Source organism: Undibacterium sp. Di27W (assembly GCF_049340345.1).
GTDB lineage: Bacteria > Pseudomonadota > Gammaproteobacteria > Burkholderiales > Burkholderiaceae_D > Undibacterium.
This window is the reverse complement of sequence record NZ_JBMPOS010000008.1, coordinates 1-114489: the sequence shown is the minus strand read 5'-3', so window position 1 is coordinate 114489 and position 114489 is coordinate 1. Positions and strand designations below refer to the sequence as shown.

Here is a 114489-nt window from a genome sequence, read left to right as displayed (position 1 = left end):
GCTGACTAATGTTGCCAGCGACTGGGCGCTGGGTGCCATCTACAGCAATGGCGAATGGCCAGCTTACGGCATGGTGACACGCGTTGCAGAATTGGCTGTGGGCAAACCCAAGTGGACGGCGGTGTTTGACAGAGACGATATCGCAGTGCACGCAGTGACCGCAGGCGATGATGTCTATGTTCTTGCCAAAGGCAAGTCTGAGCGCGGTGAAGTGTTTAAAGTCAGCGCCCGTGATCCAGACAAAAGCAAACGTGAGGTCGTAGTCCCCCAGGGTGAGCATGTCATCGACAGCCTGAGCCTGGCCAAAGACGGTTTGTATATCCATGAGTTGCGCGGCCAGGTCGGTGCCTTGCGGCGCTACAGCTTTGCCACAGGCAAGGTGGAAGATGTCAAACTGCCTGTGACAGGCGCAGTATGGGAGGTTAAATGTGACCCCGCCGTCGAAGGTGCCTGGTTTGGCATGGATGACCTGACCTGGTCAGCGCGGACCATGCATACCGGCACTGACTTGCTGGCCAGAGATACAGGGCTGACACCCAAAGCCCCCTACAGTACAGCTTCATTCCTGACCACGCGCCAGGATGCCTGGGCACGTGATGGCACTGGCGTACCGATAGAAATACTGCATAAAGACAATACCAAGCTGAACGGCAAGAACCCCTTGCTGATCATTGCCTATGGCGCTTATGGCATCGTGCTGGACCCTGGTTTCCAGGGGGCCATGCTGGCTTTTCTGGAGCAGGGCGGCGTGATTGTTTATGCCCATGTACGTGGTGGTGGCGAGAAGGGCGAAAACTGGCACATTGCCGGGCAAAAAGCCAATAAGCCCAATACCTGGCGCGACGCCATCGATGTGGCAGAAACCCTGATCAAGGCTGGCTGGACATCACGTGGCAAGATAGCGCTATGGGGCACATCGGCTGGCGGCATCATGGTAGGCCGCGCGATTACCGAGCGCCCGGAACTGTTTGCCGTTGCCATAGGCGATGTCGGCGTGTTTAATACCCTGCGTTTTGAACTCACCTCCAACGGCCCAGGCAATGATGAAGAGTTTGGTACAGTCAAGAAAGAAGACGAGTTCCATGCCTTGCTGGAGATGGACAGCTTCCATCATATACGCCCAGAGATTCATTACCCGGCCTGCCTGTTCATCACCGGCGCCAATGACCCCCGGGTAGAACCCTGGCAAGTCGCCAAGATGGCGGCCCGCCTGCAAAAAAATGATGATACAAAACGCCCGGTCCTGATGCGGGTGGATTATGAGTCAGGCCATTCAGCGACCACCAAGAAAAGCGGCATTGCCAAGAACCTGGATATATTCGCCTTTATCCTGGCTTATACGCATGGCTGAGGCTGGTATCGCACGTACTGTAAACGCTGGCATCCTCATTTCTTTTACTGCTATCTTGCTGGCAGGCTGCGCTGTGGCGGGCAAGCCTGCGCCAGCAGAAGCAGTTTATACGGCAGAGTCCACCTATCAAAAACTCATCGGCAGCTACCCGTTTATCCAGATCGCCAGCCAGAACCTGCCTGCCAATGTCCAGCTACTGCGGGACTTGCCCTATGTCAGCCGTGAAGGCAAAGATTTACAGCTGGATTTATACTTGCCTGTGCAAAATAGCCCCCCAGACTTGCCTGCCAGACCGGCACTGGTATTGGTGCATGGCGGTGGCTGGCGCTCAGGCACGCGCGACAACCTCGGTGCACTGGCCATACGCCTGGCAGAACGGGGTTATGTATGCGCTGCCATCAGCTATCGCTTGTCTGCCCAAGCCCGTTATCCGGCAGCTATCCATGATGTCAAGGCAGCGGTGCGCTGGTTGCGTAGCCAGGCCCTGCTTTACCATATCAAGCCAGATCAAATTGCTGTTGCTGGTGGCTCAGCAGGCGGGCAGATTGCCGCCCTGGTCGGCGTGACCAATGACATGGAGAAGTTTGACCTGGCTGCATTTAGCACAGTGTCTAGTTCTGTGCAGGCTGTCATCAATATTGATGGTCTGTCAGACTTCACGTCAGAAGAAGCGCGCAAATATGAAGATGATCCCAGTAAAAAAACATCTGCCGCAGGTGCCTGGCTGGGTGGCAGCTATGCAGAAAAAACTGCACTCTGGAAAGAGGCCTCACCACTCACCCACGTCAGCAAAGACACTCCTCCCTTCTTGTTCATCAGCAGCGCACAAAAACGCTTTAGCCTGGGCCGTGAAGAAATGATGGGAAAAATGAAGGCTCTGGGTATTGCAACAAAGCATGTGCAACTACCAGACACGCCGCATAGTTTTTGGCTATTTGATCCCTGGCTGGAGCCTACCGTCGATGCGGTCAGCCAGTTCTTGGAGCAGATTTTTGCGAAGAAACATTGAGGCGGTGATGTATAGAATCAGGTCACACGATTCGTCCATGCTTTACTTCGGAAAAAGATGATCATCATCGCCAATACCATCAGAGGAACAGTGAGACAGAAAAAGAAGAAATTCACATCAGAGAGATCCCAGTCTGTTGGCAAGAAAAAACTGAGGATATTTTCGAGAGCATGCGTCATGCAAATAAAGCGCAAATTCGCCCCATAGATACCCATAAAAGATCCCCAGACTATCGAGGCGGAGTAGATTTTTCTTAGTTGTTTTCTGAGTGCAAAGGCAAGCGGTATGAAACCAACTATCGTCATTAATATCAGAGTGACAGGAGTCTCTGCCAGTTCTCTTCCAAATTTTTGGACTACATCCAAAAACGATAATGCCTTGGTGCCATACTCAGGATAAAAATTTCTGATGAAGATGGCGATGCAGATTTCTGAAACTGCATTGCCGATGGCGGTACATGCGCAGGACAGTAGCAGGGACTTACAGTAAACAAATATGGTTTTCATGTTGGCTTGCGTTTATGACCGCAATGGAGAGTTTCGCCGCCTTGCTGCACAATGAAGCCACTGGAAGAATTCAGGTAAATTTGTAATAAATTATTTTCTCTGTTTAGATCTATTGTCGACTCCTGGTCGTTCGAAATCAGCACGAGATTCTCACCTGCTTCCAAGGTAAAATCATGTGCCCATGGTTCTATCCACACGACGAGATTGTCTGTGCCATTGTTTGAGATAGAGAATTTAAACGGGCTCATTTTTATTTCTTGATTTTAATGATGGATGCGAGGAATTTGATTTGGCTGCAATGCCTATTTTACTAGCTGGGGAGTGATCGTGGCGGGCTCTTCGTCTGCATAAGATGGTGCGCATAGCGCACCCTACGGAATATATCCATTCGATAGCGATGGTGGTATCCGCGGTAGGGTGCGCCATGCGCACCGTTTTTTTTGTGAGCTGAAATAGGATGAGGGCGTATTGCATGCCCCCATCAAACCATCTCAGGTCGGTGCCTGACCATCTGCGACTACCCCCATTTCCTGCATGTTTTTCGGTGTATAACCGGCTTTCAGCAAGGCCTGGTTCAAAGCCTTGCGCAGATATTGCAAATCAATTTCTGTGCGTGCCAGGTTCAGGCCCAGTTCAACGATCTGGCCTGAACGCAATATCGGTGCACCGGTGCTCTTGTCCCATTGCAGCAGGTTGTGGTTTTCATTCGGGTCGGCATCGAGATTATACAATTCCCATTGCGTATTCGCAGGATTTTGCGGCTCCCAGTAACGCACCAGTTTCCAGGGTTTTTCAAAATAAGATTGTATATGGTTGGGTTGCACGACCGGGCCAGATGCCGTTAAGGGTTGTTCTTCCGTAGGCTTGCCGGTGGGGCTGGTCAGGCGCTCCGTGATGTTGAGATACCACTGGTATTTATCAGGCAGGTAATTGGTATCCAGTGGTGCAGTGATATTGTCGTCGCTGACAAATAGCACGCCCTTGCGTTCGCTGGTCTGCACATCACCACGTATGACAGGGGCCAGGTCTTCGCCAGCCAGGGGTTTGACATCATGGCCCTGGATGAATTTGGCCAGCGCCTGCCTGTCGTTCTGGTCATAGCCCGCCAGGCCCAGCAGGGTGGGCACCCAGTCTACATGGGTGGTATGGCATTGTACCGTGCGCATGCTCTTGTCACCATTCACCAATGGTGAAGAAATAATGGCCGGGATATGGATGGCTTCCTGGTAAGCGCCACACCATTTCTCTATCTGGCCACCATGGGCGCCCGCCAGTTCTCCATGGTCAGAGGTGAAGACGACGATAGTGTTTTGGTCCAGGCCACTTTCATACAGGCGCTCTAGTATGGTGCTGACTTCGATATTCACCAGGTATTGCAGGTAAAGATAAAACGCCAGGTAGTTGCGATACCAGTCCTCGGCATTGCTTTGCATTTTGAAAGGGTAGGGCGAGGGTACAACGGCATGCTGGCCACGCAACGTCGTCAAGGCGAGTTGGAACTTGTACGAATAATCGTACTGGCAATCTGGTTTGCTCGATAAATCACCGCGCCAGTTGGCGGGCAGCTTGACATCCCCCAGCTTGAAACCACCTGGGTTTAGTGGCACACGATAGGTGGCATTGAATTGATTGGGTACCTTGCCATACACCGGTGGCTGGCTCATCGTACCCTTCACCGGCGCACCAAAGGGCGCGATGATATCGCCCAGTGTTGGTGCTGTGGTGGGTGCGTCCACCGCCGGTTGCCACGGGAAAGGATATGCACCTATATCATGCGGATTGACAAATGAGGCCACCGCCAGCCAGGGCCGCAGCTTGAAGCTGGCATTGGTAGGGTTATTGCTGTTGATGATATTTGCCTCTACCCCCAGACCCTTGCGGCGCAAGAAAGTGGTGACCAGGTCAGTATAGCTTTTGTCGCGATACACCCCCAGGTTGGGCGTGCCAAAACGCTGGTCAGACGGGATGGAATATTCCCAGTCACTAAAGCCCCAGTTTTCCAGACTGCCAGTGGGCGAATCCGATAAATCCCAGCGCCCGAAATAATGCGTTTCATAACCCGCCGCACGGAACCAGTCACCCATGGTAGGCACGCCATCCTCAGGCAGCCACGGGAAAGCTGGATCAGTATCCACCTTGAACATGCCCTCGGTCTGCGTCACGCCGCTATGCGCACTGTACTGCCCCGTCATGATGGTGGCACGGCCAGGCACGCAGGCGATGCTGGAACAAGTATGATTTTGCAGCGATACACCATGCTCACGCAGTTTGACAAAGCCGGGGAACAATTCTGCATACGGATTATCCCGCAGGTCCGCTTCCTCAAAGCGCAAGATCTGGTACAGCGGCTCCAGCGGATCATAAGAATACCTGGGCGGATAACGCATCTGGTCGACCATGATAAAGAGGATATTGGGCCTGGCAGCTGCGGTGCTGTTGCCGCTGTTGGCATTACTGGAATTGCTGGCAGTGTTGGCAGTGGGGCTTGCGGTGCTCATGATCGTCCTTTTGGTAAGGGGTAGAACATCGAGAGAAATACGGCAAGGCAAGGGCATACATTGTTGCCTTGCATGAGGATTGCATAATTATTAATTTTAATGTAGCTTGTCGAAAAAACAAAGTTGTATGTGCTTCATCCACAAAAATTTTCAATTGTGGATGGGCAATAAAATTCCCTCGTCGATGCAAAGTGCTTGTGACACAGATTCAGACATGAATGGCTTGCAAATGGACGATGGCGCTTTATCCCAATAAACTGCACTTTTACATGAAGAGCGATTAGAGAATCTGGAAATAAATGTTGGTTTTTTAGATGGCTAAATGATGTGACTGTATCGAAATTCTTTGAAAGCTTAATCTTGATATGGAGTTATTTCCAACAGTAGAGCAAATCCACAGAATCATTTTTGGCTATAAAGTTGAGGGCCAGGATTTCATTGCCGTCATGCTGCACGGAGAGGTCATCCACCCAATCCCGCTCAATGCGGATAATGTGAAATGGGTGAGTAGCCTAAAACAGCAGCACTGTATTCGTGTTTTTGGTCAGAATAATAGAATTCTGGATTCTCAGCTTAAACAGCTGTGGGATAGGCTACAAATACAAGCTTATGGTGAACTACCTTGTGATTAGAACGCTTAAGGACGAGTGAGGATGCATTATTTGAAATCATGTAAGTACGTATCCGTGAAATTATTTTTCTTATTTGGAATTTTCTCTTCCAGCCATTTATTCGCCCAGAGTAATGAAACATGTGCAGAGAAGAATCTTAATGAACAATATTCTATCCTGGAGGAAAAGGATAGAATCATTCGTACAAAGTACGGGGACATGGAAAGATTGGCTTTATCAAAAGGGCAGAAATTATCAGAAGAAGATAGAAAGAAATTTTCTACAGAAGCGCGAAAAATTGATGATGAAAACCAGGCTACGTTGGATATTCTTGTTGGGAATTGTGGATGGCCAAAAGGGAAAATTTTTTTCGGGACCAACTTAAGCGCTGCTTTCTTTATAGTTCAACATGGGACTTTAGAATTTCAGTTGAAATACTACCCACTCGTAAAAGAATCCGTGAAAATGGGCGATACTCCAGAGCTGGTATTTGCCTATCTTGAAGATAGGATTTTGATGAAACAAGGGAAACCTCAGCGATACGGCACACAATCCTGGATTGGAAAAGATGGACAATACACAGTAGGCGACATCGAAGACCCTGATCATCTCAACGAAAGGCGAACAGCAATTGGCCTTCAAGTGATGCCAGGTTACCCATAATTTGTATTAGCTCTGACTTGATCTGACACAAACTGTCCAAGGGATTCTTTTGCCCATGCATGTGCAGCAAACATAGAGATGCTATTTATATAGGCAAATTAATTTCGTGTGATCATATTTAGTCGATAGTTACTCCCAGTTGTCTAAACTTGGTAGTAGCCAAATTTAATTTGCGGCACCATTCGCTGACACTCGCTCGAAGATAGGAAATTAGCCTGGTTCATGGCAATATCTATCCTTAGATATTTTTAAGGATACAACGTGAACGATATTATCCAGACTATTCAAGTGTCGGGATTCTACCCTGAAGGTGCTCCAGAAATCCATATCAACAAAGACAACAGCATTGTTCTTGAATTTTCATTTATGCCACCGTCAGACGTGGAAACCGACGAAGAAGTAGCCGCATACGACAATTTTGATGAACAAATCGAAGCTGCTATTGGCACGTCAGTGATCTGGGAAGATCGTGAGCTATTTATCATAGAGTCACCCGGAAAAGATACCGTTGAGTTATTAAGTAAATTTATTTCTGGTTTTCGCTCTTCAATAAACAAGAGTGTAGAACCCAGGCCCTGGACCTCGCTCTGCTTAAATAATGCGTTGAAGGCTAAGGCCCTGGGCCTAAAAGACCACTTGGGTGAAAGAGGATTCCAAATGGATGTCGATGAGTATCGCATCGCATTTTCCAGAAAAATAGAAGATGGCAACCAGAAAATCTTCATTTCACATAGGGTAGGGCAATTCGGCAATAATTTCTCGGTATACGTGTCGGTTAGTTTGGTATCGGCTCAAAAGATCGCTCGTGAACATGAGATGTTCTTCCCTCCAGAAAAGGAAGCTCCTTCTACGGGGTTTTCCACACTTTACTATTTTCTTGAAACCAAAGATGAAAACTTGAAATCGGATTTCCCTGCAACCACAGAGAAGGAATTCAAGCAGTCTTTCTCTGTGGTTGAAACAACGATCTTAAATCGGGTCCTGGATTTCCTTGATCAAAGCCAGGATGTAAAGAGCTTGGATGCAAAAATCAATTCGCTTGATGATGAGCCGTTTCCAGCTCAAGGCTTCCCAAAACAGTCATATTCAAGAGTCATACTTGCCCGCCTGGCCGGTAACCCGCGCTTTGATGACATTGTCGAGGCCGAAACCAAGGTGGTTGATTACAATGTGCTTATACGTGGACCTGGCATAGTGGGGACTTGGAATGAGTTGCTGGAGCATCTAAGATCTTTGCCAGAAGTGTGATGCTCGTCAGTTTGATGCGCATTCACCACTACATCAGACCGTTGCGCGCAGATAGAAATGCGGGTGCCTGCTAGCTTATATAGCGGCAGTTCGCTCTGTGGGCTGGTAAAACAAAAACTCGTAAAGACTTCTGGTTGAATTCTATTGTGAGCAAAGTAAATGCTACTGTTCGCACGACGCTTTTGGTAAGCGTCGTGTATGGAGCAAGATCAATCGCTGTTAAGAAAAATCGATGGTCTGACCTTCCTGGCAGGCGAAAGCCTGGGAACTGCCATTGACAACAACAATCGCACCAAAATGCTTGGTGTTGCCTTTCGACGGATCGCCGCCCATCGTCGTATTATTAATAGTGACAACGCCATTCGGATTCTGATTCAGCAGCGTCTGAAGTGTGCCGGTCACATTGGCGGCTTGAGTATTATTTTCATTTCCCCCAGCGAGGGCACCGTAAGCAGCAGATGTAACAACGTAAGTAATTGACATGGTAATTCTCCAATTGTAGGTTTCAATTTGCCTATGAAGAAGGCTTCAGGTTGTGAAATATCTGTTGTGCAGCAAATTCAGAATTGTGGGTTATCCTTTGCATTTATTGCCATTCAGATAATTCAATAAGAGCAATGTCCATGCCAGCGCTGTGAAAGCACTTCCAGCATGTTGTTCTCCTGCAGGCGGCTAGCCAAAGCAAATAAAGTTACATTTTTACATGTATAATTTGCATGTAAATTATTGCTAACATGTAAATATTTTTTTCCTTATTGCAGCTATGAAGTATTCGCGATGGCGGCCCACTCAGAAACACTTTTGCAGATGAGGAATCGCCTGGCCGCAGAGTAGTTTTTGCAACGCTGCCCCACGCGATGCAAATTAGATTTTTTTGCACGAGTTCAGGTTTGACATGACACAATCTTTCAGATGAGCTAGAGTTTTTTTACAACTAGCGGATGAGCGTGGTCATCATTCGTTCAACATGAAAAATAGAGTTACATATGAACCAATCGAAAGTCCTGTATTTCCAGGAAACCTACAGCAAGATGAGGGATGATGAATTGGCGTATCTCATCGCAACGGGAGGTGATGGACTGGTCGAGGAAGCGCAAATGGCCTTGACCAAAGTTCTCCAGACCCGGGACTTGAAAAGCATTGAAACTGAGGTGGCATTGACCGCAAATGATCTGAACAGTCAAGCGGCATTCAAATTTCAGCAAATGCGAAAGCAGGAACAGTTAAACGCCTCCCTTCGAAAAGCATGGCATGTTTTCTGTGCAGCTTTTTTAATTTCGGGTATCGTACTTTTAATTTTCGATGACTATGAACGCGGACCATTTTTTGTCGCCGCTGGCCTCATCGGCTCAGCACTGTTCGAACTTCGTCGGCTTGCTGTCAGATTCATTGTTGCTATCTTTACGATGAATTAGCCAGTACAGGTGGGAATAGCTCCGCGTATTCGCTGGTATGTTGCTGTAGTGCTGGTTCTAGGGATATGTTTGATTAAACCAATCCAGGTCGTCTCTGATACTCTCGATTTCAGCTGCTGACCTGGACAATACAGATTTTTTCAAGATGATTACTGCATCTTTTATCTCTGGATGTTCTTGAATAATTCCAAGGTCCTCTGCAACATTTGACATCATCGTGCCTAGCAAATAAACGTCGACATGGCGCACATTTTCTTTCATATATTCCAGGGCTCGCTGCAATGATGTAGAGTACAAAACATCAAAGCATGAAGCCTGAAAGTAAACATCGCCTTTTTGTTGAACCAAGATTTCCAGGGCCAATTTCTCTGCCGCAGTTTTATCTAGGTCGGCCAACGCATGCAATGCAGATAGCGCATCATCAAAATCATCCAGCATGTTGACGGTAGCCATTAACTGACTAGTGTCTAGCGTTTCATTCATCTATAAATCCTCCAGAATAAGTTTCTCAGAATCGATACGCATAGAGCATAGCGTAGATAGCCGTAGTTGAATGGGATTATCTCTTAACAAAGCCCGTAGGTGTAGTAGACATGAGTTTGCTATCAACATCAAAAGTCTGATTCCGCGCCAGCATTAATGCCAGTTACTGCAATATGAAAGCAGCCATCCCATTTTCCATCACACCTGCCATCTGATGAAGTTGTCAATACGCATAAAACCCGCGTAGAATAAAGAGAAGGCGGGTGTAGTTTAATGGTAGAACGGCAGCTTCCCAAGCTTCATACGAGGGTTCGATTCCCTTCACCCGCTCCATTAAAATCAATGACTTATGCGATGCCTTGAAAATTAAAATTTCCGCAAAAAAAGATTTTTTCCCGCAAAACACTATAAATAAGCCCAAATTCTAAATGGGCTCGCAAATATCATTCGCTCTATAATTTTTTATATGAAGCAATGCGAGGACTATTAGCAAAATCCAGCCCCCTGCTTCAATCGACCAGCGATAGTACTGCGAATCATCAAAAAAGAGAGCGGCATGGCTCCCTGAGGCCGGAGTTTCCAACACTCGGCAAACTGCAGCCCATCCAACAAACATCAGTCCCCAAAAAACCAAAATAAAAAACTCAGGCTGGAACCAGAGGAGCGACAGAAGCAACAGTGCACAAGCAAGCCATAAAGCGCCAGATACATAGGATGTAATTGGCGAGTAGCTGCCCCCCAAAATCCCATGTGAATATGTGCCGGTAGATATAACACTCGACTCCTGCAATTCATGAAATTATGCGTCAAATTGCGTCAACTTTTTGGGGCTTCCGTCTGGCCGCAAACGTAAGCCGGTCTTGGTTCTCAGTGGTGACGCATATTTGAGTAAAAAGCGACCTATTTAGCGGGCAGGTGTGGTGGTGGGGTGTCTGCGCGCCAAGGGTTCAAACTGCAAAATATTGCAAATTGACAACAACGCCGACATGGTGTGCATGCTTTCGCGTGATATAAGTGATTTGGGGTAGAGATGTGATTTAATTGCTATTAAATTACTTTTTACGCATTCGCTAGTCGAAAGAATAATATGTTTCCAATGAAACTTGCATTACCCCATGAAGTCGTCAATGATGGATCTGTCGCAATAACTGAGATAACCGCAGTAGGGAAATACGCTGCATTCATTCTGGCCATTTATGAACAACCAATTGACTTCAATTAGACAGGCAAACCCAACACCCAAGAAGAAAGCCCTCAATTTGCTGGCGATGGGATTTGTTATCTTTGTTTGCGTGTCGCTTATATGCATGGATGGCTGGCGTAGCTGGACAGCAAGAAGGACCCAATTGCGTGAGATGGAAGTTTCCACTGCCAACATGGCACGCGCAATAGCACAACATGCAGACGATACGATAAAAGCGGCGGACACTGCTCTATTAGGAATTGCCGAACGAATCCAAGTAGATGGTACTAGCCCTGTTGCTTTGGAGCGCCTCCACAATTTGTTAGTACTCAGGACAGCGGAACTTTCCCAGCTCAAAGGCTTATTTGTTTATGACGAAAATGGACGGTGGTTAGTTAACTCACTCCCCACAATGCCATCAAATGCCAACAATGCAGATCGTGACTATTTCATTTATCACCGCACTCACGAGGGCAATAGCACCTATTTAGGATCGCCAATCCTTAGTCGTTCTAGTGGCATATGGGTCATAACATTGTCACGTAGGATTAATCACGTAGATGGAAGTTTTGCTGGTGTTGCACTTGCAACGATAGATATTGACTATTTCAATAAATTCTACGACAGATTCAATATTGGCAAGGCAGGAGCAATCGTTCTGGTATCGAACAGCGGCACCATGATTACCCGTCGCCCACTTTTGCCCGATTCCATTGGCAAAAACATGAAGACGACACCCGTTTTTAAAGAAAGCTCGTCTAAGGCATTAGGGTCATTCACTGTAAAATCGTCCCAGGATGGTGTCAAACGGTTAAACAGTTTTCAGCGCCTGGATAAATACCCTCTGTTTGTTTCTGCAGCTGTATCAGAAGATGAAATTCTTGCCGATTGGCTGACAGATACATATTGGCACTCAGCAGGCGTCGCCTTGCTCGTCATCATATTGAGTTCCGTAGGTTTCTATCTGATTGGTCAGATGAAATTGCGCTTCAATGCTGAAGCTGAGCTCATTAGGGCACGGGACGCAATGATTGATCTCAATAAGACACTAGAGCGCTTGTCTCTTCAGGATGCGCTTACTGAGCTTGCCAATCGGCGTAATTTCGATCTCACTTTAGAAGAAGAGTTTAGCCGGGCGATCAGAAATGCCAGTTCACTGGCCCTCATCATGATTGATGTTGATCACTTTAAACAATATAACGACCTCTACGGCCATGCTGCTGGCGACGAGTGCCTGAGAAAAATCAGCCAAGCAGTTAAATCTTGCCAGAACCGCGCTGGCGACCTGACGGCTCGATATGGCGGTGAAGAACTGGCGGTGATTCTTCCTACCACTGACGTCGAAGGTGCCATATTAATTGCTGAGAAAATACGTCAGGCAATTCACAATTTAGGTATTTCACATGCTGGCAACGAGGCTGGAATTGTGACTGTCAGCGCGGGGGTTGAGGCCATTTCCCCCGTGAGAAACTTGCATAACCCTGTGGAATTGATTGAAGCTGCAGACAACGCACTTTATGCAGCTAAAAAGAGCGGACGTGACCGTGTGTGCAGTAATTTGAATTTGGCACAGGCTGCCAGTTAGGCAGGTCGAGAAGCGGCATCAAATGACTTCTCGAAACAATTTTGTCATCCTGCCTGGCAGCAATAAGAAATATTACCTCCATTTCTTTTAATTGCGGCTTGCAACTTCTGATAGGCGTTACGACATTCAATATTGTAGAAAAGCTCGCCATAGCCAATAGGCTCATCACAAAACAGGCAATGCATATCAGGCTCAACGATAGTAAAGCGTTGCATCGTGTTAAGCGCGTATTCAAGATCAAGCCTAATGCGCGCATCTTCGCTGTCAGCGATATCACTCATTTTGTACCCCCTCCCTCATCACCCAATGAATAAGGCGTGAACCGGATCACCTCCGCGCCCAGCCAGACCGCGCACCTGCAGCACCTGTGCTGCAAATGATTAACCTGTGGGACTAACCATGAACGACCACCAAGCGCCCGTGCAGGCTCAAATACCACCACTGGACCCGGCAATAGCGATCAAGCGCGAGCCGAACTTACGCCAGAGGCTCGAACAGCTCTTGCAGCCATCGCCAGCGATGGTGACGCCGCCATCAGGCAATTAAACGCCTGCATTGATTCTTACCAGGCCGTCAGGAACATCAACAATGTACAAGCCCAATAGCCTGCGCGCCCACTTAACGGCAGCCATACCAGATTTGAAGCGCAACCCAGACAAGCTGCTGGTCTTTGCAGATAAAGGCTGCTTGCGCACCACCCGTACCGCATCACGTTCGTTTGAATATGCCTATCTGTTAAACATCATCGTCACTGATTACGGCGGCGAAGAAGATGCACTCATGGTTCCCTTGCTGGACTGGGTGACAGCACACCAGGCAGCCTTGCTAGGCAACGATGACAAGAGCAATAAAGGCATATGCTTTATGGTTGATTTCAATAATCATGACAGCGTCGATATCAGCCTAGAGCTGGACATTACCGAGCGCGTCATATTCAAACAGACAGGCAACAAGCTCGATATTGCCCACGCAGGCGAGACAGCCGCCACGCCCGGCTATACAGCGCCATTCTGGCAGCTCTACAACGGCGACAACCTGCTTGCAGAATGGCAGGTACTTAAAACAGGTCCTGCACTATGAGCGACGATCTCAAAACCCTGGAGCAATGGGCAAGCGTTTTGCTCGTTCAAATGAATCCGGCCAACAGGCGCAAAGTCAGTGCGCAAGTGGCACAGGATTTACGACGCTCCCAGCAGCAACGCATCAAAGCGCAAATGACACCCGAAGGACTGCAATACACACCAAGGAAGCCGCGTAAGGATTTGAGCAATAAGAAGGATCGAATAAAAAAAGCAGAAGACTGCCATGTTCGCCAAGCTGCGCACCAATGCCAATTTGAAAGTGAAAGCCGATGGCAATGAAATTGCTGTTGGATTTTTTGGCCGCGTTGCCCGTATTGCGCGAGTGCATCAGTTTGGATTAAATGATCGTGTTGCCAAAGAAGGGCCTGTAGTCACATATGCAGAACGCAATTTAATAGGCTTCACTTCGAGTGACATAGAGACAATTCGAAAATCAATATTAACTCAGCTCTGATCGCAATCGGATTCAATTTTTATTTATAAAGTGCGTGTAGGCACTCATACCTTTAAACAGTTGCGTTACGGGAATTTGATATTCTTCTTAACAGCCGAGTAAATTATTATTAAAAGAAAATTAGGTAATTTAAAATTATGCGTGTATATTGCGTCTCGTACTTGCATCAAGTCCTTAATTTTTTGGTCCCAATTCCGCATAGCTTTATCTCTCTGGCTGTTCTGTATTTTTTCCACTGGTTTTATCACTTGCTTACAAGTCCATTTTGGGCGATTTTGCCTATGGTTTTATCAAAAGGAAAAAAACATGAGTACTCAAACAGGTACAGTTAAATGGTTCAACGATGCTAAGGGCTTTGGCTTTATTTCTCCTAGTGAAGGTGGTCCAGATTTGTTCGCCCACTTCCAGGACATACAGTCCAGCGGCTTCAAAAGCCTGAGCGAAAACCAGCGTGTGTCTTTCGAGCGCACAGCCAGTCCTAAAGGCGACAAAGCCAGCAACATCCAAGTACTGTCCTAATATCAGACCAAGGTCTTTATTGACCTTGTCGGGCAAATCGCATTTGCCCGGTCGCAGCGCTTTTGATTAATTCAGTATTATCGGCCAGTGGCACCACGCAGATAGCATGGGTTGCTGGGGATTAGTCAATCGCATGGCGACACCCTTCATCTGTCAGTGTTCTTGTCTAGTACAAAATACTGATGCGCAGAATGATACTTACCGGCTCTTGATACCACGCAGATAGCATGGATTTAGAGAAAATGGTATTGTCGTTAAAGGATGCATAGTGCATCCTGTGAACAAGACCGCAGAGTAAGCTCAGCCTACTCCAAAGCGCCTTCATTCTCACCGGCTGGTTTTTGCATGTCTATGTGTATATATATATGCGAACCGGGAAATGGTGTAGTGAAGTGTTGAAGGATCTCATTCGTGGTATCTCCTGTTATGGACCGAACTATAGCGGACCAGTAGGAACAGGCAAACACCCCCACGTTGCACCGCGCAGATAGCACGGGTGACGTACCAAGCAGTGACACTATGCAGATAGCACGGGTTGCTGATCGTTTGCTCGAATGAATGGAATGCCCACCTCTGGTGGGCTTTTTGCGTTTACGATTAGCTATTCGCTGTTATTCAAAATTTCTTCAGCATTGTTGTCGGAATTTCTTCATTTAACACGTGAACATCTACATTTTTACAATCGGGTTGCGACGTCGTCCAGCCTGCACGATATTTAGACTGTCTAGTTAAAAAATGCTGGTTTTTAGCAAAGAAATATTAATGCAAGTCATGCTAAATACATTTTTGACTTGGCATTGATGTTGCCTTAAAAGCAAGCAATATCACTTGTTGTTTGCAGAAAAAACCATGTAAACTGCCCTGAAGGTACATACTGCCCACCTCTGCGGCAGAAACTGGAAATTAGCTCAAATCGTGTATGAAAAAAGTCGACAAAGCAACATGGGCTGAAAGCCCAAAGCAAAATAGTATATTGGCAGCACTACCAAAAGAAGATTACGAGCGCATATTCCCTGATCTGAAATTGGTTCCTTTGCCCCTGAAATGGACCATGCTGGAGTCTGGTGACCATGTGCGTTTCCTGTATTTTCCTATCTCTGGCATAGTTTCGCTAATTTACGCTCTGGAAGATGGCTCATCCAGCGAAGTGGCGCTAGTAGGTAATGAGGGCATGGTTGGTATATCCATTTTCATGGGCGGCGACAGTATGCCATCCAGCACGGAAGTGCAAAGCACAGGTAAGGCATACAAACTCAGCCGAAAGATTATGAAAAGAGAATTTTCTCTTGGCGGCAAATTACAACAGTACGCTCTGCTCTATACCCAGGCACTAATTTGCCAGACATCACAAACCGCAGTTTGCAACCAACACCATTTATTAGATCAGCAACTATGCCGTTGGCTCTTGATGAGCATGGACAGATTACACTCTGAAGATATCACAATCACTCAAGAAATGATTTCCCATTTATTAGGAGTGCGTCGCGAGAGCGTCACGCAAACAATAGGTCAATTACAAAAAGATGGTTTGATTGCCGCTAGGCGTGGCCACATCAAGATAATAGACAGACCTGCCATGGAAGCTCGCGTCTGCGAATGCTATGAAGTTGTTCGCAAAGAATACTTGCGTCTGCTACCGCCGGTACCCGATGCTGAGCCCATAGCCTAGCCCGGGTAGGTACGAATAGCCCCGCATATTCGCATGCATGATTTTACAGTGGATATTGATTTTTTCGGTCTCGACATGCGTGCGATTACGTTTCACTAATCGCACCTACGCGGGCTATGCACTCACCCAAGTCCATCATATTTTTCATCGCATTCATCGTGAAGCAGGAACTCGAATTCTCTCTTCAAAGAACCGCCAGCAAATCGTGTTTTGATATTTTAAGGTTCGCATATGGGAGAAAATTGCGTAGCCTACGATAGGCAAAGACTGACCATGAAGTAATGAAGGCACCCATCCCATCAATGCCCGCTACTTGTAGTAGAATTTGTCGCGAAATATCTAGCATCCCTCGCGCATGCGTACACGTCCACAGTTTGCTAAACCCTTTAGCAAATCCGTCCTGCGTGATTGGCTACCCGCGTAGGTGCGAACAACTCTGGCAAAAGCACACAGCCTCATATTAAAAAACAGGATAAGTGAATGTTTATACCAATGCATAAAATCGACGACGAATTTATGGCGGGCATGCCAGAAAGAGTCAAGATGTCTATGGATAATTTGCCGCTTTTGGTTGAGACATCAAGAACGAAAGCGATGAATTTAGCTCTTTTATCAAATGCGGCAAGTTCTGCCGCTGGATTTACCTATTTAGTCGATCCTAAATCCGATGCAGTTTCTCAATCACTAGAAATTTCAAGGCAGGCATTAAATGCCATGTTCGCATGTGTAGTTAACACATCATCGGCGACGGTAGTCCAGTTTGGGAAAGGGGAACCTGTCAGCTTGACGGGCAAGCCTGACGAGAGCGCCTTGCATGCGGGGAGATGGCTAGACGCCTTTTATCTCAACTTGATCTTTGGGGACTTGGATGAACTTCGCAAGTTATGCCACGTCCCGACTGAGCTTCTGCGTGCGTCGTCCACAATAGCATCTGAGTATGCTTATCTTTATAAAGACGTGCTGTGCTCCTACATTCATGGTGAGCCGGATGTCATCGATCAAATAATCGCAACATTGCGGGCAACAGACCCAGAGAGGCCAGATATCGTCAATAGATACTATATGTTGACAAAGTCGGTGCCCAATATTCAACTTTTTTATTATGCTGTGACCTCAGACCAGAAATTTGGGGCTGCAATGCAAACAGCAGTTCAATGCCATCGCGACTACTGGGGCGACTCGCTAGAGAATTCCCGAAGTGCTAGAGGTTTCATCTCTTTAGACTTACTGGGGCTAGCGGTCTTAGGCATGGATTCAGGACTAAGCTTTGATGTCGAATCCCCGTATTTGCCAATGCATCTTATAAAAAGCCTGTGAACTCGCTACAAAATATCTTACAGCCCTGGCAGATACACTAACGTCCGTGAGTTGCTGACAGCGCATGGCATTCAAATATTTATGAATTTCCAACCCGATGGGCGATTACAAGCCGTAAACCGCCCCTATGCAGACTGTCGCCCGGGCCTTTATCCTTTCAGCACGTGTAGCATGCAGCAACGCAGTATCATGAACTCCTTTGGCCAACTCGTGATCCTCAGTGACTAGTGAGGATGTGCTTAGATTATGGTGAATCACCGATGATTGCGGGAAAAACGGGGGTTGCCAATTCTGCCAAATCCCCCGTAGAATAAGGCTTTCGCGGGTGTAGTTTAATGGCAGAACGGCAGCTTCCCAAGCTTCATACGAGGGTTCGATTCCCTTCACCCGCTCCAGTAAAATCAAGGACTTAACCAGGCTTATTTCTGTTGATGAAATGAGTCCTGGAACAGCTTGCCATCGATGTTCAAAATAATGCGCGCATGGTATTCAAGTGCTGTTTGGCAATATTAGCTTTGAACGCCTCGGAAATCCGTTCGAATGTCCCCGTCAGAGCGATATCGCCGCGATGTCTGTGTTGCCTAAATGACGGGCGATTAAGCCGCAACCTGGTTTTTCAATGAACGTTTTGAAATGCCGTGTAACACTAGCGTTGTACCTGGCGATACAATATCGGAAAATTCCGCTGCTTATAGAGCAAGTACAGCAATCGCCATTGCCAACAACAGAAAGTAAACCTCACCATGCAACAACTGACTACGCGTCTCCTGTTCACAATCGCCTTATTGTGCAGCACAGCTTTGTCTGTGCATGCCAGCGAACCCGTCAATGGCAGTTTCACGGCCAGCCAGTCTTGTGAGCTGTATTCATCTTTCAATAAGCAAAGCAATCCTGGTGCGGTACGGGCGGTGGTGGGTAAGAGCTATGCGGTAAAAGAGATCAACAAGCCGGGTGACTACAACTGGTTGCGGGTGGATGTAGAGGGGGCGAATCCGAATTTGCGCTGGGTGGCGCGTGATTGCGGCAAGGCGCAGCTTGATCAGGTGCCGCAAGACAATGCGCCTGCTGGCCGTGCCAAGGCAGCCAGGGCTGCCGATCAGCAGAGCATGTGTACTACGCCAAATCAAGAGGATAGCTATGTGCTGGCCATCACCTGGCAGCCAGGTTTTTGCGAACACTTTGCCTATCATGGCAAAAAGCCGGAATGCGATGCCATCAATAGCGGTGCACTCAAGATATCCAATCTGACCCTGCATGGCTTGTGGCCGAATAAAAAAGAGTGTGGCATCAATTATGGCAACTGCCCCGGTGCACCGCTGAAACTGAATGCAGATACCGTCAACCGCATCGCCAAGTGGATGCCAAATTTCCAGTTTGAAAGCAAGTTTGGCGAATACGAATGGAGCAAGCACGGCACTTGCCAGGCGCGTGATGCCGATACTTATTTCAAGACCGCGGCGGCGGCAGTGGAAGAAGTGAATAACTCAGCGGTGGGCAAGTTCATCCTGGCGCATGCGGGTAAGTCATTCAAGGTCAACGAGTTTTTTGATGTCATCAAAAAACAGGAAGGTGAAAACCTGGCCAGGAATTTCATGCTGAGCTGTGCCGATGGCAAGTATTTGCAAGAGATACGCCTGAAGCTGCCGACCAATTTTGAAACCGGCAAAGGTCTGGCCAAATTGATCGGTGATGCAGAAGGTTTTAATCGTCAGCTAGACAAGTGTGATAACGAGATCATGGTGGAGGCCAGTGGCCGGGGGCGGTGATTTTTACTAAAATCTGCTGGATGCTACTTAGCTCTGGCATCTGACCTTTTTTAACGCACCAATGTAGCAAGGATTTTTTTCATGTTCATCGTTGAACTCACTTATATCCAGCCACTGGCAGTAGTGGATCAATTTGTGGCTGAGCACCGCGAATTCCTGGAGCGGCATTATGCCAGCGGGCAGTTCTTGCTATCCGGGCGCAAGGAGCCACGTACGGGTGGCTTTATCCTGGCGAATGTAGCCAGCCGGGATGTGCTGGAAGCGATTTTGCAGCAAGACCCGTTTCAGCGGGAGGCGGTGGCGCAGTACACCGTGACTGAATTTCTGCCGTCCATGGCGGCCCCGGCATTGGTGGGGTTGCTGGCATCTTAGTTTTTTCCAGCGCGGTAAGGGAATGGCACATGTCCTCCTATCCCTCTGCCGCACAGGATACATGTCTTCGTTATTTACTGAGCACCGCCAGGGCCTTGTCCAACACCACATCGCGCCCGGCACGTATGTCATCCACAGTGGGGGCAATTTCTATGTCGGGCGCGATGCCCTTGCCAACAAATTCGCGGCCATCAGGAAAACTATCGTGTTTGACGCAGATGCGGGCGCTGCCGCCACCTGGCAGTTTGAAGGATAAAGGCATGCCTGTACTGCCGCCAGTAGCGCTGCCTATGATACGGCCGCGTTGCATGGTGACATAAGACAGCAGGAAATCTTCTGCTGCAGAAAAGGTTTTTGGTCCTGCCAGCACTACCACCGTGCCGCTATAGATGTCCTGGTGCTCTTTTACATAGGGCTTGGCCAGACCGCCTCTCAAGGTGCCCAGGAAGATGACATCACCCTGGGCGCGCATGAGGTTGCTCTCCTGTCTTTCTGTACTATCGGCAAAGGGCACGGGCTGCTTGCTCAGCAGGCTGAGTACGGCGGCTGCATGTGTGCTTGATCCACCGCCATTGCTGCGGATATCGAGTATCAGCCCCTTGGCTTTCATGATGGTGGGCATGAGGCTGGCCAGCTTTTTGGCACCCGCATCGCTCTCAAAATGGTCTATGGCCAGATAGGCGATCTCACCCTTGAGCATCTTGAAATCGAAGGCGGGGTTATCAGCCACGTCCCTGGCTTCGCCACGGACCACAGTTTCTACTCTTTCCTTGCCTGCGGCATCGCGCAAACCCAGACGTATTTTCTGACTTCTATCACCCATCAACAGTCCATAGCCATAGGTGCGCACCGCCTTGTCTTGCGGCGTGCTGCTGCTGGCATAAGGGGCGACTTTGTTCAGTGCGTATTCATGGACGGGCTGGCCGTCTATGCTGGTGATTTCTTCGCCGCGCCTGATTCTCTTTGCCAGTTGCTGGTTGCCTACCCTGGTGATCAACACAGTCTGGCCTATCAGTGCAGTATCAAGCGCAGGGCGGGAATAAAACTGATCACTGAGCTCATCCGGTGCATAGATATTGGTGTGGCCGTCTTGTAGCTGGGGTGCCAGTTGCATCATGATCTGGTAATACTCGCGCGTGCTGGTGGTTTGCATAACCTTGCCCAGGTAGTCCAGATACAGCCGGTCCCAGTCCAGGTCAGGCACATGCTGGAAATGGACAAAACTGCGCCTGGCTTCTGACCAGAACAAGGACAGGCCGGCGACTTTTTCTGCATTGCTGATATTGTCCTGATACCCTGTGGCGAGGACGGATGAGCGCCCCATTTTGGCAGGCAACTCCGCAGCCTTCAGATAGGCTTGCAGACGTGGCTCATTCTTGATGCTGGCAAAGCTGGCGGCGTTCAGATAGGTTTTTATCGCGGGTATCAAGACCCAGTGCTGGGTGCTTTCCAAAAAATTGAAGAAGGCTTCCTTATTGCCCAGGCGCAGTTCAATGAGCGCTGCATCAAACAGATAATCAAAACGGCGACCGTGGAAATGGGCGGCATCCGACATGAGGTCTTTGGCATCGTTACTTTCTATAGATGACAATGCCAGTTTGATTTTAGCGAGTGCCTGTTGCAGTTCAGCCTGGCTGGCAGTAGCAGACCTGGAAAGGGCTTTTGCCTCGTTCCTGAGTTGCCCTATAGCCTCGCGTGCTGCGTTGATGTTTTGTGAGGCCAGCTTGATTTTGCTGGTGATGGCGGGCTGGTTGGCAGCAGTATCGGCAGCATAGGAAGTGCAGACAAACAGGCTGGCAAACATTGCAGACAGGGCAAGGCGCGCTGGCAAGGCAGAGTAAAGACGGGTCATTGGAAACTTTGCTTTCATCATGGAGATGCTCCCTAACTGCTGGGAAACATGTAAAAGTATAAATGTGTAAATTATAAAAGATTGCCAATATGAAATTATGGATTTTTCTTGCTACTTACCTCTTTTTTTAACAGGCTCATGGCGCAAGCATGCAAGATAATTGCAACAGATGTAATGAATTATGCGGCAGCGCCTCGTAGCAGAGATACAATGAGTAATGAGTTGGTGGACTAGAGCTGCTCATCCAGATTCATGGGCAGTTAAGAAGAAAAGACCTTCAGCGGGAACTTCACACTCTTGAGTTTTTATGGCAATCGATTCAAAAGCCGCCAGTCAGTCAGGTTTAAGTAAGGCAGCCGCAGCGGTGCTGCCCGGGCGAGACGTGCCTGCCCGCCAGACGCCGGTGGCTCAGGCTGAGCATGCTGCCCTGAAAATGACGCGGCAAGAGCAGCAACAGTCTTGTCCGGCCATGTCTGGCATCTACCAGGATTTTTTCTGGCGCAGTGCCCAGGCTTGCCTGATACTCGATGCCGCTGGCACTATCCTGCAAGCCAACCCGGCAGCGGCGGCTATGCTGGGGCAGCAGGCAGATGCCATGCCTGGGCAGGCTATGGCTGGCCTGGTATGGCAAGAGCAGGCGGTGCTGCAAGAAGAGATGGACCAGACTTTGAGTACAGGGCAGCCTGTCAGTTGTGAAGTCCGCTGCATGAAGGCTGACCGTGAGCTTATCCTCTTGCAACTGGCCCTGAGCCGGACAGCGATGGATGGGCAAGCGCCCTTGCTGATGGTCATCATGAGCGATGTCACGCAGCGTCCGGGCAAGTCCATGAACCAGCCTGAGAGCCAGTATTTTGCCAGTGTCGTGGCAGAGAATGTGCCCGACATGGTGGCTTACTGGAACACCGATCTGCGCTGCACCTATGCCAATCATCAATACCTGACCTGGTTTGGGCGCAGCCCTGAGCAAATGCAAAATATCAGTTTGCAAGAATTGCTGGGAGAAGAGCTGTTTTCCAAAAATATCGCCTATATCCAGGGCGTTTTAAAAGGCGTGAACCAGCAGTTCGAGCGCAGCCTGGTCAAAGCCAATGGCGATATAGGCTATGTCTGGGCCCAGTATATTGCCCATAAGGTTGACGGGGTAACCCAGGGGTTTTTTGCCCTGGCAACCGACGTGACCTTGCTGAAGCGGGCGCAAGTGGCGCTCATCAAGAGTGAGGCAAAAAATCGTGCGATGCTGCGTGCCATTCCTGATTTGATCTTTACCATCAGCCGAAATGGAGATTTCCTGGATGTGCATGCCAGCAGCCAGCTCATGCTGCAAGAGAGCAAAGATCAGTTCTTGCTCAGCAAGGTGGCTGACATGCTGCCACCAGCCGTGGCCAGCCAGTATATGCAGGCGGTAGCGCTGACACTGGACAGTGGCAAGCTGCAAGAATTTCGCTACAGCATGCACGACATGGAAAGAGGGGAAATGCAGTTTGAAGCCAGGGTCGCTTTTTGTACGCATGACACGGTCATAGTCATCGTACGCGATATCACTGAAACTGAAAGAGAGCGGCGTCAGCGTGAATTGCAATTGTCTGAGCGCCTGCAAATCAGAGAGAACGATTTACGCGACATGCAGTTAAGCCTGACCATGGTCAGTGATGTCACCCATATCGGCACCTGGATAGGGGATGCCAGGTCCGGTGAATTATGGGCTTCGCTACAGTGGCGCAAGCTGTTTGGTTTCAGCGAGGATGTCGCCCTGAATCTGGCAGACATTTTGCAGCGCATACACCCGGCAGACCGGCAGGCGGTGAGCGACATGATGAAGACTGATTATTCGCGCGAGCAAAGTCGCCATCATGTCGAGTTCAGGGTGCTGTTGCCAGATGGGTTTTCAGGCAAAGCCTGCTGGATGGCGGCGGTCTGGCAAGTGGAATTTGATGAGCACCAGCAAGCCCTGCTGCATCGTGGCGTAGCAGTGGATATCTCGGCACGCAAGGAAGCCGAGCTGGAGCTCGGACAGAAACGCATGGAAGTCATGCATCTGGGCCGGGTCGCCACCATGGGTGAATTATCAGGTGCACTGGCCCATGAATTAAACCAGCCGCTGACTGCCATCCTCAGCAATGCCCAGGCCGCACAACGTTTTTTGACGCGCCCTGAGCTTGATCGGCAGGTGCTGGGCGAAATCCTGCAAGACATCGTCGATGAAGACAAGCGCGCTGGTGAAATCATCCGTCGCTTGCGCCGCCTGTTCGACAAGCAGGCCAGTGTGCAGCATAGCGTGGACATTAATCAACTGGTGCAGGAAGTCTTGCATATACTGCGCAATGACATGGTGAACCAGGGGATGACCCTGCTCTGTGCCTTGCAAGATGGCTTGCCCGCCATTAGTGCCGACCCTGTGCAATTGCAGCAAGTCTTGATCAACCTCATCATGAATGCCTGCGATGTGGTCGCCGGGCTTGATGCCAGCCAGCGCATCATAGAAATCCATAGCACGATGACTGGCACTCAGCAGATCCAGGTGAAAGTAGATGACCATGGCCCTGGCATACCCGATGCCTTGCAAACCAGGATATTTGAGCCTTTTTATACCACCAAGGCGCATGGCATGGGCCTGGGTCTGTCGATTTGCAAAAATATCGTCGAAGCCACAGGTGGCCAGCTCTGGTGTGAAAATCGACAGACGACAGAAGGGAAACCAGGGGCCAGTTTTCACTTTACTCTGCCTGTCAGCAAAGGGGTCTTGTCGTGACAACTGAGATGATCACTGAGATGACAACTGAGATGACAACTGAGCCGCAAGTCTTTCTGGTGGATGACCAGCCTGCCGTGCTGAAAGCCATGACACGCTTGCTCGATTCTGCCGGTTTGCAAGCCCGGGGCTATGAGTCAGCACAAGCTTTTCTGGAGAGTGGTCATGCCAGCCAGCCCGGTTGCCTGGTGTTGGACCTGGCCATGCCGGGCATGGATGGCATGGCCTTGCAACAGCGCCTGCGTGAAATCGAGAGTGATTTACCCATCATTTTCCTGACGGGTCATGGCAATATAGACACAGGAGTACAAGCCATGAAACTGGGTGCGCAAGACTTTCTGACCAAACCCGTGGACGCTGATAAGTTGCTGCCAGCCATACAGGCTGCCTTTGTACGCAACCAGCAGGCACGCCAGAGCCGGGCAGAAAAACTGGCTATACAAAGCCGCCTCGACAGCTTGACACCGCGTGAACTCGAAGTGCTGCACCTCATCGTCGAAGGCAAGCTCAACAAGCAAGTCGCGGCGGAACTCGGCACGGTAGAAAAAACCATCAAGGTGCACCGCGCCAGGGTCATGAGCAAGATGGGGGTCAGCTCACTGGCCAGCCTTATCCATTTACTGGAAAAACGCAAGGATTGAATCTGGCATTGATATAGCTTGCGCCTGTCTTCCTGGCCTGCATAGGCAGCATGATCGCTGTCGTCTTTCCCTTTTTGCAATTACCTAAGCCACCTAAGCCACCTAAGCCAGTTTAACAATTGTATGCACCATATTGGACCAAGGTCCAATAGCCTTGCCCACCGCATCTCTATAAAGTGATGCCTATGGGAAATACATCTACATGGATAGCGGTGGTTGATGACGAGGCAGGTATACGTCGTGCCATGTTGCGCTTATTGCACTCAGTCGGGCTGGAAGCCTATAGCTTTACTTCGGGCATCCTGCTGCTGGACAGTCTGCATTTGCGGCAACCGGGTTGTATCTTGCTGGATTTGCACATGCCGGATATGTCGGGTTATGCCGTACTGGCGAGGCTGGCGTTGATTGCGCCTCAGATACCAGTCATTGTCATGACGGCCAGTGAAGTATCAGACATCGTGGTGAGGACGGGTTTGTCGCATGCGCAGACGGTCTTGCACAAACCCTTTAATGACCAGGACTTGTTCACTGCGATTGAAAAAGCCCTGGGACTTAAATGTGCATCAGATCCTGCTGCATCAGGCGCTGGTCAGGAGGATCAGCAATCCGGTGGTGGGCACCATAGCCATCTTTCCATCATCAACAAAATATAAGAGCACCGGAGCAAAGAATGAAAGTCGAAAACCTGAAAATCTCGCAACAAATCGGCCTGGGCTTTGGCCTGCTCCTGCTGATCATGGCCATTGTTGCCATGATAGGTATCAATGGCATGAGTAAGTCTAATGCAGCCTTGCATCATGTGGTCGACGTCAATGTACAAAAGATTCATCACCTGGAAGAAATGTCCAAATCCGTGCACATCGTTTCACGGGTGACCAGGACGATAGCCTTGCTCAATGACGAAGCCCAGGCGAGTGAGCAGCATAAGAAAATTGATGCAGCCAGAGCTAACTACAACAAGGCATTTTCCGCACTTGAAAAAATGCCGCTGGATGATACTGGCCTCGCCTTTGTCACCAAAATCAAGCAAAACCAGCAAGCCGCAAGGACGCTCAATGACAGTTTTTTAACCAAGGCAAAAGACAATAAAGAAGAAGCAGTCGCATTTTTAATGAAAGAAGTGATACCCGTCAATGGCTTGTGGCAGGACACCATACAAGAATTCATCGACTTGCAGGAATCCAAGAGCAGCAAGGATGAAGCCAGCGCCCAGGAAGCTTACCAGACCTCCATGATCGCCATGATCAGCGCGACGGCCATCGCCATATTGCTGGGCATAGGCATTGCCTGGAATAGCTCACGCGCCATTACCATGCCTATCAGGCGCGCAATAGCAGTGGCACAAAAAGTGGCAGAAGGCGATTTGACCAGCGAGATTGAAGTCAGTGCAGAAAACGAAGCCGGTCAATTATTGCGGGCACTCAAGACGATGAATACCAACCTGGTCCACCTGGTGGGGCAGGTACGGATAGGCACTGACACCATATCCACGGCCTCGGCTGAAATCGCCTCTGGCAACCTGAACCTGTCTTCTCGCACAGAGTCACAAGCCAGCTCGCTGGAAGAAACCGCTTCATCGATGGAAGAACTGACTTCCACCGTCAAGCAAAATGCCGAAAATGCACACCAGGCCAATCAGTTGGCGATCTCGGCGACTGATGTGGCGGTACAGGGTGGTGCCGTGGTGGCGCAAGTAGTCACCACCATGGGTGACATCAATGCCTCATCCAAAAAAATTGTCGACATCATCAGTGTGATTGATGGCATTGCCTTCCAGACCAATATCCTGGCGTTGAATGCGGCAGTCGAGGCGGCCCGTGCCGGCGAGCAGGGACGCGGTTTTGCCGTTGTGGCTTCTGAAGTGCGCAATCTGGCACAGCGTTCAGCTTCTGCTGCCAAGGAAATTAAATTGTTGATCAATGATTCAGTCGAAAAAGTTGGCCAGGGCAGCCACCTGGTCAATCAGGCAGGCACCACCATGGACAGCGTGGTGGCCAGCATCAGAAACGTCACTGACATCATGGCAGAAATCACGGCAGCCAGTAGCGAACAAACCTCAGGCATAGAACAAATCAATACCGCCGTGACACAAATGGATGAAGTCACCCAGCAAAATGCTGCCCTGGTTGAACAAGCCGCCGCAGCAGCAGGGGCCATGCAAGAGCAGGCTGCCAATCTGGCGACCCTGGTCCAGCAATTCAAAATCAGTGCACATGGTGCGCCTGTATCTGCCCCTACACGCCTGACCCGGCCAGGCATAGCCAGCAAGCCTGCGGTCGCCAGGCAGCGTGCTGGCAGGGCGAATATCAAGATCGTCTCTTCATCAGGTTCTGCGCATGCCCTGGCGGATAAATGGGAAGAGTTTTGAGTCAGTATTGGATATCAGTGCAGCGACGCGGTAATGTAGACCGCATACATCGCTGTTGGCAGGGGGGCAGATCGGGATATCTGCAACCCTGTTTTTTTTGATTTTTAGAAAATAAGAGCATGCGCGATTATCTCTCTATGACCCTGCAAACCACTGGCTTACCCGCGCCAGCGGGGGAGCCTGTCAATAGTCAGCAGAGTCAGCCGAATCAGCCGCATCAGCAGAGCCCGGCCTTGCCATTCAAAGCATTGCTGGAGATGTACCTGCCCCAGGATAATACAGATGCCTCGGCACCCGCCTTGCCCAGACTGCAAACTGCACAAATGAAAATCTATCAGCAAGCCCGGCTTGATTTATCTGCACAAATCACGCACGAGATGACTGCCCGGCAAGACGGCGACCATGGGGACGGCAAGTAAACTTTTTCGGCCAGTCTCTACAAGGTGAACACAAAGCGCGCTGCTGACGTTATCATATGTAAAACAGCTTGTGCCCGAAATATTGGAAATAGAGTCATACAGGTCAAGCCCTCATAGACAAGACAGCCAGCTGCGCGGGAGATTCATGGGATTCTTCGATTTATTCAAATCCAGGCCATCGACACACAAGTTTGCCCAGATCGTCATCAAATACGCCCGTAATCAGGGTATCGCCCATACCATGCATTTTGATGAAGCCGAATTCCGCCTGATCGTCGGTGAGAGTGGCTCACACGTCCTGAATCTGCACAATGCCTATCGCGACTATTGTGCGGCAACCAAAAACCAGCGCGATGAAGTCTTGCTGAAATATACCGCGGGTTTGCAGCTCAGTGGCATACCTGACGATTTTGCCAGTGCCAAAGAGCATCTCATGCCCAGCCTCAAGCCGCGCGGTCAGGGCGAGTACCTGCGCCTGACTGCGCTGATACAAGACAAGGACATCGCCTACCAGCAAGCCGCACTCCCCTTTGGTGAAGATGCCATGCTGATGCTGGCCTATGACACCGAACATTCCATGGCCCTGGTCAACCAGAGCAATTATGAAAACTGGAACATCAGCATAGAAGATGGTCTTAAAGTAGCGCTGGACAATTTGCGTGACCGCACCAACGATCATTTTATCGACCTCGGTGAGGGTGTTTTTGCCGGTGTCTGGGAAGATGCTTATGATTCTTCCCGCATCTTGTTGTCTGACCTGATTTACCGCGCAGGTTGCGGCAGCGACCCGGTGATGATGGTCCCTACCCGTGGCCGTCTTTTGCTCTGTACCGCCAACAGCAATAGCGCCCAATTGCGAATGCTGGAACATGCGCAAAACTGCATGGAGCAGGAAGGCCGCGTAGTCTCGGCAGGCATGTATAAACTTAAGGATGGCAAGCTCATCAGCCATACCCCGGCCAATGCCGATGTGCTCGAGAGCCTGAGGAATTTGCAAATCGCACAAAGAGCAGAAGACTATGGCTCGCAAAAAGAATTGCTGGAAGCCCTGCATGAAAAAAATGGCGAAGATATTTTTGTTCCCAGCTATACCGTACTCAAAAATAATGATACCGATAAACTGACTTCACTCTCCACCTGGACCCAGGGCGTGGTCTCGCTGCTACCCAGGACCGACCTGGTCGCCATGGTCACCCCCAGTGGCCAGGAAGGTGAATACACCAGCAAGATACTCAGCTGGCAAGACTTGCACAGCATCGCTGGCGCACTCTTGCAGGTAGTGGAGGGCTATCCTGAGCGGTTTCTGGTAACGGGTTTTCCTGAACAAGACCAGCTTGACGGTGCGCCCGAATCGACCTTGTGATTGCATAGGCCAGTAGGGTGCGTTGTAACGCACCGCTTTATATGTCGACTTCTTAGCTTGTTTTGATGTTGCTGCGGTGCGTTATAAGGCCCTGTAAGCGCTTATTGCAGTCCGCCAGCCCCAATACCAGATCTCTTGCGCTTACTACTTATCGGCCTAATCTCCCATTCAATCCTTGATTTTGACATTTAGTCAGATAGCAGATGCGTCTGCAAAATCGTTTGCTTATAGTGCGATCCTGTCAATCAAATCCATGCTAGCTGGGCTTGAATGACCAACTCTATATTCAACAATATGAGCAAATAAGGGGACTTATGATAAGCACAGAAATCAATGCCGGCCTCAATAAAACTGTCTGGCATCAAAAACTTTTGCAGTACACCCTGGTGAAATTCTTGTTGGCGGTATTGATCGTCGGCAGTGTGCAATTTGTATCGCGCAAGCTGATGTCACAATTTTTACCAGGGCCGGATTGGGTTGTCTTTCGCAATATGGCTGCCATGACACTGGGTTTGCTGAGTTATGCATTTTATGTGCGTCTGATAGAAAAACGCCGCGTCACTGAGCTGGCGACGTTTTCTGCCTGGAAGGAGTGGTTGCTGGGCCTGGTCATGGGGGTCATGTTGTTCGTCCTGGTGCTGGGTAGCTTGTCTTTGTTGGGCATGTTCCATATCGATGGCTACAATGATCCCAAAGTCATGCTCAAGTATCTGCCCATCTTTGTGGTGGTCGCGGTGATGGAAGAATTATTTTTCCGTGGCATGATTTTCCGCATGATGGAAGAATCAATGGGTAGCGTAGTCGCCCTCCTGATCTCGGCGCTGGCCTTTGGTTTTGCCCATGCTTCCAACCCTGGTGCCACGCTGTTCAGTTCTATCGCGATTGCCGTGGAAGCAGGTATTGCCTTTGGGGCCGTGTTTATGCTGACACGCCGCCTGGCGTTTTGCTTTGCCATGCATTTTTCCTGGAATTTTACCCAGGGCGCAGTATTTTCCGTGGCAGTCTCCGGTACGGATAGCAAGGGCTGGTTGCAAACCCATATGACAGGCCCGGACTGGCTTACCGGTGGTGCCTTTGGCGCTGAGGCATCGGTGCTGACGGTTTTCCTGGCAGGCATGATGGGGGTAGTCTTCCTGTATCTGGCCTGGAAGAAAGGCCAGTTCAAACCAGCTTTCTGGGAAAAAACCAAGGCAGTTTAAGGCAATAAAGTCAGGTCAGGGCGGGTTCATAGCTTGCCCTGAGCTTCTTCGAAATACTGTTGCATATGCCCCATCTCTGCATGCAGCCAGTCTATGAAGTGGCTGACCTTGACTGAGCGGCTTGGTGCGGTGACGATGCGATAGCAATAGCGTGAACTGAGCTGCATGTCAGCCAGTCTCAGCAGGCGACCCTGTTGCAAATCCTCATAAGCGATGGAAGCAGGGAGCAAGGCCACACCCTGAGCCGCAACAGCCGCCTGCACCAGCAATCCCGCATGACTATAATTTTGCGCAAAGTCATGGGGCTGTTCCAGCAGCCCATGGTTTTGCAGCAGGCGTATCCAGTTTTCCGGGGTGGCTTCATAGAGCAGGGGATAGCGCAATAAGCGTTTTAGCACGGGCGGCTGGCGCAAGCGCCTGTCACTGTCATTCAACAAGGCCGGGCTATACGCCAGCAGCAATTGCTCGCGCCATAGCAAGTTGCCACTGTCTGCTGCGACATATTGTTGATGGCGGATGGCGATATCGCACTGGCCCTGTGACGGGTTAACCAAGGCATCATTGGAGTCTATGCGTATATCCATATCCGGATGCAATTGGGTATAGCGATGCAGACGCGGCACCAGCCATTTCATGGCGAAGGAATGAGTGCAGGAGATGCGCAAGCTGTCATTGCTACTATCTTCGCGCAGGGCAGTTACCTTGATATGCAAATCAGCTAGCAAATGGCTGACGGTGCTGGCCAGTTCGCTGCCTTTTTCGGTGATGCTCAAATGTCTGGCATATCGCTCGAACAAGGCAAAACCCAGCAATTGTTCCAGCTGCTTGATATTCTGGCTGACCGCTGCCGGTGTCTTGTGCAATTCATGCGCTGCCAGCTTGAAGCTACACCAGCGGGCAGCACATTCAAAGTCCACCAGCAGTGACAGATTACGTAAAGGGTTTTTCATTTAGAGATAGTTTTACTTGCTCATGGCATCAGAATTAGTCGTTTGTTTCGAATGGCAATTGATCGCATCATTCATCCATGAAAAAAATGAGGATGAATGATGCATAAGAATATCTTGATTATAGGTGGTACACGGTTTTTTGGAAAACAACTGGTCAGGCGCTTGCTGGAACAAGGCCACCAAGTCAGCATCGCCACCCGCGGCCAGGCTGCCGACGAATTTGGTAATGCCGTACAACGCCTGCGGGTGGACAGGCGCGATGCGAGTGCCATGCAGGCCATGTTCACCCATGCCAGTTATGATCTGGTGTATGACCAGATGTGTTATAGCCCGCTGGATGCGGCAATTTCCCGCTCTGTATTTGCTGGCAAGGTCGGGCGTTACCTGATGTCGTCGACCATAGAAACTTATCGTCATCTGATTGCTGCTATCCAGCGCCCGTTGCGCGAAGATGATCTTGATTTGCGCCAGGTCCGACTTGACTGGGGCTACCCCTGGCATGACCCTGCTCTGGCTGAAGCCAGCTATGCTGCTGGCAAAATGCAGGCAGAGGCTGTGTTGTTGCAAGATCAGCTTTTGCCCGTTGCCACCCTGCGTATTGCCCATGTATTGGCCGCACAGGATGACTTTACCGGCAGGCTGGCCAGCTATGTGCGCCGTGTACAACAAGGCCTGCCCCTGCAGCATTTGCCAGCGGCAGGCCGCTCGTCTTTCTTGAATGTAGAGGCAGTAGTCGATGCCATGTTGTGGGCTGGCCAGGCTGATTTCCTGGGACCAGTGAACCTGGCCTGTTCTGGTGAGATGTCGGCACCGCAATTGCATGAGCGCATCGCCCGCTTGCTGGGCCAGCCTGGCTTGCTGCAGCCAGCTTCACATGGCACGGCAGCATCCAGCCCTTTTGATTATGCCCATGACTATGTTATCGATACCAGCCTGGCCCGCACACTGGGTCATGATTTCCCTGCGCTGGATAGCTGGCTCGATCCACTGATACTCAGCTTGCAGGCACATATGCAGGGCAGCGATATGGGAGTTCCACATGCTTGAGACCATCAATTTCCCCGGCTTTATCCTGGCGGCCAGCCTGGTCATCATCTTGCCTGGCCCGGCTACCCTGCTGGTGGCAGAGCTGGCCAGACATTCCTTGCGACGGGCGGCAGCCGCAGTGGCTGGCATAGTCCTGGGTGATATTGTCTTGATCAGCTTGTCGGCGGCAGGTTTTGCCCTGCTCATGCAAGGCCTGCCCTGGCTAATGCCAGCCTTGCGTTTGCTGGGTGCGGCTTATTTACTGTATCTCGGCATGCAATTATTGCGCCGCCCTGCCGGGGCTACACTGCGGGCAGAGCCTGGGCATGCCGGTTTCTTGCGTGGATTGCTGATCACTGTCAGCAATCCCAAGCCGGTATTGTTTTTTTCCAGTTTCTTTCCCTTGTTTCTTCCGGTGGCACAAGACCAGGCAGTGCCAGGTTTTATCGTGCTGGGCTGTGTGTTTGAAGCCATTAATCTGCTGTATTTTATTGTCCTGTGCAGCTTGCTGCATTGGACAGGTAAGCAAGTGACAAATCAGGCCTGGCTACCCGCCGGTGCCATGCAAAAAATCTGTGGCTGTGGATTGATTTTATGCGGCGTGGGCCTGGTCTGGCAGAGGTGAATAGCATGGGGGGAAGCTCAGGCCTTAACTGACTACCTATACAGATTCCCTTTCATGCAGCATATTGACTTACCTGTCGCCACATCTGGTGGCCTGCAAGCATAGGCGCTAATGAATTTGGCCCAGCCCGGATAATGCGTCAGACTTGATTCAGAGCCAAGATCATACAGTTTAAGGAATTAATTACTCTATCAAATTTCCTCGTGCCACTGAATTTTTTCCGCACCGTTCACTGCTAAAATGTTTATTTATTGACAGCTGGCACGGTATAAAACCTCAGGGAGTTTTCATGACGGTAGTGACGATATGGCAGGGAGTGGAAGCGGGCAGATATGTCGTTAAATTGTTTTCAGAGAGCCTGCCTGCCTCGAATTCAATTTATATGAAATTTTCCTATACTGCAGCACCGCTGTCGTTTAGTGAAATCAAGTTTGCAGCTTCGTCCAGTAGCTCGGATTCAAGCGCGATTGTTAACGGCCTGGGGACAACTGAAATCAGCGGACAGTTCAGCCTTGTTCCTGCCGGACAGCCGTTTGCCACCCTGGTTTTTTCAGGCGCTGGGAATGGTAACTTTGATCTGAATTTTTCCACCTTGAGTTTGAATGGGCAGACACCTGCCTATCTTGATCCGCCTGCCCAGGCATTTTCTATTATCAATATACCAGATGTCTTGAATATACTCTTGAATGAAGACGGCTACTATACGGCTTATAGTGGGAGTTTCAGTCCGCTGACGTCTTATTTTGAAACAAAACTCTCGATACTGAAAGAACCTGCACATGGCAAGATCTATATCGACTCCTATTCGCAGAATAACTATAATTATGTTCCTGATCAGGATTTTTATGGCGTAGACAGTTTTAAAATTTTTGCCAGCGATGGTAAGAATCAGAAAACCACCACCTTTGTTGCTACCGTGTTACCCGTCAACGATGCGGCTAAGGGCACAGTGTCAGTCAGCGGTGACAAACTGACCGGTACCACAGTGACAGCAAGCAATGACCTGAGCGACCCCGATGGCATGGGTGTGGTGCAATATAGCTGGCAGAAAAGCAGCGATGGTACTAGCTGGCTTGATATTCCTGGCGCCAATACGGACAAGCTGAACCTGGCAAGTGATTTGTCCGGCCAGGCAGTAAGGGCAGTGGCCCATTACAAAGACCAGGCGGGCGTCAATGAAAGCGTGGCCAGCAGGTTGTACCTGGTCAATCCGGGCGCACCCCCCAAAATAATCACGGGTACGCCAGCAAATGATCTGATCAATAATACGCAAGATGCTGAATTGGTGGACGGCGGCAGTGGCCGCGACACCTTTGTCTATGCTGGCGCACGCGCCGACTATGCGATTACACAAAATGCAGCTGGCTTTAATGTCCAGCTCAAATCCCAGCAAGAGGCCAGTGACACGCTCAATCACATAGAACGCCTGCAATTTTCTGACCGCAATGTGGCACTCGACATCGATGGAAATGCAGGGCAGGTGTATCGTCTTTACCAGGCTGCTTTTGGCCGCACCCCAGACCTGGAAGGTCTGGGTTACTGGATCAAGGATATGGATCAGGGAAGCAGTCTGACCAGCGTGGCTGCTGGTTTTTTTCAGTCTGCAGAATTCCAGAAACTGTATGGCAGCAATCCCTCCATCAGCGCATTACTGAATAATCTTTATCAAAACGTCTTGCACCGCGCTCCTGATCAGGCTGGCTTTGAGTATTGGAATACCCAGTTAAGCAAAGGCCAGATCAGCGCGGCGGGCGTCTTGGCCAGTTTTTGTGAAAGTGCAGAGAACCAGGCCCAGGTCATAGGCAGCATCAAAAATGGCATAGACTACCAGGTCTGGGCTGGATAAAACTTAACCCGGAAAAAACGCGGCATGCCGCGCTTGCCTGATCGGCGTCAGCATGCATCAGCAAGGCCCGGGTTCTGTTTCATTGCATGCTGAACCGGGCTGGTTTGGCATGCATGATCAAGCGTGCGACCGGCCTGCTTAAGCAATTAGGCAAAGTACCACGTTTGGCTTTAGAATGAGATTACACTGATTTGCTGTATCGCTCGACTGCATCTCTCAACCGCTTCTCTCAACGATTTCTCTCAACGACATCTATCCATGCGCCAGCCTATCCCCAGTATCTTGTTGACCAGTTTCTTGATGACTGCCTTGCCTGTCCTGGCTGGCGAACCAGGCAATTTGCCAGTGAGCATGCAATTGACTCGCATTGCCGCAGACAAGTGGCGCGCTGATTATAAATTTGCTGAGCCAGTGACATCGCTGGAATTTGAAAAGGTCGGTGATTTTCGTGCTACTGCCTGGCAGCCTCTGACTGCGGGTGTGCGTTTGCAGGAAGCTGAGCAGACTGAGCGCTATCTCAGCGATAAGCCCATCACCGAGTTCAGTGTGCAAGTCAGTGCCTATAACAAGTTTTTGCCCAAACACTATGCGCCCAATAATCGTTTCAGCGATGGCGGTGCGGCACTGTATATGGGTTTCTTTGATGGTGCCGTGTATCAAGCGGGGCAAGGGAGTAAAAGTCGCGACATGACACTCACCGTCAGTTACAGCGGGCGTGCCGGTGAAACGGTGATTCCTACGCCCAGCTATGCAGACCCGCAAAAAAGCTTGCAGTCCTATGCTTATTTTGGCCCGCAAAAACCGCTGTCTGTCGGTGTTGCCAAGCTCATCATGGATCCGGCCACACCCGCCTGGATAGCAGAGGTTTTGCTGGCAACAACCAGTAAGGCATCCACTTATTTTGCCGACACCTATCAACGCCCCTTACAGCGAGAATTGATACTGATGGTTGCAGTGGTTGAGTTTGAAAGTTCTGGCTTTTCCATGAAAGGCGGCGCCACTAACGGGCAAATTACTTATCGCCTGAGTGGCAATGGCCTGCTCAAGGATAGCCCCAAAGCGCGCGACATGGTCAAGCGCGTGGTCACCCATGAAATGGCACATATCTGGCAAAACAATGTCAGCCGCGGTGGCATAGGTGAAAGTGCGCCCTGGATACATGAAGGCGGGGCCGAGGCCATGGCCATGGATGCCTTGCAAAATACCGCTTTGTGGACGGCAGAAAATGTCAATGCTTACCAGACTGCTGCTATTGCCCGCTGCGACAAAGTCAGGGATCAACCGGCAGCTTACGATTATTTCTATGCCTGCGGCTTAGAAAATTTCATGCAACTCAAGCTGGCATCCCCAGTCATCTGGCGCGGCCTGATGGCAGAAACAGAAAAAACCGGGCAGACTTATTCAGAAGCCATGGTGGACAGTGTCAGCCAGCGTTTGCGTCGATGAGTTTTCATACTTGCGGGGGGAGGGCATGGAAATCAACAAGTTGATATTACTGAGCCTGTTATCGCTTAGTGGGCTGGCACAAGCAGAAGTCATAGAGACCGTTAACTATGTCACCTACACCGTCAAGCCTGAAGCCGGTACTTCCTTATCCAGGGCCATGATTACGGCTAGCCCTATCACTGAAGGCGATAAGAAGTACCGCGGCCATACCCAATGGGATATGCACTGGAACTACACCTATGACAAGGCCAGTGATCTGCGCACCTGCAAAGTCAAAACTGTCAGCGTCAGCTTGAAAGCGACGATTACTCTGCCAGAACTCAGCAGCAAGGACGACAAGCTGATTGCGCAATTCAAGCAGTATCTGCCAGCCTTGAAAAAGCATGAACTTGGTCATTTGCAGATCGCGCGAGAAGCCGCAAAAAAGATAGAGCGCAGTCTCCTGGCTCAGCCAGCACTAGCTAGCTGTGAATTGCTCAAAACTGCACTCAATGCAAATGGCAGGGCACTGACGGAGGAGGCGAAAATCCTGAATGTGCAATATGATGCGCAAACCCGGCACGGCCAGACCCAGGGCGCATTTCTACCCGATTAAGCCGGTTTTGCGTGAGTGTCAAAATATTGTGAGCAAATGCAAGTTTGATTTGCTGCTCACCCACATGCTGCTATCGTCAGTATTATCTCAAACGTATTACTTCAAAAGTATTACCTCAAAAAGCCAACATCATGAGCACTATCAGTCATCAGCAAGCCCTGGATAAACTGGCCGCCCGCCAACTGGTACAAGTCATAGAAGACGATGTCGCCAGCCTGACCTCCCTCGCCATGAGCTATGCCAGGCATGACAAGCAATTGACGGTGCAAACCTATGTCTTACCCCCGCTTTTGGCGCGCTGGAATTGTATCCTGCAAGGACCTGCCGAAGAAGTCAGCGCGGCTTACAAGGATAAAACCGCACTGGCAATGGCACTACTCTTGCACAAGCATGGCATGGCTGAACCTGCATTGACCCAACTGGCTCTGCAAGCCATCGATAATCTGAATGCCGCCGTTGCCCTTAGCGATGCTTTTTTCAGGGATACCGATGCCATCAAGGATTTATTGAACAGCCTGCCAGTGGCCCTGAAAAAACGCCCCTCCACCAGGGATAATCTGACATTCTTGCGTGCACAGGATGTCATTGCCATACAGCTGGAACAGTATTTCTATGCCGCCTATGTACATGAGATTCATGGTTTTAACGAATACCCCATCATAGAGTTATATGATGGGCGATTTGACAGCCGGCCAGACATGGCAGACTTGCAGGGATGTGCCGCCTGGGGCGAAACCTATAATGATGGCCTGACCCGCATCTCCATGCAGGCTCTCTGCGGCATGCGCCATGTCCCTGACCCTGCCAATCAATTCCATTTGATTGCCAGTGGCATCACCACTCCGCCAGACCGCGGCAGCTTGCGGCCACCGGTGGGCTTGTATGCAATGAGTGACTTGTTCCGTTTGCAGAAGGAGTTGCAAAAAGTAGGGGGCTAGCACACGCTGCCGCATCCAGTAGGGTGCGTTATAACGCACCGCTTTTCCGAGACATCGTAGCTTTCTCGTATCCCGGACATGGTGCGTTACAACGCACCCTGCTTGCTACTACAGATACAGCATCTTCTGCCGCTCATCGTCCGACAAATTGATATCCCTGGCTTCATAAAACGCAAAAATGGCATCGACGATATTGGCTGGTTCATCAATCAGTTGCACAAGGTAGAGGTCGTCATGATTGATCATGCCATTGCCCGCCATTTGCACTTTGATCCATTCCAGCAAGCCGCTCCAGAAGCTGGTGCCGACTAAAATCACCGGGATGTTGCGGCTTTTGCCGGTTTGTATCAGGGTCAAGACTTCGCTGACTTCATCGAGAGTGCCAAAGCCACCCGGGAAAACCACATAGGCATCCGCATATTTGACAAACGCCACCTTGCGCGCAAAAAAATGGCGGAAGGACAGGCTGATGTTTTGCCAGGGATTGCTGCGTTGTTCGTGTGGCAATTCTATATTCAGGCCGACTGAGGGCGATGCCCCCTCGAAAGCACCCTTGTTGGCGGCCTCCATGATGCCGGGGCCGCCGCCAGAGATGACCGCAAAACCCTCGTCCGACAGGCGGCGTGACAAATCCACGCATTTGGCATAATCCGGGTGATCTGGCTTGGTACGGGCAGACCCAAAAATCGTCACGGCCGGGCGGATTGTTGAAAGCCGCTCGGTAGACTCGATAAATTCTGCCATAATCGTGAACATATGCCATGATTCACGCGCTTTCAGCGAAGTTGCTCTTTCCTGATCGATAATCTGGCGCAACCTCGTTACCTCTTTTCTGTTTCCGCTCATATGCAAAATACCCTCTTGTTAGTCGATGGCTCCAGCTATCTGTACCGCGCCTTCCATGCCATGCCTGACCTGCGCAATCCGCAAGGTGAGCCTACGGGTGCCATCTACGGCATGATCAATATGTTACGCCGTTTGCGTGCTGATTACCCGGCAGCATACATGGCCTGTGTTTTTGATGCAAAAGGCAAGACTTTCCGCGACGACCTGTATGCCGAGTACAAGGCCCAGCGCGCCCCCATGCCCGACGACTTGCGCCTGCAGATAGAACCCATCCATGCCGCCGTCAAGGCCATGGGCTGGCCCATCCTCATGGTGGAAGGGGTAGAGGCTGATGACGTCATCGGCACGCTGGCGGTAGAAGCCACCAAGCTGGGCTTCAATACCATCGTCTCTACTGGCGACAAAGACCTGGCGCAACTGGTCAATGCCAATGTCACCCTGATCAATACCATGAGCAATGAAAAGCTCGATGAACCCGGCGTGCTGGCCAAGTTTGGCGTGCCACCGAACCGCATCATCGATTACCTGACCCTGATAGGCGATACCGTCGATAACGTGCCCGGTGTCGCTAAATGCGGCCCCAAGACGGCCGTCAAATGGCTGACAGAATATGATAGCCTTGACGGCGTCATCGCCAATGCCGACAAGATCAAGGGCGTGGTCGGCGACAACCTGCGCAGCGCGCTGGAATGGCTGCCACAAGGCCGCGTGCTGATTACCGTCAAGACTGATTGCGACCTGGCAGGGCATTACGATTCCATACAAGACAGCCTCATCGCCAAAGAAGAAAGCCGCGAAGACATGCTGGCCTTCTTCACCCGTTACGGTTTCAAGACCTGGCTGCGCGAAATCACCGGTGACGCCACCGCAGGCGCGACGCCGCTGCCAGCCGCCAAGGCTGCCACAAGTGGTGGTAACCCGGCACAGGCGGGTTTGTTCAATGACGATGCGGATACCAATAATGGTGATACCCCGGCTGCACCAGTCCAGCACAATTATGAAACCGTATTGACCGAAGCAGCTCTCGATGCCTGGCTGGAGCGCATCAATGCCGCCAGGCTGACCTCGGTAGATACCGAAACCACCTCGCTGGAACCAATGACGGCGCAACTGGTGGGCATCTCACTGTGCTGCGAAGTCGGTCATGCGGCCTACATCCCCGTTGCCCATAACTACCCTGGCGCGCCTGAGCAATTGTCGCTGGCTGTGGTGCTGGGCAAGATGAAAGCCTGGCTGGAAGATGACAGCAAGCCCAAGGTCGGCCAAAACCTTAAGTACGATAGCCACATCTTCGCCAACCAGGGTGTGAACCTGCGTGGCATCGCCCATGACACCCTGCTTGAATCCTATGTCTTTGAATCGCATAAATCGCATGACATGGACAGTCTGGCTATGCGTCACCTTGGCAAGAAGACCATCAGCTTTGAAGAAGTCTGCGGCAAGGGCGCCAGCCAGATAGGCTTTAACCAGGTCGACCTCGAACGTGCCACCGCTTATGCCGCAGAAGATGCCGACATCACCCTGCAACTGCATCTCGCCATGTGGCCAGAGATAGAGCCGGATGCGAATTTGCTGCGGGTTTATCACGACATAGAATTGCCTACCTCGGTCGTCCTGCAAAAGATAGAACGCAATGGTGTGCACATCAATAAAGACTTGCTGGAAACCCAGTCGCATGAAATCGGCATACGCCTGCTGGAGCTGGAACAAAAGGCTTATGAGCTGGCAGAGCAGCCTTTCAATCTGAATTCACCCAAACAACTGGGCGAGATTTTCTTTGGCAAGCTGGGTCTGCCCGTCGTCAAGAAAACCCCATCCGGCGCTCCATCGACCGATGAAGAAGTCTTGCAAAAACTGGCCGAGGATTATCCCCTGCCCAAGGTCTTGCTTGAATACCGTGGCCTGGCCAAACTCAAATCGACTTACACCGATAAATTGCCCAAGATGGTCAACGCCAGCACTGGCCGTGTGCATACCAATTATGCCCAGGCCGTAGCCGTCACTGGCCGCCTGGCATCGAATGACCCCAACCTGCAAAACATCCCTGTGCGCACTGCTGAAGGCCGCCGCATACGCGAAGCCTTTGTGGCCGGGCCGGGCAATGTCATCATCTCTGCCGACTATTCGCAAATCGAATTGCGCATCATGGCCCACATCTCTGGTGATGCCAGCCTGCTGGCGGCTTTTGCCAACGGCGAAGACATCCACCGCGCCACTGCTGCCGAGATATTTGCCGTAGCGCTTGATGAAGTCAGCAGTGAACAACGCCGCTATGCCAAGGTCATCAACTTCGGCCTCATCTATGGCATGAGCGCCTTTGGCCTGGCAGGCAATCTCGGCATAGAACGCAGTGCCGCGCAAAGCTATATCGACAAATACTTCCAGCGCTACCCTGGCGTCGCCCAGTACATGGCCGACACCCGCACCAAGGCCAAGGCCCACGGCTATGTAGAAACCGTGTTTGGCCGTCGCCTGTGGCTGGCTGAAATCAATTCCCCCAACGGCCCCCGCCGCGCCGGAGCCGAGCGCGCAGCGATCAACGCCCCCATGCAAGGGACAGCCGCCGACCTCATCAAACTCGCCATGATCGCGGTACAAGGCTGGCTGGAAACAGATCAGCTGCAATCCAGAATGATCATGCAGGTACACGATGAACTGGTGCTCGAAGTACCACAGGCCGAGCTGGAACTCGTCAAACAAAAATTGCCAGAATTGATGGCAAATGTGGCCAAGCTGGATGTGCCTTTATTGGCAGAAGTGGGTGTGGGCGGGAATTGGGAAGAGGCGCATTGAGGATTGTTGATTGCTTCTGTAGGTTGTGGATGTTGTAGGTTGGGCTACGCTTCACCAGCCCAACACTCAGCCTTTGATAAGCGTATACGTTATTTACACGCCGAGTGTTGGGCTGATGAAGCGTAGCCCAACCTACAAGCATCGACTGTCTTGAGATAAAATACGAGTATTTCTTTATTCGACCCAAGCTTATATAAACCATGCGCTACCGCCGCGCCAATGTTCCCGGTGCCACTTACTTTTTTACGGTCAATTTGCAAGACCGGAAAAGTCAATTGCTTACCGAGCACATAGACATTTTACGGACGGCGTTTCGCACGGTACAGCAAAGATATCCCTTCACAATCATCGCCATGGTCGTCATGCCTGAGCACCTGCATGCGATTTGGGAAATGCCACAAGGTGACGTGGATTTTTCATTGCGCTGGTCACTCATCAAGGCAGCATTTTCCAAAGCTTTACCCAGACAGGAAAACATCAGCAGCAGTCGCGAGAAAAAGCGTGAGCGTGGTATCTGGCAACGCCGTTTCTGGGAGCACATGATACGAGATGATGATGACCTGAACAAACATATCGCCTATCTGCACTACAATCCTGTCAAGCATGGCTATGTAGATCAAGCCAGTGCGTGGGCGTATTCTTCATTGCATAAATTCATGGAGCAAGGCATGCTTGATGTGAATTGGGGTGATGCTGCGGCTACAATAGATTTAGCGGGATTTGAATGATGCACTCGCACTATGATGGTATTTGATAAGGATGGCTATGTACGTCGTAGGTTGGGCTACGCTTCACCAGCCCAACACTGGATGCTTAAATAACGCATACGTTTGTTGAGGCCAAGTGTTGGGCTGATAACCCGTAGCCCAACCTACGAGCTGCGGCTACAATAGATTTTGCGGGATTTGAATGATGCACTCGCACTATGATGGCATTAGATAAGGATGGCTATGTACGTCGTAGGTTGGGCTACGCTTCACCAGCCCAACACTGGATGCTTAAATAACGCATACGTTTGTTGAGGCCAAGTGTTGGGCTGATAACCCGTAGCCCAACCTACGAGCTGCGGCTACAATAGATTTTGCAGGATTTGAATGATTCACTTGCACTATTATGGCATTGGATAAGGATGGCTATGTACGTCGTAGGTTGGGCTACGCTTCACCAGCCCAACACTGGATGCTTAAATAACGCATACGTTTGTTGAGGCCAAATGTTGGGCTGATAACCCGTAGCCCAACCTACGAGCTGCGGCTACAATAGATTTTGCAGGATTTGAATGATTCACTTGCACTATTATGGCATTAGATAAGGATGGCCATCACGTAGGTTGGGCCGGGCCTCGCTAGGCGACGGGGTATTAGCCCAACACTGGGCGGTTGAATAACGTACACGTTTGTTGAGGCCTAGTGTTGGGCTGATGAAGCGTAGCCCAACCTACACTTGTAATCCAAGCTACCTTGTAATCCAAGCTGCAAGATATGCATTTCCCGTATATCGCAACAACTTAAAAACAATAAATCGTCTCCATGTACTATCTCATCCTCGTACTAACTTTCCTCATCCCGCTGGCTATTATTGCAGGCATCATTTACCTCTACAAAAAACTTTCACGCCGTACTTTTATATTGCTGGCGGTGACGGTGACAGGTGTCCCTTATCTGGCCTATAAACTGTATGAACGACAGTTCATGCTGGAGGCTGTTCCTGATGCATTGGGGGTGACTTCCATTGCTTACCAAAATGAACAATCCTGGGGACTTGGGCCAGGTGGGAATGAGTCGGGGATACACCTTTATCCTTTACCAGCTGAGACTAACCAATTCATCCTGACGCGTGGCCCGGAATTTTTCACGAACATGCCTGCCAACCAGAATCAGCAAAGCCGTGGCCGGCGTGGTAGCTATGACAACTGGAAGATGACACCCATAGCGGCGGACGAATCCTGGGAAATGAATAAAGTGTCCGGGCGTATGGAGATAGAAGATTATATTTGCAGATATGGTTTTTGCCTCAGCATCAAGCGCTGGGTGCTCTCTGAGGCAAATGCCATGATCAACAGACCCGGCAATTTTTATGCCTATGGACGGACAGGGCTGATTGTGGTCAGCCCGGAAAGGCATTTGGTCATGTATGTCTACAATGGCTAGATTCTTGCTGACATCTTCCTATCTGGCCTGCACCAGCCCGCTCAGCACTACATACCTGTCCTTCTCATTCAGGCGCAATATGTTTCGGTAGAGGGCAATCACTGCTTCGCATTGCAGCTCGGGTTGCTTTTGGTAGGCTTGCAGGTCTTCGGTGACGCGTTTGTGCAAGGGCGTCATAAAGGCCATGAGCTTGGGGGCTGCGGTATTAAATTCTTTGGATTGCATGGTGTAGCTCTTGCCGTGTTCATTATTGAGCAAGACTTTTTCCATCAGTTCACGGTGCTTTTTTGGCAGGGGTGGGGGCAAGGTGCGGTAGATATTGAGTTCACCCTTGATCAGGCTGGCGCAGGCAATCGGGCTGATGTCTTTTGCAGCAAGCAGTTCTTCGATGAGCAGGCTGGCATAGGCATCAAGATAGCTTGCCGGGCCATCCTTGAGTGCACTGGTGTATTCCCGTGCAATCATGGGTTGCACAGCGTTTTGCAGGCTTTGCTGGCTGGCACCTTGCTGTTTCATTTTCCAGAGCAGGTCGGCAATTTCTTCTAGCTTGCCAGGTTGGCGTTGTTCGTAGATGCGCCAGATACTGGCGTCGCGCAAGGCCTTGAGGATATCATCGCGCGAATTCATCTCAGAAAACAGGTTGATACTGCTTTCACCGCCGAGTGTGGTGCGGGTGATGACGCCAGCCGCCAGCAATTCTTCGCGCGTGGGATACCACATGCCTGCAGATTCGGTCGCACCTATTTTCTGGATAAACGGCTCTGGCAGTTGGGCCTGGCGGTATTCATCCAGCATGGCTTGTGTGGCGGTATCCAGATCCCTCCCGGTGATACCTGGAAAACTGGGTTGATGAAAACCGATTCTTGCATTGGGGGTAGCGGCACGGTCGGTGCCAGCCAGGAAAATATAAGTGCAGGCGCTGGCGCACAAGTCTTCAACATAAGTATTGAATTGTCTGGCCTTGATGATGCTGGCAATTTTTCTTGCTTCCAGCAGGCGGCCACCGGATGAATTCAGGATGATGGTTTTGGTGTGAGGTGTTTTTTCCAGGAATTCGGCAAAATAGACGCTACTGCCTTCGCCCAGCTGACCCTTGAGCGATAAGGTATCACCCTGGACAGAGGCGCTGATGTTGACCCTACTCATGCTGTCATGACCGCTGGCGATGAGTATAAATTCCTGTAATTGCGGCAAGTTAAAATTAACGACTCTGAAGACGACGACTACGACACTGGCGACCACAAATACTTGTGCCAGCAGGGTCGCCAGGATAGAGCCGCCACGTGACTTATGTTTGCTGGCCGCACGCGCCATACCTACCACCGCCCAGAACCAGGCCAGGGTGGCAAGCGATAAAAAGATGATCATGCAGATCGCCAGCGCCCTTAGTGAAGCGCCCCTTTTTTCCATGAGTTTGGTCAGGCTCATAGCGACTACTGTCACCAGGACATGGCCCAGGAATACGCCATTGAGCCAGGAGGATTTTCCCAGCGGCAGATTGCCGCGCCAGTGCGCCAGCAGGTAATTGGCTTTAGGGGCAAAGCTGTTCTCAACTGGTTTTGACCAGTCGTCCTTTGTTGAATCTGTCAGGGCTGCATCTGTTGTCCTGGCTTCCAGCTCAAGTTTTTTCTTTTTAAAGGCCAATAAATTCAATACCCAGGGCAAGACATAAGCCAGGACGATGGGTAACACGACATGCCATTCCATGCGGGTATGGCTCATGCTGATGCCGATCGCACTCCCCACCGCGACGAATGCATACAGCCAGGAAAATAGCCAGGCCAGCCGCAAGCGATTTTTGCTGCTATGGTCCGACAATGCCAGCCAGGGAAAGAAGTAAAACGACATGACCAACACAATACCAAACATCCCAGCATACATTTCTGCATTGCCAGTGTAGTGCGCGGTGAAAAAAGAATAAAAAGCACCCAAACCCAGGAGAACCAGCAATAACAGATTGATGAAACGCATTAATTTGATCATGGATGTGTCTTGCTTTGCCTATGTGCGGTGAGGTAGATGCTCACTAGCATCTCATAGCTCTATACTGTGCACAAGTTTTTCAGGAAAGGCGGCAGTATGGCTGAGCTGAAAAGTAGAAACAGAGGGAGAAAATATGGTAAAAAACTTGCTTAGCTGTTAGTGTCGCGTTTCATTTATTTTCCTGGCCTTAGCCTGCACTTGCGTATGCAAATATGTTTTCTGATATTGATTTTCACTTTATGTCTGAGGGCATGTGCTGCCATGGAGCCTGTTTATCAGGCTGTATCTTTACCTGGCGATGTATAGTATCACTATGAAAAACCACGCAAACCAACAAGCACAAAGCCTGCTCAGCAGGCTACCCCCTGGCATGCCTGTAGCCATCATAGGCAGCACCTCATTCTGGCATGCAGACAGTCAACAGACTTGCATACTGCTTGGGCAAGCCCTGGCAGCATTACCAGAAGCCGTGTTGTTGACTGGCGGTGTCACTGGCATAGGCGAAGCCTGTGGCCGCAGTTTTTATCAAGCTCGTCTGGATTTGGGCTTGCCGCCACAGGTGGTACATGTCATGCCGGAGGGCATGGCTGCCTGGGATTATGGATTAAGCCTGTATGCTGGCCAGGACATGCAAGAACGTCGCGCCGTGCTGGCGCGCATGGCCCCCGTGTATATTGTCATCGAAGGCGGGCCAGCCACGGCAGATGAAGTCAGGATAGCGCTGGAAAACGGCGCTACTGTTATTCCCTTCGCGAGATCGGGTGCTTGTGCCCGTGATGCTTATGCACAGATCCGCAAACCGCCAGCACTGAGTGAAGCATTGTGGGCTGTGCTGGGGAATGATGCGGCATCTGTAGAGCAAACGGTGGCTGCGGCGATGGATATATTAGCCAGTCTTCGCACTACCGGGACTCGCATGATCGTCTAGCAGGTGGCTGTGTCTGAAAGACATTTTGCATTACCTTGATCCAGCAGTCTCAGCAAGAAAAATCTATCAAACCTGTGAATAGACAGAAAAATACTCCCGCCACCACACCCAGCCCCAGACCCAGGATGATGAGCGTGATTTTGAACAGGACCTGCCCGATAGACAGGCCTGGTTTTACTTCCGCTTGCTGCTGACTGATAGACTGAGATTCATCAAGGGATGCATTCATGATTTTCCCCCCGCATTTCTGGTCGCAATGCGCTGTTCTATCAAGGGTTGCAAGTCTTCTGCCTTGAGTCCTGCTGATTTGACGGCGCCCAGAATTGTTGTCAGATCCAGGCCACCGGCACGTGATGCTTCAGCCAGGCTCCAGGTACGGGCAGCGCGGCTGCCGCTGCGGCAATACATCAATACCGGGCCTTCGGTTTTTGCCAATATATTTTGTAGATCTTTGACACGGGCTTCTGGTATGTCACCATGCGGGATGGGGATATAAGAAAATTTCAAGCCATGCTTTTGCGCTTCCTGTTCCATGGCCGCGGCCGTAGGCTGGTTTTCTACTTCACCGTCCGGGCGCATGGCGATGATACTCTGTATGCCTTGCTGCTTGAGTGTAGCTATGCTTTGCGGGCTGATTTGTTCGCTGACCCAGATTTCTCCATGCAAATGACGCGTAGCAAGGATGGGAGTGATTTGGCTGACGTCTGGCTGCGGCTGCTGATGGCGGCTATATAGTTGTAAACCAATAATGGGCAAGGCTCCCACCAGTAGGGCGATGCCGAAAATAGTTTTATTACCTGGCAATTTCATATTGCGGTCCTGCAGTGTAGAGATGGTTAAGCATAACATAGGAGTTCTAGTAAAATCCCCCATACCTAAGTCGATATAGATTCGCTCTTGCTTACACCTTTATTTAAATTTCTTGACGGACGCATTCATGCAAAAAATAATGATCACCTTGTTAAGTTGCTGCCTGGCTGGCTTGCCTGTCGCAGTCCAGGCTGAGCCTGATCTGGTCATCCTGGTGCGCCATGCAGAGAAAGCCATAGATCAGGGTAATGATCCTGGTTTGTCAGAAGCCGGGCAGAGCAGGGCGCAGGCGCTGGCCAGGACTTTGCAGCATAGCGCTGTCAGCAGCATTTACACTACTCATTACAAGCGTACCCGTGAAACTGCACAGCCGCTGGCACAGGCACAGGGCATCACCGCACAAGTTATACAAGGGAGCGGGGCAGAACATCTGCGGCAATTGCTGAGCGCGGTGCGTGCCAGCACGGGCACGGTGCTGGTGGTGGGCCATGGCAATACCATACCGGCGCTGGCCACTGCCCTGGGTGCGCCTGCCATGAAAGATTTTTGCGAAAGCAGTTTTAGCCATATGCTGGTATTGCGCCCATCGGCACAACCCGGCAAACCTGGCAACCTGGTGCAGGCACATTATGGTGAGGCTGATATGATCAATGCCAATGCTGATTGCCAGTAAAAACACATTCAAACAAGAGGAAGCCGCATGACTATCTCCACGACCTTACCACGCTGGGCCATTATCATCCCCTTCGCTAGCTGGATCATACTCGGTGGGGGCATGCTGACCAGCGCCCCGCTATATGCTGTCCTGCTCACCATCGCCTTGTTTGCCGGTGTGTTGACGGCGGTCTATCATGCAGAGGTGGTGGCCCATAAAATTGGCGAACCCTTTGGCACACTCTTGCTGGCACTGGCTGTGACGCTGATAGAAGTGGCACTGATAGTCTCGCTGATGCTGGCCGGCGGCGAGGCGACATCGGGCCTGGCGCGTGATACGGTGTTTGCCGCCATCATGATTATTCTGAATGGCATCATCGGTCTTTGCCTGCTGGCCGGGGCCAGCCTGCACAAAGAACAAAGCTTTAGCCTGCGCGGTGCCAGCACATCGCTGGCGACGCTGGCGGCGTTGGCCATCCTGACCCTGGTCTTGCCCAATTTTACGTCGACAGCACAAGGGCCGGTTTATAGCCCCAGCCAACTGGCTTTTATCGCCGTCGTTTCCCTGGTCTTGTACGGCACTTTCGTGCTGGTGCAAACCGTACGTCACCGCGATTATTTTTTACCAGCCACTGCAGTCGCTGATGAAGAGGTGCATGCCGCCCCGCCCAGCAATGCCGTGGCCTGGAGTAGTGCTGGTTTGCTCATGCTATGCCTGGGTGCCGTGGTGCTGCTGGCCAAGTCACTGGCCCCCACGCTGGAGCATGCAGTTGCGGCTGCCGGTGCACCCAAGGCCCTGGTCGGTATCATCATCGCCATCGTGGTCTTGCTGCCTGAAGGTGTGGCTGCTTTTCGCGCTGCCCGTGCCAATCGCCTGCAAACCAGCATCAACCTGGCACTGGGTTCTGCCCTTGCCAGCATAGGCTTGACGATACCTGTGGTGGCCGTCATTTCACTGACCACAGGCTGGTCACTGACCCTGGGCCTGGATGCCAAGTCCATGGTCTTGTTGCTGCTATCGCTGATGATCACCTCGATCTCGCTGGGCACAGGGCGCACCACCATCATGCAGGGCACCATACATTGCGTGATCTTTGCGGTGTATTTGTTTACCACGATAGTGCCATGACGGTGCTGGCTACATCAGGGTAGGGTGCGCTGCGCGCACCACTTTCGTATGCAGCCAGTACCGCATTTTATGGCAGCTTTCGTATCTCAGAACATGGTGCGTTATAACGCACCCTACCAGTAAAACTCCAGGCTTTCAATTGACGATATTAAGGCGCGGGAAGAAATTACATCATCATATGCGTCCTTTGGTGCACATGGCGCACTCTTCAAATTACCGATTCGGTAGGGTGCGTTATAACGCACCTTGCCCAGGTCGGGGTTCTGGCTGGCCTTCGATAAAACGCTTTTGCCAACCGCGTTTTTCAACTGCGCGAATATTGTCTGCCTGCTTCAATTCTTGCAGATAGGACATGGCAAGCTGGAGTTCGCGATCTTCAGTATTTCCTTCAAACATATTAATGCGTACCAGGTTGCCATAATTACGGCGCAGTTTTTTTGGCGTGTCATCCAGCATGATGACTTGCTCCAGCTTGTAGCCCCGGCGTTTTACTTTTTGCAGGTTTTTGACCCATTCAAAATCCTGATATTCAGGATCAAAAACGCGGGTGCAACGTTGTCTTGCCCAGACGAATTTCAGTGGTGGGTCTTCACCAAACAAGTGCTGGACGATAATGGCAGCATAGTCTTCAGAGGCTGAGGTCCAGACGGCACATTCAAAATGTTCCAGACAAAATGTGATGAATTCCCGCACATGTGGCCGCAGGTAGACGTGATAAGAAAAGAATTGAAAATCAGCTTCATGTGCGAGCTGTTGTTGAGTCGCATAGATCAGGGTTTCATCCAGATCGAGTATCAATAGTTTCTTGTTCATACAGGTATTGCACTTGTCAGCGCGAGAAATATTTTTCGGTAAAAATCAATATAACAGAATGCGACGACTGATGCGTGGCAGGTGGTGCGCACGGCGCCCCCTGCAAATTGCCCAGTAAGTAGGGTGCGTTATAACGCACCGCTTTTCCGGTAAAACAGACGGTGAATTATTTCGCAGCCAGCTCAGGCCTCTGGCTCGATATAAGCCTTATCCAGGACCACGCGGGCCATGCGCTGGCTGACGTGTTTGAGCAGTTTTTCTTGAAAAGGGGAGGTGGTGGTGTACATGAAATATTCGCCATGTGGATTACGGGCGAAAATGGTCAGGCTGTAGTTCGCATGGCCATGGCCACCGCTTTCTTCGACCTTCACGATGGTGGCAGTGCTGGCCTGGAAGCTATAACGTTCATCGGCAGCTTCACATTGCGCCTGCAGATAATGCTGCATGGCTTGCTGACGGATTTCTTTGCGGTCAAAACTATCATCGGATGCGGGCAGATCCGACATCATGTCTGCCAGCACGCTGAATACGGATACGAGAGTGGATGCGGTTTCCGGCATGGTGATCCTTTCAGAAAAGGAATGCAGATTGATATGCTTCAGGGTTTTTTTGATGCGATATTGTGCAGTAAATTAGCCATTTCCTTTTGCTGTTCCAGCACTTGTGCGGGTATCTCAATTTCATCTGCCGCAAAGTAAGAGGCAGGTGTGCCCAGGGCCAGCAGGCTGATGTCATGGGCCTGGGGATTCTGGTATTCGAGCTTGAGCTTATAGGTCTTGGCAGCATCTACGGTCAGCACTGCCAGTACGGGGCGGCGACTGGTTTCTGCCAGCATTTCATCAAACAGGGATTGCATCAACGGGCCCAGCAAGTCTGTGTATTCTGCCTGTGCGGCGCGTGCACTGAGTATCTTGCCCAGCCTGGACATGAATTGAAAACTCGGTGCGACCTGGTCTTCTGCCAGATAACGGCAATATGACTGGTCCCATGCCAGCTGGGAGTCAGAACTGAATTTTAAAAGAACTTTGGCCAGTAGCAGGGTAAGTTCATTTTTTTTAGACATGCAAGTTTCCGGTAAGGTGTATTCCGCAATTCTACTATGTCCAGCGGGATTTTATTGCATTGCAGAATTGTCATGTTTGTTTGGCATTCAGCAAAAAAACTGCAACTGCGTCAGGTATTGGGCCTGAGCTGCATTGATGGGGCCGGATGCACTGGTATGGATGAGCAGTGAATCTGGTTATACTATCAATAATCTTTACTCTCCAGGAACCGGCATGGCTGTCCAGCAAGCGACAACTTATACCAGCATTGACACCAGCAATCGCGGCCTGGGTCACAGGCGCATGTTGCTGTCGCTGATGGTGGTGATTTTCTTGTTGTGGATAGCCTTGCCTTTGCTGTTTCCAGCACTGGCTTATCCTATTTACTGGTTGACGGCTCCTTTGCGCTACCTCGGTGTATTTGTACATGAAATGGGGCATGGCCTGGCCAGTGTGCTCAGTGGTGGCAGGTTTTACTGGTTCCAGATGGATGAATATGGCGGGGCCGCCATCACCAGTGGCGGCATGGAAAGCCTGGTCTTGCTGGGCGGTTTGCTGGGGCCGGCATTGTTTGGCAGTATCTTGCTGATGGTGTCGACCAGGGCGCAAAAATTGCGCCTGCCCTATCTGGCGCTGCTGCTATTTTTTGCCTGCGGCGGCTATTACATGCTTAAACCGCTGTTCATGAGCAGCAGCGATTATCCACTGCTGAGGCAATGGCATGTACTGCATTTGCTGGCGCTGGTATTGCCAGTGACATTGATACTGGCTATGGTGTATTTGTTGCGCGCTTCGGATGCCTGGCAAAGACTGGTCTTGCAATGCCTGGGCATAGTCCTGTGTTATTCAGCGTTTAGCGATACCAGCTATATCTTCCGTTACGAAGTCTTGCACAATGGCGGTTTTTCAGATGCCAGGGTATTTGCCGCATTGTTTTCCCCTTTTAGCGTACAAAACCTGCCCTGGTTGATTTTTGCACTTTACGCAGGCTTGATCGCCTTGCTGAACTTTGCCCTGCTGGGGCTGGGTGTCATGCGCGCTCTGCGGCAGCCCAAATAATTTATTTTTACCAATTGCGCGATTGCAGAAAGATGCGTGGTTTGTACTTGTAGGGTGCGCCATGCGCACCGGAGCCATCGCTTCTTGAGGATGTTGACAGAGGGGGGCGGTGCGCATGACGCACCCTGCACATTGACTGCTAAAGTGTAGACGGGCAAACCGCTGGCTTGCGCGCAGCTTCAAAATCGGCGATGGGCATGGGCCTGCCAAAATAATAGCCCTGGTAGGCATGGCAACCCTGGCTGGCCAGGTAATCTCTCTGGGCGGCGCTCTCCACACCTTCTGCAATGACCGACAGGCCCATGCTCTGGCTCAGGGCGACGATGGTCCTGGCGATGGCGGCATCATTTGGGTCGGTCAGGACATCGCGTACAAAGGACTGGTCTATCTTCAACTGATCGAGCGGCAGGCGTTTCAGGTAAGTCAGGGACGAATAGCCAGTACCAAAATCATCGAGTGAAAAACACAGACCGGCGGCTTTGAGTTTTTCCATTTTCAGGATGATGTCTTCGACATCGTCGACCAGCAGGCTCTCGGTCAATTCCAGTTTCAATAATTCTGGTTTGGCACCAGTGGCACGCAAGACCTCGAGGATTTGTTCTACCACGTCGGCCTGCCGGAACTGGCGTGCGCTGACATTCACGGCGATCGTCAAATGGGCGCTGGCAGCATCGTTGGCCCAGCTGAGTAATTGTTCGCAGGCGGTGCGCAAGACCCACTGGCCCAGCGGCAGTATCAAGCCGGTGGCTTCTGCTAGCGGGATGAATTCTGCCGGAGAAATCATGCCGCGTTGCGGATGCTGCCAGCGTACCAGGGCTTCGGCACCGATCAGTTCGCCATCTGCGCCCACCTGGGCCTGATAATGCAGGCGCAATTGCTGTTCGCGCAAAGCTTCACGCAATTCTTTTTCCATGCGCGCGCGCGATGTGACCACGGCCTGCATGGCCGGATCAAAAAAGCGCAGGGTATTGCGCCCAGCCGTCTTGGCGGCATACATGGCCAGGTCGGCTTGTTTCATCAATTCTTCATAGCCATGGTCCTGCTGGGAAATCAGGGCGGCCCCTATGCTGGGTGTGCTATGGCATTCATAGCCATCAAGATCGTAGGGCTGGTTCAGGGCGGCGAGGATTTTCTTGCCCACCATTTCTATCTGGCTGGCTGCTTCATGCGGAGACTCGCTGAGGTTTTCCAGCAAGAGCACGAATTCATCGCCACCTATGCGTGCCACGGTATCGCCTTCGCGCACACCATGGACCAGGCGGTCTGAGACTTGCTGCAACAGCAGGTCGCCCTTGTAATGACCCTGGGTATCATTGAGGGTCTTGAAATTATCGAGATCGATATACATCAGCGCACCATGGCGGCCATTGCGGGCGCAAGCCAGCAGGGAATGTTGCAGGCGGTCGGTCAGCAGGCGGCGATTGGGCAGACGGGTCAGGGGATCATAAAAGGCCAGGTTCTTGATTTCATCCTCTGCTGCCTTGCGCATGGAGATATCTACCAGGGTGCCGACATAATGTAGTAATTCCTCATTGCGCCCGCGCACGGCAGTAATGGTCAGCCATTGCGGGCTGATGTGGCCGTTTTTATGGCGATTCCAGATCTCGCCCTGCCAGGAACCGGTCTGTGCTAATTGCTGGTCCATGTCGCTGAAGAAAGCTTCATCATGGCGACCTGAGTTGAGCAAATCCTGGTTTTGTCCTATGGCATCTTCGCGTGTATAGCCGGTGATTTCTGTGAAGGCGCGATTGACTTGTTGCATGATTTTCTCGGCATTCGTCACAAACATGCCTTCATGCGATTCAAATACGGTGGCTGCCAGATGCAGGCTTTGTTCAGCTTGCTTGCGGTTCGTGATATCGCGCACAAAGGCCGGAAACAATTCCTGGCCAGGCAGGTAGCGTACCGAGACTTCAACGTCAATGATGCGGCCATCCTTGCGCCGGTGGCGGGCTTCAAATTGCTGGCTGCCCGCCTCGCGTACACTGTCCAGCCTTTCATGCAGGAGCTTGCCATGGTGTTCATCGAGGACATCAACGTCGACAATATTCAGGGTCAGCATTTCTTCCCGGGTATACGCCATCATGGTGCAAGCGGTTTCATTCACTGCTTGCAGGTTGCCGTCCTTGTCGATCAGCCAGAAGGCATCCATGGCGGTTTGTAAAATCATTTCATCCAGGTCGGTCATGCGCTTGCGTTCAGTGATATCCACTGCCAGCCCACCCAGTTGCGGCTTGCCTTCTGATCCTGTGAACACAAACTTGTTGACCAGCCACCAGCTATTACTGCCGTCGGCATTGACAGACGGCCAGATGGCTTCATTTTGTGAACCACTTTGTAGCAAGGCCAGGTCACTTTCACGATAGTCATCGGCAATATCGGGAGGCAGGAAATCATGGTCGGTCTTGCCGATGACCTGATTGAGCTTGAAGGCAAAGCGCCGTAAAAAATTATCACTGACAAAGATATAGCGGCCATCGCCATCCTTGATCCAGGCGACGATGGCACTATTGTCGAGAAAGGCGCGGAACTGTTCATCACTTTGCTGTTGCGCTGCCAGCATACGATTGAATTCACGCGCCACGGCTTGCAATTCAACCGGGCCTTGCAGCTGGGCCCTGGCACCCAGGTCGCCAGCCCGTACTGCACGGGCCAGGCTTTCCATGGCTGTCATGGGCAGTGTGATGCGTCGCCCAAAAGCCAGGGCTACCAGCAAGAGCAGTATTATCATCAGGGAAGTCAGCGCAATTGACTGGATGGCACGGCTACGCGCTTCAGAAAAAATGGTATTGCTTGGTACGCCGACAAAGGCCACCATGCCATGTTCAGGAAGCGAGGTGACAGAAAAAAAACGGACTACCCCATCTACGGCCATGCTTTCAAACTCACCGTTTTTCAATTCCACGATTTGTCTGGCAGCCTGCGCATTTGGGCGGGTGCCGATGACACTGTCTGGGTCCAGGTTGCGCCAGACCATGATGCCATCATCACGGAAGTAGCCATAGCGGCTGGAGCTTGGCAGGAACTGGGCGGGAATGGCAGGATCAAAAAAACTCACATCCACCGACAAACTGACCACACCTACCATAGTTTGCTGCATGTCCAGGATAGGCAGGCTCAGCGTGATTGACCAGGGGCCGCCGGCATGCAGGCGACGTGGCGGTGAGATGGTCAGGCTGGTCGTGGAAACAGTGCGCCCGATCTCATCAATGCTGACCATTTCCTTGACAAGGGTGGCTGGGCCGCTACGTACCGTACACAGGATATTACCCTGCAAATCAGCGATCGCCAGGCGGGCAAATACCGGGTCCAGGCTGGCCAGGTTGCTGAGCCTGCCAGGGCACTCCTGCAATTGTGATTGTCTGACGGTAGGCAGGCTGGCGATGCCACCCATGATTTTTTGCACCTGCTCAAGCTTGCCCTTGGTGTTCTTGATCATGACATTCGTCATGGTCCTGAGGGCGGTCTTGGTGTGTTCTGTGGAACGCTGGAAATCGTGATAAATGCCAAAACCCACCGCCGCCACCAAGGGTAGCGACACCGCCAGCACCAGCATCAGTAAATAACTGCGTATAGACCGCGCAGGCGCTGGTGGCGCTGCAGTAGACAAGTCTTCACGCGGTTTTGTCATCATGCTTTCCCTAGGTGTAGGTCTGGAAAGAGTCAGTCCTGTCCATCATTGATATCATCATTGACATAAGCCAGCTTAATAAGCCAGCTTAATAAGCCAGCTTAGTATGAAGCGCGCCCGGGCTTGCCATGCGCTTAACCAAGTTCACTCGCTGTCCTTTATCAGAGTGTTCTCAATCAGAGCGTTCTTCATCAGAGTCTTCTCAATTTAACATGCTCACTGAAGCTGAGACATTTTTCAAACGGTAGTATCGATAGATATGGCAAGATGTTGCTAAAAGCCATACTTCAGCTGAGCATTCATGTAGCCATATTAGCATGCCTTGGGCATCAAAAAAATGCGTATGTACGGCTGTTTACGTCAGTCCCTGTTCTTGTAGCTGTTCTCCCCATGCATATAAATCCTGCAATAGAGGTTTCAATGTTGTGCCCAGGCTGGTGAGGGCATATTCCACCTTGGGAGGCACTTCGGCGTAGACCTTGCGGCTGACTATGCCGTCGGCTTCAAGCTCACGCAATTGCTGAGTCAGCATTTTCTGGCTGATGGGCGGGATATTCTTCCTTAGTTCGCCAAAACGCATGGTGCCGCTGCTCAGCATGTGCAAGATAATCGGTTTCCACTTACCTCCTATTCTGTTGATGACCAGGACCATGGGGCAAGCCATGGGGTTTTCTGTATGCCATTCTTTTTTCACTTTGAAATCTTCCAATAGTTACTTTTTGGTGGGTATGTCACAAATTTGTGCGTACTTGTTGAAACTGCGCCGATTACTCAAAATAGCAAGGCGCGCGCATCCATGCAAGTTTCATCTTTCCAGGGAGTGTCTCACCATGTCTGCACCACACATCAAACGTATCGCCATCCTGCCTTTTGGCATGGTCAATTGTCATCTCATCATGCAGGGGCGCAATTGCATCCTGGTCGATACAGGCTTGCCTGGATCAGAGGCCAAAATTGCCCGTGCGCTAAGGCATCATGGCCTGAGCTATGCCGATATCAGGCTCATCGTCATCACCCATGCTCATGTCGACCATGCAGGCAGTGCAGCAGGCCTGCGTCAGCTGTCAGGCGCACCTGTGGTGGCACACGCAGGGGACCTGGATTATTATCAGCAAAAAAAGCCCATGCAGTTCTGTGCCACGGGCTGGTTTGGGCGCCTGTTTTTGCGTACAGGACTAATCTTGCAGCCGTATACCGCCTTCACGCCTGACATACTGTTACAAGGGGATGAACAACTGGACCTGGCTGATTATGGTTTTGCCGGAAAGCTCAAGCCCACACCTGGCCATACCGCGGGCTCGCTTTCAGTGCAACTAGCCAGCAGCGATGCCATGGTTGGCGATTTGCTGGCATCCGGCATCTTGCTGGGTGGCCTGCTGAGGACTGGTCACGCCATGCGACCTCCCTTTGAAGACGATGCCCATGCGGTCGCTGCTGAATTGCAGCACTTACTCGATAGTGGTGCCAGCAAGTTTTATATGGGACATGGCGGCCCCTTGCCTGCGACAGAAGTGCAGGCGCACATACACAATTTGCGTAGCTTGCCTGAGTGAAGATTGCTATCTTTAGACTGGATTTATCGCGGGATGAAGCAGGCCAGGGCTTGCTTCCTCTTTTGTCGCTGCTGCTGCGCGGTTGCTGCTGCTGTTACTCAAGCAGCCTGCGGCTGACGCATGACCAGGGGTATATCGGTGTCTGTTGCTTGCGCCTTGTCGGCGAACAGTTTTTTAACCAGGTAGGCTACCCGGTTTTTTTGAAAATCATCATAGATCGCCAGGATATTCTGGACCGACGGTATTTGTGATTGCAGCTCGGCTGCCACCATGGGTGAAATCCAGTCTGTGCGCCAGCATATGTCGGCACCATCGGCCAGGCGGAGATGCGCTGCGTAATCAGTGCCGCCAGACATGGGGCAAACCAGGACCTGGCTAAAGTCTGGAGCGTAGAATTTCCTGAGAGTGCCCAGGCCAAAGTCGAGCAGGTATTGGTCAGCCACGATGCAGACTGCATGCCCCTCTTTTTGCCCCGCATGGGCAAAGCCCTGATAGCCTATGTAGAAAATGCCCTGGTCTTTCCTGATTTCGGCATAACAACCCTGGACCCGAGCCTGATAGCCTTTTATTGTCAAAATTTGCGCCAGTATGGCTGACATGGCGAAACAGGAACTACCGAAGTGTTTGAAAAAATCGAGAATTTCAAAATCAGCAATAATCAGGCTCAAATCCTGAGCCAGCTTATTGTCTTGTACTAATTGAAGAAATGCAGTGTTCATTTGCGTAAGATTGCTAAAACTGCAAATAAAGACAGTTCAAACATCCATCAATCTGTTAACCAGACGCAATACTATCCGCTTCACAATTTTTTACAATAATAGGTAAGTGACAAAACGCATTATCTTGTAAGTAGATATTACGGAAATGAAACAGTGCTTATTTATAAATCTATATTTTCACTAACAAACTGATTTTCATGTCTTAAATATATGATTTTTAATACTATTTTATTGCTGTAATCAATTTCAAGCTAAATCGTATGAACGATATTTTGCAAACTTTGAATTATTTTTTTATTATTTATCCTGTAATTTTTCGGTGTGCCGCAAGCTACCCAGTTTGTAGGCATACTGGCGGGTAAATTCTGCCCCCAGTAAAAATATCTGGGCGGAGTAATATACCCATAATAAAATGGCAATCATCGAGCCAGCGGCCCCAAAACTGCTGGCCACGCCACTATTGCCGATATAGACCCCTATCACATATTTACCGGCATGGAACAAGGCTGAGGTGCCAGCTGCACCGACCCAGACATCACTCCAGGGCAGGCGTACTTGCGGCAACATCTTGAAGATGACGGCGAACAGGACGGTGATGACGGCAAAGCCCAGCAATGACGACAGGGGCAGAAATACCAGGGCCAGCGCCAGCTTGCTGCCACCCCAATAATATTCCAGCGCAGTCAGCACCGCATTGATCACCAACGACACCAGCATCAAAAATGCCAGCACAAGTATCAGGCCAAAAGACAACAGGCGGGTGCGTATTAAAAACCAGATGCTATTGCCTTCCTGAGGTGGCACTTGCCAGATTTCATCGAGGCTGGCTTTCAATTCAGCAAAGACACTGGTGGCACCCACAAGCAGCAAGATACTGGCAACCATGGTGGCAATGCGGCTTTGCTCGGCATCACGGGCACCCGCCAGCAAAGCTTGTATGGCCGAGGCACTGCTTTGTCCGACCAGGCTTTGCAATTGCCCAAATAGCTGACCACGGGCCGCTTGCGCACCATAGAAAAAACCGGCGATGGCAAGTACCAGCACCAGTATCGGGGCTAACGAGAACAAGGTATAAAAAGCCAGAGCGGCCCCCTTGCTGGCAGCACGGTGGCGCAGCCATTCGAGCACAGAATTCTGCAAGATGCTGAGCAGATTATGCAACAGACCTGGCAACAAGCGGGGCAGGGCAATGCCGCGTTTGAGCATTGCCCTGACGAGGAATGTCATGACTTTACAGTCTTTCCCCGCGTATGACACGCAGCAAGATCATAACGACGGCAATGACCAGCAAGACATGGATAAAGCCACCGATGGTATAGGCCGATACCATACCCAGCAGCCACAGAATAATAAGCACAACGGCGATAGTATAGAGCATGATTTTTCTCTCATTAACAGCGGCGCAATCCAAGGACTACGCCAGTTCAGGAAAACTGATAAGCAGGTTTTTTGACCAGGCTCGCAGTACGATTTCTTTCAACAGAAATATGCTCAGTAAAATTATTTATTTGTGATGCAATACGCTTTATCTGCATTGCGCCGGAGTTCATCAAATTCTGCTGTACATCTTTCTGCACGTTGTCATCTTCACGCAGGAACCAGACCATGTCTGTTCGCCAGCGCACGGACATTCAATAATCCAGCGACCAAAATCTGCTTCCATCTGCTCTGTTGAAAATCTTGTTTTTACGACTTCAATATGCTTTTGCAGTAGATGTTGTGATTCTGTAGTGATTGTGGATTTTATGCGGTTTGCATGCAGTAAAAAAACTGCAACAGATTCCAGGCTAGAAGAGCATTTACGCAAAATCGCTCTGGCATGCTACGGTGGCTAAGCAAGATATCTGCAGTAATGCAGTATCAAGCCGCTGGAGCGGTTTTGCGTAAGTTCTTTTTCTCAGTTTTTCAGAAACATTTTCCAACTGCTTTTAGTAGGGTGCGCCATGCGCACCCTACTGGCACTCCGCATGCACCCTGCAAGTTGACCACACTATCTCCAGCAAGCCTTCTGACTCCATCTCTGCCACTCAGTACGCCAGCGCACAGATTTACTGACGATAAACCGGCAAGCTGCATGACATGTGCATCCAATAATAAATCATCATGCCCGCTAATCCTGTCCATCCTGTCAGCCCCGTCAAGCCTGCCGCCATATTGATGGGCAGTGTCGCCAGCCATCAGGCTGCCAATGATCCTGCGCCAAAGCCTGCCAGCATAGAACAGGCTGGCCAGGGCATCTTGCAGTTTTCCGGCAGCTGGACAGTATGCCAGCTAGGCAATGTCATCCGTCAACTGGATACCTTGTTATTGCGCCATGCCGACAGTGTGCAACTCGATGGGCAGCACATACAAAAAATCGATAGCATCACCGCCTGGGTCCTGCAGTCCCGTCTGAAAAAACTGCGCGATAGCGGGGTGAAAATCAGCATGCAGGCATGGCCTGCGCAATACCAGCATATGCTGGAAGGCCTGGGTGACGTGCCCACGGATGCCGCCCCTGTCGTCAAGACACCTGGCTTGCTGGAAAAAGTCGGCAAGGCTACCGTCAATATCTGCAAGGATAATCTGGCCTTGCTGAGTTTTATCGGTGAAACGGCGGTCAGCCTGCTGGGTCTGTTCCTGCATCCACGGCGCTGGCGTGGCCGTACCATCCTGCACAATATCCAGGTGGCTGGTTTTGCCGCCTTGCCCATCGTCGGCGTCACTTCATTTTTGCTGGGCATCGTGATTGCTTATCAGGGAGCCGATCAGCTCAAGCATTATGGTGCCAATATCTTTGTCGTCGAATTGCTGGGCTATGCCATGCTGCGTGAATTTGCCCCGCTGATCACGGCCATCATCATCGCTGGGCGCTCTGGTTCTGCCTATGCAGCGCAGATAGGCACCATGGTGGTCACAGAAGAAATCGATGCCCTGCAAACCCTGGGCATCAAACCCATAGAATTGCTGGTCTTGCCCAAACTGGTCGCGCTGATGCTGGCCTTGCCCTTGCTGACCCTGTTCGCTGACCTGATCGGTGTCATCGGTGGCATGCTCATGGCCAGCAGCCAGCTTGATGTTGGTACACATGAATTCCTGGCCCGCTTTGCTACAGAAATCCCGCTTAAGACCTTGTTCATAGGGCTGGGTAAATCGCTGGTATTTGCTGCGGTGATTGTCATCATAGGCTGTTACCAGGGCTTTCGTACCAGGGGCAACGCCGATAGTGTAGGCCGCCAGACGACGCGCAGTGTAGTGCAGGCGATTTTTATCGTGATCGTGCTGGATGCAGTGTTTTCCGTCATCTTTAATCTCCTGGGACTTTGATGAGTACAGAACAAGCTGTCAGCCCGACTCCTGATACGCACACCGACTACGCCATCGACATGCAGCAGGTGTGCACCCGCTTCGGCGACAAGGTGGTGCATGATGGCCTGGACTTGCAGATACGCCGTGGCGAGATTTTTGCCATCGTCGGCGGTAGCGGTTCCGGTAAATCCACCTTGCTGCGCGAAATGATCTTATTGCATACGCCCGATGCAGGCACGGTCAAAGTGCTGGGCTGTGACCTGGCGGGTATCAGCGACAAGCAAGCCAGGTCTTTACGTCAGCGCTGCGGTGTCATGTTCCAAAAAGGCGGCTTGTTTGGCACGCTGACCGTCGCAGAAAACATAGGCTTGCCGTTGCGCGAACACAGCCAGCTGGATGAAAAAAGCATCAACGACATTGCTGCCTGGAAGCTGTCATTGAGTGGTCTCAAGCCAGAGGCGGCAGGACTCTACCCGGCAGAATTAAGTGGCGGCATGCTAAAGCGTGCGGCACTGGCCAGGGCGCTGGCGCTGGACCCAGAACTCTTGTTCCTCGATGAACCCACAGCAGGGCTGGACCCTGCCAGTGCTAGTGGCCTGGATGCCTTGCTGCGGCATTTGCATGAGCTATACCAGCCCACCATCGTCATGATTACCCATGATCTGGATTTGCTATGGCAAGTCACCCACAGGGTTGCCGTGCTGGGGGAAGGCAAGGTACTGGCAGTAGGGACCATGGAAGAATTGTCACACATGCAGCACCCCATCATCCGCGATTATTTTGATGGCCCGCGTGGCCGGGCAGCCGAGCAACAGGCAGGCCAGACTGATGAGCAGGACAAACAGGATAAACAAGACAAACAGGACAAACAGGCTAAACAGGAAAACCCATGGAAACCAAAGTAAACTATACCGCCGTCGGTGCCTTTGTGCTGGCTCTGGGCGCACTGCTGATCGCCGTTGTGCTCTGGTTGTCGGTGGGGCTGGGCAAGCGCCAGCAAACGGTGTCGTATCAATCTGTCGTCAATGAATCGGTGGCGGGCCTGAACCTTGATGCGCCTGTCAAATACCAGGGTGTGAATGTAGGCAAGGTACGCAGCATCAGCCTTGATGCGAATAATCCGCAACAGGTGCGGCTGGTGTTTTCCATCATAGCGGGCACCCCCATCAAGACCGATACCCTGGCCGTATTGAAAACCCAGGGCCTGACCGGCATCGCCTATGTGGAATTGAGTGGCGGTACACCTGCTGCACCACTGTTGCAGGCAACTGCAGGCCAGGCGTATCCACAGATACCGACCAAACCTTCCCTGAGCGCCAGGCTGGAAAATGTCTTGAGCGCCGTGCTGGCCAATCTTGACCGCACCGCTGCCAATGTGAATGCCATCCTGAATGACGAGAACCGCGCCGCCTTCAGCAAGATTTTGCAAAACACATCCAGCCTCATGGAAACCCTGGCATCGCAAAAAGCCGCCATGCGCGTGGCCATCAATAATGCGGCCATCACCACGGCCAATACTGCCCATGCCAGTGCCAACATAGACCCCCTGTTCCAGCGCATCAGCAAGAGTGCCGATGCCCTGGCCACTATGGCTAACAAGGCGGGTGCAGCCAGCGACAGTACCAAAAAAACGGCTGATGAAATCGGTGGCGGCATGCGCCAGTTGAGTAGCGACACCCTGCCAGAAATGCAAAGACTGATGACAGAGCTGAGTACCTTGTCAGCCTCATTGACCCGCCTCATAGAACAAACCGAGCACAATCCCAGCAGCCTGATCAGAGGGCGACAAGCCCCGCCAGCAGGTCCTGGCGAAACCCAAGGAGTGAAACCATGAAATATCCCTACGCCAGCAGTATGACAGCCATCCTGGCCATGAGCCTCACCGCTTGTTCGGCCCTGAAACCTGCCGACGTGGCGCCGGTCGCCAGCTATAGGCTGGAGGCAATCGCGCCCGGTAGCTCCCCAGTGCCAGCCAATGCAACGGCCACGATCATGCTCGGCACCGTGCGCGCTGCCGCTGGTTATGACAGCAATCGCATGCTCTTCATGCGCCAGCAATACCAGGTAGAAGAGTTCCAGCAAAGCCAGTGGCAAAAGCCACCGGCTGCCATGCTCATGCCCCTGGTGGCCGCGGCGCTGGAGTCCAGTGGTATTTTCAAGGTGGTCTTGCAGGCCCCCAGTGCCGTGCTGACCACTTACCGGCTGGACCTGGAAATACTCAGCCTGCAACAAGATTTCAGCAGCAAGCCCAGCCAGGTCCATTTCAAATTGCGTGCTCATTTGTCAGACAGGCAAAACCAGCAAATCATTGCCTGGCATGAATTCAGTATCAGCGTCCCCGCGACCAGTGAAGATGCCTATGGCGGCGTACTCGCCAGCAATCAGGCGGTAGCCCAGGTCTTGCAGCAGTTGCGGGCATTTTGCGTTGACCAGGTGACGCAAAATGCGCAGGCAAGAAAAAAGCAGCCCTGATTGCAGGCTGCTTGGCAGTGAGAAGGGGGGGGGCTGCTTACTTGCGGCTACACAGCAAGCCCACCAACAGACCCACGGTGGCTGCTGCACCCAGGCTGCTCCATGGATGGTCCTTGACATAGGTATCGGTAGATTCTACGGCTTGCTTGCCGGTGGCGATGATGGAGGTCTGTGCATCCTGGGTCATGGCCATGGCCGTATCCACCATTTTCATGCCGCGCGCACGCATCTCGTCGGCTTTTTCGCCAGTCAGGGCCGCAGCTGCATTAAACAAACCCTGCGCATCTTTGAGCAGTACTTTGATATCTTTGTTGATAGATTTGAAGTCAGATTCAAGCATGATGGTTTCCTTTATATGTAGGGTTGGGACTGCAATTGTTGAAGCTGGTGTTGCCTTGGTGTTGCTGTTATCGGGTCTGGTATTGCCATGACGTTTGCGCGGTTGCCATTCCTGTAAAGAGCGTTACCCTCTATTCCAGTAAATCTCGCATATCATCCGCATGTTCTTCTTCCTTGGCCATGATGCCTACCAGCATCTGACGCGTGGTCGGGTCGCTGTCACCTATTCTTGCCAGCATTTGACGGTAGGATTCGATTGCCACCCTTTCAGCGATCAGGTTTGCTTTCACCATGGCTGCTACATCTTCGGCATCGTTATATTCAGCATGACTGCGCTCAGTCAGCGACGCCGGGTTGAAATCAGGCTTGCCATTGAGCTGGACGATGCGCTCGGCCAGCAGATCGGCATGTTCCTGTTCTTCCAGTGCATGCTCAAGAAATTCTGCCTTGATCGCGCCATTGTTAGCACCAGATACCGTGTAATAATGGCGCTTGTAACGCAGGATGCACACCAGTTCCGTGGCCAGTGCACCATTGAGCATGGCGATCACTTCTTCACGATTGCCCTGGTAGCCAGCGGTAACAGCGCCATCATCCAGGTTCCTGGCGGCTTCGCGTATGGCAGCAGTGTCTATGCCAGTGTGCGCATTGCTAGTGACTTCATGCATGATATTTTCCTTTGATAAAAATGGGTTTGCAGATGAGTGCTTCACCTGACTACTTTATAAGCCTTGCCAGCACGGGCGTCAGTGCGTTGGCGTACATAGATGCAGATACATATGTCGTAGGCTAGAGCCTGGCCCAACCTGCCCTGAAACACATACAGCCACATGAAATCCCATAAAAAAATTATCCGTATCAGCCTGATAGTCCTGGCGACCATAGTCAGCCTGCTGGCGCTGAGTTTGCTGATATTGCTGAACATGGACTGGAACCGCGCCAAACCCTGGCTCAATGAACGCGCCAGCGAAGCCCTGGGGCGGCCTTTCAGCATACGCGGCAACCTGGCATTGAGCTGGGAAAAACAACTCAGCGGCCCGGAAACCGCTACTGGCTGGCGTGGCCGCATCCCCTGGCCGCATTTGCAGGCGCAGGATATCCATATTGGTCAGCCAGCGACGATGTCAACAAGCACGCCAGCAAGCGCCGCAGAAAAAAAACCGGCTTCAACTGCTGTGACCCAACTGCCCGCTGAAGATGTGGCCGAGATCAATGAAGTGTCTTTCTCTTTGAACCCTCTGGCCTTGCTGGACAAAAGGCTGGAGATACCCTTGCTGCGTTTTCAGAATAGCAGCCTGTCCTTGCAACGCTTTGCCGACGGCAGCAATAACTGGACTTTTAAAAAAAGCACCAGCACCTCTCCCTGGAAACTTGAATTGCACAGGCTGGTCCTCAGCCAGGGCAAACTGCATTTTGTCGATGCCATCCGCCATGCCGATGTCAGCGCCGATATAGAAAGCCTCAATACCGATGCCGACTATGGCATCAGCTGGACACTGCAGGGCAAGCTGTATGGCGAAAAAATCACTGGCAGCGGCAAGGCTGGTGCCATCTTGTCCTTGCAAAGCCAGACCCAGCCTTTCCCCATCATGGCGCAATTGCAAATGGGGCAAACCAAAATCGATGTAGAGGGCAGTGTTACCAAGCCCAGTGAGCTGGCCGCGGTGGACATGCGTCTGCATATATCCGGCAATAGCATGGCGCGCTTGTATCCGTTGACTGGCATCGTCTTGCCTGAAACCCCGGAATTTACAACCGCAGGCCATCTGACAGCTACTCTGGGCAAGATAGACAATCACTTTAAATACGAGAAATTCACCGGCAAGGTCGGTTCCAGTGACCTGGCCGGCAGCCTGGATTATCAAACCAGGAAAGCCAGAAAATTGCGACCCTTGTTGCAAGGTAATATGAGCTCACAAGTCTTGCAGTCTGCCGATCTGGCACCACTGGTAGGCGCAGATTCCAATGCCAATAAACTCAAGCGTGGCACGACTGCAGTACAACCAGGTGACAAACTCTTGCCGGTAGAAGCCTTCCGTACCGAGCGCTGGCGCAGTATTGATGCCGATGTCAATCTTAGCGCAGGCAAACTGATAAGAAAAAAAGAACTGCCCATCCACAAGCTGCAAACCCGGCTGATCATGAAAGATGGTGTCATCACTATGCTGCCGCTGAGTTTTGAACTGGCAGGTGGCCAGATGCAGGCGCATATCACGCTGGATGGCAATGGTGGCACTACCAAAAATAGTACCAGCGAGCTGGAAGATAGCCCATCCCATGCACCCGCCATACACGCAAAAATGCGCGTCACTGCCAGGCATATACAGTTACAGAAATTAATCCCCACCCTGGCAACGTCCAAGTTGACAGTAGGTGAAATCAATGCCGATGCCAATCTGGCTGCCACCGGTAATTCTGTCGCCAGCCTGCTGGGTGCCGCTAATGGCGAAGTCAGCAGCATGTTAGACCATGGCACAGTCAGCAAACTCTTGCTGGAAGAAATGGGGCTCAATATCGGCAATATCATCCTGACCCGCATGGCTGGTGACAAGCAGGTCAGGCTCAATTGCATGCTCAGTGATTTTTCTGTCACCAATGGGGAAATGAATGCCCGCAGTTTCTTGATCGACACCGATGAAGCCTTGATAGAAATCACAGGTAGCATCAATCTGCAAAAAGAAGACCTGAACCTGACCATCAAACCCAATAGCAAGGGCTTGCGCATACTCTCACTGCGTGCGCCACTGTATGTGCGCGGCACTTTCTTGCACCCTAATGTCAGCGTAGACAAGGGAGTATTGGCCCTGCGTGCGGGCGGTGCCATAGGTCTGGCCTTGCTCAGTCCATTTGCCGCCTTGCTGCCATTGGTGAACACAGGGCCGGATGAAAGTAGTGGCTGTGCGACTTTGCTTAAATCGGGGAAGAAAGCAGAGAAATAAAAAGCTGCATTATGGTTAAGATGCGAAGTAAGGTGCGAGGCATGGTGCGCCATGCGCACCATGATGACCTATGCACTGACAGGTATGTATGAAGCCATGCGTCTCTTCAGGTTGTTGAAAGAGAGGTCGGTGTTCTTGGCGCAGCCTACGCATTTGCTTAGTCAGTAGGGTGCGTTATAACGCACCGATTTTCCACTGCCAGCAGCCAAAAAAACAGCCTTGTGATCAAGGCTGTTTTTTTACTTTGTACAAATGCGTAGCGGCGATCAGTAAGGGCTGGTCCTGATCATGGATGCTACTTCGCGCGTCTCGGCTAATACTTCATTGACGGCCATTTGCAAGGTGTATCTTGCTTCTTCCGCATCACGCACTGGTTCCGGTGTACGGAACAAATGACGGCTGCGCTTGTTGAGGGCTTTTTCATATACCTTGAAGGCAAATTGCATTTCTGTGTAGTCCATGGTGTTCTCCTGATGTTGAGTTGGAGGCGATTGCAGAATCAAGCTGGCGTCCTTGCATCGCTAGCCATCTTGATTTTGCAAAGACCTCTGGCAAAAAAATTATGCGCTTTTGGTGGAATAACTTTGTACCGAATCCACCCACATTTGATCTGCCATGTCTGGCCAGTTTTCACTGTCAAAACCGGGCGAATTTTCAAAATGGGTTTTTGCAATATCCAGGATAAAGCGCTTGTTCAGCGCATCCAGGCGCAGTGTCGACCAGGGTAGGGCAAACAGTTTTTCACCTATGCCAAGCAGGCCGCCATGGGCCACCACGGCATAGGCAATATTGCCGGTATGCGTATTGAGCATGATTTCTTTGATCTCGCCCAGATGCTCTTCAGCAAGGTTGACGACCTTATTGCCGGTCAGTGTGCTCGCTCCCATCAAATGAGGGCCGGGGCCTTTGTGAGTATTGTAAGAGGGGTCGGGGACGTAAGTGTCGAAAGTATTATCAATCATGATAAATCCTTAAGAGTGAATCGAGGTTTCAGCATGCGCGTCCGAACAGTTCTGTACAGTTCGATAGCCCACATAAGCAGAATTTTTTGATGCGATTTGTAAAAATTCAACTGAGGCGATACTTGTATTTGCTTGCTGTCAACGAAAAACCTCGATGCGCCAAAGACATCTGGCGCATCATTCAAGCTGATAGCTGGTTAATGCGTGGGTTTTTCTGCATAGGTGGCCAGAAAGCTGGGTAGGTAATGATCGAGCACGAAGCGCGGCTGTGGCTGGTGGTCTTCCAGGAAACCGCGCAGCTGCAAGCCTGCCTCCAGTTGACCTGCTATTTGCTCAGTCAGGCTATGACCAAACACCATTGCTTCACCGCGTGCCTGCTTGCCAGCCAGCTCGGCTTGACTCAGATCGCGCAAGTCTGAATACGGTAATTGAAAGCGTGGCTTGATGAGGCCCTGTTCCGCATACTGTGGATCACGGTCAGCCACAAACAACACAGGATTATAAAAACTGCTGAGCAGCTTGCCACCTGGGCGCAGCACGCGTGCGCATTCACGCCACACTGGCCTGACATCCGGGACATAGAGATTAGAGATGGGGTGAAAGATGCAATCAAAACTATCATCTGCAAAGCGCGACAGGTCACGCATATCGCCTTGCTCTATCCTCATCTCCAGGCCATCACGCTCAGCTACCATGCGGTCTTGCGCCAGCTGCATGGCAGAAAAATCAAACACCGTCACGCTTGCGCCTGCTGCCGCCAGCACCGGTGCCTGTTGTCCCCCTGCCGCTGCCAGGCAAAGTAACTCCAGCCCGCGCACATCCCCCAGCCAGTCAGCGGGCAGGGGGCCTGGCGTCAGATGCACCTGCCAATCACCATTGCGCGCTGCCGCGATGGTGGCGCTGCTGACTGCTTGTGACCATGCGCCTTGTCGCGTTGCTTGCTGGTCCCAGGAGTCACGGTTATGCGTCAAAAAATCAAAAGTTTTTGTATCAGGCATGGATTATCCTCAAAATAGGTATTTGAAAATGCCCGTCAGCGGGTTCAGAATTGCTTTTGTGTCGTATAGCCAAAACGGGTCAAACCGCTGGCGTGGATCAGATGTCGGTCAGACACCTTGCATCAGACATGAGACATCAGGCAAAAACAGCAATGCAGCAAACCAGCTACCCGGCGGGCAGTGTAGTCGCGTTAAAGATGTAGCAACATCCTGCATTACTTGTTCATGTCGAAGTGTCCCTGGAAGGAAATGGAAGAGGGGAAAATTTTAGCATAAAAGACAAGTGTGTTGGTGTTGAGATATCTTTACAGGATGAGCAGGCGTATCGATGCAAAGGCTGCTGATTTGCATCCCTTATTGCTCTCCTTACTGCGCGCTAAAAAGCGTGGCAATGCCATTTCTACACGAATGTGAATTCATATTGCGCACAGTCAAACATTGCTAAATACGGTTTTCCATCGAGCAATTTTCTTATACCTTCTTACTTATGGTGATAAAAAAAATCCCGGTGGATGCAAGGTCTTGAGAAAAATAAAAACATGACAAGAATTAACTCGCCGGAATTTGTAAGCGCAGCAAGAGCAAGCCAGATATGCGCTACAGGAATTTGATACTTGAGAATGTATTTTTGCTATTTTTTTAATTGGTATGGATTGACGATTGGGGCCGGGCCATGAAGACGACACTAAAAACCAGATTGATGCTAGTGATGGGTATCATGAGTGCACTCATGATCTTGCTAGGGATGACCGGGCTGTATGCTTTGGGCACCTCGCATGCTGCGGTCAAGGCCAGCCATGAAGAAGGTACACTGAGCCTGGAAAAACTCGCCAGCCTTGAAAAATTATTGATGGATAATCGCTATGCCATCCTGTCGACACTGGCTGACCCTACACCACAAAAACTCAAGGCAAGCGCCGAAGAGATCGAGCATGACAAGCGCGCCATAGAACAGTTGTGGATAGATTTTGCGACGGCTCCCATGTCTTCGCAAGCAAGGAAGACAGCAGATGAATTGACACATTTGCGTGTCAGTTTCGACCATGCTGTCACCTTGCCACTTGTTCAGGCGATGCAGGTGGCAGACGCCGCAAAGATCAAGAATATCAGCAACGCTGCCGACAAACTCTATCCTGCACTTTTCAAGACCCTGAGCAATTTGCGCAGCATGCATATGGATGACATCAAAAAAGGATTTGCCGGGTCTGAGGCAGAATATGCCACATCCGGCAAACTGATATGGGCAGTCATGGGACTGGGTCTGGTACTGGCGGCGACGCTGGCTTACTTTATGCTGCATAACATTTACCAGCAACTTGGCGGTGAGCCAGCTTACGCCGCACAAATAGCCAGGCAAATTGCCGACGGTGATCTGGATGTCAGCATCTCTCCAGAAGTGCCTGACGAAGGCAGCTTGCTGGCTTCTCTGCAAAGGCTGCAAACCGGGCTGGCAAAGACCGTCAAGGACATGCACCTGAATACCTCGAATATCGCCAGGACATCTGGACAGATACTCAACAACAATGCAGTCTTATCTGCCCGCATAGAACAGCAGGCAGGTTCTCAAAAACGTGCGGCGACTGCCATCAATGAGCTGGCAACAATGATACGCCACAATGCTGAGCAGGCGCGCCATGCCATGCAATGCGCCGATGATGTGAGCGAACTTGCCTTCAAAAAAGGGCAGGCAGCCGGTGGGGCGGTTATCGCGATGACGCAAATCCAGCAGGCATCGGCCAGGATTTTTGACAACATCCATGTGATCGATGAACTGGTTTTCCAGATCGATACCTTGTCCCTGAAAGCCACGCTGGAAAATGACAGCGCTGCTGAAGCAGGCCAGGGTTTTACAGCAATCGCGCCAGAAGTGCGCGACCTGGCACAATGTGTTGCCTGTGCCGTCAAGGAAATCAAAAACCTGCTGAATGAATCGCAGGAAAAACTTGATCACGGTAGCAAGCTTTTTAGCCAGAGCAATGCCGGCACAGAAAAAATCCTCACTGCCCTGCAACAGGTCACCAGTCTTATGACCGAGGTCAACACGTCTACCAAAAAACAGGAAGCCAGCATCAGGCAAGCCAAGCATGCCATCATTGACATGGAATATGCGAGCCACAAAGATGCCGTACAACTCAGCGTCGCCATCACCGCGGCCAGGCTACTGGAGCAACAGGCAAAACACCTGGTGATACTGAGTAGCGGTTTCAAACTTGGACCTCTGCACAGACCACAGGCGCAATTGCAGGTGATTAGCACAGTCAGCGAAGCTGCACCAGCCAAACGTCCCAGCTTGCGTCTGGTGCATCCGTAGTTTAGCGAGGCCCGGCCCAACCTACGAAACTGAGCAGCTATTTCAAACTCGGTCCCCTGCAAAGTTAGTAGGTTGGGCTACGCTTCATCAGCCCAACACTGGGCCTGCGGTAAACGTATGCGTTATTTAACCGACGAGTGTTGGGCTGGTAAACCGTAGCCCAACCTACGAAACTGGTAAACCGTAGCCTGGCGAGGCCCGGCCCAACCTACGAAACTGACAGGAAATCTGGGCGGCATACCACTCCCCGCTTAACGAAGATTTCTTGCAAGGTGAGTACCGCACAAATTGGCACTAATAAATATTTTAAAAATAGCTTGCAAATAAATAGCGCACTATTTAAAATGCAAGGCATGAAGACCGCAAACACTAAATCAACCTTGCAAACCCCAGTGCCGCAACTGGGTGAGCAGCTTTGTTTTGCCCTTTATTCGACTTCCCTGGCGATGAACAAGCTGTACCGCAAGTTGCTCAAGCAAATGGGGATTACCTATTCGCAGTATCTGGTACTGATGGTTTTGTGGGAGCAGAATGAACAAACCGTCAATGACATAGGCGAGCGCCTGATACTGGACTCGGCCACTTTGACACCTTTGCTCAAACGCATGGAAGCGCAAGAGTTGATCACCAGAGTCAGGTCGGCAGCAGACGAGCGCCAGGTGATTATTTCGCTGACCAAAGCGGGTAATGATTTGCGCAAGCAGGCTGCGAGTTTACCAACCTCGGTCTTGTGTGCGACAGAATGTTCTCCTGACGAAGCACGCGACTTGAAGCAAGAGATATTGGCCTTGCGGGCAGCCTTGATGAAGAATGTATGATTGATGTTCGGAATTGTTGAAATTTAAAATAAGTAGTGCACTATTTAATAGTGGGTATTATTTTTGTAGGAGCGGCTTCAGCCGCGAAGATGCTGTAGTAAAAAGTCGTTCAAATTGCGCAGGCATTCGCGGCTAAAGCCGCTCCTACAGAGCGCAGTTGTATTGAAGAGATGGGTGCTAACACCGCAGGTATGGGCGATATTGTGCTTGCCTGGGAGTTTGTTTTGCCTTCAGCAGTTTTATAAATATATAGTGTACTATTTAATAGTGAATTATTTAAAAAAGTAGTCCAGAAAAACCAGTTTGTAGTACCCCTAACGCAGTCATCACACTGCATCACATGAAAAGGAAATGACCATGACACACTTGAAATCGCTCCTCGCTGCAACAGCCATCAGCCTCTCCGTCAGCAATGCTTTTGCGGCAGGCAGCCCCGGTGTTGAACCAACGACGCAAGCTTTCTTGCAGGCGCTGGAGGCTGGTGGTGGCAAACCGCTGGAGCAATTATCAGTGGCCGATGCACGTGGCGTGCTGGTCGGTGCGCAAGCAGGTGTCAAACTGAGCCTGCCTGCGGCTGATGTTTCCGAGAAAATCATCAAGGTCGATGGTGGCGATATCAAGCTGACTATCGTGCGCCCTGCAGGTGTTAAAAAAACCTTGCCAGGCTTTATGTACTTCCATGGTGGCGGCTGGGTGCTCGGCGATTATCCTACCCATGAAAGACTGGTGCGCGACCTGGTGGCAGAATCAGGTGCCGTTGCCATCTTCGTCAACTACACACCATCACCAGAAGCTGGCTATGGCATCGCCATCCAGCAAGCCTATGCAGCCACTAAATGGGTGGCAGAACACGGCAAGGAAATCCAGGTCGACGGCAGCCGCCTGGCGGTCGCAGGCAATAGCGTTGGCGGCAATATGGCGGCGGTCGTCAGCCTCATGGCCAAGGACAAAGGCGGGCCCAAACTGCGTTCGCAAATCCTGTTGTGGCCAGTGACAGATGCTGATTTTAATAATGAATCTTACAAGCAATTTGCTGAAGGCCATTTCCTGACCCGCAATATGATGAAATGGTTCTGGGATAACTACACTACCGATGCTGCCAAGCGCCAGGAAATTTATGCATCCCCACTGCGTGCCACGACTGAGCAATTGACAGGCTTGCCAGCGGCCCTGATACAAACCGCAGAATTCGATGTCCTGCGCGACGAAGGCGAAGCATATGGCCGCAAACTCGATGCCGCAGGCGTCAAGGTCACGACCGTACGCTACAAGGGCATGATCCATGATTTTGGCTTGTTGAACGTATTGGCCAAAGTACCAGCCGTGCGCTCGGCAATGTTGCAGGCAGGTGGAGAATTGAAGGCGAGTTTGAAGTAAGGGGATATTTGAACGCGAGTAGTTTCGTAGCACGTAGGTTGGGCTACGCTTCACCAGCCCAACACTGGGCGGTTAAAAAACGTATACGTTTATCATCGGCCCAGTGTTGGGCTGATACCCCGTAGCCCAACCTACGAGCTACTAGCGTCCCCTTAAAACCTCGGTGACTCCTCTGTGTCTCTGTGCCTCTGTGGTGAGATTTTTGGTGTTCTTAAAAATGTCATTAAACTCACCGCTTAATCACCGCTTAATCACCGCTTAAACGCCAGCAACAACACCCCACCCGCGACCAGGCCTATGCCTGTCCATTCGCGCAACGATGGTCGTTCACCCAAAAATGCAAAGGCAAATACCGCCACCAGCACCAGGCTGAATTTATCGACGGGGGCTACCTTGGATGCCTCCCCTAGCTGCAAGGCGCGGAAATAACATACCCAGGATGCCCCCGTGGCCAGGCCGGACAAAGTCAGAAACAGCCAGGTCTTGCCCGACAATTCCAGCGGATTGCTCCACTTGCCCGTGTATGCCACAAACAGGGATAGCACGACGATGATGATGGCGGTGCGCACCAGGGTGGCCAGGTCAGAGTCGACGCCCTGTATACCTATCTTGGCAAAGATGGCCGTCATGGCGGCAAACACGGCTGATAAAGCAGCCCAATAAAACCAGGTATTCAATGTCGTCATTTTCTACTCCTTGGTCCTGTTGCAGCGCATGTCAAACAAAGCATCTGATTGCTGGATGATTCTACATCTTTATTCGCCTAGGATAATGAAGATAAGCCTACACCCTCATGCATGCGCAAGACGTTGCGCATTTGCCTGACTTCTTCCAGCGGGCTGCGGCCAAACAGGCGTTTGAATTCGCGACTGAATTGCGAGCTGCTTTCATAGCCCACGGTATTCGATGCGGTATAGGCATTCATGCCTGAGCGTATCATCAGCAGGCGTGCCTTATGCAGGCGCATGGCCTTGATGTATTGTATCGGCGTAGTACTGGTCACTTGCTTGAAATGCAGATGAAAAGCGGGCAGGCTCATGCCTGATTCGCGCGCGAGGCTATCGACATCGAGCTTGTCGCTGTAGCCCTCATGGATCTTGCGCAAGGCACGGGTAATTTTTTGAAAATGGCTGCCCTGGCTCAAGGCTGCCCGCATGGCTGCACCTTGCTCACCCATGAGTATGCGGAAATAAATTTCACGGACGATGGCGGGTGCCAGTATCTTTGCCTCCAGTGGCGATGCCAGCGCGTGCAGCAGACGCAGCACGGCTTCGGCCAGGGTATCGTCAACCTGCGTCGCATACATGAAAGCGGGTGTGCCTGCTGGTGTGTCTGCCGGTCTCAGGGCTGCATCAGTTTGCGCCTCCTGCACGGCTAGCGCCAGTTCTGCCGCCAGGGCGTGCTGTATGCCCAGGTGGATGCCCAGCATGGGTTGTTCTGCAGTCGCTTCGGTATCTGCTTCAAAAGGCATGGGGGCGGATACCACCAGGTATTGCCGCGCATCATAGGTGTATGTGGCGTCGCCCAGATAGGCCCGCTTGCGCCCCTGCACGATGATGCAGATGCAGGGTTCGTACATGACAGGCGTGCGGCTATAGGCATGGTCACTGCGCATGAAATGCACATAGTCCAATGCGGATGCCGTAAAGCCTTCTTGCGCCGTCAGGCTGGCGACCATGCTGGCCAGCCTGGAATTGATATCGTCCTTGCTTTGCATATGTCTGATGAAGAGGAACAGGCATTCATCATAGCAATAATTGCAGGCAATTTGCTGGCCGCAAGAGGATTAGGCAAGAATGAGAAAGTTTCCGGCATTTTGTTTATGACCCTGCCTGCCTATCATGGCTACATTCCGCAATCAGCGGTCACACTGGAAAGGTAGATCATGAAACAAAAGACCTGGTTAATTACGGGTGCCGCCCGTGGCATAGGCGCAGCCATCGCCAAGGCTGCCCTTGATAGCGGCGACAAAGTCGTCGTCACTGGCCGCGATATCAGCAAACTGCAAAGCCAGTTCGCCAGCTATGGCGAGCAAGTGCTGGCGCTGACACTGGATGTCAATGACGAAGCCCAGGCACAAGCTGCAGTCAAGGCAGCCTGCGCACAGTTTGGTAGCCTGGATGTGCTGGTCAATAATGCGGGCTATGGTCAGCTAGGCTTGTTTGAAGAAATCAGCACGGCAGAAATCCGCCAGCAATTCGACACCAATGTGTACGGCAGCATGAACATGGCACGCGCTGCCTTGCCTGCCATGCGTGAGCAAAGGCGCGGGCATATCTTTAACCTGTCATCGATAGGTGGCGTGGTTGGTTTTGAAAGCGCCTCGGTCTATTGCGCCAGCAAGTTTGCCATAGAAGGTTTTTCAGAATCGCTGGCGCTGGAGGTGGCACGCTTTGGCATCCACATCACCATCGTCGAGCCTGGCTTCTTCCGTACCGATTTCCTTGACCAGACCTCGGTACGCTATGGCGACAAGAGCATTGCTGACTATGCCAATAACGGCATCAACAGCCGTGACAGTTTTGAGGGCTACAACCATCAACAAGCCGGTGACCCGGTCAAACTGGGTGCCGCCATACTGTCTATCAGCAATATGGCAGAACCACCATTGCGTTATGCAGCGGGTTCAGATGCCATACAAATCGTCGGCGCCAGCCTGGAAAAACACCAGCAAGAGTTGCAGCAATGGCGGGTCTTATCAGTCTCCACCGATGGCGATTTTGCCTAGCGGTAGGCATATCTTATCATCTTGGTAGGGTGCGTTATAAAGCACCTTTTTTTGTCACAGGATTGCAATATCGCAATGTCTAAGGGGCCGGTGCGTTGCAACGCACCCTACGAGACGGTATTGAATGGTCTAAAATTTTGAAACCTGGCAAGCCGTGCACAACGCACTAGCATATCTCCTTAATCTTCTCATAACTTTGTCAAAATGACAAAGTGTGACATACTTGCGCCGTTTTTATAGTGCCAGTGAGCAGGGAGAGGGTGAATGCAGGGTGTTTTATGTGGGTGGGCGTGTGTGGCTAAGTGGTTCAAGAGTGCCACCCTGGCTTCTGGTTTGTTTGCCAGTGGCATGATGCAGGGCGCGAACGAGATTAGCTGGTATGTCTATCATTTGCCACCGCTTTACATACAAGAAGGACCGGGCAAGGGCGAGGGCATCGTCGATCTGGCCTTGCAGCGCCAGCTTATACCCGGTTTGCCTGCCTATCAGCACAAGTTCATCAACGTCCCGCTCAAGCGCCTGGAATTGATGCTCAGGGATGAGGATAATGCCTGCGCCCTGGGACTGTTTAAAAATGCCGAGCGCGAGAAAACCATGATTTTCTCCCAGCCTTTCTTTGCCCAGCTACCGCCCGGTGCCATGATACCGCGTACCCAGATTGCGCAATTGCGGCCTTACCTGGTGGCGGGTGATAAACTCAGTTTAAGCAAATTACTGGAAGATGAAGTGCTGACAGTAGGTGCACAAAGTGGCCGCAGTTATGGTGCCAATATTGATGAACTGCTACAGGCGCACAAGGGCAAGAAAAATATCTATCTCAATAGTGCACCGAATGCCGCAAAAAGTTTATTGCAAATGAATGCCCTGGGCCGTGTCAACCTGGTGCTGGGTTATCCATATGAGGCCAATTTTCTGAATAGCCGCGACAATGCAGATTATATAGACCTGAAATTCTATCCGCTGCAAGAACAGCCCGCCTACCTGCTGGGTTATGCCGCCTGCTCCAAAAGTGCTTTTGGTGAACAAGCCATAGAACAGATCAATACCGTACTGGCCCGCCGCGAAGTGTTGGAAGCCATTGCTCTTCTCTATGAAAGCTGGTTGCCGGAAGATGCACGCGCCCTGGCACACCAGGTGTATAACCAGGCTTTTCAATTCAAGGGCAGGGTGCGTAAATAAGTCGGCAGCCTGAATGCTACAATCCTGCATCAGGGCACAGAATGTATTAGCTTGCCCTACTCCAGAACAGCCAGAACAGCCAGAACAGACCACCATGCAACTCGACAAATTTGACCGCCAGTTATTAAACCTCGTGCAACAAGATTCCAGCCTGGCGGCCGAGCGTCTGGCTGAACAGGTGCCACTCTCACCATCAGCAATACAGCGGCGTTTGCGTCGTCTGCGCGAGCAAGGCGTCATCCAGCGCGACACCGCCATTGTTGATCCAGCCAAAGTAGGTCGGCCCAATTTCTTCATCGTTTCACTTGAAGTCGAGCGCGAGCGGCCAGAATTATTGGCGCAATTGCGCACCTGGCTCAATGAGCAGGAACAGATACAGCAAGCTTTTTATGTCACGGGTGAAGCAGACTTTGTGCTCATTATCACGGCACCACATATGGAAGCTTTTGATGCTTTCATGTCGCGCCTCATGCTCGATAACCCCAATGTCAAACGCTTTACCACCAATGTGACGCTGGGCTTGCTCAAGCGTGGCTTGCATATTCCTGTACCACTCGATGAGGCTGAATAAGTTAATCCTGGGTATCACCTGAGAGTGGTGTCGCCAGCATGGCTGGCCGCGTAATGAATTCTGCATACCATGCAGCCAGCCTGGGGTGATTCTCCTTAAAGTCGGGTAGCTCGCGAAACTCCAGCCAGCTCAGGGCAGTCGCCACGGCGATGTGGCCGACATGCACGGTGCTATCCACATTCACATCCAGCTCACGCTCCAGCCAGTCATAGCTGGCTTGCAGCTTGCCCATATGCCCATCGCGCAGTGCTGGATAACGCAGGGCTTCTGGTCGGCGCGTGGTTTCCCAGCGCAGGGCAATGCCAGAATCGGCCATGCCCTTGGCCACCGCCTGCACCCGCAAGGCATGCCAGCGGGCTTCACCCTGCGCTGGGATCAGTGGCCTGCCTGCATGCAGGGTATCGAGGTATTCGCAAATCACATCAGAATCAAAGACAGGTGGCAAACCTGGCCGCAACAATACCGGTACTTTACCTAAGGGGTTTTGTGCATACACGGCTTCATTGCGCAGGGTAGGGCTGGTTTCATGGTGGATGACTTCTATGTGTTTTGCCAGGCCAGCTTCATGGGCAAACACCAGGGCCTTGCGGGCATAGGGAGAATGGGTTTGGTAGAGTAATTGCATGTGCGCGCTTTCTGACAATGTTGAACTTTGATAGCAATGCTAAGCCAGGCACTACGCGTTTTAAGTGCAATGGCATACCGGAATCTGCCTGTTTGTGGCAAGTTGCCGCCATCTTTGCGGCGCAGATTTTTGCGGCAGCTTTACACTGGGCAAATGAAAACCACACCCTTGCACCATATACAGACATCCGCCCTGCTGGATGATGATAGCCCCACCGCCCTGCTGGATTTGCCAGGACTGGCTGCTGCCGCCAGAGTCAGGCGTGTCCTGGTCAAGGCAGAAAACCAGCGCCCCCTGGGTAATTTCAAGGTGCTGGGTGGCATGGTCGCAGCCTTGCGCGCACTGGCCCGCGCCACTGACATACAAACACTGGAAGAATTGCAGGTCACTGCGCACTTGCCAGGCCTGATCTGCGCCAGCGATGGCAACCACGGCCTGGCCGTGACAGCTGCAGCGGAAAGGGTAGGCACCCGTGCCGCCATTTACCTGCCTGTAGGCGTGTCAGCCAACCGGGCAGAGCGCATACGGCAACTCGGTGGTGAAGTCATCTGGGTCCAGGGCAGCTATGATGAAGCCGTGCTGCAAGCCGCTGCCGCAGCCGCTAGTGGTGCGGGTTTGCTGGTGCCGGATACTTCTGAAGACATCAATGATATCGCCGTCAACGACGTCATGGATGGCTACAGTCTCATCTGCACAGAGCTGCAACAGCAATTGCCCACAGATGCTGCGCAGCGCCCCAGCCATCTCTTCATACAGGCTGGCGTTGGTGGCCTGGCTGCCGCCATGGCCCAGGGTTTGCGTGGCAACATGCGCGAACCACGCCGCCTCATCGTCGTCGAACCAGTATCTGCTGCCTGTGTTGCCCTGGCCTTGCAAGCCGGCCATCCCGTCTATGCCAAAGGCGATTTGCAAACCAGCGCCCAGATGCTCTCCTGTGGCCTGGCATCCGCCCCGGCAGTGGCGGTCCTGCTGCAACACCAGGCCAGCGCCATCAGTGTCAGCGAAACGCAATTACAAGCTGCCGTCAGCATCATGCAAAACCATGGCGGCCCAGCCAGCACCGCATCCGGCTGTGCTGGTCTGGCAGGTTTGCTGCATGTCGCGGCAGATACTGGATTAAGGGCAAATTATGGACTGGATGAAGAGAGTTGCGTGTTGCTGGTGGTCAGCGAGGGTGCTTGATTTTTTTGGGGCAAGAAAAAATTAAGACCTGAAAGCTCAGTACAGAGGAAGGAAAGACTGCTTGCAAGCAGTCTTCGTTGCGCAGGCGTGCGGTATACCGCACGAATTCCCTGCTACACCACAGTTTTGTAGGGTGCGTTATAACGCACCGGATTTGATCTTAAAAATTAATAACATACCCGTGTGCAAATCGCGTGCATGCTTGCCATGCAATTCAAACAAATGCCCGACGTGTTTTGTGATTGAAGCGGTGCGTTACAACGCACCCTACTGGTTGATTAATTTTGCCAGCATACGATGACAAATTGGAGGCCAGGGGTAAAAGACAGGTGAGTCGATAGATCAACCCAGTTTATATTAAGGTCATCCCAGCGCAGGCTGGGATCCATCTGCGCAAGAAGGGCGCACTACGCGTTCCCCGTTTCGTATGCTGTATTGCAATGCATACTATGCACCCGCATACAAAAGCTCATACAGCCAACTCCCTAAGGATACGAGTCCTGCTATAGCGCCAAAGAAAAAAACGATGGTGATGACCGCAAACGAAACTCGCTTGATGGAGAGTTCTCCGGGGTAGGCTGGCTTGGGTGTTTTTCCAAATATCGCTCGATAAGCACCAACGATCATGAATGCATATGAGAGCAATATGGGCAACATCATCAGCGCTGGAATCATGGGTTTGACAAAGATCAGCGATATGCTCAGGAACACGCACAGCAGACCAATGGCCAGGCAAAGCAAGCCGTTCTTGCGGATATCTGAGGAAGAAGCGCCAGGTTTGGGGGCGAAGGATTCGGAGACAGCGTCTAGCGCCTTTGCGCCACCGTGGAGGATTGATAATAGCTGCATTTGATCTATGTTATTTAATGTATTGATTGCCCGCTTAAGTCCACCGCGGCAAGACTGATAGTCTGTATCCCGGCCTTGCGTATGCTGTTGGTCATTGCCGCAACTGCAGCGTGGCTGGCCATATGGGATGGTCTCAAATGAATTGGTGTTTGTTCTTGCGCTGCGCTGGCCAGGTGGCGCTGTAATTCTTCCCGTGAAACGGGAGTGTCATTCCACCACAGGGTGTCGTCAAAATCGATATCTATAGTGATGCCAGCTACAAAGCCTTCGCACGTGACGTTTTTAGGAAATCTGTTTTCCATATCGAGCAAAACCACCTCCCGCCTGGGTGCTACGCCCGCTATCATCACCATCATCAAGACCAGGATAATACCAATCAGTGGCGTCATGCTCATGGTCAGCAAGCCTTCCTGGTCTTTGTCCTGGTCGGCTGAGGTAGGGAAGTGCATGCTGGCACCCTGGTGAAATTGAGGATGTCTTAGCATTACATTAATGGAGGTAAATTGCAAGTGTGTGGCTTGCCATCGCAGCCTACTGGCTGATTAATTTTGCGAGCATATGATGACAAATGTGAGGCCAGGACAGAAAGGCAAGTGAGTCGATAAACCAAGCCGATTTGTATTTGGCTCATCCCGGCGCAGGCTGGGATTCATCTGCGCAAGAAGGGCGCATTACGTGCACTATCTCGTTTCGCAGGAGCGGCTTCAGCCGCGAATGCCTTGCCGTGTCCGTTGAAATCAAAACCAAAAATCTCACCACAAAGAATGCATGATGCTGGAAGATGAAGGCTGGGGCGTGTTTCCCAGGTTCGGCATGAATAATGTATTTCTCTGTGTCTTTGCGATGAGATTTTTTATTTGCATGGGTATCTAAGATAGGTTTTCAGACACCCAGATATCCTGATTCTCAGAACGCCGTATTACGCCAGAACTGCCCGGTGACGTTGTCGCATTTGTCCATGCTCAGTTGATCGTTCTTGCCATCATTGATGATGTCCAGGCACATTTTTTCACCAGAAAAAGTGTTTTTCAGTTTGGCGTATCTGTTGTCTGCTGTTGCTTCAAATTTCCAGGACTGGCCGCTGAAGTCACCGCATCTGGACATCGTGGGTTGATTATTTTTGCCATCGTTAACTATGTCCAGGCACATGCCAGGGCCGGAAAAGCCGTTCTTCAATTTGAAATATCCTGCTTCACCAGTCTGTATCAATTGCCAGGCCTGGCCTGAGTAACTGCCGCACTTAGCCATGGAGGGGATTTTGTTTTGCCCATCATTGATAATATCCAGGCAGACATTGCCGCCTGTGAACTGGGTTTTAAAGCGGAAATCTTTACCACGCGCCTGGCCTTCAGGGGCAGACGTAAGCAGGACAGCAAGCAAAAGAGAAGTACCGATACACAATGCGCTAAGTTTCATTTTAATGATTAATGTAAGTAAATAAAATAAAAATACCTTCCCCATATAGTGCTAAATAAGCAATATTTGGAAAGCTTGCCAATATAGCATAATGATAACTAAAGTACAATGTTTCAGAATTTGGAAAACGGCATGATGAGGCAGATGCCATCCTGAGCATGCCTGTTTTTTTCTGTTATTTCGTGGGAAAGGTTGTCAGGCTTTTTATCTGGCCATATTGAAGCCGCGCATCATCGGTGATTGCGCTTTTAGGGAGATGCAGGTTCGTAGGGTGCGTTATAACGCACCGCATTTGACCTTAAAATTAATCGCAGGCCCGTGCCCAAATTGTGTGCATGTTTGCCATATGATTCAAATGAATACTTGAGGTGTTTGAGCTTAAAGCGGTGCGTTACAACGCACCCTACCGCCATAAGTTGCTAGCAGAAGGGAGCCACGCACATCATCTTGTTTCGTAGGGTGCGTTATAACGCACCGCATTTGACCTTAAAAATTAATGGCATGTCCGTGTTCAAATTGCGTGCATGCTTGCCATGCGATTTAAACGACTGATCGAGGTGTTTGAGCATAAAGCGGTGCGTTACAACGCACCCTACATGAATGTGATGAACTATCAGGTTTTACGCATCTCATCAAAGGCATCGACTTCCAGTTGCCAGGCACGTGCCTGTTCGCGTAGCCATTGGGTAAAGGCGCGCACTTCAGGTAGCTCGGCGCTGTCTTCGCGCAAGACCATGAGGTTGTCGCGTGGTGTGGGGCAGATGGTGTCGCAGGCAAGCACCAGGCTGCCCGCCTGCAGGCGTCGCCAGGCAATCGAGAGGCGGCCCAGGGCTATGCCCTGGCTGTGCTGGGCAGCTTCCAGCAAGACGTCGGCATCGTTATAGGCCTGGCCTTGTAAAGTGAAATCCTCAGGCAGGCCTGCTGCTGCCAGCCATGTTGCCGGGTCCAGGGACAGGTGTTGCAGCATGGCGCTGGCGGGCCAGGCTTTGGGGTTTGTCCCCAGCTTGGCTTTGAGCTCTGCTGAAGTCAGGGCCAGCAGGCGGTCAGTGAACAGGGTTTCACAAATCTGGTCTGTGCTTTGCCGCGCACCATGGCGTATCGCCACCATGGCCACACGTGGTGCCGCGCGCACCAGCGCATAGTCAGTATCGATGATCAGGCGGATATGCGGATGAGCAGTGCTAAAACTGGCCAGGCGCGGCAACAGCCATTCTTTGGCGATCGAGGCCAGGGTGCTGATGTGCAGGGTCTTCAGTGTGGTGTCTGCCGGTGGATAAATCGCCTGGTGCAGGGCAGACAGGGGCCCGGCCAGACGCGTCAGCAGGGCAGCACCATCATCCGTGAGGCTGACCCTGGGACCATTGCGCTTGAACAGGGTCAGGCCACTCCAGTCTTCCAGTTGACGGATCTGGCGGCTGATGGCACCGGGTGTCAGGCTCAGTTCATCGGCGGCGCGGCTAAAGCTGCCCAGACGCGAAGCTGCCTCAAAGGCTTGCAGGGTGAACAGGGGTGGCAGTTTGCCTTGCATATTGAATTTTCCTCACTTTCATATTGCGAAAGTATCGTTTTTTGTCCTGACATATTACGACAATAATTCGATATCGACAGTCTGAGGAAAATGCAATGCAAGCGATCATCGTTGAACAGTTCGGTGGACCTGAACAATTACAACTGCAGGAAGTGGCTGCACCAACAGGAGAGGTCATCGTCGATGCCGCCTGGGCCGGGGTGAATTTTGTTGACATCTACCAGCGTGAAGGCCGCTACCCTGGCGTCAAACAGCCATGGCCCATGGGCATAGAAGGTACGGGCATTGTGGCCAGGGCAGCAGCAAACAGTGGCTGGCGCATAGGCGACCGGGTGGCGTATACCACCGGCGTGCAAGGCACTTATGCAACCCAGGTAGCTGTGCCTGCCGCCCACCTGGTGCGCATACCGGATGCAGTCAGCCTGCGCGATGCCTGCGCCGCAATAGAGCATGGCCTGACCGCCATCATGCTGGCCGATGATGTGGCACGCCTGCCCATTTCTGGCGCTGTGCTGGTCCATGCCGCTGCCGGTGGTGTTGGCGGCTGGCTGGTGCAACTGCTGGTGGCACGTGGCCTGACGGTGTTTGGTACGGCATCGTCTGCTGGCAAGGCGGCGTGGTTAGGCAGTGTTGGTGCTGTGCCCGTACTATATGCCGATGGCAGCGACTGGGTCGCCCAGGTAATGGATAAAACCCAGGGCCGTGGTGTAGACGTGGTGTTTGATTCTGTTGGCAAAAACACGTTCACACAAAGCCTGGCCGTTGTTGCTGCTCGCGGCCATGTCATCCTGTTTGGCGCCGCCAGCGGCCAGCCTGATCCTGTCGATGTCTTGCAACTCATGAAGAAGAGCATCACTCTGACGCGCCCGGTCTTGCCGCATTATCTGCATTCATCTGCTGTCTTGCAAGAGCATGCCAGCAAGCTGTATGATTATCTGAGCACAGGAATAGTCAAGCTGCGCATTCATGCTGAATATGCACTGGCCGATGTCGCGCAAGCCCATGCGGCGCTGGCAGAACGCGGCACGCAAGGCAAGCTTTTATTGGCCATTAACTCCACCCTTGTTTAAGAAAAGTCTCATGACCACCATCTCACAAAAATTGCAAGAACTTGGCCACAGCCTGCCAGCAGTCAAGACACCTGCTGCCAATTATCTCAGCTATACCCTGCAAGGCAATGTACTCATCATCGCCGGACAAATCGGCAGGCCTGGTGCAGCCAAAGCTGGCGTCGTCGGCGCTGGCCTGGCAGCAGAAGCCGCAAAACAGGATGCAGAAATAGCCGCTCTCGGCGTGCTCGCCATCATCGACGCGGTCACGGAAGGCAATATTGCCCGCATCGCCCAGGTACAAAGGCTGGGTGTGTTCATCGCTGCCACGGCAGATTTTGACGGGCATAGTGCCATCGCCAATGGTGCCTCTGATCTGCTTGTCGCTGTCCTGGGCGAGCGTGGCCGCCATGCGCGCACGGCGATAGGTGTATCCAGCCTGCCTACTGGCGCAGCGGTGGAAGTGGACGCCATTGTGCAACTGGTGGCAGCATGATCAGTCCGCAAAAACTGGCGCAATTACGTGCGCAAACCCCCGGCCTGGATAAAGGCTTGCACCTCAACCATGCCGGTGCCTCGCTGTTACCGCAGGCTGCCCTGCAAGCCATCCATGCGCATCTTGATCTCGAAGCACAGGTCGGCCCCATGGAAGCTGCCCTACTGGTGGCAGACAAACTACAAGCATTGCGGGAAGATGCCGCCAGGCTAATCAATGCCAGCAGCGATGAAATCGCCCTCATGACATCTGGTTCCAGTGGCTTTGGCAGTGCCTTCGCCGCCATGCCCAGGCTGCAACAGGGTGACCGTATACTGGTGGGGCGACAAGAGTGGGGCGGTAACCTGGCAAACTACCAGCGCGCCGCACAACTTGCAGGCGCAACAGTAGAAACCATACCTTCCCATGGCGACGGTAGTGTTGATGTTCAGGCACTGGCGCAGATGATGGACAAGCGCGTGCGCCTGGTTTCATTGACCTGGCTGCCCGCCAATGGCGGCCTCATCAATGATGCAGCCGCGGTTGGCAAGATCACTGCCGCCGCCGGCGTGCCTTATCTCATCGATGCCGCGCAAGCCCTGGGGCAAGTGCCTGTCGATGTGCAAGCCCTGCAATGCGATGTACTCAAAAGCGCAGGCCGCAAACACTTGCGCGGGCCACGCGGCACGGCCTTGCTGTATGTGCGCAAATCTTTTTTGAACAAGCTGGAACCTGCCTGGGTCGATGTATCTTCTGCTCCCATTGCAGAAGATCAGGCGCAACTACGCCACGATGCCCGCCGCTTTGAAACCAGTGAGGCTGCCGTGGCCCTGCAACTGGGCCTGGCAGAGTCTGTCAAGCTGGCGCTGGAGCTGGGAGTGGCAGACCTGGGCAGCATCAGCGCTGCCCTGGCCACGGCTTGCCGCGCACGCCTGGCTCGCATCCCGGCCATCAGCCTGCATGACCTGGGCGAGGGGCCGCAATCTGGCATTGTCTCTTTCAATCTGCGCGGTCACGATGCCATGGCCTTGAAAAACAGCCTGGCACAGCAACGCATCTTCATCGGTGCGAACGGTGTGTCCTATACCCCGCTGGACGTGCAAGCCCGAGGTTTGCACAGCATAGCCAGGGCCTCGTTTTCTTATCTGAATACCCTCGATGATGTAGAACAATTGGCAGGGGCGCTGGAAGGGATGGTGTGAGCTTGGCAGGGTGCGTTTGATTTGATATCTTCAAACCGGTGCGTTGTAACGCACCCTACCTTGTGCAAGGCGAGCCGGATTTGCAGGCTGCGTTATAACGCACCATGTCGTCAATTTTAAAGCAACGGCATGGTGCGCATGGCGTACCCTACTGGCGAGAACGGTGTTCATGAGACTCATGCGACGGATTTTTTGAGACGGTAAGTGCCAGGCACCAGGATCTGATACCGCTTAATTTCTCATCGTCATTCAATTAACAAACTCTTACTTTTTCATAGCAAGTTGAGTTTGACAAAATAACATCACCCATGGTTTCATTTGCTTGGCCTCCAGGCTCAAGCGGGCGGCTCTCCTGACTGAATTTCTCGCCCGCAATGCGGTGAGATGTTCTCCTTACGACTCTCCGGGAAAACACCATGGGACTGTTGGACTTTTTCAAGGGCAAGCCAGCAGTACGTACATCGCTGGAGCAATTGTCTTATAACATTGCTTATCAAATCCTGCCGCATTATGTCTTCCGCCAGGCAGCGCAATTATTTGATATCGTCGAAAGTGCCAGCGAGACTTCGCATTTCCTGTTTTATCACCTGGCCTGCAAATCATTGTCCATCCCCAGTCTGCAAGAAGAAGCCGCACAATATCGCTGGCACCAGTTTGATCTTGATAACAAGCATACTTTACTGGTACTGGCTTATCCACAGCCAGTGGCGATAGACCTGACAGGCAAGTCATTCAAGGAGAATGCACAAAGTGTAGGCACCTGGGTCATTGCACCACATTTTTCTGGCATCGTGCGTAGCAAGCAGCACGATCATATTCGCTACTTTGTGCTGGGCCAGACCTCGATGGGCGGCGGCACAGTTTTACGCGAGATAGACGACATGGCGACCAACGCCAATCTGGGCGCCGGGCCTGCGCCTGAGCTGGATAATTTTGTGGCCTTGATGCGGCAGAGGCTGGAAGAGTCAGAGCAGTGAGGAACGATGGCGCACAGGTGGCCTGGGCACCGTGCAAGATTGCTGCGTCTTTGTTTTCGATGGGCACAGGATCAAGATGAGCTAATATAGGCTTTTGATTTGAAGCGCGAAAGTATATGAACGATCACCTTGCCTACTTCAAGGAGCTTGTAGAACCACAGTTTCCCTCTTCTTATATTCTTGCCTGGACTGAGTTTCTGGAAGGGGATTTTGGTGATTTGAAAAGGCTGGAATTTTCATCCTCCTCCAAAATCGGAGCGATAGATTTTTGGTCCAGCGACTGGCTCGCAATCGATGTCGTCGATCTTGAGCTGGGAGGCCAGGTCTTGAACGTACTCTACACACCCGATCAGATGCATGAAATCCCGACTGGCTTTGCGAGATTGCTGGAAATTTTGATCTCGTCATAGTGTGGCCACGACGTGCGATGATGCTATACAAAATCTTACCTGAAAATTGCATAGTAGCTATTAGATATGACACCGATCTCGATTAAAATTGCCATCTCTTTTAAATTGGATCGAAAATGGAAAAAAAACCTGGATTAGACAGATTTGGCAAAGTGGTGGAGGAAGATGATTTAGTTCGCTTGTTACGTATACGTCCTTCCATTCTAAAGCGACTAGCGGGAGATGAGCATGCAGATGTTTCGTCTATGCTTGGTCAAGTTCTACCTGTATATAATGTATTTGATGATGGACTCGTTTGGGTAAGCCTGACCTGGAAAAGAGCAGATGGAGCGACAGAAATTCACTCAATTGCTGTCGATCCTGAAGCCATTGAACTGGTAGAAAAATCAAGTAAACCTGGTAGTGACGAATAGTGTCGTAGGTACGATTAGCATCGCGTAATCGTACGCATGTTATTTCCGGAAATGACAGCAATGCTGAGACATGGCTTCTTACATGCGTACGATTGCGCAGCGCTAAATCCTACCTGCTAGCGATCGCTTTTTACTCCACTACCTGCATCCAGCGCTTTTCCTGCACGCTGCGTTCTTTAAAATACTTGCGCGGATTACCGCACATATAACAGCTGCAGATAGGTACGGTATTCAAGACTATTCCCAATTGCCTGGGATCGAGTTTTTTTGTCCAGCTATAATAATACTGACGTTTCTTTTTAAGCCGCGCAGCATGATGCCTGCGCAGGGCGCGCGAGAGATCTTTCATCATTGTTCCTCAAGAACCCGGGCGGCCCGATTGCCGCTTTATGGGTCATTAGGAACTGCTTGCTATGTTGGTTCATGATGATCACTCTATTGAAAATATCGATATTGCATAATTGTGGATGCAGTCGATTTTTGCAAGAGCAGGGCGGGTGAAATTGTGCAGCAATTTGTAGGGTGCGCCATGCGCACCGGGTTGTGCATGAAAATTGCTAAAGCGGTGCGTTGCAACGCACCCTACCGTGTTTTACAGTGCGACCAGAATTTGTAGGGTGCGTTATAACGCACCATCTCCACATATTGAAATTCATGCATGGTGTATACGGCGCACCCCAAAGGCAAAGCATCATGCATTCAGCATCGCCAGGGCCTTGGCCACATCTTCCAGCAAATCATCCACATGCTCCACCCCCACATGCAGGCGCAGCAGCCAGCCGGTGCTTGGTTGCCTTTGTGGGGCGACAGCAATCAGGCTGTGCACGCCTCCCCAGCTATTGCCCAGCGTGAAAATTTTCAAGGCGGCGACGAAGTTTTCTATGGCGGCCAGATTGTTTTGCTTGAGAGTAAAAGACATCAAGCCATTCCCCATTTTGAAATCACGCTTCCACAAATGATGATATCGGTCTCCGGGTAGTGGCGGGTAATGGAGTTGATCTACCTCGGCATGCGTTTGTAAAAACTCTGCAATGCGCAGGGCTGATGCATATTGTCTTTCCAGCCTGAGTGCCAGTGTGGGCAAGCCGCGTAAGGCCAGGAAGCATTCGTCGGGGGCGACGTAATAACCTAGTAATTCACTGGTATTGCGCAAGGCATGATAGCCAGCCTCATCGCGTGTGCTGACAGCGCCCATCAATAAATCAGAATGCCCGCCGACATATTTGGTCAGCGCCTGTATGCTGAAATCCACGCCCACATCCAGCGCACGAAAACCCAGCGCCGTGGCCCAGGTATTATCCATTGCCACCTTGATCTGACGCGCATGGGCGGCGGCAACGATGGCTGGTATGTCCTGCATTTCCATACTGTCGGAGGCCGGGCTTTCTGTCCATATCAGCCTGGTATTGTCCCTGAAAAATGCAGTGATGCCGGCAGCAATATCATTCGGGTAAATCGTATATTGCACGCCCCATTTGGCGAACAGGGTCTTGGTGACTTCCAGCGTGGGACCGTAGATACTGTCTGGCAGTAGCACATGGTCGCCCGCGCCCAGCAACATGCTGTTGACCAGGACGATGGCTGCCAGGCCGCTGGGTACGAGTGCAGTGTAGCCACCACCTTCCAGCTCGGATAATTTATTTGCCAGGGCATAGTGAGTAGGCGTGCCATTTTGCCCATAGCTATAGCCAGTATGCGCTTGCGCCTGTCTGTGCAGGAAGGATGCCACATCGGGAAAGACGATAGTCGATGCATGGAATACGCCTTGCGATAGCGAGGCAAAGCCCGCAGGAATATCCTTGGCAGCTTGTACCACTGTGGTATTGATATCAGTCATGACAATGTTCTCCTCCTCTCAAAACGACAATTGCGCAGCAGGCAAAACCCTGATCTGGCCCATCTCACTCCACACCCAGTTATGGTGATTGCTGATGGTGGGGGCATCCAGATGCGGGCGATGGCGCGTGGTATGGGCATCGGCGATGACATTGGTCTTGATGCCCAGGGCCGCAGACTGGCGTATCGCGCTATCCAGGCAAAATTCGCTGGCATAACCGCAGACAAAGATTTCATCAATGCCACGCTCAGCCAGCCCGGCCTCAAAACCGGTTTGCTGGAAGGCGCTGCTATGCTGCTTGGGGCAGACATAGTCGCCAGGCTGCGGTGCAATCGCCGCGGGGAAATGCCAGGTGTCGCTGCCTTTTTCCCATACTGTACCTGCCTCATCATGCTGCACATACACCACCGCCATGCCAGCCTGGCGCGCCCTGGCGATGAGATCGCTGATGCGCGCCAGTATCAGTTCTGCCTGGTAGGCAGGTGGGTCAACGAAGACAGCTTTCTGGAAGTCGATGATGAGCAGGGCAGATGACATGATGTAAGTCTCCAAAAATGAGGGGTAGTCAGGTGGCTGCGGTCGTCGCAGCCAGTTGCAATAAATCTGGCGGCAAGCTCCAGTTTTGTTTGATGAGCTGTACCGCCGCCCGGCCATCACCAGCACGCAGGGCCGCGATGATGGCGGCATGCTCTGCGACTGATTGCGGGGCCATGCGCTGGTCGCCAAAGTGGGCCAGTTCTATGCGCCTTATGCGCGGGCGCAGGCCAGCCAGCATTTTTTCTATTTCCAGGTTCTGGCTGATACGCACGATGATGGCGTGGAATTGCGCATCCAGGCTGGGGGCCAGTTGCTGATCCTGTGCTGCAATCGCCTGTGCCAATGCTGCATTGCAAGCGTCCAGTGCCTGCAAGTCAGCCGATGTCATGCGAGGCAAGGCCAGCTCCAGTGCTGCCGCTTCCAGCGCTGCGACTACCGGGTAGAGCTGGGCAATATCGGCCAGATTCGACGGCGCAACCTTGGTCCACTTATGAAAACTGGTGAGCACCAGACCCTCATCTTCCAGTTGACGCAAAGCTTCACGCACAGGCGTGCGCGACACCCCCAGCTGCAAGGCCAGCTCATGGTCGCGCAGTATTTCGCCTGGGGCGAGCTGTAATTCTACGATCCAGTGCTTGAGGCTGCGATACACCTCTTCACGGGCGAGGGAGCGGGCTAAGGGGGCGGTGCTGGCGGGGATGGGCATGCTGTTTGTGTTTTTGTTGATGGGTTGCGATGCTGTTGTTAGTCGGTGGTGAGGTCCTTGTTTTGGAATATTTCAAGTAGCAGTATGTAATATACTACACGACTTAAAAAATTGCACGCCTTGGAATTTTATTGTTTATTTAAAATGTTACGTGTTTTAATGTTAACTCATCGGGCCTATGTTCGCGTCTTGTCTGATGGTAAATACTAATAAGCAGTGCGCTCTTGATTCATGTTGAATGAGTGAGGGGGCATGACAATGAGCGAGGGCATGGCAATAGATAAAAAACATGAGATTTATTTTTGCTACGACGCTCAAACCCGTCATGCCGGACTTGATCCGGCATCCAGTGTCGTTAATCGGGCCGAAAATCTTTCTTGATACATACCGTACTCGTAAAAGCGATGTGCAGCCGCCCCATTCATGAATACGGCTCTAAGCGAGCGACAAAAGCCGCTGGATGCCAGATCAAGTCTGGCATGACGACATTGGGATTACGGCTTTGCATCCACCGGGTGTTAGACGAAGTAGCCCAGTAGGGTGCGTTGCAAGGCACCGCTTAACGGCCATAAATAAGATACGGTACGCAAAAGAAGTCGCAGAATCCCGGATCTAATCTGACATGAAGGCTTGAAGATTCTCACCGTAAGTGAAACGCAGTGTTTTAATATCGCGAATATTGAGTAATGAGCAGATCAGGGTAAATCTCTCGGCGGCAAGTCTGGCATGCCTTTTTTTGTCAGCGCATAATCACAGCGTCGCTTTTGTTCAGCTTCATCCATACCGGACATCCTGCTCAGCAAGTCTTCCTTGATATTTTTCTTCAGCTTGATTTCTTTCCAGTATGCAGGAATCTCCTCGCCCTTGCTTTCGCTGAGCTGCTTTGCCATGTCGCTTATTCTTTCAAAGTTCATGATGGGCTTGCCTGTCGACGCAGCGGCGGAGGATGATGGTTTGGCATTTCCCATCAATGTCGACATGGCAGAAAAGTTGACATACATCGTTTTGATGTCTTTATCCCATTCGACTCTTTTTTCCACAAAGCGCGGACCATAGGCAGAATCGAGCAAGGTACAAAAAGATTCAAGCTCATCGGCTGTTGTGTAATGCAGCTTGACGATGCTGAGCAAAGCAATCTGATGAAGATTTGTCTCCAGGCCTTGCGCAAAGCTGGCATAGGGCGTGGCCAGCAAGCTTGCCATACAAAATAAGAGATAATTTTTCATCCTATTTATTTTCCATATCTTGTGTTGCAAACTACAAATCAGTTTCTTTGATGATGCTAACATTTTTGCTATGGAATGCGTTAATTTAAGTAGGGCAGATGGGTGGCAACGCAGCCTGGTAGGGTGCGTTGTAACGCACCGCTCAGGTATATAAATGTCAGACATGGTATGCGACGAAAGCCGCTGGATGCCAGATCAAGTCTGGCATGACGACATTGGGATTGCGGCTTTGTATTCACCAGGTGTTAGACGAAGTGGCAGCTCAGTAGGGTGCGTTGCAACGCACCGTTCAGGCTAATAAATGCCAGATACTGGATGCAACGAAAGCCGCTATATGCCTACCGATCAGGGTAATTCTTTAGGGGGCACCTCTGGCACACCTTTGCTTGTCAGCACATAGTCACAACGCTTTCTCTGTTCAGCAGCATTTAAATTAGCCGTGTTGGTTTGCAAGTCCTTTTGTACCAGCAGCTTCATTTTTTCCTTGATCTTATCTGGCATGACAAATTCAGGCTTGTTGCCTTGTTTGATCTGGCTTTGTAGTTCTGGCAAGTTGGCAAGTGTCACCAGCTCTGACTTTTGGTCTTGGGCAGAATTGTGTTTGTTGAACATGGCCACGCCTGCGGAGTATTTTATTTGAATCTGCTGATCCCATTCTGTTTGCTTGGCAGTAAATTTGGCTTCATAGGCGGGGTCAAGCTGGCTGCAAAAAGAGCTCAGTTCCCTGGCTGTGATCTGCTTCATTTCTATATATCCCAGCAACATCATCTGATCAGTATTGTCTGTGGGTGTTTGTGCAAAGCTCATGTCTGGTGAGCTCAGGACGATGAGTAAAGGGAGCAGGATTTTTTTCATGATGGATACGATATTGTTGTGGCAGAAATGAGTGTTAATTCAGGTTCGCCAGAAGGCTGCCTGCTGGCGATGTTAGCATGAATTTTTTCAAAAATACGCCAGGTTTTCTCAACAAGTATTTAATTTCTTTACTGAGTTGACGATGTTGTAATGAGCATGTGGTTGGCAAATTTGATACGGCATATGAGCGGATGAACATCGTGTGCCAGATCTTTTGCAAGAGCATTGCCAGCAACCCAGTAGGCTGCGTTATAACGCAGCGCTCAGGCTATATAAATGCATGATACGGCATGGCCGCGGTATGCCGGAACTAGTCTGGCATGAGGGATTGAGGATTACGACACTGCATAGGTAATACGTCTTTGCATCCCAGGCAAAAACTCAAAGAAAAGCATCCATCTCAAATCCACACATCCAGTGCGCTGGTACGTTCACCACCTTCGGCACCGGTATTGACCACGCCACGCGGTTCTATCAGCAAGAGTTTGACTTCATCTACTGCGCTGGGTTTATGTTCCACGCCCTTGGGGACCACATACATTTCACCTGCAGAAATGAGCACATGGCCATCGCGGAAATCTATGCGTAATTGTCCTTCCAGGACGATGAAACTTTCATCCGTGTCGGCATGATCATGCCAGATGAAGTCGCCTTGCAGCTTGGCGACTTTGAACTGGTAGTCATTCATTTCTGTAATGACTTTTTGCGACCATTGCTCGCTGAACAGCTTGAATTTGCTGGCGAAATTAATGCTTTGATAGACTTTGCTATCGCTGGAGTTTGTGCTGCTCATGGCTGCTATCCTTGTCCTGTTGAGTAAGAAATCCCAGCATAGACAAGTTGTGACAGCAATTCTTGTACGTTTGTGCGTCAGCTTTCAAGGCCTGATAATGGATGATTTGCCATGCATATTCAGCCAGCGCAGTGGTGTCAGGCCAAAGGTTTTAACAAAGTGTTTGCTCATATGGCTTTGATCGCTAAAGCCGGCCGCCAGTGCGGCATTCACTAGCGTATGTCCTTGCATCAGCAAGCTCTTGACCAGGTCCAGGCGGCGCATGGTCAGGTAGCGGTAAGGGCTGGTGCCGAACAGCAGGCGGAAATCGCGTGACAGGCTCCAGCGGTCGCGGCCGCTATGCCGGGCCAGTTCATCCAGGCTGATATTGTCAGTCATGGCGCTATGGATGTATGCTCTCGCGCGTTCAGCAGCCTGGTAATCGGCATGCTGCTTGCTGGCGTGGCCAGCGAGTTTGTCAGCACAGGCCTGCAGGGCATGGGCCAGGTCGAACAGGGCATCTTGTTCTTCCAGCGTGTCCATGGGGCTGTCCATGTGCTGTATCAAGGTTCGGGTAGCAGCATGCAGGCGCGGATCGGTCGATATACCATGCTTGATAAATGGCAAAGCCTGGCCACCCAGTATCTGCTGTATCAAGGCTGGCTCTACATAGATCATGCGGTAGTGAAAACCCTCGCCCGTACCGGCTTGCCCGTCATGGGCTTCGTCTGGATGTAGTACGATAGTGCCACCGGGCAGGCTGTGGCGCTCGCTGCCACGGTAGGCAAAACTTTGCACACCGGCCAGGGTGCTGCCTATGGCATAAGTATCATGTCTGTGCATGGCATAGGCATTGCCTGAAAAATAAGCTTCTATGCGCTCCAGTCGTCCAGATCCCGGCGCATGGTGTATCCAGTCGATGTGGTGTTTGCTCATGGTGGCATGTTGCTCTATCGTTGCGGTAGCCTTGTTGGCGATGGTCTATGCTAGCATGAGCAGAATTATTTGACACAGTGCTGTAGTGATGAAAGTGGTACGCAGGGTAACTGCGGGTAAAAATCTGATAAGGGATAGGGGATGCCATGAAAAAAATGACTGATGCACCTCACAAGCTGTTGGTAGCGTGTATCTTGGCCAGCCTGTTTGGTGTAGCACAGGCGGCAAGTGCACCCGCCTGGCAACGTCTGCATTTGCCTGTGCCTGAACAGCAGACTGGCTATGATTTTCCGGTGTATGCCAATCACAAGCTCAATGGTGATTTGCGCAGCATACGTGAAGTCATCATCGTCCAGCACGGCATACAGCGCAATGGGGATGATTATTATGCGGCGGCGATGGAGTTGCTACAGGCATCCGGGCGCTCGCCAGATGAGGTGCTGGTGCTGGCCCCCAACTTCCCTGGCAAGCCCGATACCGGCTTTGATGGCATGCCGGTCTGGTCAGTACAGGGCTGGACCGGCGGTGAAGCAGCCTTGCCAGGTACCGGCACACAAGCCGGTTTGAGTTCCTTGCAGGTGCTTGATGATATCGCTCAGCTATTGGCTGATAAAGCACGCTTGCCGCTACTGAAGAAGATCACCTTTGCCGGGCATTCTGGCGGTGGACAATTGATGCATCGCTATGCCGTGCTCAACCATGTCGATGAAGCCTTGCGGGCCAGGGGGCTGGAGCTGCAGTATGTCATTGCCAATCCATCTTCATATTTATATTTCACGCCCGAGCGGCCAGACCGTTCTGGTGCTGGCGGCTTTGTGCTCTATGATAAAACCGTCTGCCCGGCTTATGATGATTACCGCTATGGCATGCAAAACATGGTGCCCTATGCCAGGGGCATGGCAGGCATGGATTTATACCAGCGCCATTGGCAAAGACAAGTGACTTATCTGGTGGGCAGCCTCGATACCGATCCCAATCACCGCGTACTCGACAAGTCTTGCGGGGCCGAAGCAGAAGGGCCGACACGTTATGAACGCGCCCATGCTTACTGGAAGTATGAGCAATACCTGGGCAAACCAGCACCCGTCAGCAAAGCCGCGCCTGCTTCTGCCAGCCATCATTATTTTGATGTGCAGGGCGTGGGACACGACCAGGGCAAGATGTTCGGCTCGCAATGCGGTGTGAAATTGTTGTTTGGCGACCGGGCGGCTACAGGAAAACAAGCAAGCCAGTGTTTAGCTGTGCAACCATAAAAAAATGCCCTCGATAAAAAGAGGGCATTATAAAGAGCGACTCCAGAGGGGAGTCTGGAGCACTACCGGGTTGGTTCAAGATGCGGGATTTTCTTAAAACCGGCAGAAAAATTCCTGCGTACTGATCAGCGATTCATGCGATTGCTGGCCTCTATCAAATCGTTATAAGCTTTGCCTACTTTTTCCTGGCTACCTTCCACCATCCAGCCTGAGCCAGGTTTGAGCATCATTTTTTCGCCCTCGCTATAGGGCACTTTATCGCGGATGCGACGTACCCGTTCTTTGGCGGCCTTGCGATATTCCTCAGTTGCCCTTTCCAGGCTGGACCAGCCGCTGCTGGTGCTTTCTTTGTTTTTCTTGGCGTAGGCGATGGCTTCGTCGGTCAGGCTTTCATACTCTGTCAACAGTTTGCCTGCGGCTGCGGCGTCGAAGTTGTCTTCGGCAATCAGGCGTAGCAGTTGCTTGGCCTTGCTCATCAGTGCCATGTGCAGATAAGGCAGTTGACGGCCTTCGGTTTTTTCCAGCTGCTGCATTTCTGCATCCAGGGCTTTGTCATTTTCGACTTCGATTTGATCAGAGAAAACGGCACTCTTTTCTTCAAAGCGTTTCATCGCTTCGGCCAGTGGGCCATGCAGTTTCTTGCCTTTGGCGAAGGCATCGTCCTTGTAGTTTTCACGGCTGTAATACACTTCTGCATCCGTTACCAGCACACCCAGTTCGCTCAGACTATCGATATAGGCAGTAGCGGCGGCATCCAGTTTGTTCTGTGCAGTGGCTGGCTGGCCAAAGCTGGTTTTGCATTTTGCGACGTCATCAACATCAATCTTGTACAAGCCATAGACGATGGATTCTTTGCCGCTTGGCCCCTTGTCCATATCCTTGACCCAACTGCGGTAGCGGGCAATGCTGCGGTGGCCATCACCATCGAGTTTGTTATAGCAGGCGATATAGTCTTGCAGCTTGCTGGAGTTGGCTTCTGCGGGTTTGGCAACTGCATTGCTGGCAGCGGTGGCTGGGCTGGCTATAGCTGATGCCGCTGATGCCGCTGCTGGCATGGACGCTGTTGATGGTACTGAAGCGTCTTCAGATTTTTTGCTGCAAGCTGTCGCCAGCAAGGCCAGGCTGATGCAGGCCAGCGTATGTGCTGTGGTGGATTTGTGCGTCACTATGTTTTTGTATCAGATATTGAAATTCAGGGGCTTGCATGCTAAATGCCAGCTAGGTGCGCCATCTTAGCTTTTCATTTTTAAAAAAGTTGCAACAATTTGTATCCAGTTGTGTGCACGGTTTCACTCTATTTGCTTTCTGCTGACGCATTGTTTCTGTACAGCCGGTAACTTGTCGGTGATGAACGGTGGTGTACTTCAGCGGTTTATTGACTACTATGCAGTGGTCCTCAGGCGGCATGCATGCTTGAACCTCATGATTGCCAAAACAAAAGAAAGAAAATCCATGTCCCAACACATGAAAACCGCCTGCATGGCCACGAGTCTGCTGTCTCTGGCACTGTCGTCTGCCTGTGCGACAGAGCAGGTCATCGTCAAACCCACAGCCCCATTACAGATCACCAGCAAAGCCAGCGTGGCCAGTACGCAGTTACCCGATGTGAAGATCAGCAGCACCAGTGATGTGGCACAAAGCAATGTCCCGGTCACATTTGGCCAGGTGTTTGCCGCTGGTGATGTGCCTGCCGGGGCTGGCCTGCTGGGCCAGTTCAGCAATGGCGCTGGCCTGCCTTTGCAGGTCGATATCAAAGCCCGGCATGCTGATGGTTCTGTGCGGCATGCCATCATCACGACAGTCTTGCCGCAACTGAGTAAAAGCGCGCCTGCCACCCTGCAATTGAAACTGTCACCTCTGGCCACACCAGCAGGCCAGGTCGCCAAGCCTGCGGACTTGCTCAATGCCGGTTTCAGCGGCAGCGTGAATATCACCATCGCTGGCCGCTTGTTTACTGCCTCCATAGACCAGGCACTCAGGGGTAGCGGTATCAGGAACTGGCTGTCTGGCCCGCAAGTCAGTGAATGGATGGTGACGGCCCCGCTCTATGATTCCACCGGCCTTATCCATCCTCATCTGCATGCCCGCATAGCCGTACGTTCCTACACTGGTTTTAGCAAAGCCAGGGTTGATGTGACGCTGGAAAATGACTGGGCTTATCAGCCTGCGCCGCAAAATTTTACTTATGATGCAGACGTCGTGATTGGTGGACAGACGGTATTTTCCCAGGCCAACCTCACGCACTTCCATCATACCCGCTGGCGCAAGACTTTCTGGTGGGGCGTAGCACCGCAAACCCATATTGCGCATAACCAGGCTTACCTCATCGCCAGCAAGGCCGTGCCAAATTATGACCAGCGTATTGTCATTGCAGAGACTGCACTGAACAACATGAAAAACCTCATGACGGGCGTCAAGTTCCAGCCCATGGGGCCAGGCCTGGCAGAGCCGGGCATGCCAACTACGGGCGGCAGGCCGGATATCGGGCTCATGCCTGGCTGGAATGCGGCCTACTTGCTGAGCATGGACAAACGTGCCAAAGATGTGGCGCTGGCGACGGCTGACCTGGCAGGCAGCTGGTCAGCCCATTACCGCGATAAAAATACCGACAAGCCCATCAGCCTGCATGATTATCCTTACATGACCATACTTGGCAATCCGGGGGACACCTATAACCCGGCCACCAAACAGCGCGAGGCCTTCCCGGTCTGTGGCGGCAGCTGCACCAATGTCAATATTGCTGACGCCGCACATACGCCAGCCTTCAGCTATCTACCGTATCTGGTCACGGGCGACTATTACCATCTCGAAGAAATGCAATTCTGGGCCATGTGGGACGTGTTCCAGACCAACCCCGGTTATCGCGCCAATATCCAGGGCCTGATCTTCCAGTCCAACGTCAGGGTACAGGCCTGGGATATACGCAATCTGGCTGAAGTCGCCTATATCACACCTGACGAAGACGTACTCAAGGCTGAATTCAACAGGATACTGTCGAATAATCTCGACTACTACAATACTACTTATAGCAATAACGCCGCTGCGAATATTTTTGGTGCCATCACTGGCCCGGGTGCGATTGTGTATAACAGCAATATTGGTATCGCGCCGTGGATGGATGATTTCTTTACGTCGGCAGTGGGGCGTGCTGCCGAGCTGGGTTTTGACAAGGCAAAACCTTTGCTGAACTGGAAAGCCAGCTTTGCCATCAACCGCATGCTGGCTCCTGATTATTGCTGGATTTTTGGTGGCATCTACAGCCTTAATCTGAGAGCCACAGCCACGTCTCCCCTTTACACCAGCTATGGGCAAGCTTATGAAGCCAGCCGTAATCCTGCCGTAGCAGGTATGGCTTGCAACAGCCCGGAAATGGCAAAAGCACTGGGCCTGAAAGTGGGAGAGATGACAGGTTATTCATCGATTGCCACAGGTTACCCTTCGAATATGCAGCCCGCCCTGGCCTATGCAGCTGATTCTGCTTATGCCGGTGGTGCCGCAGCCTGGCATAAATTCATGCAGCGCAGTGTCTTGCCTGACTATACTACCTATCCTGAATTTGCCATCCTGCCGCGCAATGTTACTACACCTTGATAATGCAGAAAAAAACAGCGTACCTCTGCAAAGAAGTACGCTGCGAAAGCCAGAGTCACACTGGTCTAAGGAAAACAATACGGCAAAATTTATTCTGCTGTTGCCACCTGTGTGTTTTTATCCGCTGCATCTGCGAGCTTAGGCTTATCTCTGCCATCCCAGCCACCACCCAGCGCACGTATCAGACCAACTGCCGACCTGGCACGCGCACCATCCAGTTGAGCAGCGATGCGCTGTTGCTGCAATACCGTACGGTCAGCGTCGATCACATTCAGATAGCTGACTGAACCTTCGCGGTATTGCACATGCGAGAGTTTCGCTGCCCGCTCTGCTGCCTGCACCGCATTGTCTTGCGCCTGGGTCTGGTCGCGTAAAATCCGCAAGTCAGCCAGGTTGTCTTCGACCTCCCTGAAGGCATTCAACACGGTCTGGCGGTAGGTGGCGACATCTTCTTCATAGGCTGCGCCAGCCCTGTCTACACTGGCCTGGCGGCGGCCACCGTCAAACAGGGGCATGGACAACAAAGGCCCGAGCAGGAAAGTGCGGCTGCTCCAGTTCAGCAAATCACCCAGGCTGGCAGATCCATAACCGGCTGAACCTGTGATATCCAGCCGGGGGAAGAAGGCAGAACGGGCCACACCGATGCGGGCATTGGCGGCAGCCATGCTGCGTTCTGCTGCGGCAATATCTGGCCTGCGTTCCAGCAAGTTAGATGGCAAACCCGCCGGGATATTGACCGCAATACGCGACAAGGGCTTGGGCTGGAAATTGAACTCTGCCGGTGTCTTGCCCAGCAAGACGGCCAGTGCATGTTCTGCCACTGCACGGCTACGCGCCAGGCCCAGTGATTCTGATTGCGCCGTTGCCAGTTCTGCTTTGGCGCGTGCCAGATCCAGTTCGCTGATATCGCCCTCATTAAAACGGGTTTGCACCAGCTTCAGGGTTTTTGAGCGCAGCTCTACCGTGGCGGCATACAAGGCCTGTTCTGCATCCAGTTCCCGTAGCAAAAAGTAAGCTTGCGCCACATCGGCTTGCAAAGCCAGTTGCACGGACTGGAACAGGGCCTCATTCTTTTGCGTATCTGTCGTTGCCGCATCTATGCTGGACGCCACGCGGCCAAACAGATCCAGTTCATACGATGCACCAAGCTGGGCATTGTAAGTCGTGGAAGTCGGCATCCTGGTATTGTCAGGCAAGCCCTGGGATGCCGGTGCAGCACGCCCGCGGCTGGCACCCAGGCCTGCATTCACTTGCGGGAACAGGCCAGCACGCGCATCCTGCCGCAAGGCGCGTGACTGTTTCAGACGTGCGGCAGCAGCTTTGAGGTTCTGGTTGGCCGCCATGGCCTGAACCTCCATTTCGTTGAGACTATCGTCTGCAAAGATTTTCCACCAGTCGCCACGGGCGACTTCTTCTGAAGGCTGTGCTTCTTTCCAATTGGTGCTGGTTGCCAGCACTTCCTTGTATGCAGCAGGGGTAGCGACTTCTGCCTTTTCATACGTCGGTGCGACTGAGCAACCAGCCAGCACCAGCAATAACATCAACAGGGATGAAGCAGACTTCAGGGGTTTGATTGTATTCATCATCATGCTCTCTCAAACTTTAACTACGCTGTGCGTATGGTCATGATCGTGGCCATGGTCATGTGCAATGGCAGGCGCTTCATGCACCACCGCAGAATGCAGCTTGCGGCCACCTGCAAGAGTACGCAGCAATACATAAAACACGGGTGTCAGGAACAGGCCAAACAGGGTCACACCCAGCATGCCAAAGAACACCGCCACACCCATCGCATGACGCATCTCGGAACCTGGCCCGCTGGAAATCACAAGTGGCACCACACCCATGATGAAGGCGATGGATGTCATCAGGATAGGGCGCAGGCGCAAACGGCTGGCATCTATCGCTGCCTGCAAGGGTGTGCTGCCCTGCAGTTCAAGCTCCCGCGCAAATTCCACAATCAGGATCGCATTCTTGGCCGACAGCCCCACCAGTACCATCAGACCGATCTGGGTGAAGATATTGTTATCACCACCTGTCAGCCAGACACCAGTCAAAGCCGCCAGCAAACTCATGGGGACTATCATGATGACAGCCAGTGGCAAGGTCAGGCTTTCATACTGCGCCGCCAATACCAGGAACACCAGCAAGACACTGATAGGGAATACCCATACACCGGCATTGCCTGCCAGGATTTGCTGGTAAGTCAGGTCTGTCCATTCAAACTTGATACCGGCAGGCAGGGTCTTGGCAGCAATACGTTCTGCCGCAGCCTGTGCCTGGTTGGATGAATAACCGGGTGCAGGGCCACCATTGATATCCGCCGCCGTGTAGCCGTTATAACGCACCACCATTTCAGGGCCAAAGCTAGGCGTGACCTTGACCAGAGAAGACAGCGGCACCATTTCACCAGCCGTATTGCGGGTTTTCAGTTGCAGGATATCTTCAGGCTTGGCACGGTAAGGCGCATCTGCCTGGGCACGTACCTGGTACACACGGCCAAAGCGGTTGAAGTCATTCACGTACAAAGAACCAAGATAAATCTGCATGGTGTCAAACACATCGGTCACAGGCACACCGAGCTGCTTGGCCTTGACGCGGTCAAGGTTGACATCCAGTTGTGGCACATTGATCTGGTAGCTGGAAAACATAGGGCCCAGTTCTGGCGCTGTTTTGGCAGCAGCGATAAAGGCCTGTGTTGCGGCATCGAGTTCAGCATAACCGAGCGCACCCTTGTCTTCGATCTGCATCTTGAAACCGCCAACTGTACCGAGACCCATGACAGGTGGTGGTGGAAAAACAGCGATGAAAGCATCCTTGATGCCGAAATACTTCTGGTTCAGCTTGCCTGCAATCGCATTGGCAGAAAGCTCGGCACTGCGGCGCTCTTCAAAGGGTTTCAGCGTCACAAATACAATACCGGCGCTGGAGCTATTGGTAAAACCGTTGATGGACAAACCAGGGAAGGCAACTGCACTTTCCACACCCGGTTCCTTGAGCGCGATGGCAGACATGTCACGGATGACTTTTTCAGTACGGTCCAGTGTCGCGCCATTAGGCAATTGCGTGAAGCTGATCAGGTATTGCTTATCTTGCCCAGGCACAAAACCACCCGGCACGATATAGGAAATGCCCACGGCTGCTGCCAGCAAGACCACATACACCACCATGCTGGATGCCTTGCGCGAGATGACGCCAGCCACACCCTTGGAATACTTTTCAGAACCACGATTGAACATGCGGTTGAAAGCATCAAAGAAGCGGCCAAACAGGCGGTTCATGACTTTGGTCAGCCAGTCCGGTTTTTCATCATGGCCTTTGAGCAAAATCGCTGCCAGTGCTGGTGACAGGGTCAGCGAGTTGAAGGCCGAGATCACCGTCGAAATCGCTATCGTCATCGCAAACTGCTTGTAGAACTGCCCGGTCAGACCCGTCATGAAGGCGAGTGGTACAAACACCGCAACCAGCGTCAGGGCGATAGCGATAATAGGGCCGCTGACTTCACGCATGGCGCGGTAAGTCGCTTCTTTTGGTGACAGGCCAGCCGAGATATTTCTCTCCACATTCTCCACCACCACAATCGCATCATCGACGACGATACCGATGGCCAGCACCATGCCAAACAGTGACAGCGCATTGATGGAATAGCCAAAGCCCAGCATCAGCGAAAAAGTACCGACGATGGAAACGGGCACGGCCAGCAAAGGGATCAGCGAAGCACGCCAGGTTTGCAAAAACACGATCACCACCAGCACCACCAGCGCAATCGCCTCCAGCAAAGTCTCGACGACTGCATGGATGCTTGAACGTACGAATTGTGTAGGGTCATACACGATCTTGTATTGCACTGAGCTAGGGAAGTCTACGGCCAATTCTTTCATCGCCGCACGCACCTGGTCAGACACGTCCAGCGCATTCGCGCCCGGTGCCTGGAAGATAGGTATCGCTACTGCCGGTTTATTGTCAAGCAAAGAACGCAAGCCATATTCAGAGGCATCGAGTTCTATGCGGGCCACGTCCGCCAGTCGGGTGACTGCACCATCGGCAGAAGTCTTGAGGATGATTTCGGCAAATTCTGCTTCTGATTTCAAACGGCCTTGCGCATTCACATTGAATTGCAAGGGCGTACCCGGCACATTCGGTGATGCACCGATGACACCCGCTGCCACCTGCACGTTTTGTTCGCGTATGGAGTTGACCACATCAGATGCAGTCAGACCACGCTGTGCAACTTTTTGCGGGTCCAGCCAGACGCGCATGGCGTAATTGCCAGAGCCAAACAAGCCCACTTCACCGACACCCTTGATACGCGCCAGACGGTCTTTGACATTTAGCACTGCATAGTTGCGCAGGTAAGTCATGTCATAGCGGTCATCCGGTGAAATCAGATGCACGACCATGGTCAGTGCAGGTGAACTCTTGATGGTCGTCACACCCAGGCGTTGCACATCAGCAGGCAGGCGTGGCAAGGCTTGCGAGACACGGTTTTGCACCAGTTGCTGCGCCTTGTCAGGGTCTACACCGAGCTTGAAGTTGACCGTCACCGTCAGGTTGCCGTCACTGTTTGCCTGTGACTGCATGTACAGCATGTTTTCCACACCGTTGATGGATTCTTCCAATGGAGAAGCCACGGTTTCTGCAATCACCTTGGGGTTGGCACCTGGATATTGCGCCCGTACCACGACGGAAGGCGGCACCACCTCGGGATATTCCGAGATCGGTAACTGGAACATGGCCAGCGCACCGGCCAGCAAGATAATTACCGACAGCACCCCGGCAAAGATGGGGCGGTCGATAAAGAATTTTGAGATATTCATGATATTTTTCTATCTGCGTTTATATTTGTGTACGCGACATGTATGTGACGTTTAAGACTTGTTGGCTGGAGTAGCCTTGTCTTCAGCACCTGCAACCGGTGTTGCTGGGACAGCAGATGCGGGAGTCGCTTTGCTCATAGCCACCACATTCGGCGTGATGGTGTCACCAGGGCGTGTACGTTGCAGGCCATTGACGACGATGCGTTCACCAGCTTTGAGGCCAGATTCCACGATCAGCATATCTTCCTGTCTGTTACCGAGGCGTACTTCGCGGTAAGCAGTGTGATTGTCCTTATCGACTGCCAGCACAAAGCGTTTGCTTTGATCAGTGCCCACGGCTTTTTCATCTATCATCAATGCTGCATGCGGTGCACCGCCACCCAGGCGTACACGGGCATACAGGCCAGGCAAGAGCAAGCCATCCTGGTTTTCAAATACGGCGCGAACACGTACGGTTCCTGAAGAGGTATCCACACGGTTGTCTATGGAAACCACCTTGCCCTGGCGCGAATAACCTTCTTCATTCGCCAGACCCAGGAAGACCGGCACCTGGGTATTTTTCGCCTGCGCCGGGTTCACGTATTTCAAAAAGCTTTGTTCATCCACATCAAACGATGCATACACTTGCGAGACGGATACCAGGGTACTCAAAGGTGGCGAGCTGGCACCAACTGCAATGACATTGCCGACCGTGACCTCGGCGCGCGAGATGCGGCCAGCAACCGGGGCGGTGATCTGGGTATATTCAAGATTGAGTTTTGCCGCCTTCAATGCCGCCTGCGCTGCCAGTACATTGGCGGCTGCTTCACGCGATGCATTTTGTTTTTCTTCAAAGTCACGGCGGGCGATGGCGTTTTCACCCAGCAGTCTTTCACCGCGGGCGACGTCAGAACCGGTGTAGGCTGCACGGGCTTCGGCGGCTGCCAGTTGTGCCTGGAAGCGCGCTACTTCAGCTGCATACGGGCGTGGGTCTATGGTGAACAGCAAATCACCTTTCTTGACCAGGCTGCCATCCTTGAAATGCACGGCAGTCAAGGTACCGCCAACCAGCGGGCGTATCTCAACTCTATCGACGGCTTCGAGCTTGCCAGAATAATTTTGCCAGTCAACGATATTGCGGCTGACGACTTCGGCGACGTCAACCGTTGTGGCTGGTGGCGCTTCCTTGGGTGCGGCATGGCTGGTTTCAGCATGAATGGCACCCAGGGTGCCAGCACCGGCAATCAACATGACGATGGCGGCGCTGATGGCGATGGATTTACGGCTTGGTGCAGTTGAGCTAGTGGATGTAGTGGATTCAGACATGATATTCCTCGTGGATGTAGTAGGTAAATTACTGAGTTCTTGAGTGTCTTTTGTGGTGTCAGACATTTTGTTTTTCCTCCAGGGATACGAAAGCAGATGTGTTCAAATCATCAGGAACGGCCAGGCGGCGGCGCAAAAAATCCGCCACTTCCACCAGCACAGGCTGATGCTCAGGCAATGAGGCATGCTTGATCCCGGCAAAGCGGGCTACCTGCACAGGCACACCAACGGTAATCAGGGCTGCGGCATATTTTTCTGCTTCCACGTGCAAGACATCATGTTCAGCAGTAGCGATAAAGGCGGGGGATAAACCACCCAGGCGGCTGGATTCCAACGGCGCAGCATAAGGGTGCAGGCGCTGTAAAGAGCGCGGCAGGTATTGGCCATAGCAATGCGCGCATTCTTGCGGGGTCAGGTCAGATTCCAGTTTCTTGGCGTCACCGAGGCGTGTCATGCTCGGGTCCAGCATCGGGCCTATCAGTGCTTGCGCCAGTATCGGCGGGGCATTGCGGTCACGTGCTATCAATGTCAAACAAGTCGCCAGGTTGCCGCCGGCATCGTCACCTGCCACTGCCAGGCGGCTGGCATCGGCCCTGATGCTGGCAGCATTTTTTATTGCCCACAGCATGGCGGTGTAGGCATCTTCCGGCGCTGCCGGAAAAGGCTTGGCCGGGGCCAGTGAATAACCCACGGACAAGACGATGACATTGCTGTTACGTGCAATAAAACGCGCCGGTACCTCCGCATCATTCAAAGACCCGCTGATGAAACCACCACCGTGGAAATACAGCACCACCGGCAAAACCGCATTGCCCTGAGGGCGATACAGGCGCAGAGGAATGCCCCCCAGTGGGCCAGGAATGAGGAAATTGTCTATCTGCAAAGAGAGCTCAGCCGTCTTCGTGGTTTTTTTTCTTTTCCTGGCTGGATTGCTGAGTTTACTCAGTTGGCTGAGGATTGTTGCTGTTTCGTCCATCATCTTGTCGCGGTTTGCGTCCTGGCTTAGTGAATGGACCGAATAGTAGGCGCGATGCGCTTCCGGATAAACGCCTATAATCCAACATGACTATTCCGTCAGCCCGACTAATCAATCGTCAAATTAGGTTTATACTTCGTTCAGACGAATAGTCACACCATGCCACCATGTTTTCAGGAGTACTGCGATGGACCGCTTTCAGGCAATGCAAGTTTTCACCCGCGTGGTGGATTCCAACAGTTTTACCCGCGCCGCCGACAATCTCGGCTTGCCGCGTACCACCGTCACGACCATCATCCAGAACCTGGAAAGCCTGTTGCAGGTACGTTTGCTGAACCGCACCACCCGCCGCCTGAGCCTGACGCCAGACGGCGCGGCCTACTACGAGCGTTGCGTGCGTATTTTGGCGGACGTCGATGAGACTGAATCCTCCTTCCAGAACGTGGCACGCGGCCCCAAGGGCCAGTTGCGCATCGATGTGCCTGCCTCGATAGGCCGCCTGGTCTTGCTGCCGCAAGTCTGCGAGTTTTATGATCGCTACCCGGATATCAAACTGGTCATGGGCATGGGTGACCGTATGGTCGACATGGTGCAAGAGGCGGTTGACTGCGTGATACGGGTAGGGGAGTTGCAGGATTCCAGCATGGTGGCCAGGCGCATAGGCACTTTCCAGAGCATCACCTGCGCCGCGCCCGCTTATCTGGATTTGCATGGCGAACCGCAAACCCTGGAAGACTTGCAGCACCACCAGGCCGTGCATTATTTTTCCAGCCGCACGGGGCGTAACCGCGACTGGGATTTCATCGTCGATGGCCAAAACATCGCCCTGACCGTGGATGGCAAAATCTCGGTGAATGATTCAGAAGCCTATCTGGCTTGCGCCCTCAAGGGCTTTGGCCTGATACAGGCACCACGCTTCATGCTCATGCCGCATCTGCAATCGGGTGCATTACGCGAAGTCTTGCCACAATGGGCACCGGCTGCCATGCCCATTTCAGTGGTCTACCTGGCCAACCGCCATCTGTCGCCCAAGGTACGCGCCTTTGTCGACTGGGTGGCAGAACTCTTCCCACGCTGCCCCCTGTTCAGTGGCCGCGATGCCGAGTTCCTCAATGGCACGGGAGAATGCAATTTCGCTAAACCAGAACAAGCCACCATGGGCAACACCCTGCGCGCCATGCTGGAACACCAGAATGTGGCAGAAGCGGTGTATTGATGGGCTTGCTGCGCCTACGCAGTCTCGTAGGTTGGGCTACGCCTCATCAGCCCAACACTGGGCGTTTAAATAACGTATACGTTTGTTGAGGCCCAGTGTTGGGCTGGTAAACCGTAGCCCAACCTACGAGACTGACTCTGTGTCTCGGTGCCTCTGTGTTGAGTGGTCTTGAAGTTCGTAGATTGGGCCGCGCTGTAGGTTGGGCTACGTCTCATCAGCCCAACACTGGGCGTTTAAATTACGTATTCGTTGAGTAAAGGCCCAGTGTTGGGCTGATACCCCGTAGCCCAACCTACGGAATACTCATTATTTTTGACCGTGCAGCCCAACACTCGGCTTACAAATCACATATTGTTAATCAAAGGCACAAAGCCTCAACAAACCTATCTATCATTTAAGCCACGCAGGCACTGGCCCCGCATCACTACCATACACATCCCACACACTGTCCGTGGGCGCTGATGTGGCCGCAGCAACCATGGCGATAGCCAGATCAGGTCTCGCTATCGTGCGTTTCATGTCGAGGCGATGATTGGCCTGGGCTGACAACATGGCGGCGGTTGCTGGCCTGGTCGTTTCAATTCCATCTTCTGATACATCAACCAGGCGCGGCGCACGCACGATTACATAAGGCAGGCCGCTCTCCACAAGTGCCTGTTCCCTGTCCACGATATTCTTTTGCATGCCACGCTTGGCCAGGTTCAGCAAATGCCAGGTCAGGGATGATTTGCCTGGCCCCATGACCGAGAGCAGGATCATGCGTGGCAGCCTGGTATTTTGTTTTGCAGCACCCAGCACATTCACGAAACCATCAAACATCACTGAGCGTATCAACTGCCTCGATGCAAATGCCTTGTGGATATCCACCGTAAAAAATACTGCTTCCAGCTCACCCGCCAGCGCTGCGGCGATGGCTTCCGGTTTGCCTATGTCGGCAATGACGGGTTTGATGAATTCTGTTGCTGCGGGTGGCTTGCGTGCAATGGCGCGCACGGTGTGGCCCTGGCTGGCCAGCAAACGGGTAATGGCCAAACCTGTGCCGCTGCTGGCACCGACTACTGCGTATTCTTTCATGATCATTCTCTTTTCTTTTATTGATTTATTTTGTTTATTTATTTTTTTAAGGACTTCCGCAAAATTGTCCCAGCAAGGCGTAGCGACGAAGACAGTACTTTAGTACGGCTAGGAGCTAACAACGCAGCTGGGGCGGTTTTGCGGGAGTCCTACTGTTTAAATGTTTTTCAAAACGTCGACCAACTGGCCATTCATGACAGGCGCACTGGCAATAAAATTGGGGCTGGATAAAGTCCAGGGCTGGCCTGTCCAGTCTGTCACCTGGCCGCCAGCTTCCGTCACTAGCAAGGCACCGCTGACCAGGCCAGACAAGACATTGCCGTGCTGCCAGAATGCATCGAGTTGGCCGCTGGCGACCTGCACCAGTTGCATGGTGGCAGGCACAGCCATGCGCACCAGCAGCGCATGTTCCAGCATGGCCGTAACAGACTGGCCTATCTTGCTGTAAGCCAGCTTGCCTTCACCCGGTGTTGCCTGGCCAGTACTGACCAGGGCTGCTGCGAGGCTGGGTTTTTGCGATACATGCAGGGGCTGGCCGTTCAAATAAGCACCACCACCACGCACCGCCGTATACAGTTTTCCTGCCAATGGTTCAGCAACTACGGTCAGCACAGGCACATTGTCACGCACCAGCGTTGCGGTCACAGCCCATTCCGTCGTACCGTGGATATGGTTGACATTGCCTTCTGCCGGATCAGCCACCCACCATTCGCCAGCAGGCAGGGGGCCGCTGGATTTTTCATCATCCAGCCATTGCGCACCTGGGCGCAGGGCCAGTAAAGACGCACGCAATTGTGCAGTCACGGCATGGTCATTGTCTTCTATCATCGTCAGCAGTTGCGGCAGGTCGGCAGGACGTGCATCTGGTTTGAAACGCTGGTGCAGCAAGTCAGCTGCCTGGCGCACGGCGATGATGGTGGCGTTTAATAACTGTTGATCGTTTTCATATTGTGTTTGCATGATTATTTGCTTTCGCTTAAAGAGATAAAGTAGAGATATAATATGAGTTATCGCTCATATTGGAAACTCGCATTCATGCCCAAGATCATCAAGCAGGCCGCCACCCCGCTGGCCCCTCGTAAAAGCCCCACGCAAGCCCGCTCCGTCGCCACCGTAGAAGCTATTCTGCAAGCAGCTGCTCACATTCTGGAAACTGAAGGACTCACTGCCTGCTCCACCAATGCCGTAGCAAGAAAGGCTGGCGTCAGCATAGGCTCGCTCTACCAGTACTTCCCCTCAAAAGACGCCATCAGCAGGGCGCTGATACTGGAACAAACCACAGCCCTCGTCGAAGATGCCGAGAAAATAGACCTGGAGCAGGGCGGCCGCAAGGCACTGGAAGACCTGATCGACGTCGCCATTACCCACCAGCTAAAAAGACCGGCACTGGCAAAAATACTCGATGCAGAAGAACTGCGCCTGCCGGTAGCCGCAGACCTGAAACGCCAGTCCACCCGCCTGCGCAAAACCGTGCACGACATACTCTCTCAGGCAGATATGCCAGAAGGCACCAGCGATGCAGAAGTCATGGCTGATCTGATGGGCATCATCAAGGGCATGGTCGATGCGGCAGGTGCGCGTGCTGGTTCAGACTCCCCTGCCAGCGCAGCTAATTTGCGTAAGCGAGTGAGGAGGGCGGTATTTGGGTATCTGGATGCGGGGGATTGAATTCTTCGTAATGACCGATAGCCTGCATCTGGTAGGGTGCGCCATGCGCACCATCTTTCTTTGTATGCTGCCATGCGCTAAACCATGGTCTCTTGAAAATTGTTGACAATGAGGGTGGTGCGCACGGCGCACCCTACACCGGGAATTTCGCCACGGAGACATTGAAAAATTTCTAGCCTCCAGCACTTCTCTGTGACTCTGTGTCTCTGTGGTGAGCTTTCAGGTCTTATGTCTTTCATCTGTCAACACGGCGATTTCTTTCATGCGCACCCTCGCAACGTGAAGCCAGCGAGCTAAACCGCAGCATGGTTCACATAAACACGAAACAGGCTTATCATCCAGTACCTTGCACGTGTCAACGATCATGGTCAGGATGGCGTTTAAACAGCAGCTTGCCAGATAGCCACATCTGGAAACACCTGATCAATGTGAATGAAGCGCAGGCTGACCGTATCATGTGACCACTTTTCGAGAAATGAGCACCATGAATTCTTCATTGAAACCAGCTGTCTTTTTATGTGCAGCCGCTGCGCTTGCCAGCTCATCCTGTGCTTACGCAGCGGATAAATCTGCTGCCCCGCCTGATCTGGCGCTTTCCTGCCAAAACCCGGTAAAGAAAGGCGACACCGCGCAAAGCCTGAAGAAACGCTATCCGGGAAACACCACGGTGCAAGAAACCGAAGGCGCAGAAGGGAGTACCCAAAAAGTACTGGTGCTTTATCCGCAAAATACGATGAAACCCTACAGGGTAGAGGTGTACTTCGATGATGGTGCAATGACCCGCCTTGTTTCCGTCAATATCAATAGCGAGAAAAGCCTGTGGACTTATCAAGGCCTGAAGCTACTCGATTCCATCCAGGCCGTAGAAAAACAGAATGGCAAGCCATTCACCCTGTATGGCTTCGGCTGGGATTACGGCGGCCATGTCACCAGCTTCAATGAGGGTATTTTCTCAAAGCCATCCGGCGATTGCACCCCGCACTTCCGCTTCCAGCTACGTACTGATAAAAATGCGCCCAAGGCGATACTGGGCGAACAAAAAATAAAATCCAGCCTGCCCGCAGTAATTCAGGCACAGCCTTATCTGAGCGAAATATCACTCGATTTTGTAGAGCAGAAATAGTGCGGGACTTTGCAAGTTGCAGAAACCCGTGTAGGTAAGATTAGCATGGCGTAATCGTGCGAATGAGATGGCAGAAATAGCTATAGACCTCAAGAAAATCCTATGATCGCCTCCTATACATCTCAGACCAGGCGTACGATTACGCTTCGCTAAGCGTACGTACATCTCTTTATTTTTCAAATTAAATGATATAAGGTCGGATGACCAATTCAATATCGGTATTGTAAGATAGGATATGAGTGATAGCAGGAATTGGTAAACATTTTCTGCCATCAGTATTCCGTAAACAGCAGGGAGAGTTAAATTGGGACGAAGTAAATATTCTGATGATGAAGACTATTATTCACAAGATTTTGAAAAAAAAGGGGTCCTATCCATTTGGCTTGGTATGACAGATAGAAGCCTCGATAAAGATGTTGATACACTTCAGGATTTGTGCGGAGTTGGGTATTACGAACTCAGTGAACAGGAAAGTAATTCATACAATTATGAACTCGTCGATTTAAAACGCTTATTTGCGGATATTTCATACGCGGAATCTTTTTTGGATGAGGTTATTTTAGCTGCGAGGGAAAGAGGTATCAAAAAGGCTAGAAGAGTAACTGTTCAATATAATTTTGAATACGATCCCACAAAAGTCACTAGAGAAATTGTAGCCGACCCAATTTTTTTAGGCATATTCAGCTATTCCCTGAAATAGTTATTGTTTGCGGCTACAGTCTGCGTAGATGCGATCAATGTAGCCTCGTAGTTACGATTAGCGAAGCGTAATCATACATAGCCGTGTCCACAAAAGAGAAAAGACCGCAAGCATGCAGCGTGATACCGAAATAATTCGATAGCATCGCTATGTCCAATCAATAAGTTGTTATAGGGTCTTACATTCATATATTTCACATCACTGAAATATATGAATGTAAGACCCTTATTATTTTGTGTTTTTGCAATGATTTTCAATTGGCAGATAATAAATCATGGATATAATGCCAGCACACATTATGCAAGCATGATGCTGATATCAAACAAGACAAAATAAAACAAAGAAGGGGAAGCCGTGCTCATCATCTGGGGGAAAACACATGTACGCAAAAATATTGGCTATGCTGCCGATTTTTGCCCTATTTGCCGCGGGCCGCAGGTATTCAAGCTCATCCGCGTTGGCCTGGCCAGCCACGTGTATTACATTACCTCCGGCGACGGGGAACTGGTCAGCCATGATCGCGAATGCCAGCAATGCAAAACGCTGCTCAATGCCAATCCTGATGGTTATCTGACACTGTCCAAGAAAAAACAGTCGCTGGCTGAGCTAATGAAGACGACTTTCCCAAGCTTGCCGGAAGTGTATAAAGACAGGCTGGAGCTCGAAGAAAAAGTCACAAAAACCCCGACCCTGCTGACGCCGCAAGAGCGCGACATCATGATCAGGACACCTTTTCACCTCTTATCACCTCTGGTAGAAATGCGCATAGGGCAGACTCGCATAGACATGGGCATTGGCCTGGCGCTGGTGGCTTCGTTTTTTCTCATTACCATCGTCCGTGTATTGTTAACGAAAATCCTGCCTTTTGATGAAGCACTCATCTTTCTCGCCTGCGCCATCATCGCCTTGCTGGTGACAGGCTGGCAAATACTCACTGCGGGTAGCCGCTATGTCAAACGCCGCATCATCCCTGTCCTCGGCCCCAACTTGAAGCCCTTGAGGCCAACAGAAAACGAACTGAAATCAGCATTGGCAGAATTGAAAGCGAGCCAGAAAAAAATGGCAACGAGATTGAATATCGCCGATCTGCAAAAATATTTTTGAAGGCGACGCGGTTTCTCCTCAATATAGGCGACATTGATGGACTAAAATTTTAGAATGTCGCGTAGGTACGATTAGCGCAGCGTAATCGTACGAATGAGATGGCGGAAATAGCTATGGGCCTCAAGTAAATCCCATGATAGTCGTCCATATATCTCTGCACGAGAGTGATGTATCCTTGATTCAAAATCATAAAGCAGCCGTGGTTTTCAAGCAGCACAGAAAATTGCGGCTGACCATGCGTACGATTACGCTGCGCTAATCGTACCTACGTCCCTCTCTACCATAAGGATGCACCTTGGTAAATATTGATGAATGCAAAATTGTTCTTGAATTAATCTCAAAAAAAGATGCCAGAATGAATTGGTACAATCTGGAGATAGTATTGTCTCGCCAAGGGTTTGGGGGGAGTATAAACGCAGTTCAAATTTTGGAGCGTTTGTTATCGGAGGGGCTTCTTGAGACAATTTCTAATCAACATTTGCCATATCCGATTTATAAAATTACGGATGCTGGCCGAGCCCGCTTGGGTACAAGCAACGTAGGTACGATTAGCGCAGCGTAATCGTACGAATGAGATGACGGAAACAGCTATAGACCTCAGATAAATCCCATGACATCTCTGCACGAGATTGATGTATCCTTGATTCAAAGTCATAAAGCGGGAAAAATTGCGGCTGACCATGCGTACGATTACGCTGCGCTTGTATGGTTATAAGTGACGATTTCTGGGAAACTAGAAAGCGTTGGGGTGGAGGGACAACGCTGCGCATCTGCAGTTTTAGCTGACAGACTCGATTAGAACTCTCCCACCCCACCTCTTCAACGT

At 51.6% G+C, this 114489-nt stretch carries 112 protein-coding genes and 2 tRNA genes (1 of these 114 only partly in view); 65 read left to right on the top strand and 49 right to left on the bottom strand.

The window, feature by feature from the left end:
* Positions 1-1351, top strand: the 3' portion of a protein-coding gene (locus tag ACO0LF_RS17105; protein ID WP_423016082.1) for a prolyl oligopeptidase family serine peptidase. The gene continues 824 nt to the left of window position 1, outside the view; 1351 of the gene's 2175 nt are visible here — the last part of the coding sequence; the start codon falls outside the window, past its left edge; the stop codon is at positions 1349-1351.
* Positions 1344-2360 (top strand): alpha/beta hydrolase fold domain-containing protein, encoded by a 1017-nt coding sequence (locus tag ACO0LF_RS17100; RefSeq protein WP_423016080.1) that lies wholly within the window; start codon positions 1344-1346, stop codon positions 2358-2360. The genes ACO0LF_RS17105 and ACO0LF_RS17100 overlap by 8 nt, the downstream gene beginning before the upstream one ends.
* Positions 2361-2377: 17 nt before the next feature.
* Here ACO0LF_RS17100 and ACO0LF_RS17095 read toward each other — a convergent pair whose 3' ends face one another.
* The 3 genes from ACO0LF_RS17095 to ACO0LF_RS17085 all read right to left on the bottom strand — a co-directional run bounded on the left by ACO0LF_RS17095 (position 2378) and on the right by ACO0LF_RS17085 (position 5364).
* Positions 2378-2866: a hypothetical protein gene (locus tag ACO0LF_RS17095; RefSeq protein ID WP_423016078.1), complete on the bottom strand. Its 489-nt coding sequence runs from the start codon at positions 2864-2866 to the stop codon at positions 2378-2380.
* Complete coding sequence (locus tag ACO0LF_RS17090) at positions 2863-3114, bottom strand: hypothetical protein (RefSeq protein ID WP_423016076.1); 252 nt, start codon at positions 3112-3114, stop codon at positions 2863-2865. Before ACO0LF_RS17090 ends, ACO0LF_RS17095 begins: the two co-directional genes overlap by 4 nt.
* 243 nt (positions 3115-3357) lie before the next feature.
* Positions 3358-5364 (bottom strand): sulfatase-like hydrolase/transferase, encoded by a 2007-nt coding sequence (locus ACO0LF_RS17085; protein WP_423016074.1) that lies wholly within the window; start codon positions 5362-5364, stop codon positions 3358-3360.
* Positions 5365-6050: 686 nt separating this feature from the next.
* On the opposite strand from ACO0LF_RS17085, the gene ACO0LF_RS17080 reads away from it, so the two are divergent.
* Together ACO0LF_RS17080 and ACO0LF_RS17075 are read left to right on the top strand one after the other, a co-directional pair.
* Positions 6051-6638 (top strand): DUF6624 domain-containing protein, encoded by a 588-nt coding sequence (locus tag ACO0LF_RS17080; RefSeq protein WP_423016072.1) that lies wholly within the window; start codon positions 6051-6053, stop codon positions 6636-6638.
* Positions 6639-6899: 261 nt separating this feature from the next.
* Positions 6900-7886: a hypothetical protein gene (locus ACO0LF_RS17075; RefSeq protein WP_423016070.1), complete on the top strand. Its 987-nt coding sequence runs from the start codon at positions 6900-6902 to the stop codon at positions 7884-7886.
* Positions 7887-8105: 219 nt separating this feature from the next.
* Here ACO0LF_RS17075 and ACO0LF_RS17070 read toward each other — a convergent pair whose 3' ends face one another.
* Positions 8106-8369 (bottom strand): hypothetical protein, encoded by a 264-nt coding sequence (locus ACO0LF_RS17070; RefSeq protein ID WP_423016069.1) that lies wholly within the window; start codon positions 8367-8369, stop codon positions 8106-8108.
* A gap of 503 nt (positions 8370-8872) precedes the next feature.
* On the opposite strand from ACO0LF_RS17070, the gene ACO0LF_RS17065 reads away from it, so the two are divergent.
* Complete coding sequence (locus ACO0LF_RS17065; RefSeq protein WP_423016067.1) at positions 8873-9301, top strand: hypothetical protein; 429 nt, start codon at positions 8873-8875, stop codon at positions 9299-9301.
* A gap of 57 nt (positions 9302-9358) precedes the next feature.
* On the opposite strand, the gene ACO0LF_RS17060 is transcribed toward ACO0LF_RS17065, so the two are convergent.
* Complete coding sequence (locus ACO0LF_RS17060) at positions 9359-9784, bottom strand: hypothetical protein (RefSeq protein WP_423016065.1); 426 nt, start codon at positions 9782-9784, stop codon at positions 9359-9361.
* A gap of 259 nt (positions 9785-10043) precedes the next feature.
* On the opposite strand from ACO0LF_RS17060, the gene ACO0LF_RS17055 reads away from it, so the two are divergent.
* Together ACO0LF_RS17055 and ACO0LF_RS17050 are read left to right on the top strand one after the other, a co-directional pair.
* Positions 10044-10117: transfer RNA gene (locus ACO0LF_RS17055), tRNA-Gly, on the top strand.
* Between the two features lie 863 nt (positions 10118-10980).
* Positions 10981-12552, top strand: a complete 1572-nt coding sequence (locus ACO0LF_RS17050) for a sensor domain-containing diguanylate cyclase (protein ID WP_423016063.1) — start codon at positions 10981-10983, stop codon at positions 12550-12552.
* A gap of 44 nt (positions 12553-12596) precedes the next feature.
* On the opposite strand, the gene ACO0LF_RS17045 is transcribed toward ACO0LF_RS17050, so the two are convergent.
* The gene (locus ACO0LF_RS17045; RefSeq protein ID WP_423016061.1) at positions 12597-12833 is read right to left on the bottom strand and encodes a hypothetical protein; all 237 of its coding nucleotides are present in this window, start codon (positions 12831-12833) and stop codon (positions 12597-12599) included.
* 118 nt (positions 12834-12951) lie between these two features.
* Between ACO0LF_RS17045 and ACO0LF_RS17040 the strand changes: the two genes are divergently transcribed.
* The 10 genes from ACO0LF_RS17040 (at position 12952) to ACO0LF_RS16995 (ending at position 19731) form a co-directional block, all read left to right on the top strand.
* The gene (locus ACO0LF_RS17040) at positions 12952-13098 is read left to right on the top strand and encodes a hypothetical protein (protein ID WP_423016059.1); all 147 of its coding nucleotides are present in this window, start codon (positions 12952-12954) and stop codon (positions 13096-13098) included.
* A 42-nt stretch (positions 13099-13140) separates the two neighbouring features.
* A complete protein-coding gene (locus tag ACO0LF_RS17035) occupies positions 13141-13632 on the top strand; it encodes a phage tail protein (RefSeq protein WP_423016057.1) in 492 nt (163 codons plus the stop codon).
* Entirely contained in the window at positions 13629-13913 is a 285-nt protein-coding gene (locus ACO0LF_RS17030) for a phage virion morphogenesis protein (RefSeq protein WP_423016055.1), read from the top strand. Before ACO0LF_RS17035 ends, ACO0LF_RS17030 begins: the two co-directional genes overlap by 4 nt.
* Positions 13858-14088 (top strand): phage virion morphogenesis protein, encoded by a 231-nt coding sequence (locus tag ACO0LF_RS17025; protein WP_423016053.1) that lies wholly within the window; start codon positions 13858-13860, stop codon positions 14086-14088. Before ACO0LF_RS17030 ends, ACO0LF_RS17025 begins: the two co-directional genes overlap by 56 nt.
* Positions 14089-14394: 306 nt before the next feature.
* A complete protein-coding gene (locus tag ACO0LF_RS17020; RefSeq protein WP_423016051.1) occupies positions 14395-14607 on the top strand; it encodes a cold-shock protein in 213 nt (70 codons plus the stop codon).
* A gap of 919 nt (positions 14608-15526) precedes the next feature.
* Positions 15527-16276, top strand: a complete 750-nt coding sequence (locus ACO0LF_RS17015) for a Crp/Fnr family transcriptional regulator (protein WP_423016049.1) — start codon at positions 15527-15529, stop codon at positions 16274-16276.
* Positions 16277-16756: 480 nt separating this feature from the next.
* Complete coding sequence (locus tag ACO0LF_RS17010) at positions 16757-17593, top strand: immunity 49 family protein (RefSeq protein WP_423016047.1); 837 nt, start codon at positions 16757-16759, stop codon at positions 17591-17593.
* Between the two features lie 321 nt (positions 17594-17914).
* A tRNA-Gly gene (locus ACO0LF_RS17005) sits at positions 17915-17988 on the top strand.
* A 348-nt stretch (positions 17989-18336) separates the two neighbouring features.
* On the top strand, positions 18337-19359 hold the full coding sequence (locus ACO0LF_RS17000) for a ribonuclease T2 family protein (protein WP_423016045.1): 1023 nt from the start codon (positions 18337-18339) through the stop codon (positions 19357-19359).
* 81 nt (positions 19360-19440) lie between these two features.
* Positions 19441-19731, top strand: a complete 291-nt coding sequence (locus tag ACO0LF_RS16995) for a YciI family protein (RefSeq protein WP_423016043.1) — start codon at positions 19441-19443, stop codon at positions 19729-19731.
* A gap of 70 nt (positions 19732-19801) precedes the next feature.
* Here the strand turns inward: ACO0LF_RS16995 and ACO0LF_RS16990 are convergent, their stop codons facing one another.
* Positions 19802-21604, bottom strand: coding sequence for a S41 family peptidase (locus ACO0LF_RS16990; protein WP_423016041.1), 1803 nt, complete (start codon positions 21602-21604; stop codon positions 19802-19804).
* Positions 21605-21890: 286 nt separating this feature from the next.
* Between ACO0LF_RS16990 and ACO0LF_RS16985 the strand changes: the two genes are divergently transcribed.
* From ACO0LF_RS16985 to ACO0LF_RS16955, 7 genes are all read left to right on the top strand, one after another.
* Positions 21891-24332, top strand: a complete 2442-nt coding sequence (locus ACO0LF_RS16985; protein ID WP_423016039.1) for a PAS domain-containing sensor histidine kinase — start codon at positions 21891-21893, stop codon at positions 24330-24332.
* Positions 24329-24973 (top strand): response regulator transcription factor, encoded by a 645-nt coding sequence (locus ACO0LF_RS16980; RefSeq protein ID WP_423016037.1) that lies wholly within the window; start codon positions 24329-24331, stop codon positions 24971-24973. Before ACO0LF_RS16985 ends, ACO0LF_RS16980 begins: the two co-directional genes overlap by 4 nt.
* A gap of 185 nt (positions 24974-25158) precedes the next feature.
* The gene (locus tag ACO0LF_RS16975) at positions 25159-25626 is read left to right on the top strand and encodes a response regulator transcription factor (RefSeq protein WP_423016035.1); all 468 of its coding nucleotides are present in this window, start codon (positions 25159-25161) and stop codon (positions 25624-25626) included.
* Between the two features lie 17 nt (positions 25627-25643).
* Positions 25644-27341 (top strand): methyl-accepting chemotaxis protein, encoded by a 1698-nt coding sequence (locus tag ACO0LF_RS16970; protein ID WP_423016033.1) that lies wholly within the window; start codon positions 25644-25646, stop codon positions 27339-27341.
* A gap of 119 nt (positions 27342-27460) precedes the next feature.
* The gene (locus ACO0LF_RS16965; protein WP_423016031.1) at positions 27461-27760 is read left to right on the top strand and encodes a hypothetical protein; all 300 of its coding nucleotides are present in this window, start codon (positions 27461-27463) and stop codon (positions 27758-27760) included.
* 145 nt (positions 27761-27905) lie between these two features.
* A complete protein-coding gene (locus ACO0LF_RS16960) occupies positions 27906-29123 on the top strand; it encodes a hypothetical protein (protein ID WP_423016029.1) in 1218 nt (405 codons plus the stop codon).
* 314 nt (positions 29124-29437) lie between these two features.
* Positions 29438-30322, top strand: coding sequence for a lysostaphin resistance A-like protein (locus tag ACO0LF_RS16955; RefSeq protein WP_423016027.1), 885 nt, complete (start codon positions 29438-29440; stop codon positions 30320-30322).
* Between the two features lie 26 nt (positions 30323-30348).
* On the opposite strand, the gene ACO0LF_RS16950 is transcribed toward ACO0LF_RS16955, so the two are convergent.
* Positions 30349-31272 (bottom strand): LysR substrate-binding domain-containing protein, encoded by a 924-nt coding sequence (locus ACO0LF_RS16950; protein WP_423016025.1) that lies wholly within the window; start codon positions 31270-31272, stop codon positions 30349-30351.
* A gap of 96 nt (positions 31273-31368) precedes the next feature.
* On the opposite strand from ACO0LF_RS16950, the gene ACO0LF_RS16945 reads away from it, so the two are divergent.
* The 6 genes from ACO0LF_RS16945 to ACO0LF_RS16920 all read left to right on the top strand — a co-directional run bounded on the left by ACO0LF_RS16945 (position 31369) and on the right by ACO0LF_RS16920 (position 37748).
* Positions 31369-32319 carry an NAD-dependent epimerase/dehydratase family protein gene (locus tag ACO0LF_RS16945; protein WP_423016023.1) on the top strand — a complete coding sequence of 317 codons (951 nt, stop codon included), beginning with the start codon at positions 31369-31371 and terminating at the stop codon, positions 32317-32319.
* Positions 32312-32923: a LysE family translocator gene (locus ACO0LF_RS16940; protein ID WP_423016021.1), complete on the top strand. Its 612-nt coding sequence runs from the start codon at positions 32312-32314 to the stop codon at positions 32921-32923. Before ACO0LF_RS16945 ends, ACO0LF_RS16940 begins: the two co-directional genes overlap by 8 nt.
* Positions 32924-33212: 289 nt before the next feature.
* Entirely contained in the window at positions 33213-34769 is a 1557-nt protein-coding gene (locus tag ACO0LF_RS16935) for a DUF4214 domain-containing protein (protein WP_423016018.1), read from the top strand.
* A gap of 258 nt (positions 34770-35027) precedes the next feature.
* Positions 35028-36215, top strand: coding sequence for a basic secretory protein-like protein (locus tag ACO0LF_RS16930; RefSeq protein WP_423016016.1), 1188 nt, complete (start codon positions 35028-35030; stop codon positions 36213-36215).
* Between the two features lie 25 nt (positions 36216-36240).
* Positions 36241-36810: a DUF922 domain-containing protein gene (locus tag ACO0LF_RS16925; RefSeq protein WP_423016014.1), complete on the top strand. Its 570-nt coding sequence runs from the start codon at positions 36241-36243 to the stop codon at positions 36808-36810.
* A gap of 131 nt (positions 36811-36941) precedes the next feature.
* Positions 36942-37748, top strand: coding sequence for a hypothetical protein (locus ACO0LF_RS16920; RefSeq protein ID WP_423016012.1), 807 nt, complete (start codon positions 36942-36944; stop codon positions 37746-37748).
* Between the two features lie 108 nt (positions 37749-37856).
* Here ACO0LF_RS16920 and ACO0LF_RS16915 read toward each other — a convergent pair whose 3' ends face one another.
* Positions 37857-38594 (bottom strand): TIGR00730 family Rossman fold protein, encoded by a 738-nt coding sequence (locus ACO0LF_RS16915; RefSeq protein ID WP_423016010.1) that lies wholly within the window; start codon positions 38592-38594, stop codon positions 37857-37859.
* Between ACO0LF_RS16915 and polA the strand changes: the two genes are divergently transcribed.
* The 3 genes from polA to ACO0LF_RS16900 all read left to right on the top strand — a co-directional run bounded on the left by polA (position 38595) and on the right by ACO0LF_RS16900 (position 43537).
* Positions 38595-41387, top strand: a complete 2793-nt coding sequence (gene polA, locus ACO0LF_RS16910; protein WP_423016008.1) for a DNA polymerase I — start codon at positions 38595-38597, stop codon at positions 41385-41387. It abuts the gene before it with no gap.
* 200 nt (positions 41388-41587) lie between these two features.
* Positions 41588-42115, top strand: a complete 528-nt coding sequence (locus tag ACO0LF_RS16905) for an REP-associated tyrosine transposase (protein ID WP_423016006.1) — start codon at positions 41588-41590, stop codon at positions 42113-42115.
* 801 nt (positions 42116-42916) lie between these two features.
* The gene (locus ACO0LF_RS16900) at positions 42917-43537 is read left to right on the top strand and encodes a hypothetical protein (protein WP_423016004.1); all 621 of its coding nucleotides are present in this window, start codon (positions 42917-42919) and stop codon (positions 43535-43537) included.
* 18 nt (positions 43538-43555) lie between these two features.
* Here the strand turns inward: ACO0LF_RS16900 and ACO0LF_RS16895 are convergent, their stop codons facing one another.
* Positions 43556-45520, bottom strand: coding sequence for an ATP-dependent Clp protease proteolytic subunit (locus ACO0LF_RS16895; RefSeq protein ID WP_423016002.1), 1965 nt, complete (start codon positions 45518-45520; stop codon positions 43556-43558).
* Between the two features lie 313 nt (positions 45521-45833).
* On the opposite strand from ACO0LF_RS16895, the gene ACO0LF_RS16890 reads away from it, so the two are divergent.
* The gene (locus ACO0LF_RS16890; RefSeq protein WP_423016000.1) at positions 45834-46448 is read left to right on the top strand and encodes a hypothetical protein; all 615 of its coding nucleotides are present in this window, start codon (positions 45834-45836) and stop codon (positions 46446-46448) included.
* 49 nt (positions 46449-46497) lie between these two features.
* Here the strand turns inward: ACO0LF_RS16890 and ACO0LF_RS16885 are convergent, their stop codons facing one another.
* Both ACO0LF_RS16885 and ACO0LF_RS16880 read right to left on the bottom strand, forming a co-directional pair.
* The gene (locus tag ACO0LF_RS16885) at positions 46498-46677 is read right to left on the bottom strand and encodes a hypothetical protein (protein WP_423015998.1); all 180 of its coding nucleotides are present in this window, start codon (positions 46675-46677) and stop codon (positions 46498-46500) included.
* Positions 46674-47258, bottom strand: coding sequence for a TIGR01244 family sulfur transferase (locus tag ACO0LF_RS16880; protein ID WP_423015996.1), 585 nt, complete (start codon positions 47256-47258; stop codon positions 46674-46676). Before ACO0LF_RS16880 ends, ACO0LF_RS16885 begins: the two co-directional genes overlap by 4 nt.
* A 139-nt stretch (positions 47259-47397) precedes the next feature.
* Here ACO0LF_RS16880 and ACO0LF_RS16875 point away from each other — a divergent pair, with 139 nt between their 5' ends.
* Both ACO0LF_RS16875 and ACO0LF_RS16870 read left to right on the top strand, forming a co-directional pair.
* Positions 47398-47931, top strand: coding sequence for a SixA phosphatase family protein (locus ACO0LF_RS16875; protein ID WP_423015994.1), 534 nt, complete (start codon positions 47398-47400; stop codon positions 47929-47931).
* A gap of 27 nt (positions 47932-47958) precedes the next feature.
* The gene (locus ACO0LF_RS16870) at positions 47959-49041 is read left to right on the top strand and encodes a calcium:proton antiporter (protein ID WP_423015992.1); all 1083 of its coding nucleotides are present in this window, start codon (positions 47959-47961) and stop codon (positions 49039-49041) included.
* Between the two features lie 234 nt (positions 49042-49275).
* On the opposite strand, the gene ACO0LF_RS16865 is transcribed toward ACO0LF_RS16870, so the two are convergent.
* The 3 genes from ACO0LF_RS16865 to ACO0LF_RS16855 all read right to left on the bottom strand — a co-directional run bounded on the left by ACO0LF_RS16865 (position 49276) and on the right by ACO0LF_RS16855 (position 50917).
* On the bottom strand, positions 49276-49854 hold the full coding sequence (locus ACO0LF_RS16865; RefSeq protein ID WP_423015990.1) for an NIF family HAD-type phosphatase: 579 nt from the start codon (positions 49852-49854) through the stop codon (positions 49276-49278).
* Positions 49855-50036: 182 nt separating this feature from the next.
* Entirely contained in the window at positions 50037-50414 is a 378-nt protein-coding gene (locus ACO0LF_RS16860; protein WP_423015988.1) for a hypothetical protein, read from the bottom strand.
* Positions 50415-50452: 38 nt separating this feature from the next.
* On the bottom strand, positions 50453-50917 hold the full coding sequence (locus ACO0LF_RS16855; RefSeq protein ID WP_423015986.1) for a hypothetical protein: 465 nt from the start codon (positions 50915-50917) through the stop codon (positions 50453-50455).
* Positions 50918-51131: 214 nt separating this feature from the next.
* Here ACO0LF_RS16855 and ACO0LF_RS16850 point away from each other — a divergent pair, with 214 nt between their 5' ends.
* Positions 51132-51956, top strand: coding sequence for a M50 family metallopeptidase (locus ACO0LF_RS16850; protein ID WP_423015984.1), 825 nt, complete (start codon positions 51132-51134; stop codon positions 51954-51956).
* A 139-nt stretch (positions 51957-52095) separates the two neighbouring features.
* Here ACO0LF_RS16850 and ACO0LF_RS16845 read toward each other — a convergent pair whose 3' ends face one another.
* Both ACO0LF_RS16845 and ACO0LF_RS16840 read right to left on the bottom strand, forming a co-directional pair.
* Positions 52096-55590: an EAL domain-containing protein gene (locus ACO0LF_RS16845; protein ID WP_423015982.1), complete on the bottom strand. Its 3495-nt coding sequence runs from the start codon at positions 55588-55590 to the stop codon at positions 52096-52098.
* A gap of 352 nt (positions 55591-55942) precedes the next feature.
* A complete protein-coding gene (locus ACO0LF_RS16840) occupies positions 55943-56281 on the bottom strand; it encodes a winged helix-turn-helix transcriptional regulator (protein WP_423015980.1) in 339 nt (112 codons plus the stop codon).
* A 136-nt stretch (positions 56282-56417) separates the two neighbouring features.
* Here ACO0LF_RS16840 and ACO0LF_RS16835 point away from each other — a divergent pair, with 136 nt between their 5' ends.
* The gene (locus ACO0LF_RS16835; RefSeq protein WP_423015978.1) at positions 56418-57140 is read left to right on the top strand and encodes an MBL fold metallo-hydrolase; all 723 of its coding nucleotides are present in this window, start codon (positions 56418-56420) and stop codon (positions 57138-57140) included.
* 98 nt (positions 57141-57238) lie between these two features.
* Here the strand turns inward: ACO0LF_RS16835 and ACO0LF_RS16830 are convergent, their stop codons facing one another.
* The 4 genes from ACO0LF_RS16830 to ACO0LF_RS16815 form a co-directional block, all read right to left on the bottom strand.
* Complete coding sequence (locus ACO0LF_RS16830) at positions 57239-57859, bottom strand: hypothetical protein (protein ID WP_423015976.1); 621 nt, start codon at positions 57857-57859, stop codon at positions 57239-57241.
* A gap of 297 nt (positions 57860-58156) precedes the next feature.
* Complete coding sequence (locus ACO0LF_RS16825; protein WP_423016397.1) at positions 58157-59065, bottom strand: YihY/virulence factor BrkB family protein; 909 nt, start codon at positions 59063-59065, stop codon at positions 58157-58159.
* A 25-nt stretch (positions 59066-59090) separates the two neighbouring features.
* Positions 59091-59237 carry a lmo0937 family membrane protein gene (locus ACO0LF_RS16820; protein ID WP_423006463.1) on the bottom strand — a complete coding sequence of 49 codons (147 nt, stop codon included), beginning with the start codon at positions 59235-59237 and terminating at the stop codon, positions 59091-59093.
* A gap of 46 nt (positions 59238-59283) precedes the next feature.
* On the bottom strand, positions 59284-59490 hold the full coding sequence (locus tag ACO0LF_RS16815) for a hypothetical protein (protein ID WP_423015974.1): 207 nt from the start codon (positions 59488-59490) through the stop codon (positions 59284-59286).
* Between the two features lie 472 nt (positions 59491-59962).
* On the opposite strand from ACO0LF_RS16815, the gene ACO0LF_RS16810 reads away from it, so the two are divergent.
* The 4 genes from ACO0LF_RS16810 to ACO0LF_RS16795 are packed head-to-tail and all read left to right on the top strand — an operon-like array spanning position 59963 to position 63619.
* Positions 59963-61165: an MlaE family ABC transporter permease gene (locus ACO0LF_RS16810; protein WP_423015972.1), complete on the top strand. Its 1203-nt coding sequence runs from the start codon at positions 59963-59965 to the stop codon at positions 61163-61165.
* Positions 61165-62052 carry an ABC transporter ATP-binding protein gene (locus tag ACO0LF_RS16805; protein WP_423015970.1) on the top strand — a complete coding sequence of 296 codons (888 nt, stop codon included), beginning with the start codon at positions 61165-61167 and terminating at the stop codon, positions 62050-62052. Before ACO0LF_RS16810 ends, ACO0LF_RS16805 begins: the two co-directional genes overlap by 1 nt.
* Positions 62037-62981 carry an MlaD family protein gene (locus tag ACO0LF_RS16800; RefSeq protein ID WP_423015968.1) on the top strand — a complete coding sequence of 315 codons (945 nt, stop codon included), beginning with the start codon at positions 62037-62039 and terminating at the stop codon, positions 62979-62981. Before ACO0LF_RS16805 ends, ACO0LF_RS16800 begins: the two co-directional genes overlap by 16 nt.
* The gene (locus ACO0LF_RS16795) at positions 62978-63619 is read left to right on the top strand and encodes an ABC-type transport auxiliary lipoprotein family protein (RefSeq protein ID WP_423015966.1); all 642 of its coding nucleotides are present in this window, start codon (positions 62978-62980) and stop codon (positions 63617-63619) included. Before ACO0LF_RS16800 ends, ACO0LF_RS16795 begins: the two co-directional genes overlap by 4 nt.
* 37 nt (positions 63620-63656) lie before the next feature.
* Here ACO0LF_RS16795 and ACO0LF_RS16790 read toward each other — a convergent pair whose 3' ends face one another.
* Together ACO0LF_RS16790 and ACO0LF_RS16785 are read right to left on the bottom strand one after the other, a co-directional pair.
* Entirely contained in the window at positions 63657-63959 is a 303-nt protein-coding gene (locus tag ACO0LF_RS16790) for a DUF883 family protein (protein WP_423015964.1), read from the bottom strand.
* Between the two features lie 130 nt (positions 63960-64089).
* On the bottom strand, positions 64090-64626 hold the full coding sequence (locus ACO0LF_RS16785; protein WP_423015962.1) for a ferritin-like domain-containing protein: 537 nt from the start codon (positions 64624-64626) through the stop codon (positions 64090-64092).
* Positions 64627-64788: 162 nt separating this feature from the next.
* On the opposite strand from ACO0LF_RS16785, the gene ACO0LF_RS16780 reads away from it, so the two are divergent.
* On the top strand, positions 64789-66897 hold the full coding sequence (locus tag ACO0LF_RS16780; RefSeq protein ID WP_423015961.1) for an AsmA family protein: 2109 nt from the start codon (positions 64789-64791) through the stop codon (positions 66895-66897).
* Positions 66898-67163: 266 nt separating this feature from the next.
* On the opposite strand, the gene ACO0LF_RS16775 is transcribed toward ACO0LF_RS16780, so the two are convergent.
* From ACO0LF_RS16775 to ACO0LF_RS16765, 3 genes are all read right to left on the bottom strand, one after another.
* Positions 67164-67358 carry a hypothetical protein gene (locus ACO0LF_RS16775; RefSeq protein WP_423015959.1) on the bottom strand — a complete coding sequence of 65 codons (195 nt, stop codon included), beginning with the start codon at positions 67356-67358 and terminating at the stop codon, positions 67164-67166.
* Between the two features lie 99 nt (positions 67359-67457).
* Complete coding sequence (locus tag ACO0LF_RS16770; protein ID WP_423015957.1) at positions 67458-67859, bottom strand: PRC-barrel domain-containing protein; 402 nt, start codon at positions 67857-67859, stop codon at positions 67458-67460.
* Positions 67860-68056: 197 nt separating this feature from the next.
* Positions 68057-68857, bottom strand: a complete 801-nt coding sequence (locus ACO0LF_RS16765; protein ID WP_423015955.1) for a class I SAM-dependent methyltransferase — start codon at positions 68855-68857, stop codon at positions 68057-68059.
* Between the two features lie 673 nt (positions 68858-69530).
* Here ACO0LF_RS16765 and ACO0LF_RS16760 point away from each other — a divergent pair.
* The 3 genes from ACO0LF_RS16760 (at position 69531) to ACO0LF_RS16750 (ending at position 73363) form a co-directional block, all read left to right on the top strand.
* Positions 69531-71168, top strand: a complete 1638-nt coding sequence (locus tag ACO0LF_RS16760) for a methyl-accepting chemotaxis protein (RefSeq protein ID WP_423015953.1) — start codon at positions 69531-69533, stop codon at positions 71166-71168.
* Between the two features lie 353 nt (positions 71169-71521).
* Positions 71522-71986: a MarR family winged helix-turn-helix transcriptional regulator gene (locus ACO0LF_RS16755; protein WP_423015951.1), complete on the top strand. Its 465-nt coding sequence runs from the start codon at positions 71522-71524 to the stop codon at positions 71984-71986.
* A gap of 357 nt (positions 71987-72343) precedes the next feature.
* A complete protein-coding gene (locus tag ACO0LF_RS16750) occupies positions 72344-73363 on the top strand; it encodes an alpha/beta hydrolase (RefSeq protein ID WP_423015949.1) in 1020 nt (339 codons plus the stop codon).
* Between the two features lie 251 nt (positions 73364-73614).
* Here the strand turns inward: ACO0LF_RS16750 and ACO0LF_RS16745 are convergent, their stop codons facing one another.
* Positions 73615-74049, bottom strand: coding sequence for an EamA family transporter (locus ACO0LF_RS16745; RefSeq protein ID WP_423015947.1), 435 nt, complete (start codon positions 74047-74049; stop codon positions 73615-73617).
* A 77-nt stretch (positions 74050-74126) separates the two neighbouring features.
* Positions 74127-75080, bottom strand: a complete 954-nt coding sequence (locus tag ACO0LF_RS16740; RefSeq protein WP_423015945.1) for an AraC family transcriptional regulator — start codon at positions 75078-75080, stop codon at positions 74127-74129.
* Here ACO0LF_RS16740 and ACO0LF_RS16735 point away from each other — a divergent pair, their 5' ends adjacent.
* The 4 genes from ACO0LF_RS16735 to ACO0LF_RS16720 all read left to right on the top strand — a co-directional run bounded on the left by ACO0LF_RS16735 (position 75081) and on the right by ACO0LF_RS16720 (position 77841).
* Complete coding sequence (locus tag ACO0LF_RS16735; protein ID WP_423015942.1) at positions 75081-75245, top strand: hypothetical protein; 165 nt, start codon at positions 75081-75083, stop codon at positions 75243-75245. It begins immediately after the preceding gene.
* 3 nt (positions 75246-75248) lie between these two features.
* Positions 75249-76091 carry an oxidoreductase gene (locus ACO0LF_RS16730; RefSeq protein WP_423015940.1) on the top strand — a complete coding sequence of 281 codons (843 nt, stop codon included), beginning with the start codon at positions 75249-75251 and terminating at the stop codon, positions 76089-76091.
* 294 nt (positions 76092-76385) lie between these two features.
* On the top strand, positions 76386-77270 hold the full coding sequence (locus ACO0LF_RS16725; RefSeq protein WP_423015938.1) for a TIGR02285 family protein: 885 nt from the start codon (positions 76386-76388) through the stop codon (positions 77268-77270).
* 13 nt (positions 77271-77283) lie between these two features.
* Positions 77284-77841: an Lrp/AsnC family transcriptional regulator gene (locus ACO0LF_RS16720; protein ID WP_423015936.1), complete on the top strand. Its 558-nt coding sequence runs from the start codon at positions 77284-77286 to the stop codon at positions 77839-77841.
* 1 nt (position 77842) lies between these two features.
* Here ACO0LF_RS16720 and ACO0LF_RS16715 read toward each other — a convergent pair whose 3' ends face one another.
* Positions 77843-78466, bottom strand: a complete 624-nt coding sequence (locus ACO0LF_RS16715; RefSeq protein ID WP_423015934.1) for a glutathione S-transferase — start codon at positions 78464-78466, stop codon at positions 77843-77845.
* 153 nt (positions 78467-78619) lie between these two features.
* Here ACO0LF_RS16715 and ACO0LF_RS16710 point away from each other — a divergent pair, with 153 nt between their 5' ends.
* The gene (locus tag ACO0LF_RS16710; protein WP_423015932.1) at positions 78620-79648 is read left to right on the top strand and encodes a pyridoxal-phosphate dependent enzyme; all 1029 of its coding nucleotides are present in this window, start codon (positions 78620-78622) and stop codon (positions 79646-79648) included.
* Between the two features lie 447 nt (positions 79649-80095).
* Here the strand turns inward: ACO0LF_RS16710 and ACO0LF_RS16705 are convergent, their stop codons facing one another.
* The 4 genes from ACO0LF_RS16705 to ACO0LF_RS16690 all read right to left on the bottom strand — a co-directional run bounded on the left by ACO0LF_RS16705 (position 80096) and on the right by ACO0LF_RS16690 (position 83441).
* The gene (locus ACO0LF_RS16705; protein ID WP_423015930.1) at positions 80096-80497 is read right to left on the bottom strand and encodes a hypothetical protein; all 402 of its coding nucleotides are present in this window, start codon (positions 80495-80497) and stop codon (positions 80096-80098) included.
* A gap of 14 nt (positions 80498-80511) precedes the next feature.
* The gene (locus ACO0LF_RS16700) at positions 80512-80946 is read right to left on the bottom strand and encodes an ExbD/TolR family protein (protein WP_423015928.1); all 435 of its coding nucleotides are present in this window, start codon (positions 80944-80946) and stop codon (positions 80512-80514) included.
* A gap of 457 nt (positions 80947-81403) precedes the next feature.
* On the bottom strand, positions 81404-81913 hold the full coding sequence (locus tag ACO0LF_RS16695) for an RICIN domain-containing protein (RefSeq protein ID WP_423015926.1): 510 nt from the start codon (positions 81911-81913) through the stop codon (positions 81404-81406).
* Positions 81914-82526: 613 nt separating this feature from the next.
* Positions 82527-83441, bottom strand: coding sequence for a LysR family transcriptional regulator (locus ACO0LF_RS16690; protein WP_423015924.1), 915 nt, complete (start codon positions 83439-83441; stop codon positions 82527-82529).
* A 95-nt stretch (positions 83442-83536) separates the two neighbouring features.
* Here ACO0LF_RS16690 and ACO0LF_RS16685 point away from each other — a divergent pair, with 95 nt between their 5' ends.
* The 6 genes from ACO0LF_RS16685 to ACO0LF_RS16660 all read left to right on the top strand — a co-directional run bounded on the left by ACO0LF_RS16685 (position 83537) and on the right by ACO0LF_RS16660 (position 87967).
* Positions 83537-84511: a quinone oxidoreductase family protein gene (locus ACO0LF_RS16685; RefSeq protein WP_423015922.1), complete on the top strand. Its 975-nt coding sequence runs from the start codon at positions 83537-83539 to the stop codon at positions 84509-84511.
* A 10-nt stretch (positions 84512-84521) separates the two neighbouring features.
* The gene (locus tag ACO0LF_RS16680) at positions 84522-84986 is read left to right on the top strand and encodes a RidA family protein (protein ID WP_423015920.1); all 465 of its coding nucleotides are present in this window, start codon (positions 84522-84524) and stop codon (positions 84984-84986) included.
* Complete coding sequence (locus ACO0LF_RS16675) at positions 84983-86167, top strand: aminotransferase class V-fold PLP-dependent enzyme (RefSeq protein WP_423015918.1); 1185 nt, start codon at positions 84983-84985, stop codon at positions 86165-86167. Before ACO0LF_RS16680 ends, ACO0LF_RS16675 begins: the two co-directional genes overlap by 4 nt.
* A gap of 416 nt (positions 86168-86583) precedes the next feature.
* Positions 86584-87144, top strand: coding sequence for a hypothetical protein (locus ACO0LF_RS16670; RefSeq protein WP_423015916.1), 561 nt, complete (start codon positions 86584-86586; stop codon positions 87142-87144).
* Between the two features lie 116 nt (positions 87145-87260).
* Positions 87261-87554 carry a hypothetical protein gene (locus ACO0LF_RS16665; protein WP_423015914.1) on the top strand — a complete coding sequence of 98 codons (294 nt, stop codon included), beginning with the start codon at positions 87261-87263 and terminating at the stop codon, positions 87552-87554.
* A gap of 116 nt (positions 87555-87670) precedes the next feature.
* A complete protein-coding gene (locus tag ACO0LF_RS16660; protein ID WP_423015912.1) occupies positions 87671-87967 on the top strand; it encodes a hypothetical protein in 297 nt (98 codons plus the stop codon).
* A gap of 130 nt (positions 87968-88097) precedes the next feature.
* Here ACO0LF_RS16660 and ACO0LF_RS16655 read toward each other — a convergent pair whose 3' ends face one another.
* The 8 genes from ACO0LF_RS16655 to ACO0LF_RS16620 form a co-directional block, all read right to left on the bottom strand.
* Positions 88098-88319 carry a hypothetical protein gene (locus ACO0LF_RS16655; protein ID WP_423015910.1) on the bottom strand — a complete coding sequence of 74 codons (222 nt, stop codon included), beginning with the start codon at positions 88317-88319 and terminating at the stop codon, positions 88098-88100.
* A gap of 339 nt (positions 88320-88658) precedes the next feature.
* Positions 88659-89804 carry a trans-sulfuration enzyme family protein gene (locus ACO0LF_RS16650; protein WP_423015909.1) on the bottom strand — a complete coding sequence of 382 codons (1146 nt, stop codon included), beginning with the start codon at positions 89802-89804 and terminating at the stop codon, positions 88659-88661.
* 18 nt (positions 89805-89822) lie between these two features.
* Entirely contained in the window at positions 89823-90341 is a 519-nt protein-coding gene (locus ACO0LF_RS16645) for an isochorismatase family protein (protein WP_423015907.1), read from the bottom strand.
* 28 nt (positions 90342-90369) lie between these two features.
* Entirely contained in the window at positions 90370-91047 is a 678-nt protein-coding gene (locus ACO0LF_RS16640) for a GntR family transcriptional regulator (RefSeq protein WP_423015905.1), read from the bottom strand.
* Positions 91048-91742: 695 nt separating this feature from the next.
* On the bottom strand, positions 91743-92273 hold the full coding sequence (locus ACO0LF_RS16635; protein WP_423015903.1) for a hypothetical protein: 531 nt from the start codon (positions 92271-92273) through the stop codon (positions 91743-91745).
* Positions 92274-92618: 345 nt separating this feature from the next.
* Positions 92619-93128, bottom strand: a complete 510-nt coding sequence (locus tag ACO0LF_RS16630; RefSeq protein ID WP_423015901.1) for a hypothetical protein — start codon at positions 93126-93128, stop codon at positions 92619-92621.
* Between the two features lie 400 nt (positions 93129-93528).
* On the bottom strand, positions 93529-93921 hold the full coding sequence (locus tag ACO0LF_RS16625) for a cupin domain-containing protein (protein WP_423015899.1): 393 nt from the start codon (positions 93919-93921) through the stop codon (positions 93529-93531).
* An 84-nt stretch (positions 93922-94005) separates the two neighbouring features.
* Entirely contained in the window at positions 94006-94836 is an 831-nt protein-coding gene (locus ACO0LF_RS16620; RefSeq protein ID WP_423015897.1) for an AraC family transcriptional regulator, read from the bottom strand.
* 155 nt (positions 94837-94991) lie between these two features.
* On the opposite strand from ACO0LF_RS16620, the gene ACO0LF_RS16615 reads away from it, so the two are divergent.
* Positions 94992-96089 carry a hypothetical protein gene (locus ACO0LF_RS16615; RefSeq protein ID WP_423016395.1) on the top strand — a complete coding sequence of 366 codons (1098 nt, stop codon included), beginning with the start codon at positions 94992-94994 and terminating at the stop codon, positions 96087-96089.
* A 125-nt stretch (positions 96090-96214) separates the two neighbouring features.
* Here the strand turns inward: ACO0LF_RS16615 and ACO0LF_RS16610 are convergent, their stop codons facing one another.
* Positions 96215-97255, bottom strand: coding sequence for a YiiG family protein (locus ACO0LF_RS16610; RefSeq protein WP_423015895.1), 1041 nt, complete (start codon positions 97253-97255; stop codon positions 96215-96217).
* 286 nt (positions 97256-97541) lie between these two features.
* Between ACO0LF_RS16610 and ACO0LF_RS16605 the strand changes: the two genes are divergently transcribed.
* A complete protein-coding gene (locus tag ACO0LF_RS16605) occupies positions 97542-99680 on the top strand; it encodes a hypothetical protein (RefSeq protein WP_423015893.1) in 2139 nt (712 codons plus the stop codon).
* Between the two features lie 89 nt (positions 99681-99769).
* On the opposite strand, the gene ACO0LF_RS16600 is transcribed toward ACO0LF_RS16605, so the two are convergent.
* Genes ACO0LF_RS16600 through ACO0LF_RS16585 form a run of 4 tightly spaced genes read right to left on the bottom strand, consistent with a single transcriptional unit; the run spans position 99770 to position 106781 of the window.
* A complete protein-coding gene (locus tag ACO0LF_RS16600; protein ID WP_423015891.1) occupies positions 99770-101269 on the bottom strand; it encodes an efflux transporter outer membrane subunit in 1500 nt (499 codons plus the stop codon).
* 6 nt (positions 101270-101275) lie between these two features.
* Positions 101276-104497 carry an efflux RND transporter permease subunit gene (locus ACO0LF_RS16595; protein ID WP_423015889.1) on the bottom strand — a complete coding sequence of 1074 codons (3222 nt, stop codon included), beginning with the start codon at positions 104495-104497 and terminating at the stop codon, positions 101276-101278.
* Between the two features lie 51 nt (positions 104498-104548).
* Positions 104549-105802 (bottom strand): efflux RND transporter periplasmic adaptor subunit, encoded by a 1254-nt coding sequence (locus ACO0LF_RS16590; protein WP_423016393.1) that lies wholly within the window; start codon positions 105800-105802, stop codon positions 104549-104551.
* A gap of 58 nt (positions 105803-105860) precedes the next feature.
* Positions 105861-106781 carry an alpha/beta hydrolase gene (locus ACO0LF_RS16585; protein ID WP_423015887.1) on the bottom strand — a complete coding sequence of 307 codons (921 nt, stop codon included), beginning with the start codon at positions 106779-106781 and terminating at the stop codon, positions 105861-105863.
* Positions 106782-106965: 184 nt separating this feature from the next.
* Between ACO0LF_RS16585 and ACO0LF_RS16580 the strand changes: the two genes are divergently transcribed.
* Positions 106966-107994 carry a LysR family transcriptional regulator gene (locus tag ACO0LF_RS16580; RefSeq protein ID WP_423015885.1) on the top strand — a complete coding sequence of 343 codons (1029 nt, stop codon included), beginning with the start codon at positions 106966-106968 and terminating at the stop codon, positions 107992-107994.
* A 390-nt stretch (positions 107995-108384) separates the two neighbouring features.
* Here the strand turns inward: ACO0LF_RS16580 and ACO0LF_RS16575 are convergent, their stop codons facing one another.
* Both ACO0LF_RS16575 and ACO0LF_RS16570 read right to left on the bottom strand, forming a co-directional pair.
* On the bottom strand, positions 108385-109068 hold the full coding sequence (locus ACO0LF_RS16575) for an SDR family oxidoreductase (RefSeq protein WP_423015883.1): 684 nt from the start codon (positions 109066-109068) through the stop codon (positions 108385-108387).
* Positions 109069-109224: 156 nt separating this feature from the next.
* Positions 109225-110028 carry an inositol monophosphatase family protein gene (locus ACO0LF_RS16570; protein WP_423015881.1) on the bottom strand — a complete coding sequence of 268 codons (804 nt, stop codon included), beginning with the start codon at positions 110026-110028 and terminating at the stop codon, positions 109225-109227.
* A gap of 42 nt (positions 110029-110070) precedes the next feature.
* Here ACO0LF_RS16570 and ACO0LF_RS16565 point away from each other — a divergent pair, with 42 nt between their 5' ends.
* The 5 genes from ACO0LF_RS16565 to ACO0LF_RS16545 all read left to right on the top strand — a co-directional run bounded on the left by ACO0LF_RS16565 (position 110071) and on the right by ACO0LF_RS16545 (position 114225).
* Positions 110071-110736, top strand: a complete 666-nt coding sequence (locus ACO0LF_RS16565) for a TetR/AcrR family transcriptional regulator (RefSeq protein ID WP_423015879.1) — start codon at positions 110071-110073, stop codon at positions 110734-110736.
* Positions 110737-111220: 484 nt separating this feature from the next.
* On the top strand, positions 111221-111859 hold the full coding sequence (locus tag ACO0LF_RS16560) for a hypothetical protein (protein ID WP_423015877.1): 639 nt from the start codon (positions 111221-111223) through the stop codon (positions 111857-111859).
* 304 nt (positions 111860-112163) lie between these two features.
* The gene (locus ACO0LF_RS16555) at positions 112164-112559 is read left to right on the top strand and encodes a hypothetical protein (protein WP_423015875.1); all 396 of its coding nucleotides are present in this window, start codon (positions 112164-112166) and stop codon (positions 112557-112559) included.
* A 354-nt stretch (positions 112560-112913) separates the two neighbouring features.
* Positions 112914-113663: a hypothetical protein gene (locus tag ACO0LF_RS16550; RefSeq protein WP_423015873.1), complete on the top strand. Its 750-nt coding sequence runs from the start codon at positions 112914-112916 to the stop codon at positions 113661-113663.
* Between the two features lie 295 nt (positions 113664-113958).
* Entirely contained in the window at positions 113959-114225 is a 267-nt protein-coding gene (locus ACO0LF_RS16545; protein WP_423015871.1) for a hypothetical protein, read from the top strand.
* Here the strand turns inward: ACO0LF_RS16545 and ACO0LF_RS16540 are convergent.
* Positions 114212-114489, bottom strand: a 278-nt coding sequence (locus tag ACO0LF_RS16540; protein ID WP_423015869.1) for a hypothetical protein, incomplete at its 5' end; no start/stop codon positions are given. The genes ACO0LF_RS16545 and ACO0LF_RS16540 overlap by 14 nt on opposite strands.

Coding starts and splice junctions, on each gene's coding strand:
- ACO0LF_RS16950 (WP_423016025.1), bottom strand. CDS start 31,272: ATGAAAAACCCTTTACGTAATCTGTCACTGCTGGTGGACTTTGAATGT.
- ACO0LF_RS16805 (WP_423015970.1), top strand. CDS start 61,165: ATGAGTACAGAACAAGCTGTCAGCCCGACTCCTGATACGCACACCGAC.
- ACO0LF_RS17045 (WP_423016061.1), bottom strand. CDS start 12,833: ATGAGTGATATCGCTGACAGCGAAGATGCGCGCATTAGGCTTGATCTT.
- ACO0LF_RS16855 (WP_423015986.1), bottom strand. CDS start 50,917: ATGTCTAAAAAAAATGAACTTACCCTGCTACTGGCCAAAGTTCTTTTA.
- ACO0LF_RS16765 (WP_423015955.1), bottom strand. CDS start 68,857: ATGCCTGATACAAAAACTTTTGATTTTTTGACGCATAACCGTGACTCC.
- ACO0LF_RS16715 (WP_423015934.1), bottom strand. CDS start 78,466: ATGCAATTACTCTACCAAACCCATTCTCCCTATGCCCGCAAGGCCCTG.
- ACO0LF_RS16675 (WP_423015918.1), top strand. CDS start 84,983: ATGATCAGTCCGCAAAAACTGGCGCAATTACGTGCGCAAACCCCCGGC.
- ACO0LF_RS17000 (WP_423016045.1), top strand. CDS start 18,337: ATGCAACAACTGACTACGCGTCTCCTGTTCACAATCGCCTTATTGTGC.
- ACO0LF_RS17100 (WP_423016080.1), top strand. CDS start 1,344: ATGGCTGAGGCTGGTATCGCACGTACTGTAAACGCTGGCATCCTCATT.
- ACO0LF_RS17050 (WP_423016063.1), top strand. CDS start 10,981: ATGAACAACCAATTGACTTCAATTAGACAGGCAAACCCAACACCCAAG.
- ACO0LF_RS16880 (WP_423015996.1), bottom strand. CDS start 47,258: ATGAAATTGCCAGGTAATAAAACTATTTTCGGCATCGCCCTACTGGTG.
- ACO0LF_RS16785 (WP_423015962.1), bottom strand. CDS start 64,626: ATGCATGAAGTCACTAGCAATGCGCACACTGGCATAGACACTGCTGCC.
- ACO0LF_RS16645 (WP_423015907.1), bottom strand. CDS start 90,341: ATGTCATCTGCCCTGCTCATCATCGACTTCCAGAAAGCTGTCTTCGTT.
- ACO0LF_RS16625 (WP_423015899.1), bottom strand. CDS start 93,921: ATGAGCAGCACAAACTCCAGCGATAGCAAAGTCTATCAAAGCATTAAT.
- ACO0LF_RS16720 (WP_423015936.1), top strand. CDS start 77,284: ATGCTACAATCCTGCATCAGGGCACAGAATGTATTAGCTTGCCCTACT.
- ACO0LF_RS17025 (WP_423016053.1), top strand. CDS start 13,858: ATGTTCGCCAAGCTGCGCACCAATGCCAATTTGAAAGTGAAAGCCGAT.
- ACO0LF_RS16650 (WP_423015909.1), bottom strand. CDS start 89,804: ATGACTGATATCAATACCACAGTGGTACAAGCTGCCAAGGATATTCCT.
- polA (WP_423016008.1), top strand. CDS start 38,595: ATGCAAAATACCCTCTTGTTAGTCGATGGCTCCAGCTATCTGTACCGC.
- ACO0LF_RS16875 (WP_423015994.1), top strand. CDS start 47,398: ATGATCACCTTGTTAAGTTGCTGCCTGGCTGGCTTGCCTGTCGCAGTC.
- ACO0LF_RS16955 (WP_423016027.1), top strand. CDS start 29,438: ATGATAAGCACAGAAATCAATGCCGGCCTCAATAAAACTGTCTGGCAT.
- ACO0LF_RS16985 (WP_423016039.1), top strand. CDS start 21,891: ATGGCAATCGATTCAAAAGCCGCCAGTCAGTCAGGTTTAAGTAAGGCA.
- ACO0LF_RS17060 (WP_423016065.1), bottom strand. CDS start 9,784: ATGAATGAAACGCTAGACACTAGTCAGTTAATGGCTACCGTCAACATG.
- ACO0LF_RS17035 (WP_423016057.1), top strand. CDS start 13,141: ATGTACAAGCCCAATAGCCTGCGCGCCCACTTAACGGCAGCCATACCA.
- ACO0LF_RS16900 (WP_423016004.1), top strand. CDS start 42,917: ATGTACTATCTCATCCTCGTACTAACTTTCCTCATCCCGCTGGCTATT.
- ACO0LF_RS16640 (WP_423015905.1), bottom strand. CDS start 91,047: ATGCCCATCCCCGCCAGCACCGCCCCCTTAGCCCGCTCCCTCGCCCGT.
- ACO0LF_RS16630 (WP_423015901.1), bottom strand. CDS start 93,128: ATGAAAAAAATCCTGCTCCCTTTACTCATCGTCCTGAGCTCACCAGAC.
- ACO0LF_RS16755 (WP_423015951.1), top strand. CDS start 71,522: ATGAAGACCGCAAACACTAAATCAACCTTGCAAACCCCAGTGCCGCAA.
- ACO0LF_RS17070 (WP_423016069.1), bottom strand. CDS start 8,369: ATGTCAATTACTTACGTTGTTACATCTGCTGCTTACGGTGCCCTCGCT.
- ACO0LF_RS16585 (WP_423015887.1), bottom strand. CDS start 106,781: ATGATGGACGAAACAGCAACAATCCTCAGCCAACTGAGTAAACTCAGC.
- ACO0LF_RS16730 (WP_423015940.1), top strand. CDS start 75,249: ATGAAACAAAAGACCTGGTTAATTACGGGTGCCGCCCGTGGCATAGGC.
- ACO0LF_RS16760 (WP_423015953.1), top strand. CDS start 69,531: ATGAAGACGACACTAAAAACCAGATTGATGCTAGTGATGGGTATCATG.
- ACO0LF_RS16835 (WP_423015978.1), top strand. CDS start 56,418: ATGTCTGCACCACACATCAAACGTATCGCCATCCTGCCTTTTGGCATG.
- ACO0LF_RS16710 (WP_423015932.1), top strand. CDS start 78,620: ATGAAAACCACACCCTTGCACCATATACAGACATCCGCCCTGCTGGAT.
- ACO0LF_RS16735 (WP_423015942.1), top strand. CDS start 75,081: ATGTCTGATGAAGAGGAACAGGCATTCATCATAGCAATAATTGCAGGC.
- ACO0LF_RS16580 (WP_423015885.1), top strand. CDS start 106,966: ATGGACCGCTTTCAGGCAATGCAAGTTTTCACCCGCGTGGTGGATTCC.
- ACO0LF_RS16925 (WP_423016014.1), top strand. CDS start 36,241: ATGGAAATCAACAAGTTGATATTACTGAGCCTGTTATCGCTTAGTGGG.
- ACO0LF_RS16830 (WP_423015976.1), bottom strand. CDS start 57,859: ATGAACACTGCATTTCTTCAATTAGTACAAGACAATAAGCTGGCTCAG.
- ACO0LF_RS16780 (WP_423015961.1), top strand. CDS start 64,789: ATGAAATCCCATAAAAAAATTATCCGTATCAGCCTGATAGTCCTGGCG.
- ACO0LF_RS16795 (WP_423015966.1), top strand. CDS start 62,978: ATGAAATATCCCTACGCCAGCAGTATGACAGCCATCCTGGCCATGAGC.
- ACO0LF_RS16775 (WP_423015959.1), bottom strand. CDS start 67,358: ATGGACTACACAGAAATGCAATTTGCCTTCAAGGTATATGAAAAAGCC.
- ACO0LF_RS16915 (WP_423016010.1), bottom strand. CDS start 38,594: ATGAGCGGAAACAGAAAAGAGGTAACGAGGTTGCGCCAGATTATCGAT.
- ACO0LF_RS16890 (WP_423016000.1), top strand. CDS start 45,834: ATGAAAAACCACGCAAACCAACAAGCACAAAGCCTGCTCAGCAGGCTA.
- ACO0LF_RS16975 (WP_423016035.1), top strand. CDS start 25,159: ATGGGAAATACATCTACATGGATAGCGGTGGTTGATGACGAGGCAGGT.
- ACO0LF_RS16770 (WP_423015957.1), bottom strand. CDS start 67,859: ATGATTGATAATACTTTCGACACTTACGTCCCCGACCCCTCTTACAAT.
- ACO0LF_RS16660 (WP_423015912.1), top strand. CDS start 87,671: ATGGAAAAAAAACCTGGATTAGACAGATTTGGCAAAGTGGTGGAGGAA.
- ACO0LF_RS17095 (WP_423016078.1), bottom strand. CDS start 2,866: ATGAAAACCATATTTGTTTACTGTAAGTCCCTGCTACTGTCCTGCGCA.
- ACO0LF_RS17010 (WP_423016047.1), top strand. CDS start 16,757: ATGTTTATACCAATGCATAAAATCGACGACGAATTTATGGCGGGCATG.
- ACO0LF_RS16800 (WP_423015968.1), top strand. CDS start 62,037: ATGGAAACCAAAGTAAACTATACCGCCGTCGGTGCCTTTGTGCTGGCT.
- ACO0LF_RS16850 (WP_423015984.1), top strand. CDS start 51,132: ATGGCTGTCCAGCAAGCGACAACTTATACCAGCATTGACACCAGCAAT.
- ACO0LF_RS16885 (WP_423015998.1), bottom strand. CDS start 46,677: ATGAATGCATCCCTTGATGAATCTCAGTCTATCAGTCAGCAGCAAGCG.
- ACO0LF_RS16705 (WP_423015930.1), bottom strand. CDS start 80,497: ATGCAGCTATTATCAATCCTCCACGGTGGCGCAAAGGCGCTAGACGCT.
- ACO0LF_RS16870 (WP_423015992.1), top strand. CDS start 47,959: ATGACTATCTCCACGACCTTACCACGCTGGGCCATTATCATCCCCTTC.
- ACO0LF_RS16820 (WP_423006463.1), bottom strand. CDS start 59,237: ATGCTCTATACTATCGCCGTTGTGCTTATTATTCTGTGGCTGCTGGGT.
- ACO0LF_RS16825 (WP_423016397.1), bottom strand. CDS start 59,065: ATGCTCAAACGCGGCATTGCCCTGCCCCGCTTGTTGCCAGGTCTGTTG.
- ACO0LF_RS16590 (WP_423016393.1), bottom strand. CDS start 105,802: ATGTCTGAATCCACTACATCCACTAGCTCAACTGCACCAAGCCGTAAA.
- ACO0LF_RS16995 (WP_423016043.1), top strand. CDS start 19,441: ATGTTCATCGTTGAACTCACTTATATCCAGCCACTGGCAGTAGTGGAT.
- ACO0LF_RS16940 (WP_423016021.1), top strand. CDS start 32,312: ATGCTTGAGACCATCAATTTCCCCGGCTTTATCCTGGCGGCCAGCCTG.
- ACO0LF_RS16565 (WP_423015879.1), top strand. CDS start 110,071: ATGAGTTATCGCTCATATTGGAAACTCGCATTCATGCCCAAGATCATC.
- ACO0LF_RS16945 (WP_423016023.1), top strand. CDS start 31,369: ATGATGCATAAGAATATCTTGATTATAGGTGGTACACGGTTTTTTGGA.
- ACO0LF_RS17085 (WP_423016074.1), bottom strand. CDS start 5,364: ATGAGCACCGCAAGCCCCACTGCCAACACTGCCAGCAATTCCAGTAAT.
- ACO0LF_RS16695 (WP_423015926.1), bottom strand. CDS start 81,913: ATGAAACTTAGCGCATTGTGTATCGGTACTTCTCTTTTGCTTGCTGTC.
- ACO0LF_RS16700 (WP_423015928.1), bottom strand. CDS start 80,946: ATGCACTTCCCTACCTCAGCCGACCAGGACAAAGACCAGGAAGGCTTG.
- ACO0LF_RS16740 (WP_423015945.1), bottom strand. CDS start 75,080: ATGCAAAGCAAGGACGATATCAATTCCAGGCTGGCCAGCATGGTCGCC.
- ACO0LF_RS16685 (WP_423015922.1), top strand. CDS start 83,537: ATGCAAGCGATCATCGTTGAACAGTTCGGTGGACCTGAACAATTACAA.
- ACO0LF_RS16655 (WP_423015910.1), bottom strand. CDS start 88,319: ATGATGAAAGATCTCTCGCGCGCCCTGCGCAGGCATCATGCTGCGCGG.
- ACO0LF_RS16865 (WP_423015990.1), bottom strand. CDS start 49,854: ATGAACAAGAAACTATTGATACTCGATCTGGATGAAACCCTGATCTAT.
- ACO0LF_RS16960 (WP_423016029.1), top strand. CDS start 27,906: ATGGGATTCTTCGATTTATTCAAATCCAGGCCATCGACACACAAGTTT.
- ACO0LF_RS17065 (WP_423016067.1), top strand. CDS start 8,873: ATGAACCAATCGAAAGTCCTGTATTTCCAGGAAACCTACAGCAAGATG.
- ACO0LF_RS17030 (WP_423016055.1), top strand. CDS start 13,629: ATGAGCGACGATCTCAAAACCCTGGAGCAATGGGCAAGCGTTTTGCTC.
- ACO0LF_RS17020 (WP_423016051.1), top strand. CDS start 14,395: ATGAGTACTCAAACAGGTACAGTTAAATGGTTCAACGATGCTAAGGGC.
- ACO0LF_RS16930 (WP_423016016.1), top strand. CDS start 35,028: ATGCGCCAGCCTATCCCCAGTATCTTGTTGACCAGTTTCTTGATGACT.
- ACO0LF_RS16895 (WP_423016002.1), bottom strand. CDS start 45,520: ATGATCAAATTAATGCGTTTCATCAATCTGTTATTGCTGGTTCTCCTG.
- ACO0LF_RS16845 (WP_423015982.1), bottom strand. CDS start 55,590: ATGATGACAAAACCGCGTGAAGACTTGTCTACTGCAGCGCCACCAGCG.
- ACO0LF_RS16615 (WP_423016395.1), top strand. CDS start 94,992: ATGACTGATGCACCTCACAAGCTGTTGGTAGCGTGTATCTTGGCCAGC.
- ACO0LF_RS16745 (WP_423015947.1), bottom strand. CDS start 74,049: ATGACGACATTGAATACCTGGTTTTATTGGGCTGCTTTATCAGCCGTG.
- ACO0LF_RS16965 (WP_423016031.1), top strand. CDS start 27,461: ATGCGCGATTATCTCTCTATGACCCTGCAAACCACTGGCTTACCCGCG.
- ACO0LF_RS16670 (WP_423015916.1), top strand. CDS start 86,584: ATGGGACTGTTGGACTTTTTCAAGGGCAAGCCAGCAGTACGTACATCG.
- ACO0LF_RS16680 (WP_423015920.1), top strand. CDS start 84,522: ATGACCACCATCTCACAAAAATTGCAAGAACTTGGCCACAGCCTGCCA.
- ACO0LF_RS16920 (WP_423016012.1), top strand. CDS start 36,942: ATGAGCACTATCAGTCATCAGCAAGCCCTGGATAAACTGGCCGCCCGC.
- ACO0LF_RS16810 (WP_423015972.1), top strand. CDS start 59,963: ATGCCCGCTAATCCTGTCCATCCTGTCAGCCCCGTCAAGCCTGCCGCC.
- ACO0LF_RS16790 (WP_423015964.1), bottom strand. CDS start 63,959: ATGCTTGAATCTGACTTCAAATCTATCAACAAAGATATCAAAGTACTG.
- ACO0LF_RS16605 (WP_423015893.1), top strand. CDS start 97,542: ATGTCCCAACACATGAAAACCGCCTGCATGGCCACGAGTCTGCTGTCT.
- ACO0LF_RS16990 (WP_423016041.1), bottom strand. CDS start 21,604: ATGATGAAAGCAAAGTTTCCAATGACCCGTCTTTACTCTGCCTTGCCA.
- ACO0LF_RS16575 (WP_423015883.1), bottom strand. CDS start 109,068: ATGAAAGAATACGCAGTAGTCGGTGCCAGCAGCGGCACAGGTTTGGCC.
- ACO0LF_RS16860 (WP_423015988.1), bottom strand. CDS start 50,414: ATGCCGGAAACCGCATCCACTCTCGTATCCGTATTCAGCGTGCTGGCA.
- ACO0LF_RS16600 (WP_423015891.1), bottom strand. CDS start 101,269: ATGATGATGAATACAATCAAACCCCTGAAGTCTGCTTCATCCCTGTTG.
- ACO0LF_RS16750 (WP_423015949.1), top strand. CDS start 72,344: ATGACACACTTGAAATCGCTCCTCGCTGCAACAGCCATCAGCCTCTCC.
- ACO0LF_RS16665 (WP_423015914.1), top strand. CDS start 87,261: ATGAACGATCACCTTGCCTACTTCAAGGAGCTTGTAGAACCACAGTTT.
- ACO0LF_RS16595 (WP_423015889.1), bottom strand. CDS start 104,497: ATGAATATCTCAAAATTCTTTATCGACCGCCCCATCTTTGCCGGGGTG.
- ACO0LF_RS16570 (WP_423015881.1), bottom strand. CDS start 110,028: ATGCAAACACAATATGAAAACGATCAACAGTTATTAAACGCCACCATC.
- ACO0LF_RS16620 (WP_423015897.1), bottom strand. CDS start 94,836: ATGAGCAAACACCACATCGACTGGATACACCATGCGCCGGGATCTGGA.
- ACO0LF_RS17040 (WP_423016059.1), top strand. CDS start 12,952: ATGAACGACCACCAAGCGCCCGTGCAGGCTCAAATACCACCACTGGAC.
- ACO0LF_RS16690 (WP_423015924.1), bottom strand. CDS start 83,441: ATGCAAGGCAAACTGCCACCCCTGTTCACCCTGCAAGCCTTTGAGGCA.
- ACO0LF_RS16560 (WP_423015877.1), top strand. CDS start 111,221: ATGAATTCTTCATTGAAACCAGCTGTCTTTTTATGTGCAGCCGCTGCG.
- ACO0LF_RS16935 (WP_423016018.1), top strand. CDS start 33,213: ATGACGGTAGTGACGATATGGCAGGGAGTGGAAGCGGGCAGATATGTC.
- ACO0LF_RS16970 (WP_423016033.1), top strand. CDS start 25,644: ATGAAAGTCGAAAACCTGAAAATCTCGCAACAAATCGGCCTGGGCTTT.
- ACO0LF_RS16815 (WP_423015974.1), bottom strand. CDS start 59,490: ATGTCCGTGCGCTGGCGAACAGACATGGTCTGGTTCCTGCGTGAAGAT.
- ACO0LF_RS17090 (WP_423016076.1), bottom strand. CDS start 3,114: ATGAGCCCGTTTAAATTCTCTATCTCAAACAATGGCACAGACAATCTC.
- ACO0LF_RS16635 (WP_423015903.1), bottom strand. CDS start 92,273: ATGAAAAATTATCTCTTATTTTGTATGGCAAGCTTGCTGGCCACGCCC.
- ACO0LF_RS16905 (WP_423016006.1), top strand. CDS start 41,588: ATGCGCTACCGCCGCGCCAATGTTCCCGGTGCCACTTACTTTTTTACG.
- ACO0LF_RS17015 (WP_423016049.1), top strand. CDS start 15,527: ATGAAAAAAGTCGACAAAGCAACATGGGCTGAAAGCCCAAAGCAAAAT.